This is a genomic window from Acetomicrobium hydrogeniformans ATCC BAA-1850 (genome assembly GCF_000160455.2).
GTDB lineage: Bacteria > Synergistota > Synergistia > Synergistales > Acetomicrobiaceae > Acetomicrobium > Acetomicrobium thermoterrenum.
Window position 1 is genome coordinate 111,933 of sequence record NZ_ACJX03000001.1, and the last position, 115,343, is coordinate 227,275.

Genomic DNA, 115,343 nt, shown 5'->3' on the forward strand with positions numbered 1-115,343 from the left:
GGCCTCAATTTAAAAGTGATAGGCCTCAATCCGCCAGCGCTTTTTTAAATAGCACCAGGTAATCTTCTTTGCTCATTTCACGAGGATTGCTCTCAGTAGAGATGTTTCCGGCTGCCATATCGGCCAACCTTTCAAGGTCCGATTCTTTCACACCAAGGCTCTTGAAAGAGGGCAGGCCCACTTCTTTTGCCAGTTTTTTGACCCTTTCTACGGCCTTCATGGCACCTTCCTGCGAAGTTCCAAAGGTCTCTCTCATTGCAATTGCGATTCTTGCGTACTTTTCTATGCAAGACTCGGCGTTATATTCCATAACGTAGGGCAACAATACGGCGTTGCAAACCCCGTGGGGCGCATCGTAAATGCCACCCAAGGCCTCGGCCATGCAGTGAACGGAACCGACGTCGGAGTGGCTAAAGGCTATGCCCGCAAGCAAGCTTCCCACCAACATGCTGGCCCGCGCCTCAATATCTTCCCCATCTTTCACCGCCTTTGCCAGATTGTGCGTTATCAGCTCAATAGAGTATAAAGCCAGCGCATCGCTGACAGGCTCGGAAACCTTGACGGTGTAAGCCTCGATGGCGTGTGTCAAGGCATCCATGCCCGTCGAGGCAGTTATATGAGGCGGAACGGTTACGGTAAGTCCGGGATCGAGCATGGCAACCTCTGCAGCCATGTAGGGACTTCTTACCGTCATCTTGTAGTTGTTTTCGGTGTCGGTGATTACCGCCGAAAAGGTAACCTCGCTTCCCGTGCCGGCAGTAGTCGGTATGGCGACGAAGGGAAGGATGGGCTTTTTTACTTTAGTCCTTCCCTCGAAATCCTTTATCCTCTCCCCGCCGTGGGAAACCAAAACGCCAATTGCCTTGGCGCAATCAATAACGCTTCCTCCGCCTATGGCGACCATCGCATCGGCCTTAAAACCTCTTACTGCCTGAGCGCCGCTTTCGACGTTTCGGTCCTTCGGATTGGGATCTATCCCATCGAAAATGCTGTAGGAGATCCCTCCTTCATTTAGGATGGGCTTTATTTTTCCCAGCAAGCCTGCCTTTTCGATGCCGGGGTCTGTAATTATGCATACTTTTTGGGCTCCAAGTTTCCTTAGTTCGTCCCCAAGCTTAACAACGATGCCCACTCCGTATTCGATCCTCGTTGGTAACTCGAAACTAAATTGCCTCAACATGTTCGTCATTTTCATCACCTTTTTATACAGAGGTTGCCACAAAATCAAGACTACCGGATTCTTTTTCATATTCCCAGGATTTAAGTTGAAGTTTGGATCAAAGTAGATACCCTAAGTCCCACTGTATGTTTTAAGCTTTGACCTAGAAATAAGTAAAATCTATTTCTCCGTTAGACATTACCATACTATTTAAAATATTCAATAATCCAGTAGCATCATTCATATTAACAAGCTCAACAGGAGAATGAGAGTATCGCCGAGGCGTAGTCAGTAACCCTGTAGGAACACCTGCCAAGGAAATATTCGTTGCATCAGTAGTGTAAGACTCACCGCTTAAAGTCACATATTGGACGTTTACCCCCGTTTTTTGAGAATGCCTTTCGATGCATTCTGCAATTTTCGGGTGGACTACGTTGTTGGCAAATCCTCCTTCTATACCGTCAATGAGCGGACATACCGGGCCATGCCCCAGTTTAATCGGTAGTTCTGACTGGAAATTGATATCAGGCGTATCACCGCAAGGGATAGTATCCAACACAACAGCCCAATCGGGCTTTACCTTTTTTACCGCCATTGCAGCACCTCGAAGGCCAATTTCCTCTTGTACGCAGACAAGCCCATAAAGGGTCCCCGGAAAGTCTGCATGATTGAGATTGAAGAACAATTCTAAAATAATGGCACAGCTTATGCGATTGTCTATCGATTTTGTCGATACGAGGTCAGGATTATACATTTCGGTAAAATCGCTTTGAAACGTAATGCGATGGCCGATCTTGATACCCATCGCTTCCGCATCCTTTTTAGAAGAAGCCCCAACATCTATGTAGCATTCTCTAATGGGCCGAACTTGCCTTTTTTCTTCCTCCTTTTGAAGGTGTCCTGCTTTAATACCTATCACTCCAGGTACCTTACCCCTTATTAATACCTTTCTTCCCGGGAGCAAAACATCATTAACCCCGCCTACCCTATCAAAACATATGAATCCATCATCGCGAATACTCTTTACCACCATCCCGATCTCATCAGAATGTGCGGACACCATCAATACAGGCCCATCTGCGCTACCTCTTTTTATGGCGTAAATATTACCCCAGCTATCTACCTCAACAGAATCTGCAATTGGCGTGAAAGCATCCCTTAAATACCTCACTACTTCGCGCTCGTCACCCGATACTCCACATAGGGACGCCAAATCCTTGAGTCTTTCTTTAAGCCTTTCCTTCACGATTATCTCCCCTTAGCACTGAAAGGTAAATTAAAAAAGGAGGAAAAGTCATCGCTTCTCCTCCCTCAAAAGTTATTAATTCGAAAGAAAATCTATAGCCGTAGCACTCAATAAAAGTACGCCTTCCCACAAGATGTTCTCATCAATATCGAACTTTGAATTGTGGTGTGGATGTATCTGCCCATCTACCTCCCTGCAGCCGGCGAGGAAAAAGAATGTTCCCGGAACCTCGTTCAAGAAGTAAGCCATATCCTCTCCGCCCATGGAAGGTTCGGGGATTTCCTTAACCATATCCTTGCCAAGAATTTCCGTTGCTACCTTCACAAATCTTTTAGTGAACTCAGGGTCGTTAGAAAGCGGTGGATATCCATAAGTGTAAGTATACTCGACTTCAGCTCGCATTCCGGATGCAACGCCCTTAATTATTTCGCCGATGCGTTCATCTAAAAACTCTCGAATATCTTGTTTTAAAGCCCTCACGGTACCCTCGAAGGTAACATCCTGCGATATTATGTTATAAGCTGTACCTCCCTGAATTTTGCCAATGGTCACCACCACAGGCTCAAGCGGATTAATCTCACGACTGACTACAGTCTGGACAGCTGAAATAGCGTGGGCAGCGACCGAGATGGAATCAACCGATTTATGGGGCGTAGCGCCGTGAGCACCCTTTCCCTTGATTTTAACATCTATCCTATCTAAGCAAGCCATCATGGGGCCGTAACTCACGAAAACCTCTCCGGGCTTCTCATAATCCCAAAGACATCCTGTATGCAGACCAATGATAGCGTCTACCTTTGGATTTTCTAAGGCACCATCTTCGATCATCGGCTTCGCCCCACCGGGGCCTTCTTCGGCAGGCTGGAAAATGAACTTGACGTTTCCGGCAAACTCTGAGGCCATTTCAGATAATAATTTCGCAGCACCGAGGGCTATAGCCGTGTGAGCATCATGACCGCAGCCATGCATGCGTCCCTCAACTTTCGATGCAAAGGGAAGTCCCGTTTCTTCCTTAAGGTTTAAGGCGTCCATATCCGCCCTAATCGCTATGGTTGGTCCAGGTTTTGTGCCTTTAAGCACCGCCACAACCCCATGACCGGCTATACCCGCTCTCACGTCAAGACCCATTTCCTTAAGCCTTTCGACGACGAATTTTTCCGTCTCAGGCAACTCTAAACCCACTTCTGGATATTGGTGAAGATAGCGTCGCCATCCCACTAGTTGATCCTGAAGCTCCTTAGCTCTTTCCCTCAATCTATCAAACCTTCCCACAGTGTATCCCTCCAAACGTAGGATATCATTTAATTAAGCCTTTTTTATAAAACACCCTCGCAATCCCAATAGTTCCAAAGACCGATGCAAGTATGATGATCCAAACGGGCACTTTTAAAATCAAAAGCACTATGGGAATCGCTAGTGCAAAGGGCGCTAGCTTAGGCTGTCGTAGCGAAAACTGGCCAAATACCGCACCAAATATCGCTGGGGCAGTATAGCTCCGAAAGGCATCGGCCACAGCCGGGGGAAATAACTTGATCAACGAATAGCCTACGAAAGCTGCAAGCGTTACGGCAACGAAGTTTACGATGATCGAGCCAATAATTCCCATTGTACCTATTAGCTCTGCTTGTCTTGTTCCCTCCTTGACCCCTAAAACTTCCTGAGCCATTGCAGAACAGGGCAACCTTAGGTTAGAGATATTGCCGCTCAAAAAGGACATATACGTGCCAGCTAATCCCAATATAGGATAGTAGGAGATGGGTTCGACGATGTACATGGCGCCAAAGATTGCGGCTATAAGCCCCCATGCAGTTATTGCCGTTGACAGTTTAGGATATACGCCATATACGATGTAAAGATATATTAATGGCAAAAAGCTTAATAGACATGCGGAAAGCATAGTTATAGCCCCTATTTTTACGACTGGGCGTGTCCACTGCTCATGAAAGTATGCATCATCGATCTGTTTCTCCGACATTTTCTTACCTCCTCTTCATCAAAAAAATCACTAGAACAATATGGCCGCCACGGTCATGCCGATCAGCATAGCGATGCCCAATGTGTATTCTTTAAGCCATGTCGCTTTTTTAGCTACATTTAAAAGGATAACCATTGACACACCACCAACCAGGGCTGCGGTTAGTGGACCATTGAGTGTGATTATGTTACGACCGTTCAAATAACCGAAAACACCGATCATGGCAGCAGATGTCAAAATTGCCAACCATACTGGGTCGCCAGCACCCATTTTCTCCCTAAAACCTTCGAGCTTATGGGCGAAAAGTCCCACCAATAGAAGCCAACCACAGCCGTTTATGCACATGGTCCACCAAGAAACTGACATGGCGTAAAGGTCGTAGCCCTCCCCGCCGAATTTAACTCCAACAGCATCAGCTCCGACTGTTGCTGCCGTAAGCTCTGTTGGGGCAGCACCTATAACTGCCAGACGCATCCATGCCATGGGGGCTCCTATAACAGACATCAGGCCAACCATAATGATAAAGATGGCTACAGAAGGTCCAATTGCTGTGATGGCACCAGCTTTAAACGCACGTTTGAGATGGTCATCGGTAAGGTCGACCAACTTTGCTGTTTTCTTTATTTGTTTATAATACAAAAAAGCTTGGATGATTGTTAACAAAACAATAGGAGCTGCCGTTATCCATATGCCAAATGAATTCGCTACTGTAAGGACTTCTCCGCTCATAACTCTCCCTCCTGACACAATGTTTTATTGTTTATCTGAGTTTCTTCGCTTGACCATTTCTGTTCTATCACTCCCTTTATCACCGCCTTTTTACATTGCAAGTTTTAATAACGATCCTAACAACATATTGCACCCCAACTCGATATCCTCGTAACGGGAATCTTCTTCTGGAACATGACTACGACCATTAACGCTAGGAATAAATATCATTCCAGCCTTAGTAACAGCAGACAAAATAGAAGAATCATGAACAGCGCCACTGTTCATTCGCATAAAGGGTATGTTTCTTGCCTTAGCTTCATTTTCAAGAAGTTCCACGGTCAATTTATCTAAAATAATAGCATCCGAACTGCCTAGAAAGTGCATATTTGAACTTACGCCATGCAATGCAGATTCATCAATAAGCTTTTGTCTAACATCACTTACGAATTGATTTAAAATGCGATTGTCAACATCTCTTGCATCCAATGTAAAAAGCACATTTTCGGGAATTACATTTGATATGTTCGGTTCGCAAAAAATGCGTCCAACTGTAGCTACTGTACTACCCGAAGGTGTTATTTTGGCTAAATCTTCAATATGTGCCATGATCTTGGCTGCCGTCGCCATAGGATCATTTCTAAGACTCATTGGCGTAGCACCGGCATGGTTGGCAACCCCCTTTAATACAATTTCAAAAGCTTGCATTCCAGCTATGGCTTCAACGATACCGATTGGAATATTCTTCGATTCAAGCACAATGCTTTGTTCTATATGTAACTCTAACATGGCCTTAACTTCTCCATGTTTCAAGACTTGATGAGTAACCTTATCTGGATCATATCCCGCCCTTTTTGCCATGTCATACATGGAAATACCAAGTGGGTTTTTGAGTTTTTTCAGGTCATCTACGCCATAATATCCAACCATAGCCTTGCTACCAGCAAGTGTTGAACCGAAATTTGACCCTTCTTCCTCTGAAAAGACGACAAATTCTAAAGAATTTAACGTCTTTATCCCGTTTTCGATGATGGTCCTTATCGCCTCTAAAGCACCAATAGCACCAACTAGACCATCATATTTGCCGCCATGATATACAGTATCAATATGAGAGCCACTCATTACTGATGGTGCTTGCGGATCTAAACCCTCGAGCTTGGCGCGAATATTACCAACACCATCGGTAGTTACCTTTAAACCGAATTCCTGGCATTCATTAATCAAAAATTCCCTTGCTTGCATATCCTCCTTTGAGTATGAGAACCTTGTATATCCCTGACCAGGTGTTGCATTAAATTCGCATATTGTTTCAATGTTATTCATAATCCTATCAATATTAACTTCAAGCATCATCTAGCACTCCTTATTGACTATGAAAAATAAAAACTATATCAAAGTCTGTTGTTTAACCTGTAATCTTCAAAAGTTATCCACATTAAATACATAGTTAGAGTTCGCTGAAAAACTCCCCTCTTTATTCTTATTCTTTGCTTTATGTTATCATGATTCTAGAGAAAGTAAATAGGTGTTTAGTCATATTTTACATTTCCCACCTTTCCTTGCTCTATGCTATCATAATACTTAGACCGCGTCAAGTTTTTGTAGGCTCTATTTCAAATAGTGTGGAAACACTCCGGTGGTAAGAATCCCAACATTATCTTTTTTGTGTAGACCTCTACGTTTCTAAGACCAAAGGAGATTCGTTTTAGCATCTTCACCTTCGTATTACATCCTTCGGTATAGGCATTGGTAGTTTTGTTGTCGAAGTAGTTTAATATAGGCTGTCGCCACCGTTTTAGGGTATTGCCCCACCTGTACAACTCGGCATCGTCAGAAGCCTTCAGGTTCATGATGATCAGGTCTAAAAGCTTGGCTGCCTCGTCCTTGTCCTTCGCCCTATATACGTCCCTTAAGCGTTCCTTGGCCCAGTAAAAGCCCTTGAGGTTTGGATAAGTTTTTAAAAGCTCGTCTACCTTTTGCCTTCCTCTGTCGCTTAAATTCTCCCTTGCAATTAAGAATATCTTCTTTGGTATCCTTACCTTACCCTTATGCCTTACGTCCTGCTCAATCCTCCTGGCTTCGTCCATGCGCTTATTGGCATCCGCTATCACGTGGAAATGGTCTACCACCACATTGGCCTCAGGGAAGAGCTTATTGGCCGCCTTCCTGAAGGCCTCCTTCATGTCTATGCAGACTTCCTTGACCTTATGGGCAGGGATCTCGGATAAGAAGGCCTCCAATGTGGCTAGGCGGTCGTCTTTTAGGACCTCAAGCACCTTCTTTGCCTTAACGTCTGTTATTATGAGCACCATCTCCTGATGTTTGAAGCTATGCTCGTCTATCCCTAAGTGAAGCTTTTCTGCATCGTTTATTGCTGACCGCAAGAGGTCTGGTATCGTTTTTGCCTCCATCAAGATCTTTTTAGCCTTGCCGTAGGAGATTTTAAGCAGCTTCGATATTGCCTTAAAGCTCATCGAACTCAAAAGCCACAAGACCAACTTTTCCGCATAGTTGGTAAGCCTGCTACGAGGTTTTATTATCTTAAGCTCCTGCGTAAATGTGCGGCCGCAATGCTTACACTTCCACCTCTGCCTGCCATGTATCTCAAGATATACTTTCTTTCCGTTGATTAACGTGTGCAGCACCTTCCTTGGTTTGGCTTTGCCGTGCCTGTAGAAATCTTTTGAGTTACACTCGGGACAAACTGCTGTCTTGTCGGGTTTAACTTGCACCTCAATCACAAAAGCATCCTCTTCTTCACGCGTATCCGATATCTTGAAGCCTTTAAGTCCGAGCATTTTGGTGATATTATTATTATGGCCATTGGCCATGGTGGTAAGAGCCTCCTTTCTTAATGGGTTTGGTTGGTTCTTACCACCATTATATTTTTTGTGTCAAATTTCCACACTAAAGATTATAGAGCCGTTTTTGTAGGATTTTTAGGAACCACTCCCCGATGTATCTTAAAGGGTAACGTCTGCGAGTCAGCTAAAAATCAAACCCGCTATGACATATGCCCTTTAAAGAAGTGTATAAAGGCGTTACTTTTCCCGTTTTAAGTACCGTTATGCATCCAAGCTCACTTGCAACGGAACCGAAGATATCCCCCAGGTTCAAGGTGAATTTGTGTCTTTTGTCCGCATTCTCACCTTCTTGGTCTTTTTTCTTTACCTGTTCTGACGTCACCTTGCCACCGCTACAGATGTAAGCCCTTAAAGCAGACATGGCCTTTAAGCCCTTCCTGCTCCAGGCCATAGGCCTGGAACTTAACCTAGAAGAAAGTACGTGGCTTACGTGACCTTCAGGGCTTGAGCTGCCGCAATCCTCTTCGTTTCGAATCGTTATAGACTGCCAGTTGTTGGTTATATACCTCCTGAAATCTTTTATCCTCCTTCTTTCCTTTTCATCCAGGGCATCGTTTAACATCTCAAAGCTAATCTTTTTAAAGGAGTTAAGGTCATTTGTATTTATGGCCCTGTATATATAACGTCTTTTTTCAGGCTGCCTTGCCGTGGATTCAAGGATCGCTTTATTTAGGTGGAATTTATCCAGCACCAACTTTGACTCGGGCAGCCAGTTTATCCCCTGTCTTATCCAATTTGCACCATCTCCATGGATGTATATGTCCTTTATGTCCTCCGGGTCGTAAAGATCGTATATCCTATCTGTTACCTCAAGCCAAAACTCGTCTGCGTCTTTTCCGTAACCGCTCATGTATATGGGGTTTATACATCTGTTTTTGGATCCCTCTTTAAAGGTGCCCTCGTATATACAGATCAAAGGAAGATTCGTACTTCTGCCCTCCTGTAAGGATACGTGGTCTTCATCTGCATCTATGTGCAATACATGCGCGCTTCTTTTCTCAGGAACTTTTGTCTTTAAGGCCTCCAGGTTTAGGCTGTGTATCTTGTTTTTGACGGTTTGTTTGGATAACTCACCACTAGTCACGTTTGAAGAACTTTTAGCGTAAGATACCTGGCCTGCCGTCTCTACCAGCTTTACCGTCACTGTTTTGCTTATCCTTTCGTATTTATCCAACCCCAGGGCTTCGTCTAAGGGGTATACGTATTTATCATGACTTTTATCAAAGTAGTAGGTCCTGTCAAAGGATATATCTCCAAATATGGTATAAACGCTTCTTTTGTCATCACGCCTTTCTACGACCAATCCTCTTTGCTTTCGAGACGTTTTGTCCTTTAATATGGCTTCGTCTGCAAGCTCAAGGTAAGCCTTTACGATCTCCCGGATGAAGGCCTTCGTCATGCGAAAAAGCTCATCTTCTATTTCAGCCAGCGTCCTGACATGGGAACTGCAAAAAAACTTCAATATCTCGGAGATGAAGTTTGAGACAATTTGTAGTAAAATAACCTTGTTCAAGTTGGGACCCTCCTTTATGAATTTTTGTGTGCTACAAAGATTCTACCAAAAGGAGCGGTCCCTTTATTTTTCCTCCCTAAAAACTCCTACAAATATTTTACGCTATCTAATACTTAAGAAGTTAACAGCTGCTTAGGAGATTATGCCTTTGTAGGCTCTCATTTCAAAGCTTCTTGGGTTTGTTTCTTACAGATCCTGTCCCTGACAATACTACATTTACCCCTTTTAGGCAGAAGCTTCAAGAAAAAGGAGTGCTTGAAGAGCTGTTTTCTATCTTGGATTCAGAGTTTGACCTACTGGGCTTTTTAGTGAAGAAGGGGTCATTCATAAATGCCACTATAGTGCAAGCCCAAAGAAGGCCTCCTTCCAAAGAAAAGGATGACAAAGACGAAAAGAAAGAACGAGACCTTGATGCCATCCAAGCCCAATCTTCCACTAGGGAAGAAAACCCTTCCTTACACCACGATGATGAGAGGATCTAGAGCAAAGAGAAAGACGATGGAATTCACGCCATTAAAACCTCAAAAGGTGTATAAAGACATAATCGATCAGTTCAGTAAAATGATCTACGAGGGAAAGCTTAAAAAGGGAGACAAGCTTCCTCCTGAGAGGCAGCTATGTCAAATGCTCAACGTAAGCCGAGCATCCATGAGGGAGGCCCTACGGGCCATGGAGATAATGGGCATAGCAGAAAGCCGTCCAGGAGAGGGCACCTTTATTGTAAATGAGGTCTCCTCCTCTATCTTTCAACCTCTTTCACTTCTCCTCGCCTTAGAAAAAAACCAGGAAGATTTTGTAGAGATTCGAAAGGTCTTGGAAAGTGCCTGCGCAAAGATGGCCGCCGAAAAAAGGACCGAAGAGCATCTGGTAACCATGGAAGATCTTATTAAAAAGATGGAAGAAAGCAGGATCGAGGACGAAAAGGCCGTGGCTGACAAGGAGCTTCACAAAGCAATCAGCGTAGCGGCGGGCAACAAGCTGCTTGCCGATATGGTCGAGGCAATCTCCGTCGGGATCGACCTTTATATAAAAGATGCTAGGGCTAGGCTCATGAATAACCCTCAAAACAGCAGCAAACTGCTCAAGCAACACAAGGCCATAGTTCAATATATAAAGGAAAGAAACGGCGATGCCGCTGCTAAAGAAATGGAGCGGCACATCGACTTCGTCGAGGAAAGACTAAAGCTGCTTTAAAACTTATAGCAGTAAATGATATTGCCCATACGAAACACCATCGGTTTCCGGCCAGGATTTCTTACTGCAAAAATCGTGCCCTGGAAGCTGGACCAAGATACTGGAAGAAGGGGTTATAAGCAACAAAAAGATTAATTAGATGTTATGCTATATCTTGCTGGTGTAAAATTTATAATCCCAAAAGGATGCGCAGCCTGTCTTCTGCTTCCGCAAGCGTTCTTTCTTCTACCCTACCAAGGCATCTAACAAGCCGTTCTTTTGCGACCGAACGAACGTCTTCGCATTTTATGAAGCTTTGCTCGTTCAGACCGCCTTCCGGTGGGAAAACTCCAACGTGAAGGGGAATACCCTTATCCTTTGTGGTAATAGGAATTACAATCACAAGCCCGGCAGGTCCGTGATTAAACCCGTCGACTGAAACGACAAGGGCCGGACGTCTGTCTGCCTGCTCGTGACCACAAACGGGATTTAAGTCCACCAGCCATATCTCTCCTCGAGACGGTTCTGCCATTTTTAATCGCCCTTCAGCCCGTCAAGGAGTGTAACATTCCAGGCGGCTCTTTCTTCCTGCTCTTCCTTACACGCCTGTGAGTCTGCCTTCAAAGCGGCAAAGGCGGCGTTAGCTTTATCGAGCAGAAGCTTGCGGCGGTACAGCTCGACCGCTTCGCCCAAAATTTCCTGCATCTTGCGTCCCGTTTGAGCCGAAAGGCTCTGCAGCATCTTGTGGGTTGAAGAGTCGATGCGCACAGTGCTGCTTGCCATTTTTCATCATCTCCCTTGAAAGTTTTATATTAAGTATATTTATAAGTAACAAATTAGTAACAAATTAGTAAACATAAATGTGTCATAAATATGAAGCAAGCTCTATGAGCTTTGAAAGCACATCCTCTAATCGGTCTAACTAACAAGCTTAACCTGCGTAAATACTGTAACGCCGATGCTTTATGCAGGCTATAATAAATAAAAAGGGGGCATCCGAAGATGACGGACCGAAGAACTGTCGCTTTTTTGGCTTTAGGAATATGTTTAGCCTGTGGGCTCATAATCTCCAGTTACTTTTTAGGCAGCGCTATAAAGGAAATAAAGATGGCGGAGCGCTACGTTACGGTAAAGGGGTTGTCCGAGCGAATCGTGGAGGCAGACCTCGCAATATGGAACATCTCCTTCAGGAACTCCGCCAACGACTTGGAGGAGCTTCAAAGAAGCATCGACGATAACAAGACAAAGCTGTATAACTTCCTGCTTGAGTCAGGTTTCCCTGAATCCGAGATCTCAAGCATGCCGCCACAGATAACCGACACACAGGCGCTGCCCTACTACGATGCGGGTAAAGGCAGAGAATATCGCTACGTCGCCGTAACAAGGGTTACATTGCGGTCGGGCGACATGGCAAACGTTAAAAAGGCCATGGAAAAGGCAGGCCAGCTTGTGTCTGCCGGAATTGCCATAGGCGAGGACAGCTCTACGCGTTTTTCCTTCACGAAATTAAACGACATTAAACCGGAGATGATCGCCGAGGCGACCAAAAACGCCAGAGAGGCTGCCGAGCAGTTCGCCAGAGATTCGGGAAGCGAAGTCGGCGCCATAAGGCGGGCAACTCAGGGATATTTCACCATAGAAGACAGAGATGCGGGCTCGCCAGACTTCAAGATAGTAAGAGTCGTAACAACCATAGATTTCTTTTTGTCTTCCCATTGATATATATCGTCAAATCTGGTATAAAGACATGTCATTTAATCTAAGCCGTCTAAATTGCAATCGCGACTTTCGTTAGTCAAAGCGATCCGACGGATTCACGGGCGTTGCTAGGAGGACGAAGCATGGAAGAGTTGGTAATGGGGCTTGAATTGGATTACGACCAATGGACAGAAACCCTGACGGGGAAATTTGGCCTCCAGAGGTACAGGGCAGACCAGATATGTCAGTGGATATATCAAAAGAAGATCTTCGATTTTCAGGAGATGACGAACCTGAGCAAAGAATTAAGGGGAAAGCTGGCAGATGCGGTTATGGTGGCACCTCCTATCTTAACCCGCGAGGAAACTTCTAAGGACGGAACTAAAAAGTACCTCTGGCAGTTTCACGACGGCGAAAGGGTGGAGTCGGTCCTGCTCTCCCAGGAGGGACGGCTTACGGCCTGCCTTTCCACTCAGGTGGGCTGTCCTCTGGCATGCACCTTTTGCGCATCGGGAGAGGGCGGTTTCGTGCGCGACCTATCGGGAGGGGAAATCGTGGGGCAGTTTCTTGCAATGGAAAAGCTTGCAGGCCGCGACATAGATAACGTCGTATACATGGGTATGGGCGAACCCTTTTTAAATCAGGAGTCGGTATTTAAGAGCATTAAAATATTAAACGAACCTAAAATGAGGGGCCTCGGTATCAGGCGGATCACTATATCGACGGCAGGCATCGTCCCTGGGATACTTGCCCTGGCCGAAGCACAGATGCCGGTAAAACTTTCCGTCTCGCTTCACGCGCCAAACGACAGGCTGAGGAGCAAGCTAATGCCGATTAACAAAAAGTATCCTCTGGCATCCCTGCTGGAGGCGCTTCGCAGATACCAATCGGCTACTAACGACCGCGTTACCTTCGAATATCTGATGCTGGAGGGCGTAAACGACCTGCCCGAATACGCCTACGAGCTCGCTGCCCTCTTGAAGGGGTTGTCCTTTTATATCAACCTGATACCCTACAACCAGGTAGAAGGTTCGAAATACAAACGCTCCTCCGCCGGGCGCATCAAGGCCTTTAGCAACATCCTTTCTCAACTGAACATAGAGCACGAAATAAGGCGAGAGAGAGGCTCAGACATAAACGCAGCTTGCGGACAACTGAAGCGGATTTCGGCGTAATCCGACGCAAATTAAAGGATGCCGGGGAGACCCTGCTCGCCCTGGCATCCTTTTTTTAAATCCTTAGGTGGTTACTTTAATTCCACGATGATTTCTTGCAATTTCTCCATAGCTTCAGAGGGCAGCTTATCGAAACCGCCCTTTTCGGTTTCTTTTTCCCTTACGAACTTAATCCTATCCTCCAACCGCTCGACGAAGTGTTTTCTATAGGATTTGTCGTCAAAGTCAGGTGAAAAACCATCTATGGGCATGAAATGAAGATCTTTAAAAGGCTTCCACGAGACGAATTCGGCCTCATCTTCGGCGATGTCCTCTATAATTTTTAAAGTAAGGTCAGGACCTATCTTTTTTCCCATAAAATCTCCAGTGTTCAGGATGAAACAATCTATACCGTCAGACAAAAGCTCTTTGAAACCCAGATAATCTACGCTCAACGGATATACCCTGAAGGGATTGGCGTAGGGCTCAAAGACCAAGGCATTTGGGTCGATCTCAGGCAAAAGCCTCTCTGCCGTGGTCCTCTTGGTAGCGAGGGTAGCCCCCAGGACCGAACCCAAAGCGGGATCGGTCACCTTTATTACAGGAGGCATGGTCGGATCCCTCATGAGCCAGAAGATCGCCTTGATGGGGTCATCCATTCTGTCTACCCTGTTAGGCGACCACAGCCTGGACCTGATTGCCCTTCCGTTGCCATTTCTCACGTCCTCCATGACGGCGTAAAGCTTTCCGTCACTTCCCCTTGTCGCGCCATTATTTTGAAGAGTCAGGATATTTTTGCTGGCCTCGCTGTTCATTGTGTAATCTTGCGTCTTATCGAAGTAAGTAGGCTCTAGAGCTATTGAGTATTTTTTGTCGCTACGGATGATGAAGGCATCGTCGTGGAGGATTGTTACTTCGTACCTCCCGCCGTGTTTTGCATGGGTGATGGTAGATTTTCCCGAACCCGAAAGGCCGAAGACCGCCATGACGAAATTTTTGCCATTGGGCAGGCGAAGCCGTTTTAAGCCGCCATGGCAGGAAATAAAGCCGTTTCTCGTTGCTATGCCCCAAGCCAAAGTCAAGGTACCCTTCTTAAATTCGCCGAAATACCGCATGCCCAAAATGGCAGCACAATTATGTAACGGATCAAATAGAGATAAGCCTGGCGGGTGATCGGGATGTCGCCAATCGGGATCCGAGAAGATGAAAATATCGCCTTCTGTATAAGCTTTGGAATTGCGATACATCTTGCTGTACTCGTCGTTTAAATGCTGAAAATTAAGCAGCCAGTTATACAAAATGTTTTCGTGACCCTCCGGGATCAGAAGATGAGCCTTGACCATGAAATCCGGATCCAATCCTACAACGGCTTCGACGTGATATAACTTTCGATAACGGGTACAGTATATTGCCTCGCGAAGCTTTTTGGCGTATTCATCTACGTCGACATTGGGCTCCCCTATAATCCTTCTGGCTGCGGCACAACGACCGACCACTGCCCCGTCGTTAAAAAGAAGCACATTGGACCCCTGAGGCAAACCGAGACTTTCAGTCTCGCACATCGGCATACCCGTAAGCTCCACCGTTCCCGGACTATTCTTCGCTAGCTGGTAAGCATCTCTCACAGAAGCAACGGGCATCACATTATTGCCGTAAAATGCAGTTTCGACGGTCGCCCTGATCCTGGATCGCAACCCTTCCAAACCGTCCTGAAAATCCCCAATAGTAGCCATCCATCTCTCTCCTCTCTCATTAAATGGCTACGTAAATATTAGTATATTAACTTAATTTTTTCTATGGTGACACTCAAGAGATATGGTGTAACACTAATTAAGCCTTCGTACAACCGTCGCTATATTATGCAAACTCGACATTGTTATACTTATTTAATTAATGTAATTAAAAGCTTTAAAATACAGCCCCGCAAGCCTTCATAAAATGCCTGCGGGGCAGAATTATTTTTCCCTTTTTTATGACTACTTTTTTAGTCTCCTTGCCTGTTTATAGCAAATTGTACAGCCGTTTCAATTGCTTTAATCATACTGGTTTCGTCGGCTGTTCCTTTGCCGGCTTTGCCGAATGCAGTACCATGATCGACAGAAGTTCGTATAATGGGCAAACCTACCGTAATATTGACCCCACCCATAAAATCCAGCAGCTTTAACGGGATATGTCCCTGGTCATGATACATAACCACTGCAATGTCATATTTGCCTTCTTTGCAATGAAGGAAAATTGTATCGGGTGGCAGAGGCCCCGTTACATTAAACCCTTCCTGCTTTGCCCTTTCTACAGCCGGTATTATTTCTTTTATCTCTTCATCGCCGAAGAGACCCGTTTCTCCGGCATGGGGATTTAATCCAGCTACAGCTATTCTAGGAGCTTGAACGCCAAGTCCTTTAATGCCCTCATATGCCAGCTTAATAACTTTATGCACTCTCTCTTGTTTCACCATATCGCAAGCATTTCGCAATGATACATGCGTTGAAACATGGATGACCTTTAGGGGTTCACTGGCAAGCATCATCGCATAGTCCTTTGCCTTTGTCAGGTCAGCAAAAATTTCAGTGTGTCCCGAATAATGAAAACCTGCCAAATTTAAAGCCTCTTTATGAATAGGTGCAGTAACGACGGCATCGATGTTTCCGGCTAATGCAAGCTCAATACCGATCTTAATATATTCAAAAGCAACTCTGCCGCATTCAGGTTGAATGCTACCAAAACGGTAATCGAAATCGACATTGTTCAATGAAAGTAGGTTCAACTTTCCTTCTTTACACTGATCAGTACCTTCGATCAAGTTAATTTCACTATTGTAGCCCACAATCGTCGCTGACTTTTTAATCACATTGATATCACCGATAACTACAGGTATGCATATATTAAATAACTTTTTATTCTTGAAGGCTTTCAACGTAACTTCAGGCCCAACTCCGGCAGGATCCCCAATTGTAATTCCAATTACAGGTTTATCCATAACTCACCATGCTCCCTCATTTTATACTAAAATACCTTTAATATGTTTTATAGCGTTACAAATAGTTTCCTTATTTCCAAAGCCTCCAGCCTTTGTAACTAAGTTAGTGCCGTCGTAGGGACCTCCATATATTTTTAACAAAGGCACCCCAGTTTCTATTTCGCAAATAACTCTAGACCCATCAGCACTAAGTTTTTTTATGACGCTTATCGCCACATCTCCTCCTGTAACGAATAAGCCCGATAACTTGTGTTTTTTCATAATTGAAAAAACCAACTCGCCAAGGCTGCTGGCTATCGTTTCGCTAATAGCTATTGTGTCAACCTGATGTTTTGCCCCCCATTTTAATGTTTTTTCATAATCAGCCCTACTGCTTACGGTTGCAACTACTACATCTTCACCGTATTTCAAATAGACATTGATTTCATTCAAGATTTTGTTAAGTTCATCTTTTTTGTTTTCCAACAAAGAAATTGCATCGATAACAACCCCACGAGCGTGGCCTTCGTTTACTGCATATTTGTACTGCTCAATGCTTACGCTATTAACACTACCGACAATAGACAGCACTGGCTTACGAGATTTCTTACGGTTTTCAAACAAGGCATTTGCCAACCCCGCAGAACCTACCCATAATATCTTTTTCTCCGGAAATACTTCCTCGATTTCCAGGATTTTCTTAAGATCTTCATATGTCTCCGCATCAAAGATAAAAGCACAGGGCAAGACGGCGTCTCTTAGCGCTTTTGTAAAATCACCCCTCAAGGCATCAAGATCAACTTCCACACAAGGAATATCAAAGTCCTCTGTCAATATTTCTTTAAGATTCGACATCTTTACCGGATTTTTGGGGTCCTTGGACAATTCCGTTCTATCTATTGGAACAGAATTAAGCAGATGGACGCCGTTTACTGTTGTCCTCCCCATCTGAGGATATGCCGGAGAAAACACGATGATGTCCACGCCAATACTGTCACATATGGCTTTAACTTCAGTACTGATATTACCGCGCAACGTCGAATCAACTTTCTTGTATATTATTTTAGGCCTTATTTGACCTACCGCTTTAGAGACATTCGATATGATATCGTAGGCCTTGTCTTTGGGCAAGGCTCGCGATTCGGTATCCATAACCACGGCATCACATTCATCAAAGCTCCCAAATTTAAAAAAATCAATCAACACAAGAGTATCATAGCCATATTTTTTTAGTTGTATTCCCGTATCATTAGCGCCGGTAAAATCATCGGCAATTACTACAGCTTCATACATGAGAAATCACCTTTTTTTAGATCTATTCTGCTCCCACCTGTATAAAAAGTCCACCAAGAGTGGGCACAATATTGCCGTTATAACCACAGATGCACCAACCTGCACGGTAGCAACAGCAGCAAAGGGAGCCCAAGAAGGGTCTATTGCTGCAACGGCAGCAGGAGTCGCAGCAGAGTTACCAGCGGACGTCGCAATCCCGGCACCAATGGCATTGCTTCTTTTTGCATGCTTAGGAACGAGATATTTATACGCAAAATAACCTCCAAATCCCGTAACCAGTAAAGTTAAAAGACCTAACACAACTCCAGGCAATCCGGCTTTGACTATATCTATAAGATTTAATGATGCCCCCAAGGGAAAAGAGAAAAAAGGAATTGATAACATTACGCCCGGTGCGAGGAACTTTCTCATATCATCATCCAAGTTGCCGAGAATCATGCCAACGACAATTGGTACTATAACAGCAACAAGGGCTACCCAAGGTATATTTGCAAGACCTGTCATACCCATAGCAAGCATAGTGAAAAAAGGACCGTCATTCGATGAAATAATTGCTACAGCAGCTATATCCGTTTCGTCTCCGTATTTAGAAGCCAAAGCCGTATAAAGGCCGCCATTTGAATTTGCCATCGCGGCCATCAGAGCCAGAGGTGTCAATCCAAAAATCGCAGCTCGTGGCCCTATTAATTTTCCCACCGCAACCCCTAATAAACAACCTAAAACAACTTTCGCTGTATTTAATACTACACCTTTCCACATTGCAATACCTGCTGTTTTTAAAGTGATCTGTGCCCCACTACAGACAAGAAGCACGGCTATAAGCGGTAAAGCGCCATTTTTGAATAAAGCTGTTGTAAAACTGCCTATCTGCAAAACCTCAGGAGCAAAAGTATTTACGATAGCACCTAACAATAAAAATACTACCATCAAACCACCCGGTAATTTTTGTATTGTCTTTAATATAGGAATTTTACCCAACATTGATGATTCCTCCTCATATAAGTATTGTTTATAATTATGATTAAACTTTGAAATAATATGAAATTATGAGACTGCTGATAAACTATGCCTTCAGCAGTCTCGATGCACGCTAAAACGTTGATGTAAGTTTATACATTCCGAATTCTCTGTGTTTTAATGCCTCTGCTTTTGTCAGTTTTCCGTTTACAACCTCTATCATTTCGTTAAATACTCTCTCTCCAGTTTGTTGAATTGTTTCCTTGCCTTCAACAACAGTCCCAACATTGATATCGATATTATCTTGCATGTGTTTGAAAGTCTCAGGGTTTCCGGTTATTTTTATGACAGGAACAATCGGCGATCCAGTTGGAGTTCCCCTTCCTGTAGTGAAAATTACCACATTAGCTCCCCCGGCAGTCATTCCCGTTATTGACTCTATATCCTGTCCAGGGGTATCCATTATATAAAGCCCTTTCCCGGCAGGAGCTTCGCCATAATTTAAAACTCCTTCGATTGGCTTTGTTCCGCCCTTATATATGCAGCCCAGGGACTTTTCTTCGATAGTGCTTATTCCACCCTCTATGTTGCCCGGAGTAGGCTGTCCGCCCCGCATATCTACTCCCATTTTTTCGGCTTTTAGCTCACAATTTTTCACAATTTCCAATATCTTTTCTCCTATCTCTTTGGTAGCTGCCCGTTTAACCAATGTATGCTCGGCACCTATCAATTCAGTGGTTTCGGAAAACATGGAAGTACCGCCATGGTCTATCAGTTTGTCCGATACGTAACCAGCTACAGGGTTCGAGGCTAATCCCGAAGTCGTATCAGATCCACCGCATTCAATTGCAAGCGTTATCTGCGATATATCCACCTCTTCTTTTTCTAGTTTGGCAACTTCTTGGGCCAGGGAACGCACTATTCTGGCCCCCTCTTCTTCTGCTCTTAAGGTTCCTCCGCAATGTTGAATGATTATATATTCAGCTTTTTTGCCTGTCTTTGATATTTCTTCAGCAACTTTGCTAGTTGGAACACCTTCGCAACCCAAGCCTACAACCAAAACTGCAGCTACATTTGGGTTTTTGCCCAGCCCTATAAGTGTATTTATAGTTAGATCCATATCTGCTCCAACTTGACAGCAACCATGCTGATTTGGCAATGCAATTGCGCCTTCCACATGGGATGCAATCCGCATAGCAACTTCGCTGGCACATACCGACGAAGGAATTACGAGCAAATGATTTCTGAAACCAACCTTACCGTCCGGTCTTACATAACCCATCACTTTCATCTTTTATCAACCTCCAGATCTCCTCTTCCCCTAGTGCTTTCAATATTGTGCACGTGAACGTGCTCACCCATCTTGATTGGTTTAGAAGCTTTTCCAATGACTTCGCCATATTTTATGACGTTTTCGCCTAAATCAATATTTTTTAAGGCAAATTTGTGGGCAAAAGGAATATCGTTTAACAAGACAACTTTATTCTCAGTATCGCCGATCTCCAGAAGCACCTCCTCCCCCTTTTTTAAATCTCTCAAAGAAGTAGCCACATTATCACTTTCATGAACCACTATCGCTTGCTTTCCCATGTGCCAACCCTCCCGCTTTAGTTATATATGTCGACAATATTCATTAAGTTATCTTGAAGTCTATTTGACAATGTTCAATACCGCAAGATGCCAAGGTATTTTGGTTATACCTACTTTCATATCCATTAAAAGATGCCCTTACGATTTGAAGTTTTTTCGATAATGCCCTGTAAAAAAGCTTATACACAAATGGTGGCAAGAACCTGTTTCTTTCGCCCTTTATAAGTTGATTGGCCAGCTCCTGCCACCATTTAACATATGCTTATATCATACATAAGCCTACATGCTAATAATATTTCCAGAGATTACTTCTGTGTGCTATACAACTCCCTTAAAGCTTTATCCAACCGTTCAAGGCCATTTATGATCTCCTCTCTATGCCCTCCATAACCAAGACGGAAATGTCTTGGCATCTTCAAACAATAGCCGGGAACAACGAAGGTGCGGTAGCGCTCGACTAACAAACGGCACAGATCGTCTGCCGCCTCGTCTTTTACAAGTCTAGGAAAGCCTACCACTCCTCCCTTTGGAGGTATCCACTCGATATCATCTCTTTTTTGGATCCATTCGTTCATCAACTTGAAGTTGTCGATCACATTTGCCTTTATTCCCTTTAAGAATTCGTCCTTACGCTGCAATATGGACATCGCTATCTTCTCGCTTGGTGCCGGGTTGCATATGGTTACCTGTTCCCGTACGGCTCTAACGGAGTCTATTATCCATTCATCTGCCGCCACCCATCCTATGCGTATTCCTGGAACTCCGAAGGCCTTGGACATGCTGGAGACGCTTATAACTTTCGGGCTTAGCGTAGCTGCCAACGGTAAGGGTTCATCAAAGGTTAGATCTCTATAGGTCTCATCCATGAGAAGATATATGCCCTTGGATTCGACCAACTTTACCACTTCTTCGAGCTCAGTTTTTGTAATTACGGAACCTGTGGGATTGTTAGGATGGGTCAGGCATATTAATTTAGTATTGGGCCGAATTTCTTTTGCCAACCTGTCAATGTCAAGCTTGAATTCGTCTTCGTACTTTAGGAAATACAAAGATACGTCTCGTTCTAAAGATTGAGGGATGTGATAAAGCGACGGATATGTCGGCACCTCCACCAATACGTTGTCAGAGGGACCGAGTAACGATGCCATTATGGCAAAGATGGACTCGCTGGCTCCGCTCGTTACGGCAACGTGTGAGGCTTTTAAACCTGAAAATCCGCTGGCAATTAGCTCGCGCAGCTCAGGATTTCCTTTATGATGGCCATATCTTAGCTGAACGTCGGATAAATCAACTCCCAAGTCCTTGATGGTAAAAAACTTGACGCCGCTTTCGCCGATATCGTAATCGACCTCAAACTGATAGTTGTCAAACCAATCCTCAAGTTCCATTCTTTTGAAAGCCATTTTAAATCCTCCTTTGGATTTTAATTATTCATTGCCTGTCGCAATCTATTTAATCCTTCTTCAATGTCCTCCCTGCTCCCACAAAAAGAGATCCTGATATAACCCTCGCCGCTTTCCCCGAAAGCTGAACCGGGCACTACCACAACGCGAGCTTTCTTTAAAAACATCATGGCTGCTTCCTTGGAGGAGATGCCTAACTTCTTTATGTTGGGGAATGCATAGAAACTTCCTTCCGGCACAATGCAGGATATGCCTTCTATGTCCTGCAATCCGCTTAGAAGAAAATCTCTGCGTTCCTTATAACCTTCTACCATCTCCCTGACGCAGTCCTGCGGTCCGCTTAAAGCTGTCAGGCATGCTTGCTGTGCGGAAGCGTTCACGCATGAAGATACGCTTTCCTGAAGTTTGGCCATCTGCGTGATGGCATTTGAGTCTCCCACGGCAAATCCTACCCTCCAACCTGTCATTGCATAGGTCTTAGAGAAGCTGTTTACGACGATGGTTCTACCAGCCATATCGGGCAGGGAAGCAATGCTTACATGCTTTCTGCCGTCATAGATGATCTCTGAGTAGGTCTCGTCTGATATGACCTTTAAGTCATGTTTCAGGGCAATCTCGGATATCTCTTCTAGCTCTTGTCTGCTTAATGCAGCTCCCGTTGGGTTGGAGGGAGTGTTTATGATGAGGGCTTTCGTACGAGGCGTTAATAAGGACTCGATGCTTTCTGCTCTTAAATGGAAGTGGTCCTCTTCGTACGCTTTGGCCAGCTTTACATAGACACCTGCTATGGCAGCATGTCCAAAGTAATTCGGCCAGCAGGGATCCGGAATTATAACCTCATCGCCCGGATCTGTAATTGCAAGCAAAGAAAGCAGTATGGCTTCATCTGCTCCTGTTGTTACCATGACGTTTTCTCCATTTACGTTAAGGCCATAATCTGACATCTTATGAGCAATCGCTTCTCTTAAGTTTGGTATTCCTGCATTGGGGGTGTATTTAGTGTGTCCTTCCCGCAAGGCTTTGACTCCGGCTTCAACGATATGCGGTGGGGTTTGAAATCCAGGCTCTCCGATGCCAAGGCTTATTACGTCTTCGTAAGAAGCAGCCAGATCGAACATTTCTCTTATCCCTGAACGGGGCGATGCTTCCGCTCTGCGGCTGGTTTGCATTGTAAGGTCCTCCTCATTAGCAAAATAACTTGAAATAAAGCCTATTAATATTAAATAGTAACATCACCGAAAATTTGTGATTCATATATACGTATAATATTCATATATACGTCAATTTTGTTAGAAGATATCATAGCTATTAGCAGAAGTCAATCACTTTGGGAAACTGTTGAAAAATTGTTAGGCCTTTCTATTAGACAAAAACTGCAGTTAGATGGGGAATAAGCAAAATTCCGGCTATATTAAATAAAGGGGCAGCTGGATAGTTGCTTGGACTTCCTAATAAATAATGAACTGATGTATAGGTAGTTTTTCAGCAGGCCCTTTCTACTTATATTGGGTTTTTAGGCATGGTTTTTCTAAGCTCAATTTTAACTCTATGTGTCAATAACCCATAAAAATGTCACCTAAACAACATAGTTTTATTCAGTAAAAATGTCACCTTAGTCGTTTTCGACGGAGTCCGGCCTTAAGCAAAAATGCCATTGATAAACCGGGCCAATAAGGGTAAGCTGGTTATAAGAAGGTTTCTATGCCCAGGCACGTGACGAATTGAAGAGAGCTTCAAGGAGCTTACTATCCGATTCATCATAGGAAAGCCTGGGTCTTTTTTGTTTCGGTATCCTCCAAGGGTGGTCATCATCTGGCCGTGCTACAATCCTTTGTGTCTCCTTGCATGGCTCCTGTAAAGCCTTTTCCTTGGGTTTTTGAGCCATGTAGTTGGTTCCGTATACCACCCCGTTATACATCACTTTTAGCTCTCGTTTATGGCTATTTAACACAGTAATTGTCACCCCCCGGGGCAACCCCACCGGTTTTTCCTTACCCATTACCTGGTAGTACTTGCCCCCATAAGAGAATCCGCTTCCATCAGAAACCACACGTTGCTCCTTGATACAAAGGACAGTGCTAAGATCAACACCATCTTCAAGTTCACGGAAGGCGCCTTGGGGGTCTTTTGGTATCACGGTAAACTGCTCGTTAAACTTATCGATATAGCCGATTAAAAACTCATTGGCTGTTTCCATTGATGTAATACCATGGATCTTAAACTCAACCGGCAACCTATTTTGCAGCGTTTCCCATAGCCTTTCAATACGTCCTTTTGCCTGTGGTGATCTAGCAAATATCAGGTTTATCTCAAGTGCCTCCATTGCCTCACCGAACTGCGTTAAATTCGTTTGCTTACCTTTTAGCTGCTGTTCAATCCTTGGTTCCTCTTTCTTAGGGGACTTAAAAATCGTGTGGCGATCGCTGTATATGTTAACAGGGATCCCTTTACGCTCAATCATTTGTTCCATTATTTCAAAATAACCCCTAAGGCATTCGTTTTTCTCAAAATGTAAAGCAAGTATTTCTCCAGTGGCATCATCAATCGCACCATGTAGGGAGTGTATGGTTTCATTGAACCAAGCATGTGGAGATGCATCGATTTGGACCAGAAGGCCTTCTTTTTCTTTCCTCTTGCGGCGATGGTGGTTTTTACTCCTTCGCTTTTTCTTGGAGCTACAAATACCGGCTTGGCTAAGGACCCGGTACACGCTTGAGTAACTTATATTAATACCCTCTTGCCCCGAAAGAATTTCCTTGAAATGAGTGAAATTGGCGTTTCGATAGCTATCCGATTGCTTCAATGCTACAATTTTATCTTTCATTGTGTCTGAAATTGCATGGGATGGCTTACGACCTTTATTTTTGTGGGTGATGAACGCGGCTCCTTGTTTCAATACCCCTTTCTTTAGCCTCAACACTTGACGTTCGCTTAGGCCAAGCAATCCCGCTGCCTCTTTAACTGTTACATTCCCTGAAATAGCCGAGTCAATGACCCTGAGCTTTTTCATTTCCTGTTTTGTCATGTTGAATATTTCTTCTCTCATGGGTGACATTTTCTCAGATTAGGTTCAACATGACATTATCACGGATTAACCACATCAATTTTTACTCTATGTTGACAGCACATGCACGTTGGATTACAATTTTAAAAAAATATGACGTATATATAAATGATGTCCGTATATACGTAACATTCAAGTTAAAAAAGGGGGGTAATCGGTATGATTATGAGTTTTTTGAACAAAATCCCGGCAGGAATAATGGTCGTTCCTATGCTACTATCTGCTATTATCAATACATTCTTTCCAGAATTACTCAATATTGGATCATTTACCACGGCAATATTTACTAGTCAGGGAATAGCCGCTATCATTGGTGCACAGTTTGTATGCATGGGTGCTCAATTGCGCGTTAAAGAACTATTATCTGTGGTCAGACGTGGAGGTGTGTTATTACTTTCGAAATTTCTAATCGGAGCAGCTATTGGTATTTTTATTGGTAAATTTTTTGGAGCGGAAGGTATATTTGGTTTAACAAGTTTAGCTATCATAAGCGCTATAACTAATAGCAATGGAAGTCTTTACCTGGGCTTAATGGCCGCATATGGTGATGAAGTTGATCAAACCGCCATGAGTTTGCTAGGTATTAACGATGGACCATTTCTAACCTTAATTGCCCTTGGCGCCTCTGGTTTGGCCAATGTTCCCATAATATCATTAATAGCGGTTATCGCACCCATACTATTTGGTATGTTGATCGGAAACATTGATAGGAAAGTTGCTGAATTTCTTAAACCTGGTGTTACTTTACTTTTACCCTTTGTTGGTATTACTTTAGGTGGAGGCATTAACATAACCGCAATTATAAGCGGTGGACTATCTGGAGCTTTATTAGCATTAATGACGATTTGTATTAGTGGCCCATTTGTTGTTTGGTGTGACAAATTTTTAAACAAAAGACCTGGTTATGCAGGATGGGCCGTTTCAACCACAGCCGGGAATGCAGTTGCAGTTCCAGCTGCAGTTGCAACTGTAGACCCCTCATGGTCCTCATATGTTCCTATAGCTACAGCGCAAGTAGCAGCTTCCACTGTATTGACTGCTCTTATAATACCTTTTATTACTGCTTTTTGGGTTAAAAAATATGGTAGCCCTCAATATCCTTTATATGAGGGGCAATTTTCAGAAAAAGACATTAAATCAAGCAAAATTAGTTCAAAAGAAAAAGAGGTGATATCTGTTGACTAATGCTGTTATATTACACCCTAGAGATTCGGTCGCGATTGTTACTGATAATATTTATAAGGGTGATACAATAACATTTATTGATAATGATGGTAATATTGATACCCTACAAGCTACTACTAATGTTCCTATTTATCATAAAGTTGCCATAATATACATAAAAAAGGGAGAATACGTCTATAAATATGGGGAAATTATAGGTTATGCAACGAAGGATATCAATATGGGCGAACATGTTCATGAACATAATTTAGAAAGTGTTATTACAAGAAATCACTAGCTAGGAGGAAAAAAAAGATGCTTCATGATAACCAAATGACTTTTTTGGGATATAAACGACCAGATGGCAAAATAGGAATTAGAAATCACGTTCTCATTTTGCCAGCTAGTGTTTGTGCTTCTGACACCACTAGAATTATTGCTAGCCAAGTACAAGGATGTGTAACATTTAATAATCAAAATGGTTGTTCTCAAGTCCCTAAAGACCTCACATTAACTTTAGATTTAATGAGCGGTTTTGCAGCTAATCCTAATATTTATGGAACTATCGTCGTTGCATTGGGATGCGAGAATGCTCAAGAGAGCATTGTAGTAGCCGAGATAAAAAAACGCACTAATAAACCTCTCGAATCATTAATAATTCAAGATGAAGGTGGAACTCTTAAAGCAATTGAAAAGGCTGTGAGATGCGCAAAGATAATGGTTGAAGAAGCTAGCACATTGCAAAAAGAAGAATTCCCAATATCTAATCTAATTTTAGGCACTGAGTGTGGAGGTTCTGATACAACAAGTGGCATTGCAGCAAATCCAGTTATGGGTAGTCTTAGTGATAAATTAGTAGCATTGGGTGGTACGATAATACTGAGCGAAACCACAGAGTTAATAGGTGCAGAACATATATTAGCAAAAAGAGCAAAAGACGAAAGGATTAAAAGAAGAATATATGAAATTATACAACGTTATGAAATGAGTCTTGCTTTTGTAGGAGAAAATGTAAGAGAAGGTAACCCATCTCCAGGTAATAAGGCAGGAGGATTAACAACACTGGAGGAAAAATCGCTTGGCTGTATTCATAAAGGAGGAACATCAAGCATAAATGAGGTATACGATTATGCAAAAGATGTTGATGCAAAAGGCTTGGTAATAATGGACACACCTGGAAATGATCCCTCCTCTATTGCTGGCATGGTAGCGGGTGGTGCTCAAATAATCGTATTCTCAACAGGGCGAGGAACACCAACAGGAAATCCAATTGCACCTGTGATTAAAATAACTGGCAATAGAGAAACATATAAAAAAATGCAAGATAATATCGATTTAGACTGTTCAGGGGTCATATTTGGCACACATACTTTAAATGAACTTGGAGACACCTTATTAGATGAAGTTAAAAAGGTTGCAAGTGGTAAACTAACAAAAGCAGAACAGTTAGGATACACGGAAATTGCCATAATGAGGGCGGCAAATTATGTATAAATACTTATGTATAAATACTTGTACATATCTTATATAAATTTGAGTTTAAAGGGAGATGGTTTCAATATATGACTGCTAATGCGAAATGGTTAACACCTGTTGTAACTGCTTTTGATGAACGAGGGTATATTGATTTCGAGGTCAATGCTCGGATATATGACTATTTAATAAAAAATGGAATCGATGGCGTTGTGATTATGGGTAGTTGTGGAGAATTTTTTTATATGAATCATAAAGAAAAAAAATCTTTATTGGAATATGCAATAAAACATATTAACAAAAGAATAAAGGTTATTATTAGCTCTGGAAGCATGCTAATTGATGAACAAATCGACATAATCAATTGTGCCCATGATGCTGGTGCAGATGCAGTTATGGTAATGAGTCCGTATTATTTTAACTTACCAAAAGATAGTATTTATTCGTATTACAACACAATCGCCAAATCTACTGAAGCTAACATTTATATTTATAATTTCCCTGATCGGACTGGCTATGACGTTACTCCAGAGATTACGCTAGAGTTAGTGCGTAATAATCATAACATTGTAGGATACAAAGATAGCGTTACACAGATTGGACACACTAGAGCTATAATTAATACTGTTTGCGATGAGTACCCTGATTTTGAGGTATATTCGGGGTATGATGAATTTTTTGCTCATAATATCATGAGCGGAGGAGCAGGTGCTGTGGGTGGAATTTCAAACTTCGCCTCTGAAATATGTGTTGAATGGAGAGATGCAGTTAATAAACGTGATAGCGAAAATGTTGTTGCACTACAAAAAATTATCGATGAATTAATGTATGTTTATGATATTGAACCTTACTTTATTCCTATGATCAAGGCGGCAATGATATTAAGCGGATTACAATTAGAAGAGTATTGTAGATTTCCTTTTACACCACCATTAAAAAGGAGTCTCGATAAACTTCAAAAATTAATCCAAAAGCAAAAATTAGTATTTGCTAGTATATCCAACATCAACAACCCTACAGCATAAAAATATACTCCCTCTTGATTATGTGGCTTCAAGAGGGAGTATATTCATATTATTGTTAGCTATAAATTTAAACACAATTTCTTTATTAACTCCTCAATGATTGGGCGTTTTTCTCTTAGAGTTGTTTCTATTAATTGCAACTTCTCATTTGTTGCTCTATACAATGGGAAGCTTACGCTTATAGAAGCAACCACTTCACTCCCCCTCTTAAGTGGTGTTGCTATACAACCAATTTCGTCATTAATTTCTCCAAACTCGTGAGCCAGCTTACCTTCGCGAATTTCCTGGATTTGTTGCAACAATACATTAACATCCGTTACTGTTTTTGAAGTAAACGGTTTTAATTTATCCCCGTAATGTTCTCTAATTTCCTGATCCGAACATCCTGACAATAACGCTTTTCCTAAAGCAGTTGCATAAGCTGGGAGTCTCTTACCAACAGATGACACAAGTTTTACGGGTTGATTCGAATCAACTTTAGCTAAATATAACACATCAAAATCTACGAGTTTACCCAGCTGGCACACTTCATTACAAGCCTCGACAATGCTCTCCATTTCTTTCTCAATAATTTTTAGTCCTCTCAAGTCCAAATAATTGGAAACTCCCAATAAAAAAGTCCTGATACCTACCTTGTACCTTAATTTCTCATCAACATCTAAATAACCATTTAATAATAAAGTATGCAATATAGGTAAAATAGTACTCTTGGGCGAATTTATTCTTTCAGACAACTCTGATAATGTAAGTCCGTTGGGAGATTTGTCGATTTCTTCAAGGATGTTGATCACGCGCATAGTTGGATTATGTAGTTTTTTATCACTATCTGACATATTCATCACCTATATTTAACTCGGGTAAATTAATTATCTTTTATATCGTGTCAATAAGAATTATGACAAACATCATCACTCTGCCTAAAAAACCAATACATGCTCCCTTATCTATTAATATTAGTTAAATATCACTATAAATAATGAAACTAACGCTAATATTTCTCGTAATTTTACTTAAACCTGTAATTGCCACAAGGGGAATCGAGAACCTTTTGCAAACATTAATTTTTTTCGATTATAGTACAGTAAGCTGTTCTTGACTATCTGTTTCAAAATAATCAGATTACGTAAAGCACTTTTCAGAGATTCTCTATATGAAAAGAAGCTGTCACTGGCAATATTTTTTATAACACCCCAAAAGTAACACATCTATTATCCGGTATCCGGATGCTGGACAGGGTTAAAAAAGCCCTTGAGTCAAAGTTTAAATCAGGTGTATATACAATCAAAAGACACGAATGCCACGTCTTCCTGTAGCATGATTTGATATTAAAATACAAAAGCTAACTGAGAGCTTTTTCAGTTGCTTTTATACCTTTATTTTACTCACTAATTAACTTCCTACCCCAAAAATCATCAACGCTCCCAGAACGGCAAAGATGACGCCGACTATCTTTCCCAAGACCGCTTCATTTGTCTTGTTCGCAAAGCCTGCTGTTAACCTTCCCCCTACCACCGTCCCGATTGCGCTGGGTATGGCAATGTCCATGGGGAGATTTCCCGTGAAAGCATGGCCCAAAGCTCCAGAAGCTGCCGTAAAGGCCATGATGAGCGTTGAGGTGCCTACTCCTTCGTGAACCTTGTAGCCCATTACGAAGACCAGTATCAGTAGGATCATTACTCCTCCGCCGGCACCAAGGATTCCGCTTATGATCCCTACCAGCACGCCCAGGATCGTTCCCGACGTTTTTGGGTTATCCCTTAAGACCTTCAAAAAACCCTTAACTTCATCATTCGACGTCGTCTTGCCTTCGGGCTTTATGGCTGCTTTTTTGCTTCCCTTCCGCCAAAACATGGCAGCTGAAACCAAAAGCAGGACGCCAAAGGACCCACCCACTCCCATCTCGGGCAGATGGGGCGAAATGAAGCTTCCCAACTGTGCACCCAATATCGATCCGAGGGCTATCGGCCAACCTTGCCTCAAGTTTAGGTTGCCGTACCTGGAGTAAGTCCAGGCCACGACAAGGGAGGCCAAGGCATCGGCAAAGAGGCTGCAACCTATGGCATCGAAGGTAGAACAACCCAACATCACGAGCCCCGGAACTATTACCATTACGCCGCTAGCACCAATTAGCCCGGTGATCGAACCTGCTATAAAGCTTATGACAGTTATCAGAATATAAAACATATTACCTCACTTCTTGCTCATGTACTCCACATATGCTATACAAATATTACCACTACTTCACTTTGAGCTTTACTGCAATTTGTCACCTATAAACACGTAGTAATCGGGGATGCCGCCGAAGCACTCCCTTTTGTAGACCAAGTAAAGTTTTACCTTATGCTTTCCGGGCGTCAGGGTCTTAAAATCGTCATTCATCACGCCCGCTACGTGATAAAAGGGGCCCGACCTCGTCATGCCGGTAACGGTCAAAATCAAACCGTATTCAAGCTCGTCGGTAACGATAATTTCCCCTTCCCGCTCCTCAGGTGGCAAGGCTGGCCCGAACTTGCCGAAATCATCAAGCGGGTTTTCATCGCCCTTTTGCCCTTCAGGTGCTTCTAGAACGTAATCCTGCGGTTTCATACCCTCAAATCTGGCTAGTTCTTCTTTGAGGTAATCGATCTTTTCCTGCTTATCGCTGTGGTTTGAAGCTTCATACCTATTTATCTCAAGCCTAATGGCCCTAACGGTGGCATCGATCAAACCTTTTTTAAGCATGACATAATCGTCTGGAGCGTCCGAGGTTGCCTTTGGTTCCTCTATCTCGATCCTAATTGAAGAAATGGTGAAGTAAGGCTCATCTTTGACGATCGGAGGCACCGGGTTTGTTACGGTAACGACGTAGGGCATCTTAAATCCGAAGTCCTTTTCGAGATCGTAGTCAACCACCACTCCCTCGGGCAGAAAAGCCTTGCAAAGGTCGGGCTTTTCACGCAAAAAAGTGAGCTCGTAAACGGGGACCTGGCCGTCTATGGCATCTACCTTATTTACGACAGCCTTTATCGTATCTTTATCCGTACAGCCTCCAGAATTAACCGTGATCGACAGCTTGTGCTGCCCAACGTTTACGGCCCGAAGCAGTAAAATGCCCGTATCATCGGGGAGAAGCGAATAGGCAGGTTTCAAGCATACGTCTGCGTCCGAGTCTTCAACGATGCCACCCCACTCGACCACCGTAAATCCTACCCTCACGGTCTTCTGCGGTTTTGGCGCCTTCAGTATATCGAAATGGTCAGTAGGCTTAAAGTAAAGCATGAGCCTGATGACGGTCTGAGGCGTGGGTGAAACCTGCAGTTTCAGGTTTTCGTCTATGAAGTTTCTGTCCAAAAGCTTTATTACGTAATACTTCGCGGGCTTTAAGCTCTTGATCCAGTATTCCTTAAGGTCGCGTGCTTCCTTACCATTAAGACCTAAGGCAGGAAGGTTTTCGTCGAACCACTTGCCCAGTTCGCCGTAAGCGACAACCCATCCTTCTTCGGGAAGCTGTGGCAGGCTGTTTAACCTGGCCTCGTAAAAGAGGTAGTCGTATTTGCCGTCGATCTTTCCCTTGGGGCTAGCGGTAACTTCCCAGCCGTCACCGTATTGAGGGATGCTTTCTGTGATCTCGCCGTTGACGTCAACTTTGACCCTCACCTTGGTCTCTTTCTGTGGATACAGATAAATCGCAGGCTTTTTTACGATCGTGGGAGGTACATCTTCGTAGGAGACCAGCTCATCTTCATAAAGGGCAAAGTTTAAGACCATCCTTTCCGAGGGAGAGTATAAGGGATCGCTTTCCTTATGGGTCAACATGTCAATGACGATCTTTTTGGGCTCAAACAAGCTCGTTGACAGAGCCTCGCTATTTTCGACCACCTTGATGCTGTCGATCTTTACGCGATCTCCAAGAGAAACAGAGTTCGTCTGCAAGATGCCGTTTTGCGTTGCAAGCAAGGCGGTCAGCTCAAAAAACGTCCCGCTGCCACCGCCGTTTTGCGCTAATACCACTACTGCGTCGGGAGCACCGTCTCTGTCCACGTCATCTATGATGAAATTATCTATCCATACGTGCAGGTAGTCGGGGTGTGGCTCTTCGTATTCGCCGTCTTTTAAAGTTACGCTTCTTTCCCCAAACGCAAGATGATAGGTGAAGTTTTTGACCGTTCCTTCGGTAACGCCTGTCTTTTGGGCAGCGCAAGCGCCGCAGGCATACAGAAAAACCAGGACCAAAATGACCGAAATCAAAAGCAACGACCTTTTTCTCATGTCATTCACCCCTTAAGGCTTCAGTTTTTCTCGTAAAAATCTAACTGTTTGACCATCATTCGGGCAACCCCAAGGTAGCAGTTGTAAATCTCCCTTTTTACAGAATAAAGAATTGCAAAAATCCCTTGTCGCAGGGTATGATGTAAATGCTTTCCTTGTGGTCCGTCGTTTTCCTGTCTATCCCGACAGCAGGAGCATTGTTAAATTCAAACACACTTCTTGTGCCTGTCTTGCTTTGTTCGTCTATAAACTCGTTTACGTCCAGCCCGCTTTCTGGGCCGTAATATTTGATGGTTATCGCGGCGTCATCCGAGTCGTTTTTGCCCTCACTATATCCCTCCTTATATTAGGATATAAGGTTAACGTAACTTTATTTTACTGCTTTTATACCTAAAGCTAAATAAGCCAAGCAAAAAAAGAATTAACTCACAAATACAATGGCAAGGTTGCTTTGCGATTTAATCGCATAAATACACAATCATGTCGGGTTTGTCCGATTAAGCCGGGCCCTATTCCGTTTTTCGCGGGGTTTCTTCGGCACAATGCGGTCCCAAAATATATTGACATTTATACCCATCTATGCCATAAATGTAAGGTAAAATTCCAGATGTGAAGGTGATGAGATGAATAAAATTAAGCTAATTTACGAGGGCAAGGCAAAGAAAGTATACGAGACTGACGATCCGAGCCTTGCGATATTTGAGTACAAGGATTCCTTAACGGCCTTCAACGCGCAAAAGAAAGACACAATGCAGGGCAAAGGAAGGCTGACCAACCTCATAAGCGCCACATTTTTAAAGCTCCTTCAGGACAAAGGCATTCCCACTCACTTCGTAAAACTCCTCGACGACAACCATCAGCTCGTTAAAAGGCTCAAGATAATTCCCCTGGAAGTGGTCGTAAGAAATACAAGCACGGGCTCTTTGTGCAAGAGGCTCGGCGTAGAAGAAGGCTTAGACCTGGTGCCGCCACTTGTGGAGTTTTACCTGAAAAACGACGAGCTTGGAGATCCTTTGGTCACGGAAGACCACATCAGGGCCTTCGGCTTCGCCTCAAAGCCACATGTAGAAAAGATGAAGGAGCTGTGTCTCAAGGTAAACGAGATACTTTCCAAGTATCTCTTCGAACGTGGCATCAAATTGGTCGATTTCAAGCTTGAATTTGGCATGGACGATGAAGGAAATATTTTCGTGGCCGACGAGATCTCTCCCGATACGTGCCGTTTTTGGGATTTGACCTCAAAAGAGCGCCTTGACAAGGACAGGTTCAGAAAGGACCTGGGAAACGTCCTTGAAGCCTACGAGGAGATCTGGCGCAGGATCGCGGACTGGGATAAAAGTTGTTCCGCCGAATACCGGGCTAACATTCTCGTTTACCTCAAAGAAGGCGTACTGGACACCCAGGGGAAGGCCGTCCTTTCTTCGCTGCATTCCTTGGGTTATGATGAAGTGAAAAACGTAAGGGTTGGGAAATATATAAAAATTACCCTGACCTCTCCATCTCAAGAAGACGCAGCATCCAGGGTAAAGGAAATGTGCGAAGACCTGCTCGTGAACGACCTCATCGAGGAGTATTCCTTCGAACTGGAGGAAATATAGATGAAGGTATCAGTTGTAATTTTTCCGGGAAGCAACTGCGACAGAGATGTCAAATGGGCTTTTGAACTTTGCTGCAACGCCGATGCGGAGATGATATGGCACGCGGAAAAAAGTCTGCCTTCCGATACCGATATCGTAGTTCTCCCCGGAGGCTTTTCCTACGGCGACTATTTGAGATGCGGGGCCATGGCGGCAAAATCTCCCATAATGAAATCCGTAGCCGAATTCGCCCAAAGGGGAGGTCTGGTCATAGGCATTTGCAATGGTTTTCATATACTCACCGAGGCAAAGCTCCTGCCCGGCGCCCTTTTGCCGAACGCATCGACAAAATTCATATGCAGGTCCTGTCAAATAATAATCGAGCGAAACGACACCCCCTTCACCCAACTTTACGAAAAGAACGAAATAGTGAATTTCCCCATCGCTCATCACGACGGGCTTTTCTACCTTGACGACGACTCTTTGACGATACTTGAAGAAAGCGGCTGTGTAGTCTTTCGCTACGCAGACAACCTTAACGGCTCTCTGAACGCCATAGCGGGAATAACGAATAAAGAGGGTAACGTACTGGGGCTCATGCCCCATCCCGAAAGGGTTGTTCACCCCCTGGTGGGAGGAGAAGGAGGCGTCAGGTTCTTCAAGGGATTGAGCAAATGGGTAAAGGAGATGCGATGATGGCTAAAAATCTTTACGGTCTAAAGGAACGGGAATACCTTAAGATAAAAGAGGCGCTTGGAAGGGAACCCAACGAGACAGAGCTGTTGCTCTTTTCTGTGATGTGGTCAGAACACTGCAGTTACAAATCCTCCAGAAAGCTGCTTTCCCTGTTTCCCACGACGGGGAAATACGTTTATCGGGGGCCGGGAGAAAACGCCGGGATCGTCGATATCGGTTCGGGCTTAGGCATCGCTTTCAAAATTGAAAGCCATAATCACCCTTCAGCCGTAGAGCCCGTCCAGGGCGCGGCCACGGGAGTCGGAGGGATAATCAGGGACATACTGGCCGTAGGCGCCCGCCCCATAGCATCTATGGATTGCCTTTTCTTCGGCCCTCCCGACGACAGGAGGACAAAATTTTTGATGGAAGGCGTAATCAGGGGCGTCGGAAGCTACGGAAATGCCGTTGGCGTTCCAACCGTCGGCGGCATGACTTACTACGATCCCGCCTACAGTGGAAATCCCCTGGTAAATGCCATGTGCGCTGGCTTGGTTGAGCTTGACAAGGTAGTAAGCGCAACGGCGGCAAAGCCGGGGAACATCTTAGTTCTCGTGGGCTCAAAGACGGGACGGGACGGTATTGCAGGAGCAGCTTTCGCCTCGGCGGAGCTTGACGAATCCGTAAAGGAAAACAAGCCACAGGTCCAAATGGGAGATCCCTTTGCCGAAAAACTCCTCATAGAATGCTGTCTCGAAATTTTGGACAAAGGGCTTATAGTGAGCATGCAGGATATGGGCGCCGCAGGCATAACGTCGTCTTCCGTAGAATTGGCCGCAAAGGCAAAAGCCGGAGCTGAAATCTACCTAGATAATGTCCCCCTAAGAGAAGAGGGCATGAAACCCTTCGAGATAGCCCTTTCCGAGTCTCAGGAGAGGATGCTCCTTGCCACCGATGAAACAAATTTTGGAGAAGTCAGGGCCATAGCCGATAAATGGGGACTGGAGTGCGCCATTATAGGAAAGATCATCGACGAAGACCGATACGTATTGACACATAAAGGCGAGATCGTAGCAGACCTTTCCGCCTCCTTTCTTGCCTCGAGCCCAGAAACGGACTGGCCGGTCCATAAACCCGACGAACTTGGGGTAAGCTACCCCAAAGTTGAAGGTGCTGCGCTTGATCGAAACGACCCGTCGAAGGTCGTCGGTTTTCTGGCCTCCCTTCCTCAGTTCGAGGACAAATCATGGATTTACGAGCAATACGATCACATGGTCCAGACAAGGACCACTTTAGGTCCCGGAAATCCCGTGGCAATCCTTTATATAAAAGAGGCGGACAAACTAATAGCCCTTGCGGCGGCAAGCGACCCTTGGAGATGTGCTGTAGATCCCTTTGCGGGGGGCGCGGAAACTGTCGCGATGGCCATACGAATGCTGGCGGTAGCCGGCGCATATCCCCTCGGGATGACGGACTGTCTCAACTTCCCATCCCCGGAAGTCCCCGAAAATTTCTGGATCATATCGGAGGTCGTAAAGGGCATGGCCTTGGCGTGTAAGGAGCTCAATTGTCCCATAGTATCGGGAAACGTAAGCCTCTACAACGAATCTCACGAAGGCGCTATACTTCCCACGCCCGTCGTTTGTGCCGTCGGAGCCTTCGATGGCATGCATTTCCTCAAGGCCAAAGGGCCGGAATTATCGGACAGGTTATTTTTGGTCGGAAAAGAGGCAAGCCTGCAGGCAAGCGCCTATAGGCGCTACGTGGAAGGAAAGATCTCTGGCCCTGTATACCCCGTCAATTTCGACGATGAACGCGCTTTCATCGAAAGGGCAATAAAGACCGCCACCTTGAAGCTGGCCACCTGTGGAAGATGCGTCAGCCTGGGCGGATTGGCTTTAGCGGCAATGAAGATGGCCTCGGGGTCAAGGTTTGGTCTTGAGATCAAGGGAGGAGACGTCCGATTTTTGTTCGGCGAAGGAGGCCCCCGCGCCCTTTATTCCGTCCCTGAAGCCAATACAAGCGAGTTTTTGAAGGTATGGGACGGCTTTCCCGTAAAAGAGATCGGAAGGGCCAGGGAAGACAAAACCGTAAGGTTCGCCTGATCGGCAACGGAGGAAAATCGAAAAATGTGCGGAATCTTTGGCGTTATAGGACCAAAGGAACCTTCTATTTTAGAGGACGTGTATTTGGGGCTTTATGCCCTACAGCACAGAGGTCAGGAATCGGCAGGTGTAGCCTGGTTCGACGAAGGCGGCGCCCTGCGCCTTCAAAAGGGAATGGGCCTGGTACACGCTGCGTTAAGCCAGGAACAACTTTCCAAGGAAAGAGGAAGTTGCGCAATTGGACACGTGCGCTACTCCACCGCTGGAGAGTCGTCGATCATAAACGCCCAACCCCTTCATGCAACCTACTCCAAGGGACAGGTAGCCATAGCCCACAACGGCAATATCACTAACGCCGAAATGCTGAAGCGAGACCTGGAGTCGCGGGGTGCCATATTTCAGTCAACAACGGACACGGAGGTGATACTCCATCTAATGGCCCACGAACAGGACTTGCCTCCAATCGATGCCCTGATAAAGGCATTGAGCAAGCTTCGGGGAGCCTTCAGCATCGTCGCCCTCATAGAAGGACGACTCGTAGCCGCAAGGGACCCCTGGGGCTTCAGACCTCTCGTGATAGGAAAAAGGGACGGCATTCACTACGTGGCCTCCGAAAGCTGCGCCCTGGACATCGTCAAGGCTACTCATGTACGCGACGTCAATCCAGGAGAGATCGTAATCATCGAAAGAGGCGAAATAACGAGCCTTTCCATACCGGTTAAGCCGGCCAGGCGTTTCAGATGCTCCTTCGAATACGTCTATCTTGCCCGCCCGGACAGCGATATTGACGGCAGATCGGTTTACGACGTGAGGTTGAAGTTGGGCCAGAACCTGGCCGGGACGTGCCCCTCCCCCGACGGAGAGATGGTCCTGGGCATGCCCGACAGCGGTACCATCGGAGCTTTAGGCTACGCCGTGGCCTCAGACCTTCCCTTCGAGATGGCCATAGTAAGAAACAGATACGTGGGAAGGACCTTCATCCAGCCCACCCAACGCGTGAGGCAACTGGGCGTTCAGATCAAACTCAATCCCATCGACAAGCTCATTCGCGGCCGAAACATAGTGGTCGTGGACGATTCCATCGTCAGAGGCACCACTTCGCAGCTGGCAGTTCGCTTTCTTCGCGAAGCTGGAGCGCGTAAGATACATCTTCGCATTGCTTCTCCCCCTGTCAGGTTTCCCTGCCTTTATGGCATAGACACGCCAAGGTCGGCGGACCTGGCCGCTGCCATGATGGATACAGGGGATTTGAGGGATTTTATAGGGGCCGACACGCTCTGCTTTCTCAAAGTGGAAGATTTGATAAACTCCATCGATCTTCCCGCAACAGAACTTTGCACGGCCTGTTTCGACGGCAAGTATTTGGAGGAATAATAAAATGAAATGGACCTACGAAAAGGCGGGGGTTTCCTTAAAAGCAGCCGACGATTGGATCCGAATCGTGAAGGAGGCCGCTTCCATGGCAGAAAGCCGGGGGGTGGTCTCAGGCATAGGAGGTTTTAGCGGCCTATATGACTTGGGAGAAGGGCTTTGCCTGGCAGCATGCTGCGACGGCGTTGGCACGAAACTTGAGATAGCAAAAAGGGCAGGCCATTTCGACGGCCTAGGTCAGGACCTCGTTGCCATGAGTGTAAACGACCTGGTTACGAGCGGGGCCAGACCTCTTTTTTTTCTGGACTACCTTGCCTGTGGAAAGTTGGAGGGAAAGCGCTACTCTCCCGTGATCTACGGCATAGCCAAAGCCTGCAGGGACAGTGGTTGTGCACTCCTTGGGGGTGAGACGGCCGAGATGCCGGGCACCTATCCGCCCGATGGCTTTGATCTGGCGGGATTCGCCGTCGGAATCGTAAAAAAAGAAGAAGTCATTGCAGGAAGCGACGTCCAAGGGGGCGACCTGCTCGTAGGGCTTTCCTCAAGCGGGCTTCACAGCAACGGCTTTAGCCTGGTACGAAAGGTCCTCCTCGACGATGGATTAAAGCTGGACCTGGACAGCAAACCCTTCGGTGAGGATCTGCCGCTTTTTAAAGTTTTGCTTGAACCGACAAGGCTTTATCCCAAGATCGTGATGGAGGTCCTGTGCAGGGCAAAGGTCAAGGCCATGGCTCACATCACAGGCGGCGGCCTTAGGGACAACGTCCTTCGGGTGATCCCCGAAGGGCTGTCCATATCCATAGATTACGGCTCCTGGAAGAGGCCTAAAATTTACGATCTCATAGCCCAAGCCGGCGTCGAAGAGGGAGAGATGAGAAGAGTATTCAATCTCGGGGTAGGCTATGTCTTCATCGTAGAAAAGGGCGAGCTTCCCGCCTTAAAAGGGGCCCTTGAGGAACTTAACGAGCCTTCTTTCCTAATTGGCGAGGTGACAGGGCCGTGACGAAGATGGCCATTCTTGTATCCGGAAGGGGTACAAACATGGTCGCTTTGGCCCAGAGGTGCTTCAGCGGAGATTTAAAGGCCGACATCTCATTCGTGGCAAGCGACAAAAAGGATGCCTTAGGGATAAAAAAGGCAAGGGAAATGGGCTTTGAGACGATTATTTTGCCTTACAATGAAGGGATGGCAAGGGCCGAGGAGCATCTTAACGAAAAAATACTATCCCAATCCGTCGAATGGATCGTCCTGGCGGGCTTTATGAGGATTCTTTCTTCAGATTTCGTCGGTAAATACAGGGACAAAATCGTCAACATACACCCCTCTCTTTTGCCGGCCTTTCCCGGCACCAGTGCAATTAAGGATTCCTTTGAATACGGAGTAAAGGTGACGGGCGTCACCGTTCATCTCGTCGATGAACTGATGGATCACGGCCCCATATTAAGCCAAAGGGAGGTCCGCGTCGAAGACAGCGACACTCTCGAAAGCCTCGAGGAAAAAATCCATGAAGCAGAACACGACCTTTACTGGCGGACCTTAAAGGAGCTTTTTTCAGGACGTTATAGGAAGAAAGGGAGGCGAATGATAATTGAAGGACCATATTAAGCGCGCATTGATATCCGTGTTCGATAAAAGAGGGATAGAAAAGCTGGCAAAGAGCTTGCACGAATTGGAATACGAAATAGTTTCCTCTTCGGGAACGGCACAATACCTGAAGGGCCAGGGCATCCCCGTGAAGGAAATCGCCGATCTTTCGGGCTATCCCCATATTTTGGGCGGAAGGGTCAAGACCCTTCATCCTTCCGTATTGGGCGGCATACTGGCCCGCAGGGACTTTCAAATGGACCTGGCCGACGTAGAAAAATGGGGAATTCCCCTAATAGACATTGTGGTCTGTAATTTATATCCCTTCGAGGAAGTTGCCAAGAAAAAGGCCGGGCTGGGAGATCTGATCGAAAACATAGATATAGGCGGAGTTACCCTCATCAGGGCTGCTGCCAAAAACTACCGCTACGTGACAATCGTCACCGATCCCGACGACTACGAAGGGATAACAGAGGAACTTAAAACCTTGGGCAACGTGACAATAGAGACTCGCCAAAGGCTCGCCTTGAAGGCCTTTGCAAGAACCGCCACCTACGATTCGATCATCCATTCCGTCCTAAAAGACGCGATGGCGGAAGAGGAGGTTTTCCCCAGGGCTTTCCCAATAGCCCTGATAAAGTCAATGGATATGAAATACGGCGAAAACCCCCACCAGGCCGCTGCACTTTACGAAGACCCAATCAAGGAAACGCCCTTTAAACAGTTGGGAGGAGGCGCCCTTTCCTACAACAACATCCTCGATGCCGACGGCGCCGTAAAGGGCATAAAGCTTTTAAGCGACTCCATAGGATGCGTAATCATCAAACACACAACTCCCTGCGGGATGGCCATCGGAGAAAGTTTGATCTCTGCCTACCGAGGCGCCCTTGCCTCCGATCCCGTATCAGCTTACGGCGGCATAATAGGCTTCACCCGCGAAATGGACGAAGAGGCTGCCCTCGAGGTCGCAACGAAATTTTACGAGATAATAGTCGCCCCCTCCTTCGCCCCCAAGGCGCTAGAGGTGTTTCGACAGAAGAGGCCGAATTTGAGGTTGCTGGCCTTTGACGTGAGCAACATCGACGATTTTCGCATCGCCAAGACAGCCTTCGGTTTTTTAGCCCAGGAAGATACACTCCCACCCGAGCCCGATTTCGACGGCGGCGAATGGATAGGAGAAAGAAGATCGGACCTCAAGCTAGATGCCCTCGTGGCCTGGAAGGCGGCCGCACTTGCAAAAAGTAATGCGATAGCCCTTACAAAGGATGGCGCCACCATCGCGATCGCTTCAGGCTTTACGAGCCGCGTGGACGCCGTAAAATGGGCAATCGAACATGCAGGAGAAAAAGTACGCGGTTCCGTCATGGCCTCCGACGGATTTTTCCCCTTCTCCGACAGCGTAGAAGCGGCTGCCAAGGCCGGAATTGCCCTAATCCTTCAACCGGGAGGCTCCAAGCGCGACGAGGAAGTAAAGAAGGCCTGCATCGAACTGGGCGTTCCAATGCTTTTGACGAAGGCCAGGACCTTCCGTCATTGAAGAAAGTGAGGGTTTCGCAATGAAGGCGCTAATTTTAGGTGGCGGAGGAAGGGAACACGCCCTCCTTTACTACCTTAAAAAATCTAAGGTCATAACGGAGGCGATAGCCGCTCCCGGAAACGGGGGCATCTCGGAAATGTGCCCCCTTTTCCCGTTGAATATTCTGGACACAAAAGAGATAACGGATCTGGCAAGGAGTCAAAAGATCGACCTCGTCGTCATAGGTCCGGAAGCCCCCCTGGTAGCCGGAGCGGCCGACGCCTTAAGGCACCAAGGCATCCTGGTCTACGGCCCTGGCAAAGAAGGAGCAAGACTTGAAGGCAGCAAGGCCTTCGCCAAAAATTTCATGAAAAGGCAAAACATACCAACTGCACCTTTCGACGTGTGCAGCGACCTTGATGAGGCAAAAAAGGCGCTAGCCAAACGGACTCCTCCCTACGTGATCAAAGCCGACGGACTGGCCGCCGGCAAAGGGGCCTTCGTCGTCGGCGAGATGAAGGAGGCAGAAAAGATCGCAAGTGAGCTATTGGTCGAAAGAAGGCTTGGTGAAGCGGGCCAAACCATCGTGGTCGAAGACTTTCTAAAGGGCTACGAGCTGACGGCCATGGCGGTAACTAACGGGAAGAGCTACAGGATGCTGCCTTTAAGTCAAGACCACAAAAGAGCCTTCGACGGCGACGAGGGGCCAAACACGGGCGGCATGGGCGCCTACTCTCCTCTGCCTCAGGTAAGCAAATCACTCATAAACAGGATAGAAAGGGAGATCATAGCCCCGACAGTTGAAGGCTTGAAGGCAGAAGGCAGGGACTTCATCGGAACCATCTACGCCGGGATCATGGTACACGATGGCAATCCCTACGTGCTTGAATACAACGTCCGCTTCGGAGACCCCGAAGCGCAGGTCGTCCTCCCCATATGCGACGTCGATTGGGGCGATCTTTTCACTGCCTGCTGCAGCGGCACCCTCGGGGAGTTCGGCGAGATAAAGGCCAAGACGACAGCCGTAGGAGTTGTCATGGCCTCTGGCGGATATCCTGGCAGTTACGAAAAGGGATTCCCCATCGAGGGCCTGGAGAGGCTGAAGGATAGGGAAGACATTTTAATCTTTCATTCGGGCACAAAAAAGGCCGAGGGAAAATTTTTCACCGACGGAGGAAGGGTCCTGACCGTCGTTGGCTTGGCCGACGACCTGAGACAGGCGAGAGAAAAGGCCTACCACGCCGTATCGTCCATAACTTTCAGGGACGCCCACTACCGTAGGGACATAGCGTGGCAGGCCTTTGTTTAATATTTATTAAAGCATGAATTCCTTAAGCAAAAATAGCACTGCTAGTACGTACATCGTCTTGCTGACTTCCCTGCCGCGTCCGGCAAGGAGCTTGATCAGGGCATAGGAGATTATGCCCCAGGAGATGCCCTCCGCTATTGAGTAGGTAAAGGGCATTGCAAAGATGGTAATGCAGGCGGGAACTATCTCCGTTATGTCGTCGAAGTTCAAATTTTTAAGCGACTGCATCATGAAGACGCCGACCATGACCAATGCAGGCGCTGTCGCGACGGAAGGCACTATCTTTGCTATAGGTGATATGAAGAGGGCGCACAAAAAAAGTATTGCAACGACCAGGGCCGTAAGACCCGTGCGTCCTCCCTCCTCAACTCCTGCTGCGCTTTCCACGTAGGTCGTCGTCGTGCTCGTTCCAAGGCATGCACCCAGGGTCGTCGCCACAGCGTCGGCAAAGAGGGCACGACCGACCTTGGGAAGTTCTCCCTTTTCGTTCAGCATACCGGCCCTTGTGGAAACTCCTATGAGCGTGCCTATGGTGTCGAACATGTCGACGAAGACGAAGGTTATGATCACTGGGAACATGGCAAAGGTCAAAGCAGATTTGAGGTCCAACTTAAAAAAGACGGGAGAAAGGCTCGGCGGAGCGGAAACGATTCCCTCCGGGGGAGTCGTGATGCCAAGGGGGATGCTGACGATGGTGATCAGCAAAATACCCCAAAGCAAGGACCCTTTGACCTTATAGGCATGAAGGACTGCCATGAAAAGAAGCCCCACCATAGCGAGAATGGGGCCGGCAGACTTTACATTGCCCAGCGACACTAGCGTGGCGGGGTTATCGACAATGATGCCCGCCTGTATCAGGCCTATCAAGGCTATGAACATCCCGATGCCCGCTCCAACCGCTACCTTTAGCGTGTAGGGAACGGCATTGACAATGGCCTGCCTTACCTTACCTGCCGTCAATATTATGAATATGATTCCATCGATGAAAACGCAAGCGAGGGCGACTTCCCACCCAACCTCCATACCGAGCACTACCGAGAAGGCAAAAAAGGCGTTAAGCCCCATACCAGGCGCCAGAGCGAAGGGATAATTCGCCAAAAAGGCCATCAAAAGCGTCCCTATCGCCGAGGCCAAACAGGTGGCCGTCATGACCGCTCCGAAATCCATACCGGCCTCGCTTAAGATAGCGGGGTTCACGAAGATGATATAGGCCATGGTCATAAAAGTAGTGATGCCGGCGATTATCTCGGTGCGTATGCTGCTGCCGCTCGCAGTTACGTTGAACCGCTTGTCCAACCACTCACCCATAATACGAACACCTCCTTAATAACGACTGTCCGTAAAATTATATTGTACTTCTCTTTCGCAAAGAGAGAATTTGAGTTTATATCAACTCTATCACTTTCTTATAATATTATCTATACCGTCCTTTATGCTTTGATACTGCCGAGATAACGCGTTGTACTCCTCTATTATCCTTTCGACCTTCACTTTCGCCTCCTCATCTTGGAAATTCCTCAACATCTCCATAATGCTGTACGACTCGAAAAAGGAGTTTTTACGACTTGGCCTGTCGCAGCCAAAGACCTCCTTTAACATCTTTAAGTCATGAGGAATATTGAAGACGTCGTTCGTCTCTTCGTAGCTAAAGAAGTAATAGATCTTCGGAAATCCTGCCCAGGCTATGGCCGACAGGCACATCGAGCAGGGTTCGTGTGTCGAAAGAAAGATGCAGTCCTGCGGCTTTGGGTGGTCTTCAAGCTCAAAAAACTTCAATATCGTATATATCTCACCGTGAAATATGGGGTTTTCTCCCTCGTGATTGGTGGCCGCAACCACGAGGGAAAGATCGTCTGCCTTTAATACGGCGCCACCAAAGACCTTATGGCCCAGGGGAACGCATTTTTTAGTCTGGGGCAAAATGTAGTTCTCGATTACGTCGAGAAGTCTGTAAAGTAAAGTTCTATCGTCGCAGCTCATGATCTTGCCTCCTTTAAGAATCGCGATACCAGCCTGCCCGTGACGCGCTTTCTGTAGTCCTTTGAAGTCCTGGGGGAGACTTCCTCGCTTGCAATGAGGCGGGCTTCGTCTATGACTTCCTCTGTTAGCTTCTTCCCCCTGAGATATTTTTCCGTATCAGTCAAAAAGATCGGGACGGGCGACATGCTTCCCGCCGCTAAGCGGACGTCACTTACCGCCTCGTCTTCGAGCTCGATAAACCCGGCAAGGGAAAGCCTTGAAATGGTTAAAGCAAGCCTGGAACCTCTTTTGTAGAAAAATTGGCGCGACTTCACCGAAGGAAGGGGTATTTTTACGCTTTTAAGCAACTCATCGGACCTTAAAACGGTCTTTCTGTAGCCGCTGTAAAGCTCCGTCACGGGTATTTCGCGCACTCCCCTTTTGCTTTGAAGGACTGCAATTGCGCCAAGTACGAAAAGCAGGGGCGGACTGTCGGCCGCGGCTGAAGCGTTGACGAGATTTCCTCCGATTGTGGCCCTATTTTGTATGGCCACAGCTCCAATTAAAGTCGAAAGATAAGCTAGGGCGGGAAAATGCTCTTTCACTAAATCCGAAGAGGCGATCTCGGAAAAGGTTGTGCCGCCTCCGATCTCCATGTAGCCCTTTTCGAGCTTTATCCCGCTCATCTCCTTCAAATTCCAGATGTCCATCACCCTCTCGGGCTCGGGCTTTCCCTTCTTAAGGTCGGGGTAAAAATCGGTACAACCCGACAACAAGGTCATATCCGGATATCTTTCCAGAATTTCTAAGGCCTTCTCCAGATCGACGGGCAAAAATACCCGGGAGGCCTCGCTTCCCTGAAGTTCTACCGATTCCTCGGACACATTATCCCTTTCGCCCTTTTTGGGAGCAGTCTTTCTGCCGTAGCCTTCCGCAGCCGCTCTTTCCACAGCGCGAAATATCCGTTCGTAACCGGTGCATCGACAGAGGTTTCCCGCCAAGGCCCATTTTATCTCCTCTCTGGTGGGATTGGGTTTTGCGCTTAAAAGGGCCCGTGCGGCCAAGACCATCCCCGGGATGCAGAATCCGCACTGCACCGCCCCTTCCTCTACGAAGGCCCTCTGAAGTGCGTCTTCTTCGCCGTCCAATCCTTCTATGGTGAGCACATCTCCGCCCCGCACCTGCAGAGCGGGAACCAGGCAGGAGTTCACAAGTTTTCCGTTTAAAATCACCGAACAGGCTCCGCACTCTCCCTCTCCGCAGCCTTCTTTGGTACCCACATACCCCAGCTGTTCCCTCAAGACGTCAAGCAAACGATCCAGAGGAGAAGCCTCGGCCGTAACTTCATGATCGTTTAAAGTAAACCGTAACTTCATGATCGTCTTTCATCCCCTTCTTGCTCGAGCGAAGTCAAAATCTCCCCCGTCACGGGAAGCCTGGTGGGGAAAAGTCCTGTGGCGTGCTCGATGGCTGACGCCACCGCAGGTCCTCCTCCGCTTAAAGGCATTTCACCCAATCCCTTTGCCCCAAAGGCTCCCCTGCTACAGGGAATTTCCATAAGTTCCACGAAGAAGTCGGGGCAATCGACGCTGGTCGGGATGGAGTAACTGGCAAGCCTGTTGTTCCTGTATCTGCCGCCTTCCATCTCTATGACCTCAAGATAGCCGTAGCCCAATCCCTGCAGGCTTCCGCCTTCTACCTGACCAAGGGCGAGCAAGGGATTTATGGCAGTGCCGACGTCAACGACAACAGTGTCTCGCAAGGGCCTCACTTCCCAGGTATCTGTATCGACTTCCACCTCCAGGACACTTGCTCCCCAGGCATAACCCTGGTATGCGTCCCCCTGACATTTCTTGTCGTCCCAGTTAAGCTCCGGGGGATGGACGTAATCGCCTATGACCTCCAGGGGCCCCCTTTCTTCCTCGATCCGTCGGGCTATTTCAAAAAAGTCAGCCAGGGGGGTGCCGTTTTCAAAAAAAGTTCCCTTTGCATAGGTTATGTCCCCAAGGGAGACGTCAAAATGCCTGGATACGTACTCCTTGAGCTGCAAAATTAGCTTTTCTGTCCCACGAAGCACGATCTTTCCCACGATCATGGTGGTGCGGGAGGCGACTGTCGGACCGCTGTCGGGAGCCTTGGAGGTATCGGGCTGACAGTACTTGACCTTCTCGAAGGGAATTTGAAGGCCCTGAGCTGCTATTTGCGTGAGCACCGTCGCGGCACCTTGCCCCATCTCGACGTTGCTCACGTGAAGTTCGACTGACTCCTTCGCCACAAAAAGCTTTATTTTTCCGTTGATCTTCTGCTCTCCCGCTCCCGTAAAGCCTCCTCCGTGAAGGAAAAGCGACAACCCGATGCCCCTTTTCTTCGGGCCTTGGTCTTTTGAATACTCGGACCTCTTTCTTTCGTATTCCGAAATCGCCAAGGCACGCTCAAAGACTAGCCTTGCTCCGTCGTCCTCGACCCTTTGACCGAAGGGAAAGGCATCTCCGTTCTTTAACAGGTTTTTACGCCTCACTTCTACAGGGCTTAAACCAAGCGTCCTTGCGATTTTATCCATCTGCCTTTCCATGGCAAATATGCTTTGAGGCGCGCCAAAACCCCTGAAGGCGCCGTTTGGCGGTGTGTTCGTAGCCACGGCTCTGGCCAGGATGCGGGCGCTTGGTATGTTGTAGCAACCCGTAGCGTGAAGCAGCGACCTTTGAAGCACTACAATGCTCAAGGTCGTATAAGCCCCTCCGTCAAGCACCAGGTCTACGTCCTGGGCGACTATCGTGCCGTCCTTTTTTACCCCCGTTCTGTGCCTTATCCTGGAAGGGTGCCTCTTGGTAGTGGAGACCATATCTTCGGCCCTGTCGTAGATGATCTTCACGGGCCTTTTGGCCTTCAAGGCAAGCACGGCTGCGTGTATAGCAAGAAGCGAGGGAAAATCTTCCTTTCCGCCAAAGCCTCCGCCCGTAACGGCCTGTTTTATGACGATCTTATCGGGTGGGAGGTTTAAAGCATGCGTCATGGCGCCATGTATATAGTAAGGGCACTGAAGCGAACCTATAACCTCCACGCCTCCATCGTCGCGTGGAAGGGCCACCATCCCCTGGGGTTCCAGGTAAAGCTGCTCCTGATGGCCCGTCCTGTAAGTTTCTTCTATGATGATATCTGCTTCTTTAAATGCCTCGTCGACTTCTCCTCTTTTTACCTCGAATTTGGCAAGGACGTTGTCCTCGCCCCAAATGATCTTCTCGCCAGAAAGCGCCTCTTCTATAGTAAGCACGGGCTCGATCGGCTCTATTTCAACTTTTACGGCCTTTAATGCGGCCCTGAGGAGGGCTTTGGTGGGAGCGGCAACGAGCGCTATGGGTTCCGATACGTAATTTACGATATCCTCTGCCAATACAGGCATGTCACGCCTTACCATGGCCACCTCATTCGGGCCCGGAAGGTCTTTTGCCGTTACAAAGACCACCTTCGACCAGTCAAAGGACGGATCCTGCCTGATACCAACGATCCTTCCGTGGGGCACGTCGCTTCTCACTGTGCCTCCGTACCAACAGCCAGGGATTGGGCAGTCATCGATATATTCTGCCTTCCCCATAACCTTATCCCAGGCATCTACCCTGACGACGGGCTTTCCGATAACTTCCCTGAATTCTTTCTCCCTCAGCGTAACCTTTAATTTTTCAGCCAAAGGGCAACATCTCCCCTCATCCAATCGGATTATTGGTTTTTATTATAAAACACGTAATTTATAAGCAAATTGCTCACAATGCCCACAGTGACGGCCAAAAAGACGTTGTTCGTGAGGTAAAGTTTAACGAAGGGGTGCAAAGTCCCAAGCCAGGCGCTCCTGTCCAAATTTAAATAGTAGGGCATCATGACGGAGATCCCAAGGGTAACTCCGGCTACGATCATATTGCCGAAGTTGTTTTTGATATCGGACATGACGGTATTAATGCCAGAAAGCAGTATCAAACCCGCGCTTATTATAAAGGCCCCGCCAATGACCGACTTTGGGATCGCTGCCAGGATCGTGGTGAACTTGGGACACAGCCCGTAAAGAAGGAATATAAAAGCCGCTGTTTGCGTGACTACCCTGCTTGCGATCCCCGTCGAAGCTATGATCCCGGCGTTCTGGCTTGCGCTGGTAACGGGAAGGCCGCCGAAAAGGGAACACAAAGCGCAGGAAAAGCCCTCGGCAGCTATTCCCCTGTTCATATGCTTTACCTTGTAAGGCTCGGCCGCTGCTGTACATACGGCAGCATAATCCCCTATGGACTCAAACATGGAGCATGCATATCCCGTCAGCACCAATAAAATGGCGGAAAAACTTATTATCAAAGGCGATGTCGCACCGTCGTAGCCCTTGAAGGGAAAAAGCTTTGGAAGGCTCACCCAGCCTGCGCGGGCAACACTTCCCCAATCGAAAATCCCCAGAACCGTTCCGCCAATTATACCCACAATAAGAATTGAGATGAGCACAAAGCCCCTGGAGATCAGGCCCTTAAGTTTAAACCGCAAAAAGAGGGCAAAGAGAAAACTTATTATCCCAAGCGACAAATGAAGGGCATCCGGAATGGCAAATACCCAAGAAAGCGATATACGAGTGATGACAAAACCGATGGTGGCTACTACCGATCCCACCACGACGGGAGGCATGAATTTCCTTAAAACCGTGAGTACTCTGGATGCTCCGAAAAGTCCTTCGATAACACCGCCTGCAAAGGCAGCTCCCCAGGCGGTGGTGAGCCCATAGGGATAAGTTTTGGCTATGGAAGCCATGTTTATGAATATGGGAACGGAAGGAAGCTGAACCACAGGCAATCTGTTTCCCAGGGTGGTCTGTATCATCGTCGCCACAAAAACGCCTATGAAGCAGTAGCTTATCATGGAAGGCGTAACGCTCTCTGGAAGCCCCGCCATGGCCACGAATGCCGTAGCCCAGATGAAGGGGCTGAAATCTACCAAAGTTAGCTGCAGGGCGTAATAAAGCGTTTCAAACACGGACTTCGGCTTCTCATCTATCGTCAAAACAGGCTTCGTCAAAGCCTCCACTTCCTGCTTGAATACTGCCTGTTCAGGATCATACGCCATTATTTTCACCATCCTTTCTAAAATCAAAGGGGCATCCCGCAGCGGACACCCCTTTTTCCCTAGCCTATTCCCTTTTCCCTGATTGCCTTTAAGACGCGCTCGGGCGTCATGGGAAGGTCATACATCCTGACTCCGACGGCGTCGTAAATGGCGTTAGCGATCGCAGGCCCCGGCGTATTGATGGCCACTTCTCCGACCGATTTTGCTCCGTATGGCCCATACTCCTCGAAAGAGGGTACAAGTATCGTAACGACCTCCGGCAAGTCAGTGGTCTTATATACCTTGTAGTCCCAGAAGTTGGGGTTTTTCATCTTCCCCTTCTCGTCAAAGAGATACTCTTCGCACAGAGAGAAGCTTACGCCGTTTAATACTGCTCCTTCCACCTGCCCTTCGGCAAGCTTCGGGTTTAAGACGTTGCCGCAGTCCATGGCCGTAACGACCTTGAGGGGCCTGACGATACCGGTCTTTATGTCGACTTCCACTTCGGCGAAGGTGGTGCAGAATGGGAAGGGCGACACAGGGCTGACGAAGGAGGCGCTTTCCTCGATCTGAAACTGGTTTTTCGCGTAAAAGGCATAGTAAGCCACGTCTTTGAAGCTTAGCCTTCGCCCGCTTCTTGTGTGGACGACCTCTTCTACTCCAAGGGCCAGATCTTGCTTCGAGCATTCAAGCATCTCGCAAGCAACCTTCAATATCTGGTCTAAGACCTTTTCGGCGCAAACCCTGACGGCGTTGCCCGATACGTAAGTCGTAGAAGAAGCGTAGGCTCCCACGTCGTAGGGAGTAAGGTCAGTATCGGAAGAAAGCACTATTATCTTCTCCGACGGCACCCTTAATGTTTCGGCCGCAATTTGGGCGAGCACCGTATCGGAGCCTGTCCCTATATCTGTGGCCCCAACGTAGAGGTTGAAGGAGCCATCCTCGTTCATCTTTATGTGGGCGCCGCCCATGTCTATCAGGGGAATGCCCGATCCCTGGGTGGCCACGGCCATTCCGACGCCGTAGCATTTGTCGCCCTCTCTCCTTTTGGCTTCTCTCTTTTCCTTCCAGCCGATGGCTCGTGCAGCCTCGTCTATGCATTCGGACAGCTTACAGGAAGTGACGACCTGCTCGTGTCCGGTCTTGCCCTCGCCTATGGCTTTGAAGACTTCGGAGGTCTCGCCCGTCTTTATGTGCCACTTCTTGACGAACTCGGCCATGTCCATGCCGAGAAGCCTCGTTATGTGATCTATATGCTGATTGAGCCCGAAAAATCCCTGGGTGGCTCCGTAGCCTCTATAGGCTCCGCCGACAGGGAGGTTGGTGTAGACGCAGTCGGCGTAGAAGGAGACGTTTTCTATTTTGTTGAAGAGGGGAAGCACCTTAGCGCCCGTATTGGCCAGGACGGTAGGCCCGTGGGGCCCGTATGCTCCTGCGTTCATGAGGTCATCGATCTCCATAGCGACGATTGTGCCGTCGTTTTTGACGCCTATCCTTATCCTGGAGCGCATGGCGTGCCTCGTCCTTCCCGATACGAAGTACTCCTCCCTGGAGGTTACGATCTGTGCCGGCCGCTTCGTCCTCCATGCAACCAATGCCACGTAAGGCTCAAGCAGCACTTCCTGCTTGCTCCCGAATCCACCTCCGATGCGGGGCTTGATCACCCTTATTTTTCCCAGGGGAATTCCCAATATGTTGGAGACTATCCTCCTGGCGTGGAAGGGAACCTGAGTCGATGTAATAAGAACCAGTCTGCCATAGTGATCAAACGTGGCCTTCGTCACGTGCGTCTCCAGGGCGCAGTGAGAGGCGATATGGGTATAGTAAGTTGCCTCCTGCACGAAGTCCGCCTCTTCAAATCCTTTCTGCGAATCTCCGTAGAGGAAGGCGATCCTTGCAGCTAAGTTCTTTTCCGGTCTGTATATGGCCGAAGGTATGAGAACATGCTCATCTCCGTCGTGAAGTACAGGGGCACCGTCCTTTTCGGCTTGCTCTATGTCGAAAAGTGCAGGAAGCAGCTCGTATTCCACCTTAATTTTTTTCACCGCTTCCTTCGCTATCTCTTCGCTTTCTGCTGCTACCAGGGCTACCCTGTCGCCGACGAACCTCACCTTTTCGTCGAACATGTACATGTCGTAGGGAGAAGGCTCCGGATGTGACTGGCCTGCGGAGGTGTAAAGCACCCTTGGGGTGTTTTTGTAGGTTAACACCAGCGCAACGCCGGGCATCAATTCGGCTTCGGCCGTATCTATGCTTTTTATCTTCGCATGAGCGTGGGGCGAGTACAGAAAGGCTATATGAAGGGGATCTTTAAGCGTAAAGTCGTCAGCAAAGAGCGGTTCGCCCGCCGCGAGCGCCAGGGCATCGACTTTCTCCTTATTTTTTCCAATGTTGATATAATCAGTCATTTTCCTTCACCTTCCTCGCGGCAAGTTTCACGGCATCTATTATCTTCACGTAACCCGTGCACCTGCAGAAATTTCCGTCAAGGGCTTCCTTTATCTCTTCGTCGGTGGGATCAGGGTTTCTTTGAAGCAGGGCGTAAGTGGCAAGCACCATGCCGGGGGTGCAGTAACCGCACTGTACTGCTCCCGCCTCGACGAAGGCCTCTTGTATCGGGTGGGGTTCGTGAATAGACCCTATACCTTTGACCGTCGTGATTTTTCTTTCGCCTGCGGAAGCAGCGTAAACCATGCAGGAGTTTACGAGTTCTCCATCTAGCAACACGCTGCAGGCGCCGCAAAAGCCTTCCCTGCAGCCGCATTTTACCTCCGTAAAGCCGTTGTCCCGTAAAAGGTCTAACAGCCTGGCATGGGAAGCAAATTTCAGTTCGTATACTTTTCCGTTTATGTTAAACGATGCCTTCATCTCCATCACCTCGCACTACCTAAAGCATTCAGGCCGCGACAAAGCAATACCTTAGAGACCTCCGCCAAGTAGGCACCGCTTCCTGCTGGCTTGTCGGTGAATTCGACGTTGACATTCCGTGAAATCCCTTCGACATCGACGTCCTCAAGCCTGCTGCCTTGAAGCGCCTTTTCAACTCCGCTTAACCTGTCGTATACCTTCTTCGAGCCTGTAACCACGACCTTTGCATCTCTTATAGACTCGCCTTCGACGGACAGTGCGATTGTGACAGTCAGGGCCGAGTAATCAGTTGAGGTCCTTGCAAATCTGTCAAACCAGCCGATTAATTTCACGTCGGGAAATCTGACTTCGGTCACGGCACAACCTTGAAACTTGCCTCTATCGGACAAAAGCTCCTCGTATTTACAGGTACCCTGCCTTCTTCCCAGGACTTCAATTTCTGCTTCCAACGCCAGAAGGGGACCCATAAGGTTCGACCAAAGGGGCGACAGATACACGCTTCCGCCCATGGTTATCCTGTTCCTCAAGGGTGTAGTCGCCGTGCATTTTAAAGCCTTGACAAGGAAGTGGTCGCTTTCTAAGGAGTCTATAACTCGGTTCAGTGTCGCCGTCGCTCCGATGTGCCAGATGTTGCCATCTTTTTTGACATAGTTTAGGGGCAAAGAGGAGATGTCGATAACCCGCTTTGCCGATTTTATCCTCTCTTCCTTTATGGCCGTGCCACCTGCATGGATGAGCGCTCCCTCTTCCTTTAAAAGCTCTGCCAGTTCTTCCCGGCTTTTTGGAAAATACCACTCCATCGCTTTCAACTCCTTTTTTTCCAGTATCTTTCTGCCACCTTTTTGGCTTCCGCCATGACGCTTTCTTCGTCCACGCTCACCAGGACGTGGTCTTTTACGACCTCGCGGCCTCCCGCTATAACGGTATTTACCGCGCTATCGCGAATGCCAAATATAAGATGGCCTAAAAGGTTCTGAGGCGTCAAAGGCGTAGGCGGATAGTAATCAAGGACGACCAGGTCGGCAGCAGCTCCTTCCTTTATCACTCCCATGGGTTTGCCGAAGTGGGCCGAAAAGATCGCCGCGTTCGACTCGAAAAGCATCTTCGCCGTCTCGGTCCAGCCCACGGTCGGATCCCGACGTTCGTGTTTGTGTATTATGTAAGCCACCTTGGCAGACTCAAGCATGGAAGGGGTGTAGCCGTCGGTCCCCAAGCCCACATTAACGCCCTTTGCGATCATCCCCACGACGTTTGGCACGCCCACGGCGTTGTTCATGTTGGACTCCGGATTATGAACGACATTTACGCCACATTTCGCCAAAAGCTCGATTTCGGGCTCATCTATATGCACTCCGTGAATAGCAAGGCTGCCGGGGATTAAAACTCCGAGCTCGTACAACCTGTCCGTTACGCCCTTGTAACCCCTTTCTCTGGCGTCGGTCACGTCAGCCAGCCCTTCGGCAAGGTGAAAATGGAAGGACGCGTTAAGGCCCTCAGCCTCCTCAGCGCAACGCTTCAAAGTCTCGTCTTCCAAGGTGAAGGAGGCATGCAGTCCGAACATGGCCCGAACGAAGGGGTCATTTGCATTCTTTCTTATAAACCTCACGTTTTCTTCTATGGAGGCATCTCTTGCCTTCGGCCCCCAGCGATCCGAGACCTCAAAACATAAAGACCCTTTTAGTCCCGCGTCTTTCAGGGCCTTTTCGAGCACGTCAAGGCTTCCTTCGATCATGCCAAAGGAGGCGTGATGGTCAAGTATCGCGGTCGTCCCGCTTTTGAGCGAATCTATGGCACCTATCAGGGCGCTGTAGTAAAGCTCCTCTTCAGTCATAAGGTCTTTGTCCATGCTCCACCAGAGCCGCTCGAGTATCTCCTTAAAGGTCTTTGGCGAGGGACCCGCTATGGACATGCCGCGGGCAAAGCTGCTGTAAAGGTGCATGTGGGCATTGAGAAAGCCAGGAATCACGAGTCTGCCGCCCAAGTCTTTAACCGTTACTCCTTCTTTATTGCCGTATTCTGCGAGGATATCGTTACTTTTGCCCACCCCGGTTATAGTTTCACCGTCTATGACCAGGCCGCTGTCTTCTATGACCCTGCAGTCTTCGCCAAGGGTTACAACTGTCCCGCCTTTTAGGATTAACAACTCTATCCCTCCCTTCATTACAACTCATTAATACTAAATATCTGAATCTACCGCTCCCAATATCCCTTATGGACCTCAATTACCTCTTCAGCCAGCTCCTCAAAAGGCCCTATTACACAAATATCCTTTTGCCCGCAAGCTATTATTTCCCTACAAGGAAGGTCAAGCGTAGGATTTTGCGGATGGTCCCTCGTCAAGGACAACAGTTGTCTTTCTGATAAAGCGTAGATTATCGTTCCCACATTAGACCAATAGATTGCCCCGGTACACATAGCACAAGGTTCTACTGAAGTATACAAAATACATTGCCACAAAAAGTCTTTATCGTAAATTTGTGAAGCCTTTTCGACCAAGACCAATTCTGCGTGCCCAGTACATCTTTTCTCGGTAATTTCGACATTCCCTTGCTCGAGCAATACATCTCCTTCAGGACCTACTAAAACTGCTCCAAAAGGAGTATTACCTGATTCTCTAGCCTTACGAGAAGTTTCAATTGCCAAACGTAAATATTTAATATGATCAAGATAATCAAATTGGCTTTTCACTAATATCCACCACCCGAAATTAAATGTAAAAACTCATACCTCCTAAAGTTTTAAGGGCGCCAATACGTAAAACCGTACGTTGTTAGGGCTAAACTTAAAATTAACAATGCATTTCCCACATATATGCCGCTGCTTGAATTACACAAGCATGCCATAAAAGATCCAGTGGCCATCATAAAGATGCCTATAGTTGCAAATAATCTTCCCTGTTTTACCTTCTTCACGTCAGTCAAGGAAATCACCCACTTTATATATCAGTATGCTCTCTTTTTTAACAAAACAGACAATAACAAATATGTAAAAAAGCCAAATAATATACCATTGACTGGAGGGAAGCCAACTTTAGTAACAAATACCAACAACACAGATATGATCCAAGAAAACCAGGCAATATAATTCCAATTATCATACCCTAGTTTAGATGTATCATAATATCCACGCCTAAGAATATAGTAATCAGCAAATATAATACCAGGAAGAGGCGGTACTATGTTACCAAGTGTGTTTAAAAATACAAAAAATATACCAATGTTATAAGGCTTTGTTAAGGTTAATAAAGCTGATATCATTAGAACAACAGCTAATATTTGTCTTTTCCCTTTGTTTAAGGCATTTGAAAGATTTAGGCTAGTTGAGTAAATATTAGCAGCATTAGTAGTCCATATATTAGTGCTCATTAAAATTACGCTAGGTATTATTAATCCCATATCAAGCAACACCTTTGTAAGATCACTATCACCCATTGCTATACTGGTTATCGCACCGCATATAATCAATAAGCTATTCCCTGCAACCAAGCCGCACCCAGCACTTAATACAGCTTCTTTTGTATTTTTGGCATATCTCATGATGTCTGCAATACAGGTTGAGGCAGAAAAGATCCAGGTACCAACTACGATGGAGAATGCATAACCCAGTGTTAAGGATGTACTAGGTAGATATTCAAAAATATTACTCCAACCGCCTGTAAGCTGTACGGATTTCATTGCAGTGGCTATAGAAAGAAATATAATATTGGGAATAGCCACATATCCCAAAACAGTAAGGGCATCTATACCTATTAAGGCAAATATACCCATAAGAATAGCGCTAGCTATCATCGCGATACTTTCACCTATGGATCCTAAATGCAATAATTGTGCTATTAAATGTCCATATAATGCTGATTGAATTGTGTACCAACCTATATTAACTATAGGCACAAAGAAAGAAGCTATTCTAGAGCCCTTCACGCCAAAACTATATCTTGTTATGAGAGCGAAGGTTAATCCGGTTTTACATGATATTACTGATATTAAAGAAGCAATAATAGTTAGAAAACAATTGCCAAGTATAGTAATTAAAACAATTTCCCTAAAAGTAAGCCCAGCTGCTAAACCGCCTCCAGCTACCATACTAGCGATTACAAACACAAACCCCGTCCACACCATTGTTACACCTAGAAATGTTTTTCGTTGGTTTATGGGCACAGCACTTAATTCATAGTCCTCAGCTTTGTTTTTGGCCATGCAATTAGCCTCCTTCTAAAATAAAGATTAAAACACTATTTGGAGTTCTATACTCTTTTGTATAATAATAATTTCACATAAATTATATTCTTTGGGACAAAATCTTGGCTTTTATTTGGTTAGAGCTAAGATTTGCGTCCCAAGAAATAGGCTACACGCTTTTATCTATCAAGACGCTAAGTTCTTGTTAACCGCACTCTCTATCGCCTCTATGATCTGCTCATACCCCGTACAGCGGCACAAATTTCCCTCTATGGCGGTCTTTATCTCCTCCCTGGTGGGGTTAGGGTTTTTGTCGAGCAAGGCCTTGGCGGACATGAGCATGCCGGGTGTGCAAAAACCGCACTGTACGGCGTGATGCTTTATGAATGCCTCCTGCAGCGGATGAAGGTGTCCGTTGACCTCTAAGCCTTCGACGGTAAGGACCTCGTTTCCGTCGGCTTGAGCCGTCAAAACCATGCAGGAATGCACAGCCTCACCGTCAAGTATTACCGTACATGCTCCGCATTCCCCGACGCCGCAACCTTCCTTCGTGCCCGTAAGGTGAAGGCGCTCCCGCAAGGTGTCGAGCAGCCTTTCCTTCGGCCCGACTGTAAGGCGATGTTTCGTTCCATTTACGGTGATGGTGACTTCGATATCATTCATTGGCCTTCGCCTCCGCAAAAATCGTCTCCAAAGCGCGCTTTACCAGGCTTGCCAGGGCTATGCGCTTGTAAGGCGTAGACCAGCGAACGCCCGTGGCAGAGATCATCTCCTCGCTTGCCCTTTCGCCTATCTCGGGTAGATCAATTTCGCCAATCCTTTTGCCGGCAATCGCTTCCTCGGTCTTGCCGAAGCGAATCGGGTACGCCGTCGCTGCGCCCGGCACAATTCTAGGGTCAAAGACGGTATCGTCTTTTATGCCCAAGACGACCGCCAGATTAATCCTGGCTATGTTCATGGCCTTTCTTCTTCCTATCTTTTGAAAGTTAGCAAAGTAACCTTCGCCGAGCAAGGGCACACATACTTCCGTCATTATTTCGTCGCTTTGGCGGTTCGTCCTGTAGGGACCGGCCAAAAACTCGCCAAGTGGAAGCTTTCTTTCGCCCTTCCGGGAACTCAGTTTCACATGCGCCCCAAGAGCAATGAGGGGAGGAATCAGATCGGCAGCAGGCGAGGCGTTGTTTATGTTTCCTCCCACAGTGCCTCTGTTTCTTATCTGGGTCGAACCTATGGTCTTGGCAGCCGAGGCGAGCAAGGAGAAGTACTTGTTAATCACGGGAGACTCCACGAGCATCGTATGAGTGGATAAAGCCCCTATCGCCACGCAGTCCTTTCTTTCTTCGATGAACTTTAATTCCTTTAATCCGCTTATGTCCAGCAAGTACCCGAAACCCTTAGCTCGCGCGTTTTCCTTCCTGATGTCCACCAAAAGGTCCGTCCCGCCTGCTATGGCTTTCACGCCTTCGTGAGAGCTGAGAAACTCCAGTGCTTCCTTCAAAGAAGGAGCTTTAAAAAATTCATAGTCTATCATTTTTTGCCACGTCCTTTCCTCAAGGGGTGGCCCAAAAGCACCCTCTCCAAGTTCAACGGCAATGATCTTATCCTCCTGCCGGTAGCCTGTGCGATGGCGTTGGCTATGGCTGCTGCTCCAAGCTCAAGCGTAGGCTCCCCTATGGATTTTGCGCCGAAAGGTCCGTCGGGGTCGGGATTTTCGACGATTATGGGGATTATGTTGGGCATGTCCTTAGATGTGGGAATTATATATTCGTCGAAGTTGGTGTTTGCAATATAACCTTCGTCGGTCTCCACTTCTTCCATGATGCCGTAACCCAGGCCCATCATAACTCCCCCGTATATTTGCCCTTTCAACATCTCAGGATTTATCGCCCGTCCCACATCGTGGGCGGCCGCCATGTTCAAGACCGTCACCTCGCCCGTCCCCATGTCTACTTCTACCTCGGCTATCTGACAGCCGTAGACGTAGGTGAAGTAAGGGCTTCCCTTTCCTTCCTCCTCGTCCCAGTGAATGCTTGGCGCCACGTACCATCCGACGTGGGACAGCTGGACGCCGGCCCAAAAAGCTTTGTTCGCCGCCTCAGCAAAGGAAATCAGCTTTTTGCCATCGGGAGTATATATCCAGTTTTCCTTGAACACCAGGTCGCTTGAAGTCAGTCCGAACTCCTCGGCCAGAAAGAGGGAAAGGGCCCTCTTGGCGCTCTCGGCGGCCCTCATAACGGAGCTTCCTCCCACTAGGGTGGAGCGCGATGCTACTGTGGAGCCGCTGTCCGGTGAGATCAAGGTATTGGCCTCGAGGAAGGTTATATGTTTCATCTCTATGCCGAGCTCTTCCGCCGCAATCTGACAGAAGGCTGTCTTAAGACCCTGGCCGTTTTCTGCCAAACCGCTATAAAGGTAAACGCTTCCGTCCTTTTGGATGGACAAAACCGTTCCGGCAGCGTCTACCGCTTCGGCGCCCAGGCTGCAGCCCCTGTAGCTTATGGCCATTCCTATGCCTCTGCGCTTGTCGCCCTTTTGGGGCTTGCTGTATTCCCTGTATTTTTTTTCGTAGCCTATGGCCTCTGCGGCCTTTTTCATGACTTCAGCTAGGCTTACCTCATGGCGGTCAAGCTTCTGTCCGCTCGCCGTTATGGAGCCGTTCCTTAAGATGTTCTTAAGCCTTATCTCAAGCGGGCTTATGCCGAGTTCCTGGGCCAGTTCGTCCATCAGGGACTCGTTTGCAAATATCACCTGTGGGGATCCGTAACCGCGCATGGCGCCTGTGTATACGTTGTTGGTATAATATCCGTAGGTGTCGGTCTTGACGTTGGGCACTTCATAAGGTCCCGTCGCCTGAACGACGGACCTCCAGGTGACGAAGGGGGTCTGGCAGGCGTAAGCCCCGCCGTCGGCTATGGCCTCAATTTCCATAGCCATCAGCTTGCCGTCCTTAGTGGCTCCTACTTTATATTTCATCTTATAGGGATGTCTTTTATAGCTTTCCAGTATGGACTCTTCCCTGGTGTTTACCATTTTAACGGGTCTGTCGGTTTTTAAGGCCAAAAGGGCTGCCCTGCAGGCCATGGCGGATACGACCTCATCTTTGCCGCCAAAGCTGCCGCCTATGTGGTTTTGAACGACCCTTACCTTGCTCAGGTCGGCCTTAAGGCACCTTGCCACGGCGTCCCTGGTGGCAAAGACGTTTTGAACGGATCCGTAAATCGTCAGCAGGCTTCCGTTTTCATGAGGGACAGCCACGACAGCCTCGGGCTCTATGTAGCTGTGCTCCACAAACTGGGTCTCGTACTCTCTCTCGATGATGACATCGCTTCCTGCAAAGCCTTCTTCGACGTTGCCCTTTCTCAATTTGTGGTGAACGACTTCGTTGCTGTCCCTGTCGGGATGGATGAGATGACTTTCCTTTGATTCCAAGGGGTCAAAAATTCCTTCTATTTCTTCGTATTCCACTTCGATAGCTTCTAAGGCCTTGGCAGCGATATCAAGGGATTCTGCCGCCACCATGGCTACGCCGTCGCCTATATAGTAGACGCGCTCCTTTGCTAAAACCTGCTGATCCTTGATGATGACGCCTATTTCGTTGCAGGGAACTTCTTGGGCCGTCATGACGGCCCATACACCCGGTATAGCACGAGCTTTCTCTACGTTAATGCTTTTTATCCTCGCCGAAGGATGCTTTGCCCGAAGCACCTTGCCGTAAAGCATCCCGGCAAACTGAAGGTCTGCTCCGTATTTTGCCCTTCCCGTCACCTTCTCGTAGGCGTCGACCCTCTCTACGGGCTTATTTACTGTGCTAAACATCTCTTTTCCTCCTCTGGCCTAGCTTTAGCCCTGCAGGCCGCATGCCAACAGGGCTAAAGCAGGTGTTTAAGACAGTGTAATGGCGCCGACCGGGCAACGCGTGTAGCAAAGCCCGCATCCAAAGCAGGCATCGGTAGTAACGCCAGCCTTGCCGGAAGAGCCTACGTTTATGGCGTAGTAAACACAGGACTCCTCGCATCTGCGACATCCTATGCACTTTTCCTCATTTACGCTTGGAGTCACCTTGACGAGAGGCTCCTTCCTCGAAGACCACTTTTTAGCAGTCAGCCCTTTTATTTCCTCAAGGGACGAGTAGCCGTGTTCGTCAAGCCACTTCGACGTCTCCTGAGCTATCCTCTTGAAGGCCTTGGGTCCTTCCAGGATCGCCTGCGTGCATATCTGGACTGCCGACGCTCCTGCCATGAACATTTCGATTACGTCCTCGCCGCTTGAGACTCCTCCTACCCCGATCACAGGTATGGAGACAGCATGCGACAGTTCAAAAACGTGTCGAAGGGCGATCCCCTTGATTGCGGGCCCTGATACCCAACCGTAGCCCGTATCGCTTCCCATGTAGGGAAGGCCGGTCTTTAAGTCTATGCGAAGGGCAGGGCCGACGGAGTTTATGGCAGCTAAGGCGTCAACGCCCACTTCCTCAAGTTTTTTGCCGAGTTCAGCCAAATCGGGAACTCCCGGGCTTACCTTTACGATGATCGGCTTTTTGGTGGCCTTCCTTGCAGCCGTTACCGTGTTTAACACGGGAGTCAGGTCGCGGCCCACGTAGTGAGTGGAAAGCTCGAAGGCATCGGCGAAGGGTTCGGTCTTGGGAATGAGATCGGTCAGCTCTTCGGCCGTATATCCCAATCCAACTATTATCGGAACGGGCAGTTCGTAAATCTTATCATATTCTTCTTTAAGCCAATGCTCGGGCGAATGCTCCGACCAAAGCTCTGTATTTATGAAGCTTTCCTTGAAGGCAGCCATGCACGGGCGCGGAACGTCTGCAGCCTTGGCGGATATGGTCTTCGTGACTACGCCGCCTGCTCCACCTTCTACCATTCTCTTTATGGTCTCGTAATTCCTTGAAGGAGGTCCTGCAGCTATTATCAGGGGATTTTCGAATTCCATCCCCGCTATCTTAACTTTTAGGTTAGACATCTCTCTTTGCCTCCTTTTTTTACTTTCCGCCCATCGTCAGGGTCATGACGGCCTTGGCCGTGTGTATCCTGTTTTCGGCTTCGTCGTAGACTATGGAATGAGGTCCGTCTATCACGCTGTCTTCGACCTCATTCTTGCGGTCTGCCGGGAGTGCGTGCATGTACATGACGTCGGGGTCAGCTAAGCTCATCATCTTCTCCGTGCACTTCCAGTGCTTGTTGGCCTCAAGGCGCGGGTTGATGACCGCCGGGTCAGGGTTAGTCACCCAGTCTCCCCAGTTTTTGGGGATGACCACGTGTGCTCCTTCGTAAGCCTCCTCCTGGTTATGGGTGATCCTTAAGCTTCCGCCGTTTGCCTTGGCGTTTTCCTCGGCTTGCTTTATGGCCCAATCCGGAAGGTCGTATCCTTCCGGGTAGGCTAGCGTCACGTCCATGCCGTACCTTGGGAAAAGAAGGACCTGACTCAATGGCACCGATATGGGTTTTTTGTGGGTCGTGGCGTAAGCCCAGATTATCGAGACCTTAAGCCTCTGGGTGTCTTTGACCTTTTCTTTGATGGTCATCAAGTCGGCCAGCACCTGCATGGGGTGGTAAAGGTCGCACTGGAGGTTCATGACCGGCACTGTGGCCCACTGAGCCATCTCCCGCAGGTACTTGTTTCCTATACCCCAGAAGCAATTCCTGCAGGCTATGCCGTGGCCGAACCGCGAGAGTATGATGGCCGTGTCCTTGGCCGATTCGCCGTGGGCGATCTGCATAGTGCTGGTATCAAGGTAGTTCGCGTGTCCGCCAAGCTGAGCAATGCCGGCTTCCATCGAATTTCGCGTCCTCGTCGACTGCTCGAAGAACATCAAAAATATGGTTTTATAGGAAAGATAAGGTGTGGGAACTCCCATGGCAAAATGTCTTTTAAGCTCAAAGGAGACGTCCAAAAGGGTATCGACCTCTTCCTTCGTCCACTCTTGGAGCGTTATAAAATGCTTGTTATGAAACTGCGTCTGCATATCTTTTTACCCCCTCACATTAATTTTTCACATTTGAATATACGTAAGGAACGGCAGCGTAAAGGGCAGCAGCCTTCACCAGCTCATCCTTCCAGGTCAGCTCGTTTGGAGCGTGGGCCTGATCCTCGTGGCCCGGACCGAAGCCTATGCATGGAATACCGTAACGACCCATGATGGAAACACCGTTAGTGGAAAAGGTCCACTTGTCGACTATGGGATCTTCGCCAAAAAGCTTTTTATATGATTCGACCACGGTCCTGCAGGCAGGATGATCTTCTTCTACCACCCACGTTGGGAAATAGCAGTCCGTAGGATAGACCAACCCTTTCCAGGAGGGACGCGAGTAGGAATAAAGGGACACTTCAGCGCCGCAGTCCTTAACGGCAGGCAGCCTCCTAACCTGTTCCAAGGCTTCCTGCCAGGTCTCTCCCTTGGTAAGACGTCTGTCTATAGAAATGGTGCAGCTGTCGGCGACGGCACACCTCGACGGAGATGTAAAGAAGATCTCAGAAACGGTCAAGCTTCCCTTGCCCAAAAACTCGTCGTAGGCAAGGTTTTCATGAAGGGCCCTAAGCTCAAGGATAATGGGAGCCATCTTGTATATGGCGTTTATGCCCCTTTCAGGCGCGGAACCGTGGCAGGACACTCCTTTGGTCGTAACCTTTATCTCCATCCTCCCGCGCTGGCCCCTGTGGATCTTGCACGATGTCGGCTCGGTTATAAGCACGAACTCGGGCCTTATCTTGTCTTCCTCTATGATGTACTGCCAACACAATCCGTCGCAGTCCTCCTCCTGAACGGTCCCCGTTATGAGCACCGTGCAGTCGCCAAGCAGCCCAAGCTCTTTCATTATCTTTACCCCATAGACCATGGATGCCATTCCACCCTTTTGGTCGCTTGCGCCCCTTCCGCCGATGACTTGCTCGTCCTCATAACCCTTGTAAGGATCGAACTTCCAAAGGGATGGATCCCCCACATCCACGGTATCTATGTGAGCATCCATGGCAATCAGCTTAGGACCGTTTCCCACGTATCCCAGGACGTTTCCCATGGGGTCTATCTCCACCTTGTCGAAGCCCACATGTTCCATCTCCTGGGCTATCCTTTTTATCACCGCCTCCTCGCCTGAGCTTTGGCTTGGAAGGGCGATGATGTCCCTCAAAAACTTGCTTATGTTGGCCCTATAGCCCTCGGCCCTTGACAAAATTTCCTTGCTAAGTTCCACGTCAATCCCCCCTAACGGCAGATGCCTGAGTTTGGTTTTCAGTTAAGTTTTTTCAAGAGGCCTGTTTTCTCGTTAAACTGCTTTATCAGCTCGTCGATCTTTGGAGCCATATCGTGTATGCTGCCCCAGTAGTTGTCGTAATCGAACCACTGGGCGTTGAGCTCGTCGGCCGATTTGCCCTGCTGCTCGACCCAGGTGTAGTACTTGAGGTTGTGAATGCGGAACCTGTCGTAATAGGAAAGCTCGAGCATCCAATCGGAGGTCTGAGACAGCATGTGAACGTGGTGATCCTTTTCCGCCATGCGCTCGTCGTAAGGACCTTCGCGGTCGCTCATCTCTTGGATTCTTGAGCGGTACATGTCGGCAGAGTCGGTAAAGACAGTGAAAATCACCTCATGTTCCGTCAAACCGTAGTACTTTGCCATCTTCACGGCACCTATGACGTTGGCAATGCCGGAAATTCCAAGTAGGGACAATTTGTCGGTGACTTCCCTGGGAATGCCTATGGAGTTCAGGTACCTTTTTCCTGCCTCTTCGTTGAAAAGCCTGAGCAGGCGCAGGCAGGACTCGTCGTCGATATCGATGACCATATCTGTATTTTTTACGTTATGGATCCAGGGAACGTGCTTGTCGCCGATGCCTTCGATCCTGTGGTCCCCGAAACCGTTATAGAGGAGCGTCGGGCACTGCATTGCCTCGCCAACGGCGATCTTGCTGTCCGGGAAAATTGTCTTCATATAGTCGCCGCAACCCAGCGTCCCGGCCGAGCCGGATGTGAGCACGACGCCAAAGTACCTCTCTCCGGAAGCTGCCAGTTCGTTAACCACTTCTTCCATGGCATGTCCAGTGACCTCGTAGTGCCACAGGTGGTTTCCAAACTCCTCGAACTGGTTGAATACAACTACGTCATCTCTGGTGCGCTTTAATTCCCAGGTCTTGTCGAAGATCTCCTTGACGTTGCTTTCGCCTCCGGGCGTGGTTATGATCTCGCCTGCGACGCTTTTAAGCCATTCAAATCTCTCCCTGCTCATGCCTTCGGGAAGTATGGCGATGGAATCACACCCCAGTAACTGGGCATTGTAAGCTCCGCCCCTGCAGTAGTTTCCGGTAGAAGGCCAGACCGCTTTTTGGGAAGTCGGGTCGAACTGCCCTGTAACCAGACGCGGAACCAAGCAGCCGTAAGTTGCCCCGACTTTATGTGCCCCCGTGGGGAACCACTTACCGACCAAGGCCACTATCTTGGCCTTTACCCCAGTTATCTCAGGCGGCATGACGAAGTAGTTGACCTTGCCAAATGTCCCGCCCTTCTCCTTGGGCTCGTTCTTCCAAGTTATGCGAAAGAGGTTAAGGGAATTTACATCCCAAAGGCCCACACCTTTAAGCTTTCCCTTAATAGCTTGGGGAATCTTGGTCGGATCTTTCATTTGCTCGAAGGTCGGAAGGATGATGCCCCTCTCTTTCGCCCTCTCGACTGCTTTTTTCAATATCTCTTCGTTGATGGTAAGGTCTATCAATTTCGCTCTCTCCTTTTTGTTTATATTTATCTAATTTTTTTGATTCATAGATCCGAGAACTTGATTTACCGCTTCAAGCGTGGGTTCGACGAGGAAAGGACTGCCTGCAGCCTTTTTTGCGCTTTCGGAATCCTTCAGGCCGTTTCCGGTAACTATTACTGCCACACGCTCATTGCTGCCCAGTTTGCCTGTATGGGCATACTTAAGCAACCCCGCAAAACCCGTAACGCCTGCGGGCTCGCCAAACACTCCGCTGGTGCGGGCCAACAACCTCATAGCCTCAAGTATCTGGTCGTCCGACACAGCGACCATATCGCCACTCGATTTTCTGACAGCTCTAAGAGCCTTTGCCCAGTTTCGCGGTTCGCCCACGGCTATGCTGTCGGCCAACGTATTGGTGGGTTCCTTTTCGATGACGTTTTTGCCTTCTTTAAAGGCCTTATATATGGGACAAGCGCCTTCTGCCTGAACGCCTATCAGCTGAGGGATACGACTTATCAGCCCTATTTGTTTTAAGTCGTAAAAGGCCTTGTAAAAGCTGCTTATTATGCAGCCGTCGCCTACCGAGACGAACACCTTGTCGGGCAGGTCGAAGGACAGCTCCTCGGCCAGCTCCAGCCCGCAGGTCTTTTTGCCCTCCACCAGATAGGGATTGATGGCGCTGTTTCTGTTGTACCAACCGTAAGCATCTATGGCCTTCACGGCGAGCTTAAAGGCATCCTCGTAGGTGCCTTTTACCAAAAATACCTTGGCCCCGTAGATCAAAAGTTGGGTCACCTTGTTTACCGGAGCCTTTTCGGGCACGAATATGTAGCAGTCAAGCCCTGCGACGGCAGCGCATCCTGCCAGAGAGCTTGCGGCGTTACCGGTAGAGGCGCACGCTATGGACGTAGCGCCCTTTTCTCTGGCCTTGGCCACACCTACAAAGCTCGCCCTGTCCTTGAATGATGCCGTTGGGTTCCTTCCGTCGTCTTTTATTAAGACCTGTTTAATGCCCAGCTTTTTTGCCCAATAGGTGCTTTCGTAAAGAGGTGAACAGCCGACTTTCAGGTTTGGGAAAAAGGTCGGATCATTTATGGGAAGAAGCTCTATGTAGCGGGAGATGCTTCTTTCTTTATTTCCGGCTAAAGCCTCGGGCGTAAATTTCCGCCTCACATCATCGTAATCGTAGAATACGTCCAGGGTGCCATCGGGCCCGCAATCAGGACAGGTAAAGACGTCGCTGTTCGGGTCGAATTCCCTTCCGCAAAGCACGCACTTTAGTTTATCCGCTGAAGCCACGATCATTACCTCCTAATCTTTTATCTTTGAATTGTAAAAACTACGAAGCATCGAGATAGGACACTGCTATAGCCATATATCCCTGAGTAGCCTTGACAAGCTGCTCTATGTTCACTCTTTCGTCTTTTGTATGGGCCAGCTGTTCCTTGGATGGTCCGAAGCTAATCGTGGGGATGCCTTTAATCCCACCGTAAAAGCAGCCGTTCGTCCCAAACCCGGATTCGGAAAGGGAGGGCTCCATACCCAGGTAGTGCAACCCTCTCAAGGCCCTTTCGATCAATTCTTCGTTTTCTCCGAAAAACCAACCCGGGGCGAAATGCTTCACCTTGATCCTCTTTCCCGTAAAACACTGCACGTAATCCTCAGCCACCTTTACGTCGGCCTGGATATCCGGGTCTATGTCACGTGCCAAAGATATCAGGCGTGCCACTTCTTCCACTACACTGCTTTCCGCCTCTCCGGCCAAAAGCCTCCTGTCGAAGGTGGCCACGCAGTTGTCGGGCAAAACGCTCGTTCCCATGGATGGGGCGGTTGACAAATCGGTCAGGACCATTATCCCGTCTCCGAGTAAGTAGTGGCGGGGCGGCAGGAAATGCTGCTTTATAAACGTGAGGAGAAAGACCATCTTTTCAGCTGCATTGACACCTGAAAGAGGGAAAGAGGTGTGAGCGCTTTTTCCTTGGGCTTCGATGACAATTTCCGCCCTTCCTCGTTGGCCCCTTTTGATGTTTAAATTAGACGCTTCTCCGATCACAACGCCGTCGGGCTTGAAGATCTCGTATACTTTAGACGAAGCTACACCTTCGGCAACCTCTTGGTTGACGACGCAAGCGACGGCAAGTTCGCCATAAAGAAAATCGGAGCACTTTTTAAGTTCACTGCCGGCGATTATCATCGCGGCCAGGCTGCCCTTTGCGTCAACCGATCCCCTTCCGCAGATATGGCCGTCGATTACCGTCCCCCCGTAGGGGTAAAAGGACCACTCAATGGCATCGCTAACGCCGACGTGATCCATTTGCGCCTCAAAGAGAAGGCGCCTTCCTCCGGGATTAAACGCAATCTTTCCTACGACGTTTCCCATCTCGTCAATAATTACCTCATCGTAACCAAGCGACAGCATGAGGTCGTGGATAAAATAGGCGATCCTTTCCTCCCTGCCTGACGTACTGGGGATGGATATCAACTTGGAACATAACTCGGTTATAGTTTGAGGTGAGACCTGTCCCGCAATCGCTTGAACGGTTTCCTGCACCAATACACTAACCTCGCTATTATGGGAATCATTTGTTGATTTTTATTATAACTGATATTCTATAAGTTACAATTAATAAATATTTTTGATATACTTTAGGCATGTCTTATACAAATGATAAAGGGAGAGATGATGAGATGACCCTACAACAGCTAAAGACCTTTCTCGCCGTTTGCGAGGAAATGTCCATAACGCAGGCTGCCTTCAAACTTTTTATCACTCAGTCGGCCGTAAGCCAGCAAATAAAGGCTCTGGAGGAAGAATTCGATATTAAACTTTTCGAAAAAAGGGGCAGGCGTCTTTGCATTACAGCGGAGGGCAAGATTTTCCGGGATAGCGCCAAGGAGATCGTTGAAAATGCAGAGCTTATAGTAGAAAAGCTCAAGGCCAGCAAAAGCCTGGAGGTGGGGAAATTAAACATGGCCAGCACCCATCATTTGGCACAGTATCTTCTAATGAATCCTCTCTTGGAATTTCATAAAAGCTATCCAAAAATAGACCTGTCCCTCCACACTCTCGATGCTAGCGAGATAAAATCCGCCGTCGAATCCAAAACAGTTGACATTGGCTTCATGCCCGACGGAGCTGCCGTCTTTTCTCCTCACTTAAGAATTACTAAAATATACGAAGATCGCATGGCCTTAATAGCCTGGCCAGGACATCCGTGGCGAGAAGAGGAAAAAATAAAGCCATCGCAATTGTCAGGGGAGCCCCTTGTATTCGCATCTACGCCCTCAAGCATTAACGAGATAGCCCTCGCTTTTTTGAAACGACATCACATACATATCGATACCGTTATTGACGTCGGTAACATCGATCTTCTAAAGGAAGCGGTGAGACATCGTGTGGGAGTGGCACTGACGAGCAAGCTCGCGGTCCGGGAAGACATCAGCCAGGGAAGCCTTATCGAGCTTCCCCTTTCGGGAATCGATGAATTGAGCTTTAATTTCCTCATGCTAACCCACAAAGAAGAAGAACCGAGCTATCCCTCCTGGGCCTTTCAAAAAATCTTGAAGGGATATCTGCCCTAATTAAAAATTGTTATAATTATGCCGTAAACATGGTTATTACAACCCTTTACCGCCACGTGGAGGTAAAATTAGATGAGGAAACACAAGATAAAGATATTCATGGAAAAACCCTACACGGCAACATGCTGAACATCTTACCAGTATCGGGACGAGGAAATGCAAACCTTCTCCCGAAGGGCCGACCGTGAGTCGGTAGGAGCTTTGCTGCGAAATCTGCACTTTAATTTTAATGATGCCTTTGAGGTAGATATCATCGACCCGCGATGTTTGTTGTGGTTTTTCGATTTCATCAAATACAAAGTCAGAACAACTGAACCCACCTGGGTTTTGGACGGAAAAGTCATATACAGAGGCATCCCCGCGTGGGAGGAACTCGAAAAAATACTGCGCGATACCTGCCAAGACCTATTTAAGGATACAGCTGTAAAGGGACCTTCGAGCTAATTCGCGAAACCAAACAGCCTGGGCAAGAACAAAGTTCAGTGTAATCTTCCTGATATTTTGATATACTCAAATCGCTGTTACAAAGAATTTTTAATCCATAAACCACTTCTATCACCGTTAGGAGGAATGGCGATGCAGAAACCGCTAATAGGCATAGTGATGGGGTCGAACTCAGATGCAGAGCGCCTAAAGGGCGCTTTTGAAGTATTGAAGGAATTGGAAGTTCCTTTTGAAGTCACGATAGCTTCAGCTCACAGGACTCCAAAGGACGTGGCAAACTACGCTAAAAAGGCAAAGGATCGGGGTATCAAGGTAATTATAGCCGCAGCCGGGCTTTCGGCTGCTTTGCCGGGTGTTTTGGCCGCCCACACGACGCTTCCCGTCATAGGCATCCCGTTGGAAGTCGGCCCATTAAAGGGTATGGACGCCCTGCTCGCCATGGCTCAAATGCCTCCGGGAATACCAGTCGCGACCGTGGGAATAGGACAGGCCATCAATGCTGCCCTCCTTGCGGTTCAAATTCTTTCCCTTCAAGACCCCTCATGTAGCAAAAAGACCGCCCAATACCGGGAGAAGGCATCAAAGAAAGTATCGACGGCACGAGACGCTTTGACCGAGCTTCCTAAAGCTCCGCCAGAGGCATTTTTAGACTAAGACCTTTTATTCAAAAACTGGCCTACACCCTCATCGGCGCAGGCCAGTTTTTTCGCCATACCCTACAAATATCTTTTAAGCCCAAGGATTGCTCAGTTCCGGATAAAGCGGGAATCGGTGGGCAAGCTCCTTGACCTCGCGGTAAACCTTTTCTTTTTCGCTTTCGTTGTCGGGATTGGACAAGGCTCTGTCGATTAGGTCGGCTACGAGCTCCATCTCCTTTTCTTTCATTCCCCTGGTCGTTAAAGCAGGAGTTCCTATGCGAATGCCGCTTGTCACCATCGGCTTTTCGGGGTCAAAGGGGATCATGTTCTTGTTTACGGTGATGCCCACACTTTCCAGGACTTTTTCGGCTTCCTTGCCCGTTATATTTTTGCTCCTCAGATCCACAAGTATCATGTGGTTATCCGTGCCTCCCGAGACGAGCCTGAAGCCTCGCTCGCTAAGCCCCTTAGCCAAAGCCTTTGCGTTGGCAACGATCTGCTGGGCGTACTCCTTGAATTCAGGTTGCATGGCCAGATGGAAACATACCGCTTTGGCTGCTATAACGTGCATGAAGGGACCGCCCTGGATGCCCGGGAAGACAGTTCGATCCAGCTGCGCACCATATTTTTCTTTGCAGAGGATCAAGGCGCCCCGCGGACCGCGCAGTGTCTTATGGGTAGTCGTGGTCACAAAATCTGCATAAGGCACAGGGCTGGGATGGGCGCCTCCTGCGACAAGCCCGGCTATGTGGGCCATGTCGACCATCAAAATTGCGCCCACTTCCCGGGCTATATCGCTGAAACGTTTGAAGTCAATGAAACGCGGATAGGCACTTGCGCCAGCGACAATCACCTTGGGTCTGTGTTCCTTGGCCAAAGCCTCGACGGCTTCGTAATCTATAGTCTCCGTATCGGGCTTAACTCCATAGGGGACGATCTTATACCATTTGCCCGTAAAGTTCAAAGGATGCCCGTGCGAAAGGTGACCTCCCTGATCCAGGTTCATGGCAAGGAGCGTATCTCCCGGCTCCATCACCGAAAAATAGACGGCCATGTTGGCCTGCGTTCCCGAGTGGGGCTGAACGTTGGCATGCTCCGCCCCGAAAAGTTCACACGCCCGCTTTATGGCCAATTCTTCGATGTTCTCCACATATTCGCAACCGCCATAGTATTTTTTATGGGGGTATCCTTCTGCGTATTTATTGGTAAGTACCGAACCCTGGGCTTGAAGGACCGCCAATGAGACGAAGTTTTCCGAAGCAATGAGCTCCAATCCGTCGCGTTGTCTGGATAATTCGCCTTCCATCATCCCGCAAACCGTGGGATCCGCCTGGGATAACGATGAGATCAAGCTCTTTTCTATCATTTTTCTCCTCCTTGACAAAGGCTTTTGTTCTGCTGTTCCACGAGGACAGCAGTGTGCACTTTACATATTATTTTAGAGCTTTATTCTTTAAGAAGCAATTCAATATACCTTTCGTTCTACATAATAAAAAACTTATGACTATGACTTGCCTAAAAATCAGCCCCCGCACTTCAACAAAAAAAGGGTAAAATCGATCACAAAAAGGTTATAAGGATTATATCGGGGAGGAAAAGAATAATGACAAAAGACGAATTTGCAAAATATATCGATCATACGAATTTAAGTCCTAAGGCTACGCATTCGGATATAAAAACTTTATGCGAGGATGCCCTTCGATACAACTTTGCCGCCGTTTGCGTAAATCCCTGTAGAGTGGGCTTTGCAGCATCGTTTCTTGAAGGTTCTAGCGTAAAAGTCGCTTCCGTTGTGGGTTTTCCCTTGGGGGCAACCTTCACTGAGGCCAAAGCACTTGAAACTAAATATGCCCTAAGAAGCGGCGCATCCGAGATAGATATGGTCATAAATATCGGAGCCCTGAAGGATGGGGATGACAATTTTGTCATAAAAGACATCTCCGCCGTAGTAAAAGCTGCTGACGGCGCTACGGTAAAGGTTATACTTGAGTGCTGTTATCTGACGGATGAAGAGAAAGCGAGAGGCTGCCGGCTGTCGGTCAAAGGGGGAGCAAATTTCGTCAAAACCTCTACAGGATTTGGAAGCAGCGGAGCAACGATAGAAGATGTGAAGATCCTTCGCGAAAATGTACCAGCAAACATAGGAGTTAAAGCCGCCGGAGGAATTCGCGATTTTAAAACCGCTTACGCTTTTATAAAAGTTGGTGCAACCAGGATAGGAACGAGCAGCGGGCCTCAAATAATGTCCTCTTTTGATCCTTTGGTTTAAGAATTGCCGGTTACAGTCGCCATTTAAAATATGCCTGTAACCGGCAATTTTAAGTTAAAACTTGGTGCTTTTGTTAATATAAGCTACTCTTTTTTGGCATAAACGGGCTCCCGCTCTGGATTTAACCTCAATTGATTTTCGTAATCCCTGAAAACTTTGACGACCATTCCCGAGAGACAAATGATCCCAACGAGGTTGAGCAGGGCCATCAAACCGTTGAAGAAATCGGCCAATTCCCATACCAGAGGCACGGAGCTGACAGCTCCAAATATTATCATTCCCAAAACCGCGAGCCTGTAAATTAAAAGCATAATATTGCTGCCGGGCCCGGAAAACAAATACATCAGATTGCTTTCTCCGTAGTAGTAATTGCCCAATATCGATGTCCAGGCAAAAAACATAAGAGCTATACTGATGAAGTAGGGACCCCATGAGCCCACGACCGTCTGCATGGAAGTTTGGGTCAGCTCAACTCCGGTAAGCCCGCTGGAAAGCTGTCCTGAGAGCAGAATGAACATTGTAGTGGCCGAACATACTATTATAGTATCGACGAAAACACCGAACATGGCGATAAAGCCTTGGCGCGCGGGATGTTTTACCTCGGCTGTAGCATGGGCATTCGGAGTGGAACCCATGCCAGCTTCGTTGGAGAAAAGCCCCCTCGCCACTCCATATCTTAAAGCCTGTGCCACGGTATGTCCCATTATGCCGCCGGCGACCTGCCTCACCCCAAAGGCGCTCTTGAAGACGAGAGAAATAATGGCAGGTATTTCCGTAATATTCATTATCATGGTAACCAAGGCAATGGCAATATACATAATCGCCATAAAGGGAACTACAATTTCTGCAACCTTCGCTATCCTTCTCAGACCTCCGAATATTACCACTCCGGTTATTATTGCCACGACTATCCCAAGGTAAAGTTCGATGTTTGCCGTTGAAGATTCCTTCAGAAAAGCACCTCTTACTCCTGCAACGATCGAGTTACACTGCACCGCATTGAATACGAAGGGCATGGCCAGGATGATGCTTATAGCAAAAAGGATGCCCATCCACTTTTGCCCAAGGCCCTTTTCCAAGTAATAAGCCGGTCCGCCACGATATGTCCCGTCTGCGTTTTTAACCCTGAAAAGCTGGGCCAGGATGGCTTCGGCAGAAATTGTAGCCATGCCTACCAAAGCTGTGATCCACATCCAGAAAACGGCTCCGGGCCCTCCTGAGACCAAGGCAGTCGCAACTCCGGCAATGTTACCCGTACCCACTTGCGCTGCCAAACCAGTGCAGAGGGCCTGAAAGGAAGAAATGCCCTTCTCCTCCGCTTTTCTGCTTCCCAACAACACCTTAAACACATGTCCTATATGGCGTATTTGAGGGAAGCCCAGGCGAACCGTGTAGAAAACCCCCGTTCCTATCAATAGCCATATCATCAAACTACCCCATAAAATTCCATTCGCCGCCTTTACAAGCTCCATCAACAAAGCCAACACCTCCGAAACTTAAGATAAATGACATAAACGCCGCTTTTTTATTTTAACTACTACGAAAATTTGAGCAACTTTTTGACTGTATACAACCACTAAAACAGGCGAGATCGTGCTTCTATTTTTAGAATAGATCTCTTGCAGTAAATTAAAATAGGTTGAGGCATGATCTGATATACTATTTATATGGGTGACTTCACTGCATTTATAAAAGGGCTGGAAAATAAGAAGGTGCTGGGTATAAACCCTCCTGTCTTCGATTTTGCCTTTTTCGACTTCTGGGCAAAACCACTGGGATTGTTATACATTCTGGAATACCTTCGTCGCAGGGGCAATACCGTAAATTTGATCGACTGTATTTACGAGGGAAGGGATAAACCTAAGTCATACGGACGCTACAAACCCAAAAGAAGGGAAATAGGAAAACCCCTACCCTACAAGGCCATCCCCCGTCGGTTTTATCACTTTGGAATGACGAAAGAAGAGCTGGAGGAAAGGCTTTCCGCGATAGAGCCTCCCGATATTATCCTCATAACCTCCGGCATGACCTATTGGTATCTTGGCGTAAAATGGTGTATCGAAATCGTAAAAGGCATTTTTCCCGATGTACCTTTGCTGTTGGGTGGCATATACGCCCAACTATGTCCCGATCATGCACAAGGTCTTGGCGCAGACGGAGTCCAAACAACGCCGCTCGGCGTGCCCTTCTTCCGTCCTGCATTGGATTTGTACGACGCTCCAGAGTACGGGATTACGATTACCTCCATCGGTTGTCCTTTAAACTGCAAATATTGCGCCTCCAAAAGGCTTTGGCCAAAATACAGGAAGCGCAACGTTGACGAAGTTATTGACGAGATATCCTTTCAAGCCGGCATGCGATCCGTTGGAGATATCGCCTTTTACGACGACGCGCTCTTACTGGACAAGGAAAGACACTTCTATCCCCTATGCGATGAACTCAAAAAAAGGCATGGCCACCTGCGTTACCACACCCCAAACGGATTGCACGTGAGGGAGATCGACGAAGTTTGTGCCCGCTATCTTTACGAAACAGGCTTTAAAACTATACGGCTAAGCCTTGAAAGCACCGACCCTTCAATACAAAAAGCGGGCTCTGACAAGGTTCATGATGATCAATATATAAGGGCCGTAGAAAACCTGCTTAAGGCAGGTTACACTCACGAGGACATAGAAACCTATATTCTGGTGGGCCTTCCCGGACAGAAATACGAGGCTGTAGAGAGGGCAATCCTTTTTGTAAAATCCCTAGGTGCGACAGTCAAGCTAGCGGAATACTCTCCCATACCCGGAACGCCCATGTTCGACGAATGTGCCAAGATTTTTCCTCTACTGAAAGAAGATCCTCTATACCAGAACAACACCGCCTATTGCGGGTATATGACACCCGATATAACACAAATAAATCTGCAAAGGCTAAAAAATCTGGCCAAGATTAAAATAAGGGACGGGGTGAAGGCTTCCATTAGACGCGACGACCCGCCCCTGATTTAAAATCTTTCTAGCCTTTTTGGTTTGAGCTTATAGGCTCCTTTTCTAAAGAAGCCTCACATTGGCATGCGGGCTTTTTTGACCCATGGACCTGTTTCCACGTAACAACGGGCAACCCCCAAATGTTTATGAAGCCTACAGCAGCAGAGTGATCAAAGCTATCTCCCGTCGAATAGGTGGCTAGATCGTCAACGTAGAGAGAATTGGGGGATTTAAGGCCAACTACCGTGCTTTGTCCCTTATACAACCTAACCCTTACGACTCCATTGACGACCTTTTGCGCCTGATTGAAGAAGGCATCTAACGCATCCCTCAGGGGCGAAAACCAGTAGCCCACGTAAGCCAGCTCGGCGTATTTCAACTCCAGGTCAGCCTTAGCAGCTATTACATCCTTCGCCAGGGTCATCTTCTCCAATGCCTTTTTGGCCTGAAGCAACACAACAGGCGCTGGGCATTCGTACACTTCCCTGCTCTTAAACCCAACAAGCCTGTCTTCGATCATATCTATTCGTCCCACTCCATGTTTACCGGCTATCTCGTTCAGCTTAGCGATCAGAGCAACGCCGTCCATCTCCTCGCCGTTCAGGGCTACAGGCAGGCCTTCTTTGAAGGTTATCTCCACGTATTCCACTTCATCGGGAGCATCCCAGGGATCCGCCGTGAGCTTAAAGGCATCGGACGGCGGTTCTGTCCAGGGATCCTCAAGAGGACCGCATTCGATGGAACGTCCCCATAAGTTCTCGTCAATGCTGTATGGGCTTTTCTTTGTGACGGGAACGGGGATTCCATGTTCTTTGGCGTAATCTATCTCGTCATCCCGGGAGAAGTGCCAATCCCTCACCGGTGCGATTACCTTAAGATCGGGCTTCAGGGCCCTTGTGCAAATTTCTATGCGGACCTGGTCTTGACCCTTTCCCGTACAACCGTGTGCAACGGCGACAGCTCCCTCGATCTCAGCGATTTTTGCCAAATACTTGGATATCAGAGGCCTAGAAAGCGCTGACGTCAAGGGATACGTTCCCTGATACATGGCATTTGCCTTCAGTGCAGGCCATACAAAATCCTGGACAAACTCCTCCTTGAGATCCATAACATAGGCATTACAAGCACCGGTCAGAAGAGCCCTCTCCTTGCAGGCCTCCAAATCGACTACCTGTCCGACGTCTGCAGTAAAGGTTACGACATCATACCCTTGATCCATGAGCCACTTTATAGCGACTGAAGTATCGAGCCCTCCACTATAAGCTAAAACCACTTTACCTTTATACATTACAATTCCTCCTTTAATAAAATATATTCATAAATAAAAAAGGCCCGTCCCACTTAAGGGACGAGCCTTTAATTGCCCGCGGTGCCACCCTTTTTGGCTAGGACCTTTTGGTCCTGCCCTCTTGCCGGCCTTTTGTCGGAGGCCACCCGAGTTCCTACTTGGTTTTAACCTTTCTTCGGAACTGGCTCGGGGACTCTCTTCGGTCCGGCTTCACTCGAGGAACGCTCTCAGCTTATGCATCCCCTCTCTGTCGACGAGCACAGACCTACTCTTCCCCTCATCGCCCTAATATCGGACAACTGAGCGGAACAAGGTCTTATACGTCTAGCTCGTCTTATTCGGAGAGATGCTAACATCAACATTCCACGCTCCTCAGTGAACTTTAGGTTAGTTAACCAAATATTATAAGATTTGTCAATAGCCATTAGCTAAATTTACAGAGATTTTATCAATCCTTCTTTCATGAGAAGTTTCGTCGTCTCCTGGGCAGCCTTTATCCTTTCTTCCGCCATCTTGACCAGATCGTCTCTGGACGCGGTGAGTTTCGCCACTCCCTGTTCGATTGCCTTGACACCCACCGACGCAGCGACCTCGGGGTATACCCACGTCCGATCCATTGTCGGGATCAAGTATTCCTCGCTCATTCCTATCTTCTCGGCACATTCCGACAGGGTCTTTGCAGCAGCTATACACATTTCGTCCGTTATGACCGATGCCCTGACGTCAAGCGTTCCTCTGAAAACCGCAGGAAAGATTAAAGAATTATTTATCTGGTTGGGAAAATCCGACCTTCCCGTGGCCACTATCCTGGCTCCTGCTTCCTTTGCCTCCCACGGCCATATCTCCGGCACAGGATTGGCGCAAGCAAAGAGCATGGCATCTTTTGCCATTTTGGCCACCCATTCTTTTTTCACGACGTCCGGGCCTGGTTTTGTATAGCAAAAGACAGCATCGGCGCCTTCGAAGACCTTCTCCGGTCCGCCGCTTATCCCCTGAGGGTTGGTTAATTGGGCGAGATGGCGTTTAACATCGTATTTTACGTCCTCAAGGTCCGTTCTGTCAGGGTGAAGCACTCCCCTGCTATCCGCTATAAGTATGTTTTTGGGATCGACCCCTGCACTTATGAGAATTCTTATCGTGGCCACGTTTGCAGCTCCGCAACCGAAAAAACCTACTTTTATATCTTCGATTCTCTTCCCCGTTATCTTAAGTCCGCTGTACAAGCCAGCGAGGTTAACGGCAGCCGTTCCCTGCTGATCGTCGTGCCATACGGGTATCTTGCAATCCTTTCTCAGTTCGTCAAGTATGTAAAAACACTTTGGTTGAGCTATATCTTCAAGGTTTATCCCTCCGAAGGCAGGAGTTAAATTCTTGACCGTCTCGATGAATTTGTCGGGGTCCTTCGTATCAAGGCAGATGGCCACGGCGTCCACGCCGCCAAGGTACTTAAAGAGCATGCACTTTCCTTCCATGACGGGCAATCCAGCTTCGGGACCTATATCACCCAGGCCCAATACTCGCGTTCCGTCCGTAACGACGGCTATTGTATTCCCTTTATTGGTAAACTCATAAGCCAAATCAGGGTTTTTCTTTATCTCCTTGCAGGGCTCCGCTACACCGGGAGTATACCATATTGCGAAATCGGAGACATCTCTGATGCAGCACTTTGGTACGGTCTGCATCTTTCCTTGATAATATCGATGTAGCTTAACAGCTTCCTCTGCAGGCTTTTTGGCCCTTTCTAGCATTTCGTCCTTAGTTAAATCCATTAACTTCACCTCACAACCTTTGCGACTTTTTGTTTTGTATGTAAAAAGCTAGTTTGAAAGCACGGGAACCGTCAGGCTGCCGTAAGGCATTAATATATAGCTTGGTTGATCGTATTTGTCTTCGACATATTTTATAGCTTCATCGACTGAGCCCATTTTACGCATAAACAACCCCTTTGTCTCCTCTTCGGATAGGGAAGAAATCAAAATAATTTCCTTATCGTTTGCCACCTTGCAAATTCCGTAGGCCTTATGACCGCCCATGGCAAAGTTTTTCTTTATCCGCTCTATAACATCGCTCGGTTTTTTGGCTTCACGCATCCACTCCTCGAAGGTCCGTTCTCCGTAACCCTGAGAGCATTCAGCGACCAAGATAATGGTTCCACCTGTCTTCGTCGCTTTATCAGCATGGTCAAGAGCCTTCTGTGCTTGATAGACATTGATGTCCCTCGGGTAACCGCCTGCGCTGGCTATGGCGACGTCTGCCTTTCTTGCTATGGGAACCTCATACATCCCCGACGAGACCGAGACACCCTCATACCAGGCATCTTCCAAATCTCCCGCAACGATCTTGACTATCTCCTTTTTGCTGTTTGTAACTACGTTTAAAATAAAATCCACGCCAACGAGCCTAGCTGCCTCGATCATCTCAAGGCTTACGGGGTTTTGCCTTATCGACGGAAGGTCGTCCATGAGATAGACCATGCGAGAGTGATTCTTTTCTATCGATTCTCTCCCTGCTACCCCCGGCAAAATGCTTTTCCTGCCGCCGGAGAATCCAGCAAAATAATGAGGCATTATTACGCCTAAAGTTATAAGAAAGTCAGCTTCCACAACCAACCTGTTAATTTTGAGACTCAATCCTGTAGAAAGATTGCCCATTTCCACAAGTGCGGAATCATCGTCTGCGCAATGTGACACGAATCGACACTTATTCACCAGGTCTTTGCCATAGACCTCCAAGTCCTGTTCGCGAGTATGGGGATCATGAATTCCAGTAGCCGTGAGAAAAGTGATCTGGTCATCACTCAACCCGCAGTCATGCATGACCTCAAGCAGAGGGGGTAGCAGACTTTCGTAGGGCGTAGGCCGAGTAATATCGTTGACTACGATAACCACATTTTTCGGCTTCTTGGCTGAGACCAGGTCAGCCAAAGGACGGGTCCCAACTGGGTTTTTTAAAGCCTCTTTTACGGTATTTAACGGATCTGATATGCCGGGTTTTTCGTTGGGCTCTAACGTTTTGATTATCCTGTTTTGATCGACATCAAAGGCAATTTCCGATTTACCGTATTTCATCTGCATCAACATATAGGATCACCTCTTATTTAAAAAAGAAAGCCTTCGGGAAAGAATATATATAAGTACTTGGTAAAGACGTAATATATTACGAATACGCTCCCAATGGCCACTGCCAGAGATATGGCTGAAATTTTTAAATTGCGCTCACTGCTGAGAAACCACTGAATTGCCCACATGGACACAACGCTGGCGACAAAAAATCCGATGTAACTTGCGGAAAGAACCCACACTAACGACCATATCATCGTAGCAGCCATGTATTTATTTATATCTTTTAAAAAAGGTTTCACGTATTGAGGCTTTACTTTTGCTTTGACGATCATCACTACACCTAAAAATGCCAATAAAGCAATGATGACCTTTGGAAACATTAATCCAAACTTCGTAAAGTCTCCCTTCTGAAGCCAAAAAATACCGGCAAAAGCAAGCATGATCAATCCGCCGTATAAATCGGAATTTAACATCATAAGGCAGCCCTCCTTCTCCTACGAGCTGCATAAATCGGCCACAGAGCCGAAATTACGGATATTACTATCAAAACTATGGATATTGGCCTTGTAAAAAATACGAGCCACGGCGTTCCCGGGAACATACTGTTTCCCATTAAAAAACCCTGAACCAACCCCTTCTCGGCTATTGGCCCCAACACCAACCCCAATACCACTGGCCCGGGGCTAAATCCTAAATTAGAAAGGACATACCCTAGATATCCGCTGGCAAGCATGAAAATGACGTCCATATAGTTATTTCTCACTGCATAGGAACCAACGATAGTAAGAAGGAGTATTGCCGGAACCAGCACTCTTACGGGCAACCGCATTATAATCTGATAGAACAAAACGCCGGCAAACATGCCTATTAATACTGTCAGAGCCATAGCAACGAAAAAGGACATCATAAATGTATATGTAATTTCAGCATGTTTAGTAAAAAGCTCCGGCCCGGGATTTAATCCTTGAATCATCAGAGCCCCATAAACAACTGCTGCTACAGGAGATCCGGGAACTCCAAGCGTGAGAAGGGGCACGAAAGAGCCCATAATAGTAGCCTTATCGGCAGACTCGGTGGCAACTATTCCCTGGGGATTGCCCTTTCCAAAACTCTCAGGATCTTTGGACGCTCTTTTTGTCTCGTTATAGGCAATTAAATTAGCTATATTGCCACCTGCTCCCGGTAAAATCCCCACGAATAAGCCTATTATTGCAGAACGCACTAAATTAATCACGTCTGCAAAGGCATTTTTAAACCCCTTATAGATCACTTCCCTGTATCCGCCGCCCGCATGACCTATATTGGTGCTTTTCAAATAAGAACCGACAGGGTCTTTTGCCATCTTGAATATCTCGGGTATGCAGAAGAAACCTATCAACACGGAAATGAGTTCCACTCCCCCTTGGAAGGAAGCTATTCCGAAGGTAAATCTCACGTCTCCGCCAACGGGAGCGATACCGATGGTGCTTATGAGCAGTCCAAGCACTCCTCCTGCGATGCCCTTCAGCAAAGAATCACCGGAAAGTCCGGCAATTATAGTTAGACCGAAAATGCTCACCCAAAAATATTCCGGCGGGCCAAACTTCAACGCAATTTTAGCTAAAGGCAGGGAAAAAGCGATCAACCCTATCGTCCCGATAAAGCCTCCCACAAGGGAAGCGAAGGCGATAGTAAACAAGGCTTCCTGCGCTCTTCCCTGCAATGTCATAGGGTAACCGTCAAAACACGTGGCAATGGATGAAGGTGTCCCCGGCGTATTTATCAAAATTGCCGGAAACGCTCCACCATATATGGCCGCGCAATATACTCCGCTCACGCATATAAGCCCCATAATGGGGTCCATGGCAAAAGTAAAGGGAACAAGTATCGCCACAGCCATGGTGGCCGTAAACCCAGGCAGGGCTCCGGCCATCATGCCCAGCGGTATGAGCAGCGTCATAGCAATGATGTTCTTAATAGAAAGGACATTAAGAAAAGCTTCTAAAAATATATCCATCGTACATTTCCCCCCTCCCAGATTTACAAGCCACCATCGAAGAAATACTATTTCATCTCTAATTTATCCAATATGCTTTTGTAGTACTCCACACGATCTTCCACAAATTTCTCCGATTCCTCAGGCCCATAAAATACCATCTGAAATCCCATGGCTTCCATCTTCTCTTTGAATTCTGGCGTTTCGTTTACTTGCTTGAAAGCATCGGCCAATTTGTTAACTATTTCATCGGGCGTCTTTGGTGGCACACAAATGCCTCTGTAAGCACCTTCGACATAGTCATATCCAAGCTCTTTAAATGTAGGAACATCGGGGAATATTGAAACCCTTTCTTCCGTTGCTACAGCCAAGGGGCGCATCTGCTCTCTGTAATTTGCGACCATCGTAGTATAGGTCATCAGTCCGGTGACATGGCCTCCCAAAAAAGCAGGAACCGCATCTCCCGATCCGGTAAATGGTATATACGTCGTCTCTATTCCGGCAGCCTCGTTAAATTCAACTGTCCCCAGGTGGTTTGCGCTATAGCTTCCGCTTCCTCCCAAGGTTATTTGTCCGGGGTGCTCTTTGGCGTATTTTACGAAGTCTTCTAACGTTTTAAATTGACTGTCCACTGGAACGACGAGTACGTTGGGCGTTGCTTCGAACCAACAAACTGTCTTTAAATCGGTGGTCTTATAACCAGTGTCCTTGCGTTGAAGCGGCTGAAGGATTATATGAGGTATATTATGACCGACAATCGTGTAACCGTCTGGTCTCATTCGCGGCACTTCAGACCACGCAACGGCTCCGCCTCCGCCGATCTTGTAGGTGATTATGATCTGCGTTCCGAGAACTTTCTCCAAATAGGGCTGCTGTGCTCTAGCGGTGATATCCGACTCTCCTCCTGGGTTAAAGGCTATTACATAAGTAATCGGCCTTTCCGGGTACGCTGCTTCCGCCATCATTCCAAAAACGCCAAATACCGCTACGAAAAGCAAAACAATCGCAAGACCTGCCATGAAACGCTTCATTTCTTATCCTCCTCCTTTTTATTTGATGCAATGATATAGCTTATACAAATACGACCGGACCCATCACCTCTCCTCCGTCTTCGACTTATAAAGCGGTATGACGCCTCCCGCTTCAAAAATTTCCAAAATATGGTCAGAAAAAGGTACAAATCTGGCTTCATAACCGTTCGAAAATGCTGCCCTACCTTCTCTCACATCTACACTCACACTGAGTCCGTCTTGTATTTTCGAAAGGTCAAGATCGGGTATCTCTACAACACAAAGCCCACGATTGATGGCATTTCTATAAAAAATCCTGGCAAAAGACTTGGCTATGACTGCTTTAACGCCTGCAGCAAGCAGGGTAATAACTGCATGTTCGCGGCTAGAGCCACATCCGAAATTTTTTCCGGCCACAATGATGTCTCCCGGCTTGACCTTCGAGGGAAAGGCTTCGTCTGCTCCTTCCATTGCGTGTTTTGCTATATCCTGAGGTTCCGTAAGCTCCAAATACCTGCCGGGATAGATCTGATCCGTATCGATGTTGTTTCCGAAGATATGCACTACTCCTTTTATAGCGTCCATGGCCATTCCTCCCTAAAGAATTTTGCGAGGATCGGTAATCCTGCCGCTGATCGCAGAAGCCGCTGCCGTAGCGGGAGAGACAATGTAAATAGAAGCCTGCGTGCTTCCCATGCGACCGGGGAAGTTTCTGCTCGAGGTAGATACGCAGACGTCTCCGGGGGCAAGAACGCCTTCGTGCGCACCAAGACAGGGACCACATCCGGGGGTAACAAAAACCGCTCCAGCATCCATGAGGGTTTGAACGTAACCCAGCTTCAGGGCATCTTTAAACACCTTCTTGGAAGCGGGAATAACTATACAGCGAACGTTTTTAGCTACACTTCTGCCCTTCAAAATTTCCGACGCCACTTTGATGTCGTTCAACCTGCCGCCCGTACAGGTTCCTATGAACACTTGAGTTACGGGTGTCCCCTCAACTTCCTCCACATTTGTTACATTGTCGACACTTCCCGGTAAGGCTATTTGGGGTTTTAGGTCGTTTACATCTATATGGTGTACTATCGAATAAGTAAAGCCTTCATCAGTGGTCAACACATCGAAATCTTCTCTTTTTGCGCCCATTGCTTCCAAAAATCCAAACGTTATCTCATCGGGCTGTATATAAGCTGTCTTAGCGCCCATCTCCACAGACATGTTGCAAAGCACAAACCGCTCGTCCATCTCCATGGAGGATAAAGTTGAACCTGTGAACTCTATGGCCTGATAAATGGCAGCATCCTGTTTTAACTTCCCTAAAACATGGAGTATTACGTCCTTTGCCATGACAGGAAAAGATGGTTTTCCATCGAGATTAATATTGACGATTGAAGGCACTTTAAACCATAGTCTGCCCGTCAAGAGGATAATGGCCAAATCCGTGGCTCCTACACCGGTCGCAAAGGAACCGAGAGCTCCAAGCGTCGTGGTATGGGAATCCGTCTCTATGACCACTTTCCCGGGACCCACCAAGCCGCTTTCGGCCAAGAGTTGATGACAAACACCTTCGCCTATGTCGTAAAGCATGTTAATTCCCATTTTTTCGCAAAATTCTCTCATTTGCTTCTGATTATCTGCTGCCTTTATGGTAGGGGGCGGGGAGTAGTGATCGAAGACAAAAGCCACCCTTTCAGGATGCGCAACTTTCTTTCCTCCCATTTCGTAAAAGGACTTTATTACTTGAAGATAAAGGTCGTTAACTTCTGCTAAATCTACTTCGGCCTCGACAATCTCACCTGTCTTGACGCTACTTTTACCGGACGCTTTGGCTAACAGTTTTTCAAGCGCGTGCATGTAGCTCATCCTCCTTCGCATGACCGTTTAATGGAACAAAAAATTGCAGCCCAAGTGATTGGGTAAACCGATAAATACGCTCCTGTGATATAAAAACGTGTTCATAGGCTCTTCTTTCGGCTTCAGCTGCATTTCCCTCTGCTATAGCATCGACGATACCTGCATGTTCCATCCAGATTTCCTTGGGCCATTTTTCAAAGGGCATGGGTGCCTTTTCTCTTGGAAAGGAAGAGACATTGCGTTCATATAATCTAATGATCCCTTCATGTATCCTACATAAGACATCATTGTGCGAGGTTGCTACAACAATGGCATGAAAGATAGAATTCCACTTTTCGCCCAATAACGCTTTGTCAGACCTGTCTTCTTTAAAAAGCTCTTCAATTTTGAAAATGGTTTCTTTAAGTTTTTCTATATCCGATTGTGTTCTTCTTTTCGCAGCAATTGCCGCTGCCTTGGGCTCAATTATCAATCTGGCTTCAAATACTTGGGGCAGGATATCGAGAGGCCAATCCACCAAAAAGGACAGCGGCAGCGAAATTTCGCTCCACGCCTTTTCTTTTATAAATATACCCTGCCGATCCCGAACCTCAATTATGCCGAAGGCCTCGAGCATCGCCAGGGCTTCTCTTATCAAAGGGCGTGTGACCTGAAACATATTTGCCAGCTCGCGCTCGCTCGGCAGTTTATTGTCCCTGCCCAGCTTGTTTTCTTTTATCTGATCGTAAATACTAATTGCCAATTCTTTCCTCGTCATTTTCACACCTCGAAATCTGGTATTCCAAGGTAGTCCAACTGGTTTTTTCTATTTTGCCACGTACTTTTTGATCAGTCAAGTAATTGGAAAATATTACACCACTCTCTTTTCAGGAATTGCTAACATCTTCACATTTTCTCCCAAATAAAAGAAATCCTGAAAGTAAACACGAAACTGCTTGACAATATCCCTGATAAAGGGTAAATTTTTAATGAAGTTAGGCTTATCTAATAAAGAGAGGCGATGCAAACTATGAATCGTTTTGTATATCTAGATCACTCAGCAACGACGCCCGTGGACCAAAAAGTCCTGGAGGCGATGCTACCCTTCTTCTCCATGGACTTCGGAAATCCAAACAGCCTTCATGCCTGGGGAAGAAAGGCAAGGCAGGCGGTCGACCAAGCAAGAGACGAAGTTTCCCGGCTGATCAATGCCGAACCCTCTGAGATCATATTTACAGGTGGAGGCAGCGAAGCCGATAATATAGCCATAAAGGGCGTTGCCTTAGCAAAAAAGGACAAGGGGCGCCACATAATAACCTCGGCGATAGAACATCACGCCGTATTGGACACATGCAAATGGCTCGAAAAAGAGGGCTTCGACATCACCATCCTTCCCGTAGACGAATACGGCACGATAAGGCCCGAGGAGTTGAGAAAAGCTATTCGGCCCGACACTATACTGGTTACTATTCACTTTGCAAACAACGAGATAGGAACGGTCCAACCAATCGAACAGTTGGGGAACATATGCCGCGAGCAGGACGTGCTGTTTCATACAGACGCAGTTCAAGCAGCGGGACACATCCCCATAGACGTCAAAAAACTTCCAATAGATTTGATGACCATGGCGGCACATAAGATGTACGGTCCAAAAGGAGTCGGGGCCTTATACATCAAAAAGGGAGTTAAAATCGTTCCTCTGATTCACGGAGGAGGCCAAGAGAGGGGATTGCGCTCGGGTACTGAAAATACGGCCGGAATAGTCGGTTTCGGCAAGGCTGCTGCTTTAGCCTCAGACAGGCTTGCCAAGGGCGAGCCAGAAAAGGAAAGAAATTTGCGCGATCGGCTGATAGACGGAATCTTGGAGAAAATTGAAGATGCGATGCTCACAGGCCACAGAACGGAGCGCCTGCCCTTCCACGCGAGCTTCTGTTTCCATTACATTGAGGGAGAATCCTTGCTTTTGCGTCTGGATGCCCTAGGGATCGGGGCAAGCAGCGGTTCGGCCTGCACATCGGGCAGCCTTGAGCCAAGCCATGTCTTGCTAGCCATAGGGTTGCCTCACGAGATAGCCCACGGTTCTTTGAGGCTTACCCTTGGGAAGGACACAAGCGAGGAAGACATAGATTACGTATTGGAAAATTTGCCAAAAGTAGTAGAGTCGTTAAGGGTAATGTCTCCTTACGGCAAAAGGGGGTAATATGTGATGTATACGGAAAAGTTAATGCAACTTTTCATGAATCCTAAAAACGTCGGAAGAATTGAAGATGCCGACGGCATAGGAGAGGTTGGAAATCCCGTCTGCGGAGACGTTATGAAGATCTATCTGAAGATAGAAGACGACCGCATAGTAGACGTGAAATTTGAGACCTTCGGATGCGCGGCGGCCATTGCAACAAGCTCCATGGTTACTGAGCTTGTTAAGGGCAAAACGATAGAGGAAGCTTTGAAGGTGTCAAACAAAGACGTTGCCGAAGCGCTTGGCGGACTTCCGCCGCAAAAAGTCCACTGTTCATTGCTTGCCGAAGAAGGCATTAAAGCAGCTGTAGACGACTATCTGGCGAAAAAGGGCAATACTAAAAGGGAAGCGAGCGAAACAAAGCAATGTGCGAAGGCATAGTGTGGGCGGTCTGCCTTTCAAAGAAAAAGGGCACCGTCAAAGAAGATGTAGGCGAAGCCACTCTTATCGAAGGAATGGGCCTTGAAGGCGATGCTCATGCCGGTTTCATGCACAGACAGGTGAGCTTACTTGCCCTGGAAGACATAGAGAAAATGCGGGAAAAGATGCCAAATTTAGGGCCGGGCAGTTTTGCGGAAAACATAACGGTGAAAGGCCTCGATATGGACAGCCTGTCAATCGGAGACAGGATAAGCGTCGGCGAAACCCTGCTCGAGGTCACGCAGATCGGCAAGGAATGTCACAGCAAATGCGAAATTTTCAAAATAACCGGAGATTGCATAATGCCCAAAAAGGGAATCTTCTGTGCAGTCATTAAGGGCGGCCGCGTCAAGAAAGGCGATGTCGTAAAAAAGGTCAAGAAATAACTTTAGAAATAGCGTTATAAAACAAACAGCAGGCTTCGCTACAAGCCTGCTGTTTGTTTTTTATTTTCCCATGAAGGACTAAAATCATATCGACATTCAAGCCAGCCTATAAATTTATATTTACTTTAAGGGTTTGTAGGAAAGGGCACATATAAATCCACCGTCCTTCCTTCCCTGTCTTTGCGCTTCCCTTTCGAGCTCCAAAGCTTTTTCCCTATCCTCAAAATTAAAATCAGGCGGAACGAACAAAACCGCCTTGCCCTGAACGTTTTCCCCAGGCATGGCAGCAATAAGCTCATCCAGCGTTCGAAAGTGGGCATGTCTAAAGACGCTTTCAGGATCTTTCTTGGCCTTTTTCTCGTAATACCTGCTCCAGGCGCTTCCTCCTCCAATGAGGCCGATTACCATGCGCCCGCCCGGTTTCAGCACACGATAAATCTCTGATAAGGTTTTCTTTAAATCAGAGGAGAATTCTAAAGCCGAAAGAGAAACAGCTGCATCGAAAGTTTCATCTTCGAAAGGCAGATCGTTTGCGTCGGCACAGCAAAAGTTTATGCAGAGATTTTCCCTCGCTGCCTTCTCTCGAGCCTTAACAAGCATCGCCTCAGAGATATCTATGCCGGTGACCCTTGCCCCCAATTTGGCCAGTTCCAAAGACAGATTCCCGGTACCGCAACCTATGTCCAAAATTTCCATGCCTGATTCGGGTTTTAAAAATTCGTATATTACTGCCTTTTCAATTTTATCCACCAGCATGCCTTTAGGAGTCTTGTACCAGTCATCGTAGGTATCTGCCATTTTGTCGTCAAAAATCTCCGCCAAAACCTTCTCACTCCTTTCTGAATTTGTGCAACGCAGAAGGCAAATAAGCCAAAGAGTAGTATTATTTTATAGTAACACAAAAGGAACATATAACAGTTACAAAATAAATGGACCAATAATAAAGAGGTGAATATCATATGTTGTTTAACCCCTATTCCCATCGTTATCCTTCAAGGCGAAATCTGGTTTTCGCCAAAAAGGGTGTAGTTGCAACAGGACAACCATTGGCAGCCGAGGCTGGTTTGGAGATTATAAAAAAGGGCGGAAATGCAATAGATGCTGCAGTTGCTGCTGCAGCATGTTTAACAGTTGTTGAGCCAACTTCAAACGGCATAGGAGGAGATGCTTTCTGCATCGCCTACGTTAAGGGAAAATTATACGGCCTAAATTCCAGCGGCCCGGCGCCAAAAAATATATCCGCCGAAAAACTGACGAATGAAGGGTACAAAGATATTCCTTCCCTAGGTTGGATCCCCATAACCATACCGGGAGCCCCTGCAGCATGGGCAAAGTTGGTTAAGAGATTTGGAAAACTTCCCCTCCCCGATGTTTTAGCACCCGCCATTAGATATGCCAAGGAGGGTTATCCCATATCCCCAGAGCTATCGGATAATTGGGCAAGACAACTCAATAAGTATCTTATGGCGGCCAAGGAAGAAAAGATATTTAAACACTGGTTCGATGTCTTTGCTCCCAAAGGACGGGCTCCTCTGCCGGGCGAAGTGTGGGGTTGCGAGGAGATGGCGGACACCTTGAGTGAAATTGCAGATACGGAAGCTGCGTCCTTTTACAAAGGACGACTTGCTGAAAAAATTCTGGAATTTTCGAAAACTACAGGCGGATATTTCGAAGTGGAAGACTTCGAGTCCTTCGAACCGGAATGGGTAGATCCGCTGAACATCAATTACAAAGGTTTCGACGTCTGGGAACTGCCTCCTAACGGACAGGGACTGGTCGCACTAGTAGCGCTTAACATCCTCAAAGGCTTCGATCTAACAGATAAAGAGGACCCGAGGTCATATCACCTTCAAATTGAGGCCACGAAACAGGCTTTCGCCGATGGTCTGTCCCTGCTTGGAGATCCAAGACACATCGAAATTCCCCTATTAAAGCTACTTTCCGAAGACTATGCCCGTCAGAGAAGGAGCGAAATAGGAGAGACCGCAAAGATCTACGCATCAGGTATCGCCCCTCACAGCAACACGGTTTACCTGGCTACGGCAGATGAAGAGGGCAACATGGTATCCTACATCCAGAGCAACTACATGGGCTTCGGATCGGGGCTGGTGGTACCGGGAACGGGAATCGCTCTGCATAACAGGGGCCATTGCTTCGTGCTCGATCCAAAACACCCCAATTGCATAGCCCCGGGGAAACGCCCTTATCACACGATAATTCCCGGATTTTTGACAAAGGACGGTTCACCCGTGGGGCCTTTCGGAATTATGGGGGGCTACATGCAACCCCAGGCTCACGTACAAGTATTAGCGAACTTGCTTGACTTTCATTTAAATCCCCAGGAGGCGCTGGACGCACCGCGCTGGCAGTGGATCAAGGATAACATGGTATCTATAGAATACGGGATGCCGGAAAACGTCGCTACAGCATTGTCACGAATGGGACACGACGTGAAAATAGAGTTGGAACATCACCCCTTCGGAAGAGGGCAAATCATTTGGAAGACGGAACATGGTACCTACTGCTGTGCCACAGAACCTCGAACTGACGGACATATTGCTGTCTGGTAAAGAGGAGACCCGCCATGAGGAGAAAGGACCGCGAAATAACGGACCAAAAATGGATAGAGGAAGTTTTAGAGGAAGGGAAAGTTTGTTTTTTGTCGCTTTGTAGGAATAATGAACCGTACATCGTGCCGATGCATTATGCATGGAAAGACGGTTTTCTTTACCTTCACTCAGCCTTAGAAGGCAAAAAGGTAGATATTGCCAGAGAAAACCTTAGAGTTTCTTTTTGCGTAGTTCCTGAATGGAAGATTATCGAGGGACCAAGGCCTTGCGATTGGACAACACATTATCGCAGCGTGATAGGTTCAGGGATCGTTTCATTCATCGAAGACGAAACCGAAAAAAGAAAGGCTCTGACTATCTTCGTTGAACACTTCGCCCACGGGGCCTTCGAGCTTCCAAAGCCCATGTTAGACCGTGTGTTAGTATGGAAAATCAAAGTAGATAGCATTACCGGAAAACAAAATCCCGGCCCTCAATAATCCGATAAAAAAGTGGCAAGGCCAAAAGCAATTAATTTGGCCTTGCAACTTTACTTACCCCTTGATGACGGCCAACGGGCGCAGTCGCGCAACTTTTCTGCTAATTCCTGCTTTCTCTACGACATCGACTACGCGAGAAACGTCCTTATAGGCTTCGGGGATTTCTTCCCTTACAGTTCCTATCGTCTCGGCCATGACTTTTATGCCTCTGTCTTCCAACCGTTTCAAAATAGTGTCCGCCTTCTCGGACTTCATAGCAGCCTTTCTGCTCAAAACCCTTCCGGCGCCATGGCATGTCGAGGCAAAACACTCTTCCATCCCTCGTTTGGTCCCGACAAGGATGTAGCTTTCCGTACCCATACTGCCGGGAATTATCACTGGCTGACCGACCTGTCTATATTTTTCGGGCAATGAAGGATGACCCGGAGGAAACGCCCTTGTTGCTCCCTTCCTGTGGACACACACATCGGCCTGCTTTCCCTCCACATCGTGTTTTTCGATATGGGCCATGTTATGACTTACGTCGTACAGAAGTTTCAAATCGGACTTGGGGAAAAAGTCGCCAAATACTTCCCTTACCAGATGCCCTATTATCTCCCTGTTGGCCAAAGCGTAGTTTGCGGCAGCCTGCATCGCTCCCAGGTATTGTTTTGCTTCCTCCGATTTCAAGGGGGCACAACACAGCTGTCTGTCTGGAACGCTTATGCCGTATTTATTCATGGCTCTAAGCATCACTTTTATGTAGTCATCGCAAACCTGGTGCCCCAACCCGCGGCTTCCGCAATGGATCATCACGGTTACTTGTCCCGGGTTTAAGCCGAATTGCCTGGCTACGTTTTCATCGTAAATTTCATCTATAACCTGTATTTCCAGAAAGTGGTTCCCGCTTCCCAAAGTGCCGAGCTGAGGCTTGCCCCTTTCAATGGCCTTTTTGGAGACTGCATCGGGGTTTGCATGGGGCAAGGTACCTCTTTCTTCAATACATTCGAGGTCTTCGCTCCTTCCGTAGCCCTTCTTAACTGCCCAAAGTGCGCCTTTGGCAAGCACCGAAAGAAGCTCTGTTTCGCTGATCTTCAAAGCCCCTTTTGATCCCACTCCGCTGGGTACCCTGGAAAACAGTGCAGCCGTTAACTCATCTATGCAGGATGCCACTTCTTTCTCCTCGATAAATGTCAACATAACCCTCACGCCGCAGGATATGTCGTAGCCAACTCCCCCCGGAGATATGATTCCTTCATTCAATGAAAAGGCAGCAACTCCACCGATGGGAAAGCCATATCCCCAGTGAACGTCGGGCATAGCGAAGCTATGCTTTAAAATGCCGGGCAGACATGCGACATTGGCTATTTGAGTCAGAGCGCCCTCCTTTTCAAGGTTTTGAATTATGTAGGAATCTCCATATATCAAACCGGTTACCTTCATTCCGATCTTGAAGTCCCTTTCCAACACCCACCTGACAGGATCTATTTGCTTTAACGCCACGGGAATTCACCTCCTTTACAGGTCAAGATATACCCTTAACCTCCATGGCGGGCCTTCCGAAATTTCCGCACCGCCGTAAGTCACAGCCTTGACAGCTCTTGCGGGGCTTGGCGCGATATGCAGGTTACCTTTTGCGAGCAGGCGGGCTCTTTTTGGGTCAACTTCGATTGTTTCGGGAGAAAACACCTTCTCCTTTGTATCGTAAATATACAAAAGCTCGTTTAACCAGGAAACGAAAAGCTCCAGTAAATCCATACATTCCAATTCAACGGTGTGTTCTTCAACAGACCTCACTAAAGAAACCTCGCCAAACATGAATGCATAAAACGCCCGTGCCGCTTCTGTGACTAGGTCTTCAACGGAAGAGGCGGTTATTTCCAGACCGGCGTCTGCCGTATGAGGCAGCTCCACCCAAGGCACTTTATAATGAAACCTCCTCGAGTCCGTCGCTTTTCAATTTCATGAGGGAAGGATAGTGCGTCATATCCAAATGAACGGGCGTTACGGAGACGTAGCCGTTGGCTACGGCCCAAACGTCAGTTCCTTCTATCAGCTGATCCGTTGGTTTGCCCGCTATCCAATAGTATATCCTGCCGTGGGGATCTCGCAGTTTACTTACCTTTCCTTCGTATATCCTCAAACCCTTTTTTGTGACTTTTATGCCGGAGATATGATTTATTTCCACGTCCGGTATGTTTACGTTTAAAAGCAATCCTTTATCAAGGGGATGATTCTTAAGCCATCCCATTATCTTAGCTGCGATGATGCCCGCAGTGTTAAAATGAGCACCCGCTTCATCATCGCAATCCAGCGAAAAAGCGACCGAAGGACGCCCCAGCACAACACCCTCCATTGCCGCCGATACTGTTCCGGAATAGGTGAGGTCATCACCGAGGTTGGGGCCAATATTTATCCCTGAACACACAATCTCAACCGAAGGGTCGAGCTCTTCAAGCCCCAATACTACGCTGTCCGATGGAGTCCCGTTGCAGGCGTAAACCGCGACCCCCTCTGGATAGGGGCCGTTGCCTATCTGCCATAGCCTTAAAGGACGATGCAAAGTTATGGCGTGGCCTACACTGCTGTGTTGTCTTTCAGGGGCGACCACGATGACTTCATGACCCGCACCTTTTAAATGTGTTGCCAGGGCAATTATCCCGGGCGACAGAACTCCGTCATCGTTTGTGACTAATATTCTCATATTTGACCTCTCTGCAGATTATTTTTTGCCTTCATCACAGCATTATTCTAAATATCGCCATGGTCACAGGCGCCATTACTGCCTGGACAACTCCAAGCATCACAAGAATCAGAATCAAAAAAATACCGTATCGCTCAAGGTAGAAATATACGTTCATAGCCTTTGGAGGCAAAAGGACATAAAGTATCCTCGAGCCATCGAGAGGGGGAATTGGAAGCAAATTGAACACCGCCAATCCCACATTTATCATAATCATAAGCAGTATGAACCTCGAAAGGGCGATATTTGATAAAAATATAGCGGGAAATATCCTGACCAGAAGAGCACAAACCACAGCTGTGATCAAATTGCCGACAGCACCCGCAAGCGATACTAGAACCAAATCCCTCCTGGGATTACTGAAGTTTCTCGTGCTTATCGGCACAGGCTTCGCCCATCCGAAACGAAATATGAGCAGCATCAAAGCCCCTATGGGGTCCAGATGCGCCAAGGGGTTTAACGTAAGACGCCCCGATCGTAAGGCGGTGTCATCCCCCAATCTATAGGCCACATAACCATGACAATATTCATGAAAAGTAATAGCCCACAAAACTGCAGGCAAACTCAAAATAAGATCTACCCAATTTGGAAAACCCATCACATCCCTATCCTTTCTTTAAAACGTACAAAGGGTAATGCTTTTTAATCCATCTTATTTCATCTTCTCTGGTTTCCACCTCGCCACGAAGACGAGCCCTTAAAAGTTCGTCTAAAATCTTTCCAATTAAGGCCCCTTTCGGGTAACCTAACTCTATCAAATCTCTTCCCATAAGTATAGGGTGTATCCGATGAAGTCTAGTCAAAAAGAGCAATATCCTCCTCCTGACTCGCCACTGCTCCGTAGCGGCAGCCCAAAACAACGCCGTAACGTATGGAACGTCCTCCAGGAAAAAGTAAATTTCCTCATGGCTTCTTATTACCCGCCCCCCAACGGCATTTTCAGCAGTTCCGAGATCGTTTAAAGCCCTTTCGACGGCCTCTCTGTCTGGTTTGGACAGGTGCAGTTTATCGATCGTAGCTTCCTGTACCCATTCCGCTGAGGAAAAAAGCACCGCCGCCAAAAATGCCAACCACACCTTATCGCCCATGTCGGGCAAATCGTAGTGGATTCGTCTCAAAAAGAAGGATAACCTTCGAATAACCCGCAAACAATTACGATCGATCTTAATTCCAGGAAATAATGCTTCAAAGATCCCAAGATGGACCATCTCAAGGACGATGGGATACGCTCTTTCTTCCAGAAAAATCAACTTTAGCTCGTTTTTAACCCTTGTTCCGGAAAGGAGAGCCAATAAACCTCCTTTAATGGCGCTTTTGATCAGCCTGACGGTGTTGTCTTCAAATTCGAAACCCAACCTGTGCTTCAATCTCAGACCCCTTAAAACACGCGTTGGGTCTTCCACAAAACTTAAATTATGCAATACGCGCAACTGCCTTTTTTGAAGATCGCGTCTTCCTCCGAAATAGTCTATAAGAGTCCCCCATGATGTTCCGTTGATGGATATTGCCATTGAATTGACAGTAAAATCCCTCCTGTACAGGTCGTGTTTCAAGCTATCGCCGACGACCTTGGGCAAAGCAACGGGATATTCGTAAAACTCCCTGCGAGCAGTGGCTACATCTATCTTTCTGCCTCCGGGAAACACTATTGTGCCTGTTCTGTACCGCTCATGCACCGCCACTCTGCATCCGTCTGCTTCCCATGACTTGATAAAAGAAAGGGCGTCCCCTTCTATAACTATGTCCAAATCTTGGTTTTCCTTGCCAAGCAACAAATCCCTCACGAAGCCGCCTACGACATATGCTTTGAGCGACATTTCCTCGGCTCGCCGACCCAACCTTCGCAGAGTCTGAGTGATCCATGGCGAAAGCCTCTGAGCCATCAACTCCGAAACGTCCTCTGTCCAGGGCAATGCCGACCCTAAAGACTTTTCTTCGGCGGGAACGGAAACGGGGTAAAGAGCACGGAGCATATCCGTCCTCGTTACGATACCAACGAGCGATCCGTTTTCTTTTACGGGCAAACGCCCTATATTATGAAAGACCATCAATCTGTGGGCTTCAGAAATGGATGCTCCCGGATGAACGGTAATGACACCTTCGGTCATGAATTCCCTTACTTCGACGGTCCCAAATCCGTGAAGGTGAGCTTTGTCCAGGTCTTTTCGCGTTATTATTCCAACAAGATTTCCATCTCGAACGATGGGCATTCCCGAATGACCATAACGAATCATGAGCTTATATGCTTCGTCAACTTGAAGGTCTGGGTTGATAGCCATTACCGGACTGGTCATCACCTTGGCCACAGTTAACAGGGGCCTTATCTCGTCGGCCAACCGCCTTTCGATTTCCTCGACGAGGACAAAGGGATCTCTGCGCGTGAGCGTAACCGACGCAGCTTGAGGATGTCCTCCTCCTCCCCATCTCACCAAAAAGTCGGCCACGTTTAATACTTCTTCTCTGCTTCGTGCTACTATGTATGTTCTTTGACCCATTGAAACTACAGCTATGGCCACATCGGCATCGAAATAGTCGCGCAGTCGATGAACGAACAAAGAAAGCCCTTCAACATATTGAGATGAATTTAAAGCAGATAAGACCACTTTTGCCCCGTTTATATATCTTTCCCAAGAATTGTCTATGAGTTCGCTCAATAAATGTTTTTCTGCAGAGTTTAAGGACTGCTCCACGAATATGGGAATTTGCGTCATGTCGGCTCCCAGTTCGCGAAGGGTGGCGATGATCTCGTAATCCTTTCTGCATGTACCTCCGAAGGTAAGCGCCCCTGAATCTTCATATATCCCCATTGCATAAAGTGTAGCCTCTTGAGGAAGTATGGTAATGCCGCGCTCTAAAAGGATTTCCACGAGCAAAGTTGTACAGGCGCCAAGAGTTTCCGTCCTGGCAAAGGAAGCTGGAAGCTCATCCAACACATCACCAGGGTGATGATCGTAGACGTGAATGATAACGTCCTTTTTTCCTACGAGAGAGGCAAAGGGTCCTATGCGGGACACCGAGCGTGTGTCTACTACGATCAACGTCGTTACTTCGTCCATATTGACCTTTCTGGGTGTTAAGACTTTGTATCTGCTTTGATAGCGTTTCAAAAAATCTCTTACGTTCCTCGATGCGGAACCTGAAAAACAGGGAACCGCACCGGGATACAGCTTCGTAGCAGCTATCATGCTGGCTAGAGAATCGAAGTCCGCTCCGATGTGAGTGGTGATTACCTTCAAATATCCAAAACCTCCCTAAGCCATAATAAAGCCGTGCCGTTCATCCACTTCAAAGGATGAACTAATATCACGGGAGTCTCGTAGCTATGTTTTTCGAGGATAGTATTTTTCAGGGCATGTAATTTGCATTGTAGGGATTTAAACTTCAACTCCCATTCGCCCTCCTGCTCAAACTTTCCCTGCCACACATAGATGCTCTTTACGGGGCAGATGTTGACGCAAGCAGCAAGCTTCCTGTCGATACACGCCCTTGCTATCTCTTCGGCCTCGCTTTCGCTTCCGCACGTGAGGGAAACCAGAATGGGATAAGCGAGGTTCAAAAGAAGCTCCCCCAAGTCTTCAACCTTTGCCCTCAATGTTTTGAGATCTCCTTCGTTTTCTATTACCCAATCGGATCTCTTCTTCTTTTCATCGGCGGGCAAAAGCCACCTCTCCCTCAGGGCTAGGGTCTCTTCGTCCAAACCTCTCGCGGCGTTTCTTCTAGCGCGCAACTCCTTGGGCGCCGTAACGTATATGACGAAATCGATCCAGTCGGGCCTACCGACTTCAAATAACAGAGGTATCTCAAAAACCTTGAGTCCCTCGCCACCCACGAGCTCCCTTTCCATTTCAGCCATGACCAAAGGATGAATGAGGTCGCAAAGCCACTTGTACTCACTGTCGTTCAAGAAGGCCTTGGATGCAATGACATTGGGTAAAACGCGACCCTCCTCATCCAATATTTCCTTCCCCCAGCGATTGCATGCTTGCTCTATAATTTCTGGCTTTGTCCATATCTGTCTTACAATCCGATCAGCCTCCACTATCTCTGCTCCCATTCTCTGAAGGAGGCTGCAAACTGTGCTTTTACCAGCTCCAATGTCTCCTGTTAGACCTACGACCAACATTGATCGGCACCTCTTCTTCCTCTAAAGTCAAATCGTAAACCACCTTGTTTCTATCCGGTATTTCCTCCAAGAACCTCGAGAAGGCATTGTACTGCAAGTTTCCGAACAACATCCTCCTTTGCGCACCAGTCAGATAAAGTTTTTCCATGGCGCGAGTCATTCCAACGTAACACAATCTCCTCTCCTCTTCGAGCTCAGAATCGCTCATCTTCGCCCTGGAGTGGGGGAAAATATTTTCTTCCATTCCGACAAGAAAGACGACGGGAAACTCCAAGCCCTTTGCAGCATGTAGAGTGAGGAGATTGACCCTGCTTCCGGAAGTCTCGTCGACGTCTGCATCGGAATAAAGGGCGATAACTGAAAGAAATTTGGCCAGATCGCCTCCTTCGACGTTTACCGAGAGCAACTCGTAAATATTTTCTGACCTGGACTCCCAATCTTCAGGATATTGCTCTCTCAAAAAGAGCCCGTACCCCATTTCCTCCATGATATAGCTGATAACGTCTGCTACGTCACCCGAACGAGACAAAATTTGGATCATGTGTCCGGCCAGCTCTCTGGCGCCAGCTTTTGCCTTGCCCTTTAGGGGCAAAGCATCGGAACTGTGAACTTCCTCCCACAAAGGGAGGGGATCCTCATGGCCTGAAGAGATGCTTGCTATCGATTTCTCGAAAGCCTCTAAACTCTTTGCTCCAAGCCCTCTGGAGGGGACGTTTCCGATCCTGTGCAGCGCTGCCGCGTCCCAGGGATTAACCGCAAGCCTCATGAAAGACAATACATCCTTTACTTCTTTTCTTTCATAGAAAGATACTCCCTTAACTATTTTATAGGGAATTCCTCTATTCATAAGATCCTGCTCGTAGCTTCTGCTCATTGCATTGATTCTATAAAGAACGGCGATGTCGTCAAAAGAATAGCCGGAACGACATAGCTTTCTTATTTCGTCGGCAATGAATTGAGCCTCCATGCGATCGGTATTTGCCAGGTATACTGTCACGGGTGTTCCCTGTTGATTGGCCGTCCAAAGGTCCTTCGGCCTTCTTTCGATATTGTTTTTTATTACGGCGTTTGCAGCGTCCAAAATCATGCCCGTCGAGCGGTAGTTCTGATCGAGGGTGATGACTTTGGCTCCCGGGAAATCACGTTCAAAATTCATTATTATGGACATATCGGCTCCTCGCCATCCGTAAATGGACTGGTCCGGATCCCCTACGACCATGATGTTGCCCGATTTGGCCAGTAGTTCGATAAGTTTATACTGCGGCGTATTTACGTCTTGATATTCATCGACCAGCACCCATTTAAATCTGGCACGTTCTTTTAGTAGAACGTTTTTGTTAGTAGTAAGCAAGTGAAGAGGAAGAAGAAGTAAGTCATCGAAATCGAGCGCTCCCTGCCTTTTGAGCTCTTTGTTATAGGCATCGTAAAATTCACGCCATCTTGCCTCCAGTGTCGCATTGGGCGAAAGAGTCTTGGGGTCGGCGCTTGCCTTCGCTTTGGAGATCATGTTCATCAAAAAAGATGCGTCAAAGCGTTTTTTATCGATGTTAAAATCCTTCATCAGCCTTTCCACGAGCTTTTGCGAGTCTCCTCTGTCGAATACGCTAAAGGGAACCCTTATGCCCGCTTCACCGACTTCTTTTGTATATCTGTAGAGGAACTCAACACCATAGGAATGAAAAGTCGAAATGTGCAAATTATTAATATCCGACCCCAACAGAGCCCATACCCTTTCTTTCATTTCCCTTGCCGCCTTGTTGGTAAAAGTAACGGCAAGGATCTGCCAAGGTTGAGCCAGGCCGCTGGCGACCAGATAGGCGAATTTATAGGTCAGCACTCTGGTCTTTCCACTTCCGGCGCCAGCTAAAACCAAAAGAGGGCCTTTCGTATATAAAACAGCCTCCCTCTGTCTTGGGTTCAATTGGGAAAGAAGTTGTTCAGTCTGCAACTTAATTTCCCCTTATATCTTTTAACCAATCCTCGATAGCTCCGATCAAATCGTCCAATCCTTTCCCCTCGATGACCGCAAGCTCGAATCTATCGGCACCGGGGTTCAACTTTTGCACGTCCCGCCAAAAGGCAGACCGGTCGAATGTTATGTAGGGCAATACATCCACCTTTGTTAGAAGCACTGCCCTAGCCTGATGAAAAAGCGAGGGATATTTAAGTGGTTTGTCGTCACCCTCAGGGACGCTTGAAATGGCCATCTTGAAGGTCTCTCCGAGATCGAACTCCGCAGGACAAACTAGATTGCCAACGTTCTCCACAAAGAGTACGTCGATGTCATCTATGGGAATATCCCGCAGGGCCTTTCTTACCAAATTGGCTTCCAGATGACATCCTCCCTGTGTGTTTATCTGCACGACCGGCGTTCCGGTGACCGCTATGCGCTCAGCATCCCTGGAAGTAGCGACATCGCCTTCGATAACTGCGCATCTCAAATTCAGTTTGGGCAATAACTTCTCTAGCAACGTCGTCTTGCCCGACCCGGGTGAGCCTATCATATTAATCATCAATACGCCCTTCTGTTTCATCATGCTTCTTATAAAAGAAGCATGCTCCTCGTCAGCTGCCATGACGGATTTCTTAACGTTAACAAGTCTTGGCATGTTTCATTTCCACCTCCAGGTTCGTCAATTCCAGCTCCATTCCGTTTAAAAGGTTGACATTTATGGAGGAGCATTTTGGACACATGCCCAAAAATTCTCTATCGCTCCAAAGATAACCGCATTCGTCGCATTTGATCAGCAAAGGTATTTCATCAATTTCCAAAAGGGCATTTTCCATTATGGTGCCCTTTGACGCCACATCGAAGCAAAACTTCAGTATATCCGGCACAATCTGGCGCATAGCTCCGACTTTAAGGCGTATTCGTGTGACGGCCTCCCAATCCTCATCTTGCGACATCTTGATTATCTGCTCCATCAACGCCTCTACAATCGACATTTCATGCATATGACAACACCTACAGATCTGATTTTATACCAAAATTAAAGGGGCTGATCGCCCCTTTTGGTCTAAACTCGAAGGGTGTGTTTCAACTTCATTTTAAGCTTCGGGCTCGATCAAGCCATAGCCTCCATTTTTCCTTTTGTAAACAACGTTGATTAATCCCGTATCGGCGTTCTTAAAGACGAAAAAGTCGTGTCCGAGCAAATTCATCTGCAATGTCGCCTCTTCAGGGGTCATCGCCTTAACGGGAACTCTCTTCCTTCTTTCGAAGAGTATCTTCTCTTCATCTTCGGCATACGTTTCGAGAGATTCTATCCCAAAAGAGATGTCATGGGTTTTCATCTGCACCCTGTCTTGAAGGTAAGATTTGTGGCGTTTAATCTGCCGCTCGATGTTCTTCAAAGCCTTATCAAAGGCTTTGCGCATATCGGGAGCATGCTCTTCTCCTCTCATTATAACGCCATTGACGTTAGAGGTGATCTCAACGACATGCATTCCTCTGGTATAGCTAACGACGACTTGAGTATCGAGTATACGATCGAAGAACTTTTCCAGCTTTGACAGTTTCGACTCCATATACTCTTTTGATGTATCCGAAATCTGAACATTACGCGTGACGAACCTTATATCCATCAATATCGCCTCCCGTCATTTCCGGTACATTGGTAAACCTATTCTACCATGCCTGAGTCTTTTCCTCGAGCTTTAAAAGGGATATTATCTTAATTATAATTTGATTTTTATTCCTTTTAATGCATTATAATATATCATAAAAGCACGCATTTTCAGGAGGGATACTTCAATGAAGTTTTCGACACGGGCTAAGAACATGGAGGCTTCTGCCACACTGGCTATAAGCGGAAAGGCAAAGGCGATGAAGCGCGAGGGAAAACCTGTCATATCATTCGGTGCCGGTGAACCGGACTTCACTTCACCAAAAGCAGCCTTAGACGCAGCCAAGGATGCTATAGTCAGAGGAGAAACTCACTACACTCCGGCTACGGGAATACCCGAACTGAAAGAAGAAGTCGCCAAATATTACGAAAGGCGTTTTGGGCTCAAGTATAAATTCAACAAAGAAGTGATCATTGGTTCAGGGGCAAAACCGCTCATTTACGAGACTTTGGGGTGCCTTGTCGATCCGGGAGACGAGGTTTTGGTCTTTGCTCCTGCTTGGGTAAGTTATGTGGAACAAATAAAGTTATGCGACGGCAAACCTGTGATCATAGACACAACAAAGTCAGGCTTCCTGCCGGATCCGTCGGCCATAGAGGCGAGCATAACGTCAAATACAAAGGGCATGTTGATCAATACTCCCTCTAATCCGGTGGGCGTCGTCTATCCCGAGGATGGGCTTTCGAAAATCGCCGATATCGCCATAAAACATGATTTATGGATAATTTACGACGAAATTTACGAGAGGTTGGTATACGACGGCCAAGAACACATAAACATCGTTTCTCTAAGACCTGAACTTCGCGATCGTACAATTTTAATAAACGGAGCAAGCAAAGCCTTCGCCATGACGGGCTGGAGGATCGGCTATGCCCTGGGTCCGGAGGAGGCGATGGGGAAAATAGGAGATTTTCAGGGACATCTCACCTCAAATCCATCATCTATTGCCCAATGGGCTGCAGTTGGAGCGTTGAGGGGAGCAGACGAAGACGTCAAGAGGATGCACGGCGCCTTCGACGAAAGAAGAAGAAAAATGATTTCACTACTGAAGGAAATACCCGACATATCCTTTGTAGAGCCAAAAGGGGCCTTCTATGTTTTTGTAGATATAAGGAATTGCCTGGGCAAGACCTACGAGGGCAAGATAATTGACAGTGATATAAAGTTTTGCGAGCTGGCTTTGGAAAACAAATACATAGCTATAGTCCCAGGAAGCGCCTTTTTAACTTCCGGTTTCGTCAGGTTTTCCTACGCCAACTCCATGGAGGAAATAGAGGAAGGCATCAAGCGCTTCAAGGAAATGGTTGAGGCCCTAAAGTAGGCAAAGCTTTTTATCGATCGTCCCATATATAAACAAAGGCAGGACTAAAAAGCCCTGCCTTTTTTGTTTATAATATTAAAGTTATTTATTTTACCGGCAGCATATTTTTTCCTTGACGGGAACCACCTGCGTACCCGTCTTGCCCTCAAGGGCTTCCAGAGCAGAATCGAGCTTTGCGATGATCGCTCTCTTTCCGCCGTTTTCTACGAATCGGAGGGCAGCCTTAACCTTCGGCCCCATACTTCCCGCCTTAAAGTGCCCCTCTGCCTCGTATGCCCTAAGCTCCTCGGGAGTTACAACGTCGAGCCACTTCTCATCGGGCTTCTTGTAATTTATGGCAACTTTGGGAACATCTGTGAGTATCATGAATATGTCAGCTCCGACTTCCTGGGCAAGCCTTTCTCCGGCAAGATCCTTGTCGATGACTGCCTCTACGCCGCGGTAAGTGCCGTCTTCGTCTTTAATTACGGGAATGCCGCCGCCACCGCATGCTATCACTAAATATCTCTCATCGGAGAGATGTTTAATGACCTCTCCTTCGACAATTTTCTTAGGATCCGGGGAAGGGACTACGCGCCTCCATCCTCTTCCGGAATCTTCTATCCATATTTCGTTTTTTCCGCTCATTCTCTTTTTGGCCTCTTCGGCTGTGTAGAAGGGTCCTACCGGCTTCGTGGGTTTAGCAAAGGCAGGATCGTTGGGATCAACTTCCACCTGCGTCACCATACAACATGGTTGCCAATCATTCAGGCTCTTCCCGAGCATGCAATTCCTTAGGGCCTGGCACAACATATAGCCAATCATACCTTGGCTTTCGGCTCCACAGACATCCATTGGCATTGACGGTACCAAACCGCTTCCTAATTCATTCTGTATCAGGATCGCCCCCACTTGTGGCCCGTTCCCGTGGGTGACAACGACTTCATATCCTGCTTCCAGCATCCTCACTATCTGCCTTGCCGTTGCCATGACGTTTTCCATCTGTTCTTCAAAGGTGCCTTTTTGCCCGCTCTGGAGAATTGCGTTTCCCCCTAAGGCGACTACCACTTTTTCTGCCATCATGAACCCTCCATTGCCCAATGGTTTTAAATACTGTCACGATAGGACGCAAACATTATACTCCCTCTGGGGTTTTTGTCCATCGGTCATTTAAAAAAAATAAACTAATATGAGCGATAGGGTTATATCCGCTCATATTAGTTTTTAGCACTCTGCACGTTGGGAATGACAAATAATGTGATTAGCCCTCTAAAATTTCCTTTTCTTTCTCTTCCAATGCCTTATTTACCATTTCGATGTACTCATTTGTGATTTCCTGTATCTCATCCTGCAATCGCCTTAATTCGTCTTCGCTGATTTCGCTGTCCTTTTCCTGCTTTTTTAATTCATCCAGCACGTCGCGCCTTATGTTTCTTATAGCTACCCTGGCTTCTTCTGCATATTTTTTGACCAATCGCGACAGTTCGACTCTTCTTTCTTTAGTCAGTTCCGGCAGGGTGATTCGTATATTTTCGCCGTCGACCTGGGGCATGACGCCCAATTGCGAAGCCTGAATAGCCTTTTCGACGGCTTTGATGGCAGTTTTATCCCAAAGGGAAATTAAAATCTGGCGCGGTTCAGGGATAGAGATCGTTCCCATCTGTTTTATTGGCGTTTGAGCTCCATAGTAATCGACTTTGATGTTTTCTACCAGCGCCGGATGGGCTCTCCCCGCCCTGATGCCCGTCATCTCTGCCTTAAAATGCTCTACAGCTTTTTTCATAGATTCCCTCATATCTTTTAAAATTGCCTTTTTATCCACAACCATAGCCGCTACTCCCCCTTTTTGTCGATACTAAAGTCCCTATTGGCTCTCCGTCTATCAATAGCCTTTTTAGGTTTCTCTCTTGAAGTATATCAAAAACTATTATGGGGATTGAATTTTCCATGCAAAGCGAAAAGGCCGTAGCGTCCATGACCTTCAGCTGTTTGCTCAATGCCTCAAGGTATGTGACAAAGTTGAGTTTTTTCGCATCTTCGAATTTCATAGGATCTTTATCGTATATTCCGTCGACCTTTGTAGCTTTTAGCAGACAATCTGCTCCTATCTCCGCTGCTCGAAGGGAGGCGGCTGTGTCGGTGGAAAAATAGGGGGATCCCGTCCCGGCAGCGAAAATCACGACTCGCCCCTTCTCCAGGTGTCTTAACGCCCGTCTTCGAATGAAAGGCTCTGCAATCTCCTGCATTACAACAGCAGTTTGAACTCTCGTGGGCAAGCCCAGACGCTCCAAATTGTCCTGAAGTGCAAGGGCATTTATAACTGTAGCTAACATGCCCATATAGTCGGCCTGCGGCCTGTCCATCCCCATTGCGACAGCCTGAGTGCCGCGGAGTATGTTTCCGCCGCCCACCACCATCGCAATTTGAACCCCCTGTTGAGCAACTTCCAGTATTTCTTTGCAAATTTTAGAGACGGCATCGAAATCGATACCAAAGGGCTTATCCCCGGCCAACACCTCGCCGGATAACTTTAGCAATACGCGCTTGTATCTAAAATTACCGTCTTCCAAGCCAATCAATCCTCCAGCGTTCGAACTTCATTTTTTAAATTAAAGAGGGGTCAGGAAATCCCAACCCCTCACCATACTCGCCTAACTAATCTTTTATCGCGAATCGGGCGAACCTTCTTACAACGATATTTTCACCCAACTTCGCTATTGCTTCCGTAATGATATCCTTTATCTTCTTATCGGGATCCCTGATCCAAGCCTGTTCGAGCAGACAGGCAGTTTCGTAAAATTTCTGAACGCGCCCCTCGGCTATCTTTTCTACTATGTGCTGAGGCTTACCCTCTTCCAAGGCCTGTTTGCGGTAAATCTCCTTTTCTCGCTCCAAATCCTCGGCAGGGACATCCTCGGGCGAGATATACGAAGGCGCTGCAGCAGCTATATGCATCGCTATCTCTTTGCCCAAGGTCTGAAATTCATCGGTCCTGGCGACGAAGTCGGTCTCGCAATTCAGCTCAAGCAAGGTACCAATTTTACCGGTCATGTGTATGTAGCTGAATATAAGCCCCTCGGTGGCAGCCCTTCCCGCTTTTTTCGCTGCCTTGGCAATTCCCTTCTCGCGCAAATAATCTATAGCCTTCTCTACATCTCCATTGCATTCTTCCAGGGCTTTTTTACAATCAAGGACGCCGGCACCCGTGCGCTCCCTTAACTCTTTGACAAGTGTTGTATCGACAGCCATTTCTTATTCCTCCTTCCAACCTTTTCGCTCTTCAAGCTCCTCTTCGACCAATTCTTCTTCAACTTCTCCGTATACTTCGTGCAACTTTTCCCTGACCTCGATATCATCCGACGACTCGCCCTCTTCGGAGCCCTCCAGTTCCGCTTCCTTTTGTCCGCCCATGCTGTCTACGCCCTGACGTCCCTCTATCACAGCATCGGCCATCAATGAAGTGATCAATCTAATAGCACGGATGGCATCGTCATTTCCCGGTATGGGAAAATCGATCAGGGTAGGATCGCAGTTTGTGTCTACTACGGATATTATGGGAATGTAGAGTTTCCTCGCTTCGGCTACAGCAATATATTCCCTACGAGGGTCGATCACGAATAAAGCGTCCGGCAAATCCCTCATATTCCTAATTCCGCCCAGATATTTTTCAAGGCGCTCCTTTTCCTTGCGAAGCTTAATAACTTCTTTCTTGGGATATTTTTGGAATTCTCCCTTTTCTTCCATCTCCTGAAGTTCGATCATTCGCCTTACTCGTTTGGACAGGGTAGAGAAATTGGTCAGAAGTCCGCCCAGCCATCTTTGATTGATGTAAAACTGGCCGCAACGTTCCGCTTCCTCTTTAATTGTCTCCTGTGCCTGACGTTTGGTGCCCACAAAAAGCACCGTGCCTCCGCCTTTGGAGACCTCTCTGAGAAAATCGTAGGCTCTTTCAATAGCCCTAACGGTCTTTTGCAGATCTATAATGTATATGCCGTTGCGCTCTGCAAAGATGTAGGGCTTCATCTTCGGATCCCATCTTCGAGTCTGATGCCCGAAGTGAACTCCGCATTCCAAAAGTTGCTTCATTGAAACTACTGACAAGCTAATCCCTCCCATGGTTTTTATCTTCCATAGCCTTCGACCGAGCCGGAACCAAAATGGCACCCCCGGCGTCGTCCAGCTATGTGCTTTATAAGCCACAGGCGAGTATAGCATATAAGGCATTTGGCCTTCAAGCGCCAGATATGTTAAAATACGTACAAGAGGGTATTTTTACGAATGTAGCACAGCAAAGGAGGATTTGTCATGGCAAAAAAGCTAACCGAACACATCGACGACCTTCCGGAGGAACGCAAGGCAATTATAAACAGGCTCCGGAGAATAGAAGGACAGTTACGAGGAATCCAGCGAATGATCATCGAAGAAAAACCGTGCGTGGAGGTATTGACACAATTATCTGCTGCGAGAAACGCTATGCAGCAGGCTTGCGTCGAGATTATTAAGAAGAATATGTACAAGTGCATTAGAGAAAGCACGAACACAGATAAAAATATCGAGGAATTAGAAAAGCTTGTCAGCGCACTCATAAACTTGGCCCCATCAACCAATTCCTAACCAGTCAAAGACAAGCGGCCCTCCGACAAAACCCAGCTTATCCATGGCGCCCGATGTTCACTGCTTACCGTTGCTCCCTTCCGGGCCTGGCGGGGTTCGCAGGACACCGCCGCATGGAACTGAATTTTGCGGAGGACCGCAACCTTCCCTGATATATTATGGCGGAGAGGGTGGGATTTGAACCCACGAAGCGGTTTTTTGCCGCTTACTCGCTCTCCAGGCGAGCGCCTTCGACCCCTCGGCCACCTCTCCACTCGATTCGGACATCGCGATTATATCACATATTCCGTGAACTGTTTATAAAATGGCGGAGAGAGTGGGATTTGAACCCACGAGGCGGCTCATCACCGCCTAGTCGATTTCGAGTCGACCGCCTTCGACCGCTCGGCCATCTCTCCTCCTGTTTCGCAACATCAAGAAAAAGTTATCTAATATTTTCTTGCAATCGGCTGCAAGTATGCCGCCTTCTATCTCGCACCGCCACGGGAGCCTTTTGTCTTCAAGTACTCTATAAAGCGATCTACAGGCTCCGGCTCTTGGATCTCTAGCGCCAAAGAAGACCTTCTTTATTCTGGCCTGCAAAGCTGCGCCTGCACACATCAAGCATGGCTCCAGCGTCACATATAAATTGCATTTGCTAAAATCTCCCTTGGACAAAATGCCAGCCGCTTCTTTAATAGCCACGATCTCCGCGTGCGCTGTAGGATCACCATCGCGTTCCCTGATATTATGGGCCCTTGCAACTATTGCGCCATCCAGCTCTATCAAAGCCCCTACGGGAATCTCTCCCTCGTCGAAGGCTCTTTTGGCCTCCTCGAGGGCAATCCTCATAAACTTCTCTTGAATCGATCGATCCCGCATTTGTCAGCCACACTTCCTAACACGAGCATAGCGGCGACGCTATAGAAAGATACCACGACCTTTTTGAATCGTCAACTTCGACGAAAGCGGTCCGGCTGCATATTTGAATTTTAAGGCACGTTGAAGGGGACGGATCTTTAATCGCAAAACCAATCTTTATATTGCGATGAAACTACGTCCCAGAGGTTCAGTTTTTCCAGGATCTGCCGAGGGACAAGCATAGATACCTGAACGACTCCCGGAAGCCGCCCGATCTCGACCTGACCTGTAATGGTACATCTGTTCTTGATCTCCGGTAAGGAAAGACCGGTTAAAGAGGACATTCTCTCAAGACCATTATCGCAAGCTTCGTTCAGGTTCTTGCCGGTACCCACTATCATAATAGGCAACGCTTCGCTTTCCAGTTCAAAGCCATACAAGCTTGCGATCTGTTTTGCTTTGCATAAAACCCTCTCGCTTCGCTTCGAAACGATCGCCGGGAGATCACATGCTCTAGGTAAAACAATAGGACCCTCCACGGAAAGTCCCTTTATCACCTTGACTTCCAATACCACTTCAGCCGTTACATCAGTGGTGTGGCCAGCAATCTCGCCATCCCCCATCATGGCATGAACATCCCCAACGTATACACCTCCTCCCTTCACCTTAACGGGAGCTATTACGACCGAACCTTCTACAACTTCGTTAATATCCATGTGCCCATCGGTGCGCATATTAAGCTGCTCCTCAGTAAGGGCGTACTCGTGTGGAGCACCGACAAGAAAGCTTCCAAAGTCGCCGGCGTTGTGAGATGAAGGCATTGCCACAGCAGGGCATGTGCCAAGATTTCCGACCATTGGACGGAGGGGTGTTATTAGCCCGGGCAGATCGCCCCTTGCCATAATATTTGCAGAATATTGCCTCGACTCGGGTGGCAGGGCGCTGAAATGAGCAGCATCGCAGGCAATTTCTCTAGCCACTTCAGAAGGAACGGTAACCGCAACCTCCCTTTCATCATCCATAAGTATGGTGTATGTATTGCCATAAAGGAAGGGATGAATAGGGGCTTTACACTTCTTACAGCGTATGGCATCCTCGCCAATTCCCTCTACGTATGTCTCAGGATTTACTGTACCGCAGGAGGGACATTTCTTAGCCACAAAAGGATCGCCAACGAAGTGCCCTTCCTGCGGAACGTCAGTACCTGATGTTGTAGCCAGAGAAAGCACGTTGATCTTTCTCACTTTAATTATTATGGCATCACCGACCTCGGCTCCCTCAACTTCGATGGGACGCGTAACCTCGTGTCCGCTCGGATAATCCGGCGTTATCATAGCACCCCAACAACCAGGGCTAACCCTGGCCACAATTATGCCGCCATCTTTAACAGGTCCTGCAAAGGGTTTGCTAGGATCTAACACCCAAACCATTTCTTTAGTATTAACAATAGCATTCGCCATTTGTCCCGACCTCCCCCTTATTTTTTAATTATTTTATCATCCGAACCTAGTTATGGACAAGCAATAATTTTAGGGATACCTAATCTTTATTCCTCCCTTAACCGCACTCTCGCAAACCTGACAGGCTTTATCGGCAAGAAGGGGGCGAGGACCCAAAGTACCAAGGATTTTCGTTGAGCAGCGACTTAACAGCCATTATCATTCCGGGAGTACAGAAACCACATTGAACTGCATCGTTTTCAATAAATGCCTGCTGGATGACATCTAACTCTCCGTTTGTTTGCAAACCTTCGACAGTCGTAACCTCGTGCCCGTCGACTTGAAAGGCCAAAACGGTACAGGAAGTTACAGCCTTTCCGTCCAACAAAACCGTACAAGTGCCACATTCTCCTTCGCTGCAACCTTCTTTTACGCTCGTCAGTCCTAAACTTCTCAAAAGGTCGATCAATCGCATCCTTGGGTTTACATCAATGCACTTAATCTTTCCGTTAATCTTGATTTCGATATTCACCATGTACTTCCCCCAAACTCATGCGCATTTTTATTAACTTAGCACGACCGCGTCAATAAAACGTCAAAACTCCTTCTTGGGTTTTCCTATTATCCATACGACCTTTCCGATCACTTTCACCAAACCTGAGATCAAGTCTTCTTTATCGAAGAATATGGGGCTATAAGAAGGGTTGGCTGGCCTTAATTCTAAAGAACCGTCGGCCTTGGTGTATATGTATTTCACCGTCCACTCGTTGCCAATCGACACGAGGGCCACATCTCCCTGACCAACTTCGGCATTGGGATTGATGACGACTATAGAGTTATCTGTTATTCCTGCCCCAATCATGCTTTCGCCGGATATTCTGACGGCAAAGGGAGGAATATCGCCAACAGGTCCCAGGGCATCTTCGGGAACATAAATCATCTCTTCCACGACGGGATATACCCCCGTCTGATCCAGGGCCTTTCCTGCAGCGGTCACCGAGGCCTGATCCAACAATGCCACTTCAGTCACATTTAAAGCCTTTTTTGAAAAACCCTCAAGCCCTGTCAGATAATCTATGCTGGTCTGCAATTCTTTCGCAATTTTAACCAACAAGTTAAGGCTCGGAGTCTTCTCTCCTCTTTCTATTTCGCTGATATGAGACGGGCTGGTCTTTACTCGCCTCGCCAATTCAGTGGCGGTCATTCTCATCTTCTTCCTCAAAGTCCTTATGCGTTCGCCCAACATCTTTCTTTCACCCCCATCCTACATAATACACGTTTTGCGAAAATATATTCTCTTTGAGCGAAAATAGTTCTTAAGACTCATTGATATTTTACCAGTAGCGAATATATTTGTTAATAACTGCCGAATTTGCGGGAGGTCTTCGAGATGATAGCGCTAGTGGATTGCGATAGTTTTTACGCCTCATGCGAAAGGATATTTCGGCCGGACTTAGAGGGCAAACCGGTGGTCGTCCTGTCCAATAACGACGGATGTGTAATAGCCAGATCGCGAGAAGCCAAAGCCTTAGGGATACCCATGGGCGTGCCTTACTTTAAAGTCAGAGAAACGATCGCGAAAAACGACGTGGCAGTCTTCAGCTCAAATTACGCCCTTTACCAAGACATTTCAAGCAGAGTCCTGGAGACGATACGGCATTTTTGTCCCGAAGCAGAGCCCTACTCCATCGACGAAAGTTTCTTAGTGCTCGACTCTTTAAAATCGAGCGATGAGATCGCCTTTGCCAAAAGGCTGCGCCGCTCGATAAAAAGATTTGTAGGAATACCCGTATCCATTGGCATCGGCCAGACAAAGACATTAGCGAAAATCGCCACCAAGTTGGCGAAAGAGGCCAAGGAAGGCATATATGATATCGCCGCACAAAAAGACCCCGACTCGGTTTTGGCAGGCATAGATGTGGAAGACGTATGGGGAATAGGGCGTCGCCAGTCCAAAAAGCTGCGGGCGATTCGTATACGCACAGCCTGCGACCTGAAATACGCCGAAGAAGGATGGATAAAAAAGCACCTATCCGTCGTTGGCTTAAAAACGGTATATGAGCTCCGCGGGTTGAGATGTTTTGGTTTTCGGGAAGTTCCGGACAACAGAAAGAGCATCTGCGTTTCAAGGTCGCTGGGGGTCTATTTGACAAGTTACGACGAACTCAGTCAGGCCGTGGCCTTTTATGCATCCTTGGCCTCGGAAAAACTGAGAGCGCAAAGGTCGCTAACCGATACCGTCACAACCTACATAGCCACGAGCTTTCATACCGACGACTTCTATTGGGGCACCAGGACAATACGCCTTGAGACTCCAAAAAACGACACTCCCTCGCTCGTCAAGGCAGCCTTAGAAGGGCTTAAACTAGCTTATATAGAGGGAAAGAAATACAAAAGGGTGGGTGTTCTGTTTACCGAGATTACTCCTTACGAGGTACAACAGAGGGGACTTTTTTGTGACACAGGTCAATCCGTCAAATTAAACGCCTTAATGCATATCATCGACAAAATAAATTTTGAAGCCAACAAACCCATGATCTGGCTCGCCGCCGGAGGCAAGCCGAACAGCCAAAAGTGGGTAGCCAGCGCTTCCATGCGCTCACCTCGCTACACATCTTACTGGGACGAAATCCCCTTGGTAAAGGTATGACGGAGGTGTCTAAATGCGACGTTTCAATACCACCACGGGCTTTCCCACGCCCGCCGCAGAAAAGGCCCACTCCTTGGATTTAAACGAATTGGTCATACACAACCGCCCATCAACATATTTCTTACGCGCTTCGGGCGACCGCCCCGAATTGGGCATAGCAAAAGGCGACGTGTTAATTGTAGATCGTTCCTTAAACCCCAGGGAGGGAGATATCGCCATAGTCGTAGAGGATAACGAACTTCATCTAAAGGAAGTTACCCCTCTAGCCATACGATCGTGGACTAATGTAAACCTGCAAGGCACTCCGACGCAAGAAGTGTTTTTCGGCATTGTAACGTGGATAATGCACGAAACCAGAAGCAAAAGATAGAGTTTTCTATCGTACGACGAGCGTCCTCAACCTATTGATGGCAGCGCAAATTTCTTCGGGCCTTGGCCTTGCGTAGTCCGCCGACGGCCTTGCGAAGGGTGATGCGACTTCCAACCCCTCGGCGTCGATGCGTTCTTCCAAGGCTTTAACAATTTCATGTACAGAACGTTTCCCGTCGATAATGCCATTTCTTACTGCATAAAGAAGTAAGCCGCCTATAGCCCTGGTTTGGCTTTCCTCGGCAATTTGTTCGACGTAAGTTAAATCGATGGTAGTCCTGCCGAATTGTATGTGATCTTTTCCTCTGGAGCGAACTGTCACTTTCTTGCCGATCATGGGATTAAAGCTTTCGGGCAGAGGTATGCGAGCGTTGGATAATTTTGGAAGCTCGGACTCCGCGGGAACCCTTTGGCTTGGCAATTCGCCGGCAATCTCACGCGCCTTCGAAGTGACGTCTTGAGGCCGGTAGTGATCCATCAAAACGACGCGGTCCGCGATGTCGAAATAATCTCCCGATCCTCCCATTACCAAAACCGTCGAAACCCCGAGAATCTCGAAAAGCTGACGAGCCCGATCGATGAAGGGCGTAATCGGCTCTCTGTTTGCTGCGACCAGCCGTTGCATTCTGGCATCACGTATCATGAAATTAGTAGCCGATGTATCTTCGTCGAGTAGCAGAAGCTTCGCCCCTGCCTCGATGGCCTCGATTATATTGGCGGCCTGCGACGTACTGCCGCTGGCATTGTCGGTCCTGAAGCGCAGAGTATCCTTACCAAAGGGCAAATTACTTATAAAGGGAGAAATGTCAACGCATTCTACCCTGCGTCCGTCCTCCGCCCTTATTTTGACAGCTGAACGCAATGTTACGACATACTCCCTTCCGTCGTCGGGAATATGGTCGTAGACAGAACGCTCAATGGCCGAAAGAAGGGTGGACTTGCCGTGAAAACCACCGCCCACAATTAAAGTTATACCTCTAGGTATTCCCATTCCCCTTATTTTGCCGGCGTTAGGGGCGTTAAGTTCCACTTCCATAGAGGGAGGACTTTCAAAAAGCACAGCCTCGTCCTTTTTCAGAGGTCTTTGATCGACTCCGCTTCGCCTCGGAAGCAAAGAGCCATTAGCTATAAAGGCGACGAGACCTCTTTCTTCCAGCTGCGACCTTAGCGCATCCTGATCTTCCACTACACAAACATGTCGCCGGATATCGCTTTTCGAAAGCACCTCGATAAAAAGAGATGACTCGGCAATCTCGGGAAGATCCTCAAAAAACATCTCCATTGCTTCATCTCCGGCTATTCGTCTTCCCCTTGCCGGAAGACCGATAAACAACCTGGCTTCAATGCGGTCCTGAAAGATCCGCATGCAAGTCCTTTCGATGACCTCCTGTTTAGGAACATCTATGGCTATCAAGCCGCTCTTGCCCGATCCGCGACGCTTGCCATTAGCTTTTTCAATGGCTTTGTCAACTGAACGGGCCAAAAAGTCCTCAAGGGCTATACGTCTGATCTTATTCGAAAACAACTCCTCTCGGAAACCTGCCGATTTTAAAGGTATGGACAAAGCAACCTGCGACGGCGGAGCAAAGGGATCTCCCTGTATGTACTGAAAGCAGAGCGAATAACGAGGGAAACGAAAGGTCTTACCCTGAAGCTCCTTGTATGCTTTATAACCTCTGCCATCTATTTGAGATAAAATGCGCTTTAACTTTTCCATTCCGCAAACACTCCAATACAGACAAGACTGATTTTTCAAGGCGTTTACCAGAATAGCAAAAAAGGATGGAAAATGGCAATTGTGACGCAATCCTATATCGTAATGAATAATTGATTTTGCACTAGTCCTACGAAGGGTGCGACTTTGTATTTCGATATGCCAACAAATTTGCCCCCAAGCCATTTGTCTTGGGGGCATCTATAATAAAGATTGCGCCACGTGTCGAAATTAATATTTGGCGCGCCGGAGAGGATTTGAACCCCCAACCTTCGGATCCGTAGTCCGATGCTCTATCCAGTTGAGCTACCGGCGCACCGCAGAAAAACTATGGCGGTGGGAGAGGGATTCGAACCCTCGAGGGCGGTTTTAGCCACCCTACTCGCTTAGCAGGCGAGTGCCTTCAGCCACTCGGCCATCCCACCCTGCATAGACATTCTAGAAATTAACCAGCTTTATGTCAATCCCGATCTTCCTAAAAAATTGGCAAAGAAGGCAACCATCCCGACAATCTCTTTTGAAGAGATTCCTTTTGCGATTTAGGTTTCAATCAATCCAAGAATATAGAAAACAATATTGGCAAAATTACGAGAATGCTCACCAATCGCACTGTATGCATGAGACTCACTATTAATGGATCTGCTCCCATCTCTTCCGCTATCGCTCCCATTTGCGTGAGGCCTGCAGGTGCAGCGGATAACAAACAAGTCACCAGGTTCCAGTTTGTGAACTTCTTCAGTAAAAAACTTAAAACTAATGCACTTACTATCATGGCCGAACTTAGTAATAAAATAGGAAAGAACATAGAAAAAAACTGATAAAAAGTATCCCTTGTGAAATACATACCAATTGTAATTCCTACACCGATCTGGGCAATGGATCGAATGAATTTCGGAGGATGCCACATGGAGACTCCAAAGGCGCAAAAAAGGCCAACAAAGACCATGGAACCTAGAAGCGCACCAGCAGGTAAATTGCTAATCGTGCCTATCCACCCCCCTAATATAGCAAGGCCAATAAAAATAAAATATTCTCTTTGTTTAGACCTATTCAAAATCTCACTATCAATTGACTTCTCTTCACCTGAAAACGATCGACATGGCTGAGAGCTCTGGTCAGAATATTTTGAGCTCAATAGAGGTATGACAAACATAGAAGCAACTAGCCGAAAAACTTGCAATATAGTGACGTTTGCAACATCCACATTA

105 protein-coding genes, 4 tRNA genes, 1 other RNA gene and 1 pseudogene (1 of these 111 only partly in view) are annotated in these 115,343 nt (G+C 47.3%); 31 read left to right on the top strand and 80 right to left on the bottom strand.

Annotated elements, in window-relative coordinates; all coding sequences use genetic code 11:
* Window positions 1-25 precede the first annotated feature (25 nt).
* From HMPREF1705_RS00635 to HMPREF1705_RS00670, 8 genes are all read right to left on the bottom strand, one after another.
* A complete protein-coding gene (locus HMPREF1705_RS00635; protein ID WP_040347857.1) occupies window positions 26-1,189 on the bottom strand; it encodes an iron-containing alcohol dehydrogenase in 1,164 nt (387 codons plus the stop codon).
* A gap of 133 nt (window positions 1,190-1,322) precedes the next feature.
* Window positions 1,323-2,405, bottom strand: coding sequence for a M42 family metallopeptidase (locus HMPREF1705_RS00640; protein WP_009200649.1), 1,083 nt, complete (start codon window positions 2,403-2,405; stop codon window positions 1,323-1,325).
* A 75-nt stretch (window positions 2,406-2,480) separates the two neighbouring features.
* The gene (locus HMPREF1705_RS00645) at window positions 2,481-3,677 is read right to left on the bottom strand and encodes a M20 metallopeptidase family protein (RefSeq protein ID WP_009200648.1); all 1,197 of its coding nucleotides are present in this window, start codon (window positions 3,675-3,677) and stop codon (window positions 2,481-2,483) included.
* A 25-nt stretch (window positions 3,678-3,702) separates the two neighbouring features.
* Complete coding sequence (locus HMPREF1705_RS00650) at window positions 3,703-4,380, bottom strand: hypothetical protein (protein ID WP_009200647.1); 678 nt, start codon at window positions 4,378-4,380, stop codon at window positions 3,703-3,705.
* A 30-nt stretch (window positions 4,381-4,410) separates the two neighbouring features.
* Window positions 4,411-5,109, bottom strand: coding sequence for a DUF5058 family protein (locus tag HMPREF1705_RS00655; RefSeq protein WP_009200646.1), 699 nt, complete (start codon window positions 5,107-5,109; stop codon window positions 4,411-4,413).
* A gap of 90 nt (window positions 5,110-5,199) precedes the next feature.
* Window positions 5,200-6,438 carry a Zn-dependent hydrolase gene (locus HMPREF1705_RS00660; protein ID WP_165588953.1) on the bottom strand — a complete coding sequence of 413 codons (1,239 nt, stop codon included), beginning with the start codon at window positions 6,436-6,438 and terminating at the stop codon, window positions 5,200-5,202.
* 263 nt (window positions 6,439-6,701) lie between these two features.
* On the bottom strand, window positions 6,702-7,919 hold the full coding sequence (locus HMPREF1705_RS00665) for an ISL3 family transposase (protein ID WP_009200644.1): 1,218 nt from the start codon (window positions 7,917-7,919) through the stop codon (window positions 6,702-6,704).
* 157 nt (window positions 7,920-8,076) lie between these two features.
* A complete protein-coding gene (locus tag HMPREF1705_RS00670) occupies window positions 8,077-9,465 on the bottom strand; it encodes an ISLre2-like element ISAmo1 family transposase (protein WP_009200643.1) in 1,389 nt (462 codons plus the stop codon).
* A 128-nt stretch (window positions 9,466-9,593) separates the two neighbouring features.
* On the opposite strand from HMPREF1705_RS00670, the pseudogene HMPREF1705_RS11230 reads away from it, so the two are divergent.
* The 3 genes and pseudogenes from HMPREF1705_RS11230 to HMPREF1705_RS00680 form a co-directional block, all read left to right on the top strand.
* A pseudogene (locus tag HMPREF1705_RS11230) lies at window positions 9,594-9,725 on the top strand (transposase); the annotation flags it as partial.
* Window positions 9,726-9,740: 15 nt separating this feature from the next.
* Window positions 9,741-9,947 carry a hypothetical protein gene (locus HMPREF1705_RS00675; protein WP_242603488.1) on the top strand — a complete coding sequence of 69 codons (207 nt, stop codon included), beginning with the start codon at window positions 9,741-9,743 and terminating at the stop codon, window positions 9,945-9,947.
* 16 nt (window positions 9,948-9,963) lie between these two features.
* The gene (locus HMPREF1705_RS00680) at window positions 9,964-10,659 is read left to right on the top strand and encodes a FadR/GntR family transcriptional regulator (protein ID WP_040347853.1); all 696 of its coding nucleotides are present in this window, start codon (window positions 9,964-9,966) and stop codon (window positions 10,657-10,659) included.
* A 169-nt stretch (window positions 10,660-10,828) separates the two neighbouring features.
* Here HMPREF1705_RS00680 and HMPREF1705_RS00685 read toward each other — a convergent pair whose 3' ends face one another.
* Both HMPREF1705_RS00685 and HMPREF1705_RS00690 read right to left on the bottom strand, forming a co-directional pair.
* The gene (locus HMPREF1705_RS00685; RefSeq protein ID WP_009200640.1) at window positions 10,829-11,170 is read right to left on the bottom strand and encodes a type II toxin-antitoxin system PemK/MazF family toxin; all 342 of its coding nucleotides are present in this window, start codon (window positions 11,168-11,170) and stop codon (window positions 10,829-10,831) included.
* Window positions 11,171-11,172: 2 nt separating this feature from the next.
* Window positions 11,173-11,421: a hypothetical protein gene (locus tag HMPREF1705_RS00690; protein ID WP_009200639.1), complete on the bottom strand. Its 249-nt coding sequence runs from the start codon at window positions 11,419-11,421 to the stop codon at window positions 11,173-11,175.
* A gap of 219 nt (window positions 11,422-11,640) precedes the next feature.
* Between HMPREF1705_RS00690 and HMPREF1705_RS00695 the strand changes: the two genes are divergently transcribed.
* Both HMPREF1705_RS00695 and rlmN read left to right on the top strand, forming a co-directional pair.
* Window positions 11,641-12,357, top strand: coding sequence for an SIMPL domain-containing protein (locus HMPREF1705_RS00695; RefSeq protein ID WP_009200638.1), 717 nt, complete (start codon window positions 11,641-11,643; stop codon window positions 12,355-12,357).
* A 122-nt stretch (window positions 12,358-12,479) separates the two neighbouring features.
* Window positions 12,480-13,511: a 23S rRNA (adenine(2503)-C(2))-methyltransferase RlmN gene (gene rlmN, locus HMPREF1705_RS00700; RefSeq protein WP_009200637.1), complete on the top strand. Its 1,032-nt coding sequence runs from the start codon at window positions 12,480-12,482 to the stop codon at window positions 13,509-13,511.
* A 71-nt stretch (window positions 13,512-13,582) separates the two neighbouring features.
* Here the strand turns inward: rlmN and HMPREF1705_RS00705 are convergent, their stop codons facing one another.
* From HMPREF1705_RS00705 to HMPREF1705_RS00745, 9 genes are all read right to left on the bottom strand, one after another.
* Entirely contained in the window at window positions 13,583-15,223 is a 1,641-nt protein-coding gene (locus HMPREF1705_RS00705; protein ID WP_009200636.1) for a phosphoenolpyruvate carboxykinase (ATP), read from the bottom strand.
* A 251-nt stretch (window positions 15,224-15,474) separates the two neighbouring features.
* The gene (gene pdxA, locus HMPREF1705_RS00710; RefSeq protein ID WP_009200635.1) at window positions 15,475-16,467 is read right to left on the bottom strand and encodes a 4-hydroxythreonine-4-phosphate dehydrogenase PdxA; all 993 of its coding nucleotides are present in this window, start codon (window positions 16,465-16,467) and stop codon (window positions 15,475-15,477) included.
* A 21-nt stretch (window positions 16,468-16,488) separates the two neighbouring features.
* Window positions 16,489-17,739, bottom strand: coding sequence for a four-carbon acid sugar kinase family protein (locus tag HMPREF1705_RS00715; protein ID WP_009200634.1), 1,251 nt, complete (start codon window positions 17,737-17,739; stop codon window positions 16,489-16,491).
* Between the two features lie 6 nt (window positions 17,740-17,745).
* Window positions 17,746-18,720, bottom strand: a complete 975-nt coding sequence (locus tag HMPREF1705_RS00720; protein WP_009200633.1) for a 2-keto-3-deoxygluconate permease — start codon at window positions 18,718-18,720, stop codon at window positions 17,746-17,748.
* A gap of 109 nt (window positions 18,721-18,829) precedes the next feature.
* Window positions 18,830-19,987 (bottom strand): UxaA family hydrolase, encoded by a 1,158-nt coding sequence (locus HMPREF1705_RS00725; protein ID WP_009200632.1) that lies wholly within the window; start codon window positions 19,985-19,987, stop codon window positions 18,830-18,832.
* Window positions 19,984-20,286 (bottom strand): UxaA family hydrolase, encoded by a 303-nt coding sequence (locus tag HMPREF1705_RS00730; RefSeq protein ID WP_009200631.1) that lies wholly within the window; start codon window positions 20,284-20,286, stop codon window positions 19,984-19,986. Before HMPREF1705_RS00730 ends, HMPREF1705_RS00725 begins: the two co-directional genes overlap by 4 nt.
* Window positions 20,287-20,591: 305 nt before the next feature.
* Window positions 20,592-21,689: an aminotransferase class I/II-fold pyridoxal phosphate-dependent enzyme gene (locus HMPREF1705_RS00735; protein ID WP_009200630.1), complete on the bottom strand. Its 1,098-nt coding sequence runs from the start codon at window positions 21,687-21,689 to the stop codon at window positions 20,592-20,594.
* Between the two features lie 20 nt (window positions 21,690-21,709).
* Window positions 21,710-22,858, bottom strand: coding sequence for a pyridoxal phosphate-dependent aminotransferase (locus tag HMPREF1705_RS00740; protein ID WP_040347851.1), 1,149 nt, complete (start codon window positions 22,856-22,858; stop codon window positions 21,710-21,712).
* A gap of 530 nt (window positions 22,859-23,388) precedes the next feature.
* The gene (locus HMPREF1705_RS00745; protein ID WP_009200628.1) at window positions 23,389-24,735 is read right to left on the bottom strand and encodes an ISNCY family transposase; all 1,347 of its coding nucleotides are present in this window, start codon (window positions 24,733-24,735) and stop codon (window positions 23,389-23,391) included.
* A gap of 177 nt (window positions 24,736-24,912) precedes the next feature.
* Here HMPREF1705_RS00745 and HMPREF1705_RS00750 point away from each other — a divergent pair, with 177 nt between their 5' ends.
* The 4 genes from HMPREF1705_RS00750 to HMPREF1705_RS00765 all read left to right on the top strand — a co-directional run bounded on the left by HMPREF1705_RS00750 (window position 24,913) and on the right by HMPREF1705_RS00765 (window position 28,415).
* On the top strand, window positions 24,913-25,938 hold the full coding sequence (locus HMPREF1705_RS00750; RefSeq protein ID WP_009200627.1) for a 2-keto-3-deoxygluconate permease: 1,026 nt from the start codon (window positions 24,913-24,915) through the stop codon (window positions 25,936-25,938).
* Complete coding sequence (locus tag HMPREF1705_RS00755) at window positions 25,931-26,215, top strand: UxaA family hydrolase (RefSeq protein ID WP_009200626.1); 285 nt, start codon at window positions 25,931-25,933, stop codon at window positions 26,213-26,215. Before HMPREF1705_RS00750 ends, HMPREF1705_RS00755 begins: the two co-directional genes overlap by 8 nt.
* A 17-nt stretch (window positions 26,216-26,232) precedes the next feature.
* Window positions 26,233-27,411 (top strand): UxaA family hydrolase, encoded by a 1,179-nt coding sequence (locus tag HMPREF1705_RS00760; RefSeq protein WP_009200625.1) that lies wholly within the window; start codon window positions 26,233-26,235, stop codon window positions 27,409-27,411.
* Window positions 27,412-27,479: 68 nt separating this feature from the next.
* A complete protein-coding gene (locus HMPREF1705_RS00765) occupies window positions 27,480-28,415 on the top strand; it encodes a dihydrodipicolinate synthase family protein (RefSeq protein ID WP_009200624.1) in 936 nt (311 codons plus the stop codon).
* Between the two features lie 59 nt (window positions 28,416-28,474).
* Here the strand turns inward: HMPREF1705_RS00765 and HMPREF1705_RS00770 are convergent, their stop codons facing one another.
* The 3 genes from HMPREF1705_RS00770 to HMPREF1705_RS00780 all read right to left on the bottom strand — a co-directional run bounded on the left by HMPREF1705_RS00770 (window position 28,475) and on the right by HMPREF1705_RS00780 (window position 32,663).
* On the bottom strand, window positions 28,475-29,248 hold the full coding sequence (locus HMPREF1705_RS00770) for an IclR family transcriptional regulator (RefSeq protein ID WP_242603489.1): 774 nt from the start codon (window positions 29,246-29,248) through the stop codon (window positions 28,475-28,477).
* A gap of 556 nt (window positions 29,249-29,804) precedes the next feature.
* Window positions 29,805-30,599, bottom strand: a complete 795-nt coding sequence (locus tag HMPREF1705_RS00775; RefSeq protein WP_009200622.1) for a sulfite exporter TauE/SafE family protein — start codon at window positions 30,597-30,599, stop codon at window positions 29,805-29,807.
* A gap of 69 nt (window positions 30,600-30,668) precedes the next feature.
* Window positions 30,669-32,663 (bottom strand): hypothetical protein, encoded by a 1,995-nt coding sequence (locus HMPREF1705_RS00780; RefSeq protein WP_009200621.1) that lies wholly within the window; start codon window positions 32,661-32,663, stop codon window positions 30,669-30,671.
* A gap of 623 nt (window positions 32,664-33,286) precedes the next feature.
* Between HMPREF1705_RS00780 and purC the strand changes: the two genes are divergently transcribed.
* From purC to purD, 8 genes are read left to right on the top strand one after another with little or no spacing between them, the layout of a single operon-like run.
* Complete coding sequence (gene purC / locus HMPREF1705_RS00790; RefSeq protein ID WP_009200620.1) at window positions 33,287-34,261, top strand: phosphoribosylaminoimidazolesuccinocarboxamide synthase; 975 nt, start codon at window positions 33,287-33,289, stop codon at window positions 34,259-34,261.
* Window positions 34,262-34,936: a phosphoribosylformylglycinamidine synthase subunit PurQ gene (gene purQ / locus HMPREF1705_RS00795; protein ID WP_009200619.1), complete on the top strand. Its 675-nt coding sequence runs from the start codon at window positions 34,262-34,264 to the stop codon at window positions 34,934-34,936. It abuts the gene before it with no gap.
* Window positions 34,936-37,020 carry a phosphoribosylformylglycinamidine synthase subunit PurL gene (gene purL / locus HMPREF1705_RS00800; RefSeq protein WP_040347841.1) on the top strand — a complete coding sequence of 695 codons (2,085 nt, stop codon included), beginning with the start codon at window positions 34,936-34,938 and terminating at the stop codon, window positions 37,018-37,020. The genes purQ and purL overlap by 1 nt, the downstream gene beginning before the upstream one ends.
* A gap of 24 nt (window positions 37,021-37,044) precedes the next feature.
* Window positions 37,045-38,394, top strand: a complete 1,350-nt coding sequence (gene purF / locus HMPREF1705_RS00805) for an amidophosphoribosyltransferase (protein ID WP_009200617.1) — start codon at window positions 37,045-37,047, stop codon at window positions 38,392-38,394.
* A gap of 4 nt (window positions 38,395-38,398) precedes the next feature.
* Complete coding sequence (gene purM / locus HMPREF1705_RS00810) at window positions 38,399-39,394, top strand: phosphoribosylformylglycinamidine cyclo-ligase (protein WP_009200616.1); 996 nt, start codon at window positions 38,399-38,401, stop codon at window positions 39,392-39,394.
* A 5-nt stretch (window positions 39,395-39,399) separates the two neighbouring features.
* Window positions 39,400-39,996: a phosphoribosylglycinamide formyltransferase gene (gene purN / locus HMPREF1705_RS00815; protein WP_306337665.1), complete on the top strand. Its 597-nt coding sequence runs from the start codon at window positions 39,400-39,402 to the stop codon at window positions 39,994-39,996.
* Complete coding sequence (gene purH, locus HMPREF1705_RS00820) at window positions 39,980-41,512, top strand: bifunctional phosphoribosylaminoimidazolecarboxamide formyltransferase/IMP cyclohydrolase (protein WP_009200614.1); 1,533 nt, start codon at window positions 39,980-39,982, stop codon at window positions 41,510-41,512. Before purN ends, purH begins: the two co-directional genes overlap by 17 nt.
* Before the next feature lie 19 nt (window positions 41,513-41,531).
* Window positions 41,532-42,800, top strand: coding sequence for a phosphoribosylamine--glycine ligase (gene purD / locus HMPREF1705_RS00825; RefSeq protein ID WP_009200613.1), 1,269 nt, complete (start codon window positions 41,532-41,534; stop codon window positions 42,798-42,800).
* A 6-nt stretch (window positions 42,801-42,806) separates the two neighbouring features.
* On the opposite strand, the gene HMPREF1705_RS00830 is transcribed toward purD, so the two are convergent.
* The 20 genes from HMPREF1705_RS00830 to HMPREF1705_RS00925 all read right to left on the bottom strand — a co-directional run bounded on the left by HMPREF1705_RS00830 (window position 42,807) and on the right by HMPREF1705_RS00925 (window position 68,121).
* The gene (locus HMPREF1705_RS00830; protein WP_009200612.1) at window positions 42,807-44,108 is read right to left on the bottom strand and encodes an NCS2 family permease; all 1,302 of its coding nucleotides are present in this window, start codon (window positions 44,106-44,108) and stop codon (window positions 42,807-42,809) included.
* A gap of 90 nt (window positions 44,109-44,198) precedes the next feature.
* Window positions 44,199-44,780, bottom strand: coding sequence for a deaminase (locus tag HMPREF1705_RS00835; RefSeq protein ID WP_009200611.1), 582 nt, complete (start codon window positions 44,778-44,780; stop codon window positions 44,199-44,201).
* A complete protein-coding gene (locus HMPREF1705_RS00840) occupies window positions 44,777-46,135 on the bottom strand; it encodes an FAD binding domain-containing protein (RefSeq protein WP_009200610.1) in 1,359 nt (452 codons plus the stop codon). The genes HMPREF1705_RS00835 and HMPREF1705_RS00840 overlap by 4 nt, the downstream gene beginning before the upstream one ends.
* Window positions 46,132-48,444, bottom strand: coding sequence for a xanthine dehydrogenase family protein molybdopterin-binding subunit (locus HMPREF1705_RS00845; RefSeq protein ID WP_009200609.1), 2,313 nt, complete (start codon window positions 48,442-48,444; stop codon window positions 46,132-46,134). The genes HMPREF1705_RS00840 and HMPREF1705_RS00845 overlap by 4 nt, the downstream gene beginning before the upstream one ends.
* Window positions 48,445-48,473: 29 nt before the next feature.
* Window positions 48,474-49,847, bottom strand: coding sequence for a uracil-xanthine permease family protein (locus HMPREF1705_RS00850; protein WP_111089622.1), 1,374 nt, complete (start codon window positions 49,845-49,847; stop codon window positions 48,474-48,476).
* Between the two features lie 59 nt (window positions 49,848-49,906).
* Window positions 49,907-52,234 carry a xanthine dehydrogenase family protein molybdopterin-binding subunit gene (locus HMPREF1705_RS00855; protein ID WP_009200607.1) on the bottom strand — a complete coding sequence of 776 codons (2,328 nt, stop codon included), beginning with the start codon at window positions 52,232-52,234 and terminating at the stop codon, window positions 49,907-49,909.
* Window positions 52,227-52,694, bottom strand: coding sequence for a (2Fe-2S)-binding protein (locus HMPREF1705_RS00860; RefSeq protein WP_040348401.1), 468 nt, complete (start codon window positions 52,692-52,694; stop codon window positions 52,227-52,229). The genes HMPREF1705_RS00855 and HMPREF1705_RS00860 overlap by 8 nt, the downstream gene beginning before the upstream one ends.
* A 5-nt stretch (window positions 52,695-52,699) precedes the next feature.
* Complete coding sequence (locus tag HMPREF1705_RS00865) at window positions 52,700-53,494, bottom strand: FAD binding domain-containing protein (RefSeq protein ID WP_040347838.1); 795 nt, start codon at window positions 53,492-53,494, stop codon at window positions 52,700-52,702.
* A gap of 5 nt (window positions 53,495-53,499) precedes the next feature.
* Window positions 53,500-54,837, bottom strand: a complete 1,338-nt coding sequence (gene ssnA / locus HMPREF1705_RS00870) for a putative aminohydrolase SsnA (protein ID WP_040347835.1) — start codon at window positions 54,835-54,837, stop codon at window positions 53,500-53,502.
* Window positions 54,838-54,884: 47 nt separating this feature from the next.
* Window positions 54,885-55,382: a nucleoside deaminase gene (locus HMPREF1705_RS00875; RefSeq protein WP_009200603.1), complete on the bottom strand. Its 498-nt coding sequence runs from the start codon at window positions 55,380-55,382 to the stop codon at window positions 54,885-54,887.
* Window positions 55,383-55,636: 254 nt separating this feature from the next.
* Window positions 55,637-56,890 (bottom strand): cytosine permease, encoded by a 1,254-nt coding sequence (locus tag HMPREF1705_RS00880; protein ID WP_009200601.1) that lies wholly within the window; start codon window positions 56,888-56,890, stop codon window positions 55,637-55,639.
* A gap of 168 nt (window positions 56,891-57,058) precedes the next feature.
* Window positions 57,059-57,535, bottom strand: a complete 477-nt coding sequence (locus HMPREF1705_RS00885; protein WP_009200600.1) for a (2Fe-2S)-binding protein — start codon at window positions 57,533-57,535, stop codon at window positions 57,059-57,061.
* Entirely contained in the window at window positions 57,528-58,403 is an 876-nt protein-coding gene (locus HMPREF1705_RS00890; RefSeq protein WP_009200599.1) for an FAD binding domain-containing protein, read from the bottom strand. The genes HMPREF1705_RS00885 and HMPREF1705_RS00890 overlap by 8 nt, the downstream gene beginning before the upstream one ends.
* Window positions 58,400-60,688 (bottom strand): xanthine dehydrogenase family protein molybdopterin-binding subunit, encoded by a 2,289-nt coding sequence (locus HMPREF1705_RS00895; protein WP_009200598.1) that lies wholly within the window; start codon window positions 60,686-60,688, stop codon window positions 58,400-58,402. Before HMPREF1705_RS00895 ends, HMPREF1705_RS00890 begins: the two co-directional genes overlap by 4 nt.
* 66 nt (window positions 60,689-60,754) lie before the next feature.
* The gene (locus tag HMPREF1705_RS00900; protein WP_009200597.1) at window positions 60,755-61,846 is read right to left on the bottom strand and encodes a 4Fe-4S dicluster-binding protein; all 1,092 of its coding nucleotides are present in this window, start codon (window positions 61,844-61,846) and stop codon (window positions 60,755-60,757) included.
* A 19-nt stretch (window positions 61,847-61,865) separates the two neighbouring features.
* On the bottom strand, window positions 61,866-62,849 hold the full coding sequence (locus HMPREF1705_RS00905) for an ornithine carbamoyltransferase (RefSeq protein ID WP_009200596.1): 984 nt from the start codon (window positions 62,847-62,849) through the stop codon (window positions 61,866-61,868).
* A 19-nt stretch (window positions 62,850-62,868) separates the two neighbouring features.
* Entirely contained in the window at window positions 62,869-64,074 is a 1,206-nt protein-coding gene (locus HMPREF1705_RS00910; RefSeq protein WP_009200595.1) for a YgeY family selenium metabolism-linked hydrolase, read from the bottom strand.
* A gap of 38 nt (window positions 64,075-64,112) precedes the next feature.
* Window positions 64,113-65,588 (bottom strand): pyridoxal-phosphate dependent enzyme, encoded by a 1,476-nt coding sequence (locus tag HMPREF1705_RS00915; protein WP_009200594.1) that lies wholly within the window; start codon window positions 65,586-65,588, stop codon window positions 64,113-64,115.
* Window positions 65,589-65,618: 30 nt separating this feature from the next.
* The gene (thrC, locus tag HMPREF1705_RS00920) at window positions 65,619-66,875 is read right to left on the bottom strand and encodes a threonine synthase (protein ID WP_009200593.1); all 1,257 of its coding nucleotides are present in this window, start codon (window positions 66,873-66,875) and stop codon (window positions 65,619-65,621) included.
* Window positions 66,876-66,909: 34 nt separating this feature from the next.
* Window positions 66,910-68,121 (bottom strand): YgeY family selenium metabolism-linked hydrolase, encoded by a 1,212-nt coding sequence (locus HMPREF1705_RS00925; RefSeq protein WP_009200592.1) that lies wholly within the window; start codon window positions 68,119-68,121, stop codon window positions 66,910-66,912.
* A gap of 137 nt (window positions 68,122-68,258) precedes the next feature.
* Here HMPREF1705_RS00925 and HMPREF1705_RS00930 point away from each other — a divergent pair, with 137 nt between their 5' ends.
* The 3 genes from HMPREF1705_RS00930 (at window position 68,259) to purE (ending at window position 70,250) form a co-directional block, all read left to right on the top strand.
* Window positions 68,259-69,152 (top strand): LysR family transcriptional regulator, encoded by an 894-nt coding sequence (locus HMPREF1705_RS00930; protein WP_040347831.1) that lies wholly within the window; start codon window positions 68,259-68,261, stop codon window positions 69,150-69,152.
* Between the two features lie 156 nt (window positions 69,153-69,308).
* Complete coding sequence (locus HMPREF1705_RS00935) at window positions 69,309-69,596, top strand: hypothetical protein (RefSeq protein WP_009200590.1); 288 nt, start codon at window positions 69,309-69,311, stop codon at window positions 69,594-69,596.
* Window positions 69,597-69,728: 132 nt separating this feature from the next.
* Window positions 69,729-70,250: a 5-(carboxyamino)imidazole ribonucleotide mutase gene (gene purE / locus HMPREF1705_RS00940; protein ID WP_040347828.1), complete on the top strand. Its 522-nt coding sequence runs from the start codon at window positions 69,729-69,731 to the stop codon at window positions 70,248-70,250.
* Window positions 70,251-70,325: 75 nt separating this feature from the next.
* Here purE and HMPREF1705_RS00945 read toward each other — a convergent pair whose 3' ends face one another.
* Window positions 70,326-71,600: a serine hydroxymethyltransferase gene (locus tag HMPREF1705_RS00945; RefSeq protein ID WP_009200588.1), complete on the bottom strand. Its 1,275-nt coding sequence runs from the start codon at window positions 71,598-71,600 to the stop codon at window positions 70,326-70,328.
* 237 nt (window positions 71,601-71,837) lie between these two features.
* Here HMPREF1705_RS00945 and deoC point away from each other — a divergent pair, with 237 nt between their 5' ends.
* Complete coding sequence (gene deoC / locus HMPREF1705_RS00950; RefSeq protein ID WP_009200587.1) at window positions 71,838-72,503, top strand: deoxyribose-phosphate aldolase; 666 nt, start codon at window positions 71,838-71,840, stop codon at window positions 72,501-72,503.
* An 83-nt stretch (window positions 72,504-72,586) separates the two neighbouring features.
* On the opposite strand, the gene HMPREF1705_RS00955 is transcribed toward deoC, so the two are convergent.
* Window positions 72,587-73,975: an alanine/glycine:cation symporter family protein gene (locus tag HMPREF1705_RS00955; protein ID WP_009200586.1), complete on the bottom strand. Its 1,389-nt coding sequence runs from the start codon at window positions 73,973-73,975 to the stop codon at window positions 72,587-72,589.
* A 240-nt stretch (window positions 73,976-74,215) separates the two neighbouring features.
* On the opposite strand from HMPREF1705_RS00955, the gene HMPREF1705_RS00960 reads away from it, so the two are divergent.
* A complete protein-coding gene (locus HMPREF1705_RS00960) occupies window positions 74,216-75,496 on the top strand; it encodes a B12-binding domain-containing radical SAM protein (protein WP_242603490.1) in 1,281 nt (426 codons plus the stop codon).
* Window positions 75,497-75,503: 7 nt separating this feature from the next.
* Here HMPREF1705_RS00960 and HMPREF1705_RS00965 read toward each other — a convergent pair whose 3' ends face one another.
* The 9 genes from HMPREF1705_RS00965 to HMPREF1705_RS01005 form a co-directional block, all read right to left on the bottom strand.
* A complete protein-coding gene (locus tag HMPREF1705_RS00965; protein WP_009200584.1) occupies window positions 75,504-76,763 on the bottom strand; it encodes an argininosuccinate synthase in 1,260 nt (419 codons plus the stop codon).
* Window positions 76,764-77,197: 434 nt separating this feature from the next.
* The gene (locus HMPREF1705_RS00970; protein WP_009200583.1) at window positions 77,198-78,532 is read right to left on the bottom strand and encodes an NAD(P)-dependent malic enzyme; all 1,335 of its coding nucleotides are present in this window, start codon (window positions 78,530-78,532) and stop codon (window positions 77,198-77,200) included.
* 48 nt (window positions 78,533-78,580) lie between these two features.
* Entirely contained in the window at window positions 78,581-79,843 is a 1,263-nt protein-coding gene (locus tag HMPREF1705_RS00975; RefSeq protein WP_009200582.1) for a nickel-dependent lactate racemase family protein, read from the bottom strand.
* A gap of 17 nt (window positions 79,844-79,860) precedes the next feature.
* Window positions 79,861-80,301 (bottom strand): tripartite tricarboxylate transporter TctB family protein, encoded by a 441-nt coding sequence (locus HMPREF1705_RS00980; protein ID WP_009200581.1) that lies wholly within the window; start codon window positions 80,299-80,301, stop codon window positions 79,861-79,863.
* Entirely contained in the window at window positions 80,298-81,821 is a 1,524-nt protein-coding gene (locus HMPREF1705_RS00985; RefSeq protein WP_009200580.1) for a tripartite tricarboxylate transporter permease, read from the bottom strand. The genes HMPREF1705_RS00980 and HMPREF1705_RS00985 overlap by 4 nt, the downstream gene beginning before the upstream one ends.
* Window positions 81,822-81,868: 47 nt before the next feature.
* Entirely contained in the window at window positions 81,869-82,831 is a 963-nt protein-coding gene (locus HMPREF1705_RS00990) for a tripartite tricarboxylate transporter substrate binding protein (RefSeq protein ID WP_009200579.1), read from the bottom strand.
* A gap of 63 nt (window positions 82,832-82,894) precedes the next feature.
* Complete coding sequence (locus HMPREF1705_RS00995; protein ID WP_040347826.1) at window positions 82,895-83,395, bottom strand: LeuD/DmdB family oxidoreductase small subunit; 501 nt, start codon at window positions 83,393-83,395, stop codon at window positions 82,895-82,897.
* 12 nt (window positions 83,396-83,407) lie between these two features.
* Window positions 83,408-84,664 (bottom strand): 3-isopropylmalate dehydratase large subunit, encoded by a 1,257-nt coding sequence (locus tag HMPREF1705_RS01000; protein ID WP_009200577.1) that lies wholly within the window; start codon window positions 84,662-84,664, stop codon window positions 83,408-83,410.
* Window positions 84,651-85,421, bottom strand: a complete 771-nt coding sequence (locus HMPREF1705_RS01005) for a FadR/GntR family transcriptional regulator (protein ID WP_009200576.1) — start codon at window positions 85,419-85,421, stop codon at window positions 84,651-84,653. Before HMPREF1705_RS01005 ends, HMPREF1705_RS01000 begins: the two co-directional genes overlap by 14 nt.
* Before the next feature lie 252 nt (window positions 85,422-85,673).
* On the opposite strand from HMPREF1705_RS01005, the gene nifS reads away from it, so the two are divergent.
* Genes nifS through HMPREF1705_RS01020 form a run of 3 tightly spaced genes read left to right on the top strand, consistent with a single transcriptional unit; the run spans window position 85,674 to window position 87,688 of the window.
* Complete coding sequence (gene nifS / locus HMPREF1705_RS01010; protein WP_083489939.1) at window positions 85,674-86,843, top strand: cysteine desulfurase NifS; 1,170 nt, start codon at window positions 85,674-85,676, stop codon at window positions 86,841-86,843.
* A 6-nt stretch (window positions 86,844-86,849) separates the two neighbouring features.
* Window positions 86,850-87,263 carry a Fe-S cluster assembly scaffold protein NifU gene (gene nifU / locus HMPREF1705_RS01015; RefSeq protein WP_009200573.1) on the top strand — a complete coding sequence of 138 codons (414 nt, stop codon included), beginning with the start codon at window positions 86,850-86,852 and terminating at the stop codon, window positions 87,261-87,263.
* Complete coding sequence (locus HMPREF1705_RS01020) at window positions 87,248-87,688, top strand: MOSC domain-containing protein (protein WP_009200572.1); 441 nt, start codon at window positions 87,248-87,250, stop codon at window positions 87,686-87,688. The genes nifU and HMPREF1705_RS01020 overlap by 16 nt, the downstream gene beginning before the upstream one ends.
* 120 nt (window positions 87,689-87,808) lie before the next feature.
* Here the strand turns inward: HMPREF1705_RS01020 and HMPREF1705_RS01025 are convergent, their stop codons facing one another.
* Window positions 87,809-88,510, bottom strand: a complete 702-nt coding sequence (locus tag HMPREF1705_RS01025; protein WP_009200571.1) for a class I SAM-dependent methyltransferase — start codon at window positions 88,508-88,510, stop codon at window positions 87,809-87,811.
* A gap of 137 nt (window positions 88,511-88,647) precedes the next feature.
* On the opposite strand from HMPREF1705_RS01025, the gene HMPREF1705_RS01030 reads away from it, so the two are divergent.
* Window positions 88,648-90,258, top strand: coding sequence for a gamma-glutamyltransferase family protein (locus tag HMPREF1705_RS01030; RefSeq protein ID WP_009200570.1), 1,611 nt, complete (start codon window positions 88,648-88,650; stop codon window positions 90,256-90,258).
* Window positions 90,259-90,272: 14 nt separating this feature from the next.
* Window positions 90,273-90,737, top strand: a complete 465-nt coding sequence (locus HMPREF1705_RS01035; protein WP_009200569.1) for a pyridoxamine 5'-phosphate oxidase family protein — start codon at window positions 90,273-90,275, stop codon at window positions 90,735-90,737.
* 54 nt (window positions 90,738-90,791) lie between these two features.
* Here the strand turns inward: HMPREF1705_RS01035 and HMPREF1705_RS01040 are convergent, their stop codons facing one another.
* The 10 genes from HMPREF1705_RS01040 to hpf form a co-directional block, all read right to left on the bottom strand.
* The gene (locus HMPREF1705_RS01040) at window positions 90,792-92,219 is read right to left on the bottom strand and encodes an RtcB family protein (protein ID WP_009200568.1); all 1,428 of its coding nucleotides are present in this window, start codon (window positions 92,217-92,219) and stop codon (window positions 90,792-90,794) included.
* 15 nt (window positions 92,220-92,234) lie between these two features.
* Window positions 92,235-92,639, bottom strand: coding sequence for an archease (locus tag HMPREF1705_RS01045; RefSeq protein ID WP_009200567.1), 405 nt, complete (start codon window positions 92,637-92,639; stop codon window positions 92,235-92,237).
* 1 nt (window position 92,640) lies between these two features.
* On the bottom strand, window positions 92,641-93,420 hold the full coding sequence (gene surE / locus HMPREF1705_RS01050) for a 5'/3'-nucleotidase SurE (RefSeq protein ID WP_009200566.1): 780 nt from the start codon (window positions 93,418-93,420) through the stop codon (window positions 92,641-92,643).
* Between the two features lie 34 nt (window positions 93,421-93,454).
* Window positions 93,455-94,057, bottom strand: a complete 603-nt coding sequence (locus HMPREF1705_RS01055; protein WP_009200565.1) for a site-2 protease family protein — start codon at window positions 94,055-94,057, stop codon at window positions 93,455-93,457.
* A gap of 7 nt (window positions 94,058-94,064) precedes the next feature.
* A complete protein-coding gene (locus HMPREF1705_RS01060; RefSeq protein ID WP_009200564.1) occupies window positions 94,065-96,695 on the bottom strand; it encodes a CBS domain-containing protein in 2,631 nt (876 codons plus the stop codon).
* A complete protein-coding gene (gene coaE, locus HMPREF1705_RS01065) occupies window positions 96,692-97,582 on the bottom strand; it encodes a dephospho-CoA kinase (RefSeq protein ID WP_009200563.1) in 891 nt (296 codons plus the stop codon). Before coaE ends, HMPREF1705_RS01060 begins: the two co-directional genes overlap by 4 nt.
* A complete protein-coding gene (locus HMPREF1705_RS01070) occupies window positions 97,542-99,530 on the bottom strand; it encodes an ATP-dependent helicase (RefSeq protein ID WP_009200562.1) in 1,989 nt (662 codons plus the stop codon). Before HMPREF1705_RS01070 ends, coaE begins: the two co-directional genes overlap by 41 nt.
* Window position 99,531: 1 nt before the next feature.
* Entirely contained in the window at window positions 99,532-100,191 is a 660-nt protein-coding gene (gene hypB, locus HMPREF1705_RS01075) for a hydrogenase nickel incorporation protein HypB (RefSeq protein ID WP_009200561.1), read from the bottom strand.
* On the bottom strand, window positions 100,175-100,537 hold the full coding sequence (gene hypA, locus HMPREF1705_RS01080) for a hydrogenase maturation nickel metallochaperone HypA (RefSeq protein WP_009200560.1): 363 nt from the start codon (window positions 100,535-100,537) through the stop codon (window positions 100,175-100,177). The genes hypB and hypA overlap by 17 nt, the downstream gene beginning before the upstream one ends.
* A gap of 93 nt (window positions 100,538-100,630) precedes the next feature.
* On the bottom strand, window positions 100,631-101,167 hold the full coding sequence (gene hpf / locus HMPREF1705_RS01085) for a ribosome hibernation-promoting factor, HPF/YfiA family (RefSeq protein ID WP_009200559.1): 537 nt from the start codon (window positions 101,165-101,167) through the stop codon (window positions 100,631-100,633).
* Between the two features lie 169 nt (window positions 101,168-101,336).
* On the opposite strand from hpf, the gene HMPREF1705_RS01090 reads away from it, so the two are divergent.
* Window positions 101,337-102,530, top strand: coding sequence for a pyridoxal phosphate-dependent aminotransferase (locus HMPREF1705_RS01090; RefSeq protein WP_009200558.1), 1,194 nt, complete (start codon window positions 101,337-101,339; stop codon window positions 102,528-102,530).
* 90 nt (window positions 102,531-102,620) lie between these two features.
* On the opposite strand, the gene arcC is transcribed toward HMPREF1705_RS01090, so the two are convergent.
* From arcC to rpsB, 5 genes are all read right to left on the bottom strand, one after another.
* Window positions 102,621-103,592, bottom strand: coding sequence for a carbamate kinase (arcC, locus tag HMPREF1705_RS01095; RefSeq protein ID WP_009200557.1), 972 nt, complete (start codon window positions 103,590-103,592; stop codon window positions 102,621-102,623).
* 178 nt (window positions 103,593-103,770) lie between these two features.
* Window positions 103,771-104,337, bottom strand: a complete 567-nt coding sequence (gene frr, locus HMPREF1705_RS01100; protein ID WP_009200556.1) for a ribosome recycling factor — start codon at window positions 104,335-104,337, stop codon at window positions 103,771-103,773.
* On the bottom strand, window positions 104,324-105,088 hold the full coding sequence (gene pyrH, locus HMPREF1705_RS01105) for a UMP kinase (protein ID WP_009200555.1): 765 nt from the start codon (window positions 105,086-105,088) through the stop codon (window positions 104,324-104,326). Before pyrH ends, frr begins: the two co-directional genes overlap by 14 nt.
* Window positions 105,089-105,164: 76 nt before the next feature.
* Window positions 105,165-105,758: a translation elongation factor Ts gene (gene tsf, locus HMPREF1705_RS01110; protein ID WP_009200554.1), complete on the bottom strand. Its 594-nt coding sequence runs from the start codon at window positions 105,756-105,758 to the stop codon at window positions 105,165-105,167.
* A 3-nt stretch (window positions 105,759-105,761) separates the two neighbouring features.
* Window positions 105,762-106,610 (bottom strand): 30S ribosomal protein S2, encoded by an 849-nt coding sequence (gene rpsB / locus HMPREF1705_RS01115; protein WP_040347824.1) that lies wholly within the window; start codon window positions 106,608-106,610, stop codon window positions 105,762-105,764.
* 204 nt (window positions 106,611-106,814) lie between these two features.
* Between rpsB and HMPREF1705_RS01120 the strand changes: the two genes are divergently transcribed.
* Window positions 106,815-107,123 (top strand): metal-sensitive transcriptional regulator, encoded by a 309-nt coding sequence (locus HMPREF1705_RS01120; protein WP_009200552.1) that lies wholly within the window; start codon window positions 106,815-106,817, stop codon window positions 107,121-107,123.
* Window positions 107,124-107,149: 26 nt separating this feature from the next.
* Here HMPREF1705_RS01120 and ffs read toward each other — a convergent pair.
* The 7 genes from ffs to HMPREF1705_RS01145 form a co-directional block, all read right to left on the bottom strand.
* An RNA gene (ffs, locus tag HMPREF1705_RS10560) (signal recognition particle sRNA small type) lies at window positions 107,150-107,249 on the bottom strand.
* 33 nt (window positions 107,250-107,282) lie between these two features.
* Window positions 107,283-107,375, bottom strand: a tRNA-Ser gene (locus tag HMPREF1705_RS01125).
* A 53-nt stretch (window positions 107,376-107,428) separates the two neighbouring features.
* Window positions 107,429-107,521, bottom strand: a tRNA-Ser gene (locus HMPREF1705_RS01130).
* Complete coding sequence (locus HMPREF1705_RS10565) at window positions 107,475-107,984, bottom strand: nucleoside deaminase (RefSeq protein WP_071804943.1); 510 nt, start codon at window positions 107,982-107,984, stop codon at window positions 107,475-107,477. The genes HMPREF1705_RS01130 and HMPREF1705_RS10565 overlap by 47 nt, the downstream gene beginning before the upstream one ends.
* A 137-nt stretch (window positions 107,985-108,121) precedes the next feature.
* Window positions 108,122-109,423: an acetamidase/formamidase family protein gene (locus HMPREF1705_RS01135; RefSeq protein ID WP_009200551.1), complete on the bottom strand. Its 1,302-nt coding sequence runs from the start codon at window positions 109,421-109,423 to the stop codon at window positions 108,122-108,124.
* Between the two features lie 127 nt (window positions 109,424-109,550).
* Window positions 109,551-109,937, bottom strand: a complete 387-nt coding sequence (locus HMPREF1705_RS01140) for a (2Fe-2S)-binding protein (protein WP_009200550.1) — start codon at window positions 109,935-109,937, stop codon at window positions 109,551-109,553.
* 60 nt (window positions 109,938-109,997) lie between these two features.
* The gene (locus HMPREF1705_RS01145; RefSeq protein ID WP_009200549.1) at window positions 109,998-110,648 is read right to left on the bottom strand and encodes a helix-turn-helix domain-containing protein; all 651 of its coding nucleotides are present in this window, start codon (window positions 110,646-110,648) and stop codon (window positions 109,998-110,000) included.
* A gap of 144 nt (window positions 110,649-110,792) precedes the next feature.
* On the opposite strand from HMPREF1705_RS01145, the gene HMPREF1705_RS01150 reads away from it, so the two are divergent.
* Window positions 110,793-112,052, top strand: a complete 1,260-nt coding sequence (locus HMPREF1705_RS01150; RefSeq protein ID WP_009200548.1) for a Y-family DNA polymerase — start codon at window positions 110,793-110,795, stop codon at window positions 112,050-112,052.
* A 13-nt stretch (window positions 112,053-112,065) separates the two neighbouring features.
* A complete protein-coding gene (locus HMPREF1705_RS01155; protein WP_009200547.1) occupies window positions 112,066-112,422 on the top strand; it encodes a S24 family peptidase in 357 nt (118 codons plus the stop codon).
* Window positions 112,423-112,428: 6 nt separating this feature from the next.
* Here HMPREF1705_RS01155 and HMPREF1705_RS01160 read toward each other — a convergent pair whose 3' ends face one another.
* The 4 genes from HMPREF1705_RS01160 to HMPREF1705_RS10570 form a co-directional block, all read right to left on the bottom strand.
* Window positions 112,429-114,138 (bottom strand): ABC-ATPase domain-containing protein, encoded by a 1,710-nt coding sequence (locus HMPREF1705_RS01160; protein ID WP_009200546.1) that lies wholly within the window; start codon window positions 114,136-114,138, stop codon window positions 112,429-112,431.
* A 236-nt stretch (window positions 114,139-114,374) separates the two neighbouring features.
* Window positions 114,375-114,451, bottom strand: a tRNA-Arg gene (locus HMPREF1705_RS01165).
* A 15-nt stretch (window positions 114,452-114,466) separates the two neighbouring features.
* A tRNA-Ser gene (locus HMPREF1705_RS01170) sits at window positions 114,467-114,560 on the bottom strand.
* A gap of 125 nt (window positions 114,561-114,685) precedes the next feature.
* Window positions 114,686-115,343, bottom strand: partial view of an AbrB family transcriptional regulator gene (locus HMPREF1705_RS10570; protein WP_071804862.1) — the 3' portion only. Its footprint extends 407 nt past the window's final position; only the last 658 of its 1,065 coding nucleotides appear in the window; its start codon lies off the right edge, out of view; it ends in the stop codon at window positions 114,686-114,688.

Coding starts and splice junctions, on each gene's coding strand:
- HMPREF1705_RS00720 (WP_009200633.1), bottom strand. CDS start 18,720: ATGTTGGGTAAAATTCCTATATTAAAGACAATACAAAAATTACCGGGT.
- HMPREF1705_RS00850 (WP_111089622.1), bottom strand. CDS start 49,847: ATGGCGTATGATCCTGAACAGGCAGTATTCAAGCAGGAAGTGGAGGCT.
- HMPREF1705_RS00880 (WP_009200601.1), bottom strand. CDS start 56,890: ATGGCCAAAAACAAAGCTGAGGACTATGAATTAAGTGCTGTGCCCATA.
- HMPREF1705_RS00750 (WP_009200627.1), top strand. CDS start 24,913: ATGATTATGAGTTTTTTGAACAAAATCCCGGCAGGAATAATGGTCGTT.
- HMPREF1705_RS01020 (WP_009200572.1), top strand. CDS start 87,248: ATGTGCGAAGGCATAGTGTGGGCGGTCTGCCTTTCAAAGAAAAAGGGC.
- hypB (WP_009200561.1), bottom strand. CDS start 100,191: ATGCCAAGACTTGTTAACGTTAAGAAATCCGTCATGGCAGCTGACGAG.
- surE (WP_009200566.1), bottom strand. CDS start 93,420: ATGAGAATATTAGTCACAAACGATGACGGAGTTCTGTCGCCCGGGATA.
- HMPREF1705_RS00685 (WP_009200640.1), bottom strand. CDS start 11,170: ATGGCAGAACCGTCTCGAGGAGAGATATGGCTGGTGGACTTAAATCCC.
- HMPREF1705_RS00740 (WP_040347851.1), bottom strand. CDS start 22,858: ATGCAAACCAGCCGCAGAGCGGAAGCATCGCCCCGTTCAGGGATAAGA.
- rlmN (WP_009200637.1), top strand. CDS start 12,480: ATGGAAGAGTTGGTAATGGGGCTTGAATTGGATTACGACCAATGGACA.
- HMPREF1705_RS00945 (WP_009200588.1), bottom strand. CDS start 71,600: ATGATAGAAAAGAGCTTGATCTCATCGTTATCCCAGGCGGATCCCACG.
- HMPREF1705_RS00930 (WP_040347831.1), top strand. CDS start 68,259: ATGACCCTACAACAGCTAAAGACCTTTCTCGCCGTTTGCGAGGAAATG.
- purN (WP_306337665.1), top strand. CDS start 39,400: ATGGCCATTCTTGTATCCGGAAGGGGTACAAACATGGTCGCTTTGGCC.
- HMPREF1705_RS01055 (WP_009200565.1), bottom strand. CDS start 94,057: ATGGGTTTTCCAAATTGGGTAGATCTTATTTTGAGTTTGCCTGCAGTT.
- HMPREF1705_RS01155 (WP_009200547.1), top strand. CDS start 112,066: ATGCGACGTTTCAATACCACCACGGGCTTTCCCACGCCCGCCGCAGAA.
- purE (WP_040347828.1), top strand. CDS start 69,729: ATGCAGAAACCGCTAATAGGCATAGTGATGGGGTCGAACTCAGATGCA.
- HMPREF1705_RS00830 (WP_009200612.1), bottom strand. CDS start 44,108: ATGGGTGAGTGGTTGGACAAGCGGTTCAACGTAACTGCGAGCGGCAGC.
- HMPREF1705_RS00900 (WP_009200597.1), bottom strand. CDS start 61,846: ATGTCTAACCTAAAAGTTAAGATAGCGGGGATGGAATTCGAAAATCCC.
- HMPREF1705_RS00680 (WP_040347853.1), top strand. CDS start 9,964: ATGGAATTCACGCCATTAAAACCTCAAAAGGTGTATAAAGACATAATC.
- HMPREF1705_RS00885 (WP_009200600.1), bottom strand. CDS start 57,535: ATGAATGATATCGAAGTCACCATCACCGTAAATGGAACGAAACATCGC.
- HMPREF1705_RS00860 (WP_040348401.1), bottom strand. CDS start 52,694: ATGAAGGCATCGTTTAACATAAACGGAAAAGTATACGAACTGAAATTT.
- HMPREF1705_RS00655 (WP_009200646.1), bottom strand. CDS start 5,109: ATGAGCGGAGAAGTCCTTACAGTAGCGAATTCATTTGGCATATGGATA.
- HMPREF1705_RS00965 (WP_009200584.1), bottom strand. CDS start 76,763: ATGTATAAAGGTAAAGTGGTTTTAGCTTATAGTGGAGGGCTCGATACT.
- HMPREF1705_RS01150 (WP_009200548.1), top strand. CDS start 110,793: ATGATAGCGCTAGTGGATTGCGATAGTTTTTACGCCTCATGCGAAAGG.
- HMPREF1705_RS00955 (WP_009200586.1), bottom strand. CDS start 73,975: ATGGAGCTTGTAAAGGCGGCGAATGGAATTTTATGGGGTAGTTTGATG.
- HMPREF1705_RS01120 (WP_009200552.1), top strand. CDS start 106,815: ATGGCAAAAAAGCTAACCGAACACATCGACGACCTTCCGGAGGAACGC.
- HMPREF1705_RS00770 (WP_242603489.1), bottom strand. CDS start 29,248: ATGTCAGATAGTGATAAAAAACTACATAATCCAACTATGCGCGTGATC.
- HMPREF1705_RS00635 (WP_040347857.1), bottom strand. CDS start 1,189: ATGACGAACATGTTGAGGCAATTTAGTTTCGAGTTACCAACGAGGATC.
- hpf (WP_009200559.1), bottom strand. CDS start 101,167: ATGGATATAAGGTTCGTCACGCGTAATGTTCAGATTTCGGATACATCA.
- HMPREF1705_RS01035 (WP_009200569.1), top strand. CDS start 90,273: ATGAGGAGAAAGGACCGCGAAATAACGGACCAAAAATGGATAGAGGAA.
- HMPREF1705_RS00995 (WP_040347826.1), bottom strand. CDS start 83,395: ATGGACGCTATAAAAGGAGTAGTGCATATCTTCGGAAACAACATCGAT.
- HMPREF1705_RS01145 (WP_009200549.1), bottom strand. CDS start 110,648: ATGTTGGGCGAACGCATAAGGACTTTGAGGAAGAAGATGAGAATGACC.
- HMPREF1705_RS01140 (WP_009200550.1), bottom strand. CDS start 109,937: ATGGTGAATATCGAAATCAAGATTAACGGAAAGATTAAGTGCATTGAT.
- HMPREF1705_RS00980 (WP_009200581.1), bottom strand. CDS start 80,301: ATGATGTTAAATTCCGATTTATACGGCGGATTGATCATGCTTGCTTTT.
- HMPREF1705_RS00895 (WP_009200598.1), bottom strand. CDS start 60,688: ATGTTTAGCACAGTAAATAAGCCCGTAGAGAGGGTCGACGCCTACGAG.
- hypA (WP_009200560.1), bottom strand. CDS start 100,537: ATGCATGAAATGTCGATTGTAGAGGCGTTGATGGAGCAGATAATCAAG.
- HMPREF1705_RS00840 (WP_009200610.1), bottom strand. CDS start 46,135: ATGAAGTTACGGTTTACTTTAAACGATCATGAAGTTACGGCCGAGGCT.
- HMPREF1705_RS00990 (WP_009200579.1), bottom strand. CDS start 82,831: ATGAAGCGTTTCATGGCAGGTCTTGCGATTGTTTTGCTTTTCGTAGCG.
- HMPREF1705_RS00735 (WP_009200630.1), bottom strand. CDS start 21,689: ATGGCTTTCAAAAGAATGGAACTTGAGGATTGGTTTGACAACTATCAG.
- HMPREF1705_RS00660 (WP_165588953.1), bottom strand. CDS start 6,438: ATGCTTGAAGTTAATATTGATAGGATTATGAATAACATTGAAACAATA.
- purQ (WP_009200619.1), top strand. CDS start 34,262: ATGAAGGTATCAGTTGTAATTTTTCCGGGAAGCAACTGCGACAGAGAT.
- coaE (WP_009200563.1), bottom strand. CDS start 97,582: ATGTTGGTCGTAGGTCTAACAGGAGACATTGGAGCTGGTAAAAGCACA.
- HMPREF1705_RS01000 (WP_009200577.1), bottom strand. CDS start 84,664: ATGCACGCGCTTGAAAAACTGTTAGCCAAAGCGTCCGGTAAAAGTAGC.
- HMPREF1705_RS00890 (WP_009200599.1), bottom strand. CDS start 58,403: ATGATAGACTATGAATTTTTTAAAGCTCCTTCTTTGAAGGAAGCACTG.
- purM (WP_009200616.1), top strand. CDS start 38,399: ATGAAATGGACCTACGAAAAGGCGGGGGTTTCCTTAAAAGCAGCCGAC.
- HMPREF1705_RS00725 (WP_009200632.1), bottom strand. CDS start 19,987: ATGAAAGTGATGGGTTATGTAAGACCGGACGGTAAGGTTGGTTTCAGA.
- HMPREF1705_RS00775 (WP_009200622.1), bottom strand. CDS start 30,599: ATGTTTTATATTCTGATAACTGTCATAAGCTTTATAGCAGGTTCGATC.
- HMPREF1705_RS01090 (WP_009200558.1), top strand. CDS start 101,337: ATGAAGTTTTCGACACGGGCTAAGAACATGGAGGCTTCTGCCACACTG.
- HMPREF1705_RS00855 (WP_009200607.1), bottom strand. CDS start 52,234: ATGACTGATTATATCAACATTGGAAAAAATAAGGAGAAAGTCGATGCC.
- HMPREF1705_RS10565 (WP_071804943.1), bottom strand. CDS start 107,984: ATGCGGGATCGATCGATTCAAGAGAAGTTTATGAGGATTGCCCTCGAG.
- HMPREF1705_RS00970 (WP_009200583.1), bottom strand. CDS start 78,532: ATGGATTTAACTAAGGACGAAATGCTAGAAAGGGCCAAAAAGCCTGCA.
- HMPREF1705_RS00985 (WP_009200580.1), bottom strand. CDS start 81,821: ATGGATATATTTTTAGAAGCTTTTCTTAATGTCCTTTCTATTAAGAAC.
- HMPREF1705_RS01160 (WP_009200546.1), bottom strand. CDS start 114,138: ATGGAAAAGTTAAAGCGCATTTTATCTCAAATAGATGGCAGAGGTTAT.
- purL (WP_040347841.1), top strand. CDS start 34,936: ATGGCTAAAAATCTTTACGGTCTAAAGGAACGGGAATACCTTAAGATA.
- HMPREF1705_RS01030 (WP_009200570.1), top strand. CDS start 88,648: ATGTTGTTTAACCCCTATTCCCATCGTTATCCTTCAAGGCGAAATCTG.
- HMPREF1705_RS00695 (WP_009200638.1), top strand. CDS start 11,641: ATGACGGACCGAAGAACTGTCGCTTTTTTGGCTTTAGGAATATGTTTA.
- HMPREF1705_RS00730 (WP_009200631.1), bottom strand. CDS start 20,286: ATGGGAAAGCAAGCGATAGTGGTTCATGAAAGTGATAATGTGGCTACT.
- thrC (WP_009200593.1), bottom strand. CDS start 66,875: ATGATCGTGGCTTCAGCGGATAAACTAAAGTGCGTGCTTTGCGGAAGG.
- HMPREF1705_RS00935 (WP_009200590.1), top strand. CDS start 69,309: ATGCAAACCTTCTCCCGAAGGGCCGACCGTGAGTCGGTAGGAGCTTTG.
- HMPREF1705_RS01005 (WP_009200576.1), bottom strand. CDS start 85,421: ATGACGAGGAAAGAATTGGCAATTAGTATTTACGATCAGATAAAAGAA.
- nifS (WP_083489939.1), top strand. CDS start 85,674: ATGAATCGTTTTGTATATCTAGATCACTCAGCAACGACGCCCGTGGAC.
- HMPREF1705_RS00760 (WP_009200625.1), top strand. CDS start 26,233: ATGCTTCATGATAACCAAATGACTTTTTTGGGATATAAACGACCAGAT.
- frr (WP_009200556.1), bottom strand. CDS start 104,337: ATGGTTGTGGATAAAAAGGCAATTTTAAAAGATATGAGGGAATCTATG.
- HMPREF1705_RS00690 (WP_009200639.1), bottom strand. CDS start 11,421: ATGGCAAGCAGCACTGTGCGCATCGACTCTTCAACCCACAAGATGCTG.
- arcC (WP_009200557.1), bottom strand. CDS start 103,592: ATGATGGCAGAAAAAGTGGTAGTCGCCTTAGGGGGAAACGCAATTCTC.
- pdxA (WP_009200635.1), bottom strand. CDS start 16,467: ATGGATAAACCTGTAATTGGAATTACAATTGGGGATCCTGCCGGAGTT.
- HMPREF1705_RS00975 (WP_009200582.1), bottom strand. CDS start 79,843: ATGTTGATGCAGATGAAATACGGTAAATCGGAAATTGCCTTTGATGTC.
- HMPREF1705_RS00780 (WP_009200621.1), bottom strand. CDS start 32,663: ATGAGAAAAAGGTCGTTGCTTTTGATTTCGGTCATTTTGGTCCTGGTT.
- purC (WP_009200620.1), top strand. CDS start 33,287: ATGAATAAAATTAAGCTAATTTACGAGGGCAAGGCAAAGAAAGTATAC.
- deoC (WP_009200587.1), top strand. CDS start 71,838: ATGACAAAAGACGAATTTGCAAAATATATCGATCATACGAATTTAAGT.
- HMPREF1705_RS01135 (WP_009200551.1), bottom strand. CDS start 109,423: ATGGCGAATGCTATTGTTAATACTAAAGAAATGGTTTGGGTGTTAGAT.
- HMPREF1705_RS00705 (WP_009200636.1), bottom strand. CDS start 15,223: ATGGCTACTATTGGGGATTTTCAGGACGGTTTGGAAGGGTTGCGATCC.
- nifU (WP_009200573.1), top strand. CDS start 86,850: ATGTATACGGAAAAGTTAATGCAACTTTTCATGAATCCTAAAAACGTC.
- HMPREF1705_RS00665 (WP_009200644.1), bottom strand. CDS start 7,919: ATGGCCAATGGCCATAATAATAATATCACCAAAATGCTCGGACTTAAA.
- HMPREF1705_RS00765 (WP_009200624.1), top strand. CDS start 27,480: ATGACTGCTAATGCGAAATGGTTAACACCTGTTGTAACTGCTTTTGAT.
- HMPREF1705_RS00715 (WP_009200634.1), bottom strand. CDS start 17,739: ATGTATGAAGCTGTAGTAATTGCCGATGATTTTACCGGCGCTAATGAT.
- HMPREF1705_RS00865 (WP_040347838.1), bottom strand. CDS start 53,494: ATGGAGTGGTATTTTCCAAAAAGCCGGGAAGAACTGGCAGAGCTTTTA.
- tsf (WP_009200554.1), bottom strand. CDS start 105,758: ATGGCTGTCGATACAACACTTGTCAAAGAGTTAAGGGAGCGCACGGGT.
- HMPREF1705_RS00835 (WP_009200611.1), bottom strand. CDS start 44,780: ATGAGCTGCGACGATAGAACTTTACTTTACAGACTTCTCGACGTAATC.
- HMPREF1705_RS00650 (WP_009200647.1), bottom strand. CDS start 4,380: ATGTCGGAGAAACAGATCGATGATGCATACTTTCATGAGCAGTGGACA.
- HMPREF1705_RS00905 (WP_009200596.1), bottom strand. CDS start 62,849: ATGCAGACGCAGTTTCATAACAAGCATTTTATAACGCTCCAAGAGTGG.
- purF (WP_009200617.1), top strand. CDS start 37,045: ATGTGCGGAATCTTTGGCGTTATAGGACCAAAGGAACCTTCTATTTTA.
- purD (WP_009200613.1), top strand. CDS start 41,532: ATGAAGGCGCTAATTTTAGGTGGCGGAGGAAGGGAACACGCCCTCCTT.
- HMPREF1705_RS00745 (WP_009200628.1), bottom strand. CDS start 24,735: ATGAGAGAAGAAATATTCAACATGACAAAACAGGAAATGAAAAAGCTC.